The following is a 113,515-nucleotide window of genomic DNA, read 5'->3' on the forward strand; positions in this document are numbered from 1 at the left end:
GTGTACTCGATCGACGAGTCGTTTTTGGGGCTGCCGGGGGACGAACCGCAACTGCACGAGACGGCAAGCCGGATTCGCGCCGCGGTGGCCCGGCAGGTGGGCGTGCCGGTATCCGTGGGCGTGGCCAGCACCAAGACGCTGGCCAAGTTCGCCAACCACGTGGCCAAACGAAACCCGCAGATGGCCGGAGTCTGTTCGCTGGGTTCCATGCCCGCGCCGGACATTGAGTGGATCCAGTCGCGCGTTCCCGTGACCGGGCTGTGGGGCGTGGGCGGGCGGACCGGGAAACGGCTCAACGCCATCGGGATCGAATCGATCGCCGACTTGAAGGCTGCGGATCCACAAGTAATCCGCAAAAAGTTCTCCGTGGTGCTGCAGCGCACTGTGCTCGAGTTGAACGGGACGGCCTGCATCCCGCACACCGAGGAACGGGCGGACAAGCAGCAGATCATGTTTTCGCGCAGCTTCTCTACACCGGTGACCACGCTGGAGGAGATGGACCAAGTGATGGCTGTCTACGCCCAGCGCGGCGCGGCCCGCATGGCTGCCGAGGGGCTGCGCGCCTCGGTGCTGACGGTGACCGCCGGGACCAGCAAGTTCGCCGGCGGAGAGGCGTCGTTTCCCGCCGCCAGCGTGCACCTTCCGGCGCCTACGCAGGATCCCATCCAGCTGACCAAGGCCGCGGTGGCCGCCATGCGCAACTGCCTCATTCCCGGCGCCCACTATGTCCGGGCAGGCGTGCTGCTGTCCGGGCTGGAACCCGCGGCCGGCCAGGAGGCCTTCGATCCGTTCGTCAGCGATCTGGACCAGCGGAACATTAGCGACTTGCTCGGTGCCGTTCGGTCCAAATTTGGCGAAGCCGCCATCGGGCTCGGCCAGGGCGGTCTGGCAGCGCCGGCAGCGTGGTCGATGAAACGCGAATTCTCCTCGCCGCGCTACACCACCGAGTGGGCGGAACTCCCGGTGGTCAAGGCGTAGGTATCAGCGTCCGTAGGGCTCAGCCGTAGGCGGAGTCCTGCCGCAACGGCGGCACGCGGGTGTGGCAGATGCTTTCGAACGTAGTCGGGTCGGTCAGTTGGATGGGCAAGGCAACAGCAGCGGCATGCCGGGGGCGCTCTGGCCGTGCCAGCAACGTCAAGGAAAGGCAGGAAGGCGCCCCGGCGAAGGGCGCTTCGCGGGCCAGCGCCCACCAGCCGTCGTCGTGATGGGAAATGCCCAGCAGTTGGCGCATCTCAGGCACCCGGAGCCAAGCCAGGGGCGTTGTCCCTTCGGCCGGCCCGCCGCCGACGGCGTCCAGGTGTTGTCCGTCGGCTGCGGTGGCCAGCATCCCCACGAGAAGAGGTTCGCTGGGGACGATGCGGGTCAGCAAGCCGATCCAGATGGCCTCTCCGTCCGGGGAAGGCACTGTCAGGCCCTCGGAAGCGGCGCAGAACGGCAACGTTCCCAGGCTGGCAGGCGCGACGTAAACAATACCGTGGTCGGGGTAACGGTATCGCTGGAACGAGACCGACAGTTGCGGTGTCAGCTTGTACTCAAACACCGCGGTTTATCCGCATCGCTGCCGCCCACCGCACCGACATGGCCGCCGGCGTCGTCAAGAAGGAGGGGAATGTTCTTGGCCACGGCTCACGCTTCTGTTCAGCAGTTCCGAGCACCTCGTTAACCGCGAGGAGCGCCACCGCTTCGGGGCGTGGGATCGGTTTAGTCCTGCCGGCGTTACTGGGTCGTTACTGCGTTTGGGCAGCGGATCTAGTCTGGCAGGCGGAAAATCTCCTTCAGGGCAGGGTATATCGGTGAGGACAGGGCCCGTGGACCCTGCCCTCATCGATATACCCTGCCCTCGCGCAAAAACCACACGGACCGCAGCAGCCTAGCGGCGCAGCTGCCGTGCCGGCCGGATGCTCAGCGGCCGCCATACCCGGCCGACGCGCAGCTGCCGTGCCCGACCGGACGCCCAGCGGCCGCCATACTCGGCCGACGCCCAGCTCCGTCAACACGCTGGCTGCAGGCTGCCGGTGCCTGCAGCCGAACGGTCAGTCGCTGGGACTGGTGTCCGTGGTGAGGCCGCGGTCGTCCGGTGTTTTCCGGTCTTTCTCTTCAGCCGGTCCGGCCGGTGCGCTCATGTCCTCTTTCTCCCCAGACTTCTCCGCGGACTCGGTTTGCGGCGCCTCTTCGGGAACGCCCGCCTCGGCCGAAGGGTCCTCTGGGTCGCGTGGCGTCTTGTCTTCGCTGCTTTCAGTCATGCCCGTCCCTCCATCAGTTGATTGTGTAGTCCGACGCCGGCCGCTGACTTGCGTTCCGATGAGTCAGGCGCCGGGGCCGGGCGGCCGCAGATCACCGGTGTCGCCGGCGGCCGGACTGCCCGGCATGCCGCCGCCCTCGTCCCCCACGGTGGTCGGGGTCCCGGTGGAGGCCCCGCCGTCGTCCTTCCCATGCTTCCCGGGCAACTTGGATGCCGCCGCGGAGCTGGCCTTTTTGGCTGCCTCTGTGAGCTGCTCAGCGACTCCCGGGGCCTTGTCCTTAACCGCGCCAGTTGCTTCATGGACCTTGTCCTGCACGGTTGGGTTGTGCCAAAGCTCTCGGCTCTTGGTTTTCAGCGATTCATAAGCCGACCGTCCCGACTTTGAGCCCAGGACGAATCCAAGGGCCAGACCGGTGCCAAACACGAGTTTCCCTTTCACGGGGTGCTCCTTTCATAAGGTGTGGGTGATGGAGGTGCTCTGTCTGGGGCCTAGGGGAACGGCGCGTTGGGAGTATCGGCTTCGCCGTCGTGGTCCTTGTCGCCGTAGGCCTTTTTGGCCAGATCGTCGGCCAGCTTTTCGTCGCCGTGAACCGGGATGTGGGCTTCATGGACGTCGTTGTCGTCCTTGTCGCCCGCGCCGGTGTGTTGGGATTCGTCTTCCAGGTCGTCCGGGTGTTCCGAACGAGGATTCTCGCTGTGGTCCATCAGGTCCTCCTTCTCGAGTGTGTCGTTCTGGGGAGCAGATAGGGCCCCGCGTTTTTTTGCGCGGCGCTCTGCGGCTCAGACTACGCGCCGGTCCGCGGCTTCGCACGGGTCCAGCGGCTCCGCGGGCGCATCGCCGGCGATTCCGGAACGCCTCCTGCAGCGGCCATGCCATGGAGCACCTCCCGGATCGCCGAGACCGAATCAACCCGCGGGTTCCACCCGAGTTCCGTCCTCGCCCGGTTGGTGTCCATCACCGGCGCAGCGCGGGCCATGTCCACCCATCCCGGGTCGCTGGCCAGCAGCCGGGCTGACCAGGCTGCGCCCACCAGCAACCTGACAAGCGGTACGGGGACGGGCAGCCAGCGCCGGGCACCGAACAGGCCAGCCACCAGCCCGGGCGTTATCACGGGTTCGGCGGCCACGTTGAAGGCTCCGCGGGCACCTTGATCCAGCACGCGCCAATAGGCGTCCGCCACATCATCCGCATGCAGCGCCTGGAACACGAACTCCTCCGGAAACGGGAACAGCGGCAGCCGCAATCGGTTGACAAAGAACTTCGGGATCCACGGTCCCACGAAGTAGCGGCCAATCTGGCTGCCGGCCTTGGCTTGGAAGATCAAGCCCGGCCGCAACCGTGCCACCTTGATCTCCGGATGGTCGTCGGCAAACTGGTCCAGCAGTTCTTCCTGTTGTCCCTTGAACCGGCTGTAGTGCGACGTTTCGATGCCGCGCGCCGGCCAGTCTTCGCTAACCCGGGAGTCTTTCGGCCCGGGGCTGTAGGCGCCCACCGAGGAGGCGCACACCACCTGCCCGACGCCGGCGTTGACGACAGCGGCCAGCACATTCGATGTGCCGTCCACGTTCACTCGGCGCATCTGCTCTTCGTCGTGGTTCGGCTGCAGTACCCAAGCCAGGTGGACGACGGCGTCACACCCCTTGAAGGCCTCGGCTAGCCTCTGCCGCGCATCCCCGGCGGTGATGTCCAGCGCAACCCAGGTCACGCCGTCGTACGGTGCTTGCGTGGCATCCGGCAGCCGCCGGGCAATCCCGACGATGTCCAAGTCGTCCGCGCGTTCGCGCTGCGCGGCATGCAGGCGCCGCAAAAGCGCTGTTCCCACGTTTCCGCTGGCTCCGACCACCGCAATTCGCATGCTCCAGACGCTACCCGGCGATGCCGGGGCTTGGCGAGGGCCGGATGCGGGCGACGTCTGTCGGAGGAGGTGTGCTTCCCGGATTGGTCCACGGCGTAACTGCAGGTCAGAGGGCTGATTTACGCCGGACGTTGTTGGTGTCCGTGGATCGCGAACCACTTTGTTTTGCCGGCCGGTGAGAAGTTCGCGGTGGGAGCCCCGCGCGGCTGCTGACCGAAGCTGTGCGCTCAGCGTCAAGTCCTCGGCGCGCAAAGTCTACGGAGCACCGCCGGCTGTGCGGCAAGGTGGAGGCAGTTGTCGTCAGAGACGGGGAGGAAAACCATGACCACCGAGACCACTGCTGAAGGTGCTTTCGCTTCAGCTACCGATTTGCTCGCAGCAATCCAGCCGGCCGAGGGCGGCCGGGAGATCAAGGATCCGGCCACCGGTGAGCTGGTCGGCCGAGTGGCGGAGCCGGGTGTCGCGGAACTGGACGCCGCCGTGGAGGCCGCGCGCCGGGTGCAGCCGGAGTGGGCCGGGCGCGGCCACGCCGAGCGCAGCGAGTACCTGAACCTGGCCGCCGATGCGGTGGAAGCGAATGCCGAGGCTCTGGCCGAACTGCTTTCGCGCGAGCAGGGCAAGCCGCTGAACGGTCCGAACGCCCGGTTCGAGGTCGGCGCCTGCGCAGGCTGGCTTCGCGCCACGGCCGCGTTCGAACTGGAGCCGGAAACTTTGGTGGAGGAAGACGGCAACCACGCCCAACTGCACTACCGGCCGCTGGGCGTGGTGGGCGCGATCGGGCCGTGGAACTGGCCGATGATGATCAGCATCTGGCAGTTGGCCCCGGCACTACGGATGGGCAACACCGTGGTGATGAAGCCCTCCGAGTACACGCCGCTGTCCGTGCTGGCGCTGGCAGAGGTGCTCAACACCGTGCTGCCGACGGACGTGCTGCACGTGGTGCCGGGCGGCCGCGATGTGGGCGAGGCGCTGGCCGCGCATGAGGGCATCGACAAGGTCATGTTCACCGGTTCCACCGCCACCGGCAAGGCGATCATCCGCTCTTCCGCGGACACGGTGAAGCGCCTGACCCTGGAACTGGGCGGCAACGACGCGGGCATCGTGCTGCCGGACACCGACCCGAAGGCCGCCGCGCAGGATCTGTTCTGGGGCGCGTTCATCAACACCGGCCAGACCTGTGCTGCGCTGAAGCGGCTTTACGTGCACGAGGACATTTACGACGACGTGTGTGCCGCGCTCACCGCGGTCGCCGAGCAGATGCCGATGGGCGTCGGGCTGGACGAGAACAATGTCCTGGGCCCGCTGCAGAACAAGGCCCAGTACGACATCGTCGCGAAACTGGTGCAGGCGGCGAAGGATTCAGGCGCCCGCGTGCTCACCGGCGGCAACCCGGACGAGGGCCAGGCCGGCTACTTCTACCCGGCCACGCTGGTGGCGGATATCGACAACGACAATCCGCTGGTGGCCGAGGAGCAGTTCGGTCCGGCGCTGCCGATCATCAAGTACTCCACCGTGGAAGAGGCAGTGGCCATGGCCAACGGGCTGAAGGTCGGGCTGGGCGCCTCGGTCTGGTCCTCCGACCCGGCCAAGGCCCGCGAGGTCGCAGCCCGGATCGAGGCCGGCACGGTCTGGATCAACAAGCACGGCGCCATCGACCCGCGCGTCCCGTTTGGCGGGGCCAAGCAGTCCGGCTACGGCCTCGAGTTCGGCGTCGAGGGTCTCAAGCAGCTCGGCGCCCCGCAGGTCATCGCCGGCTAAACCACGGCAACGCGGCGGGCGCGGTCGGAACGGTCCGGGCCGCCACGTTGGCTATCGACACCTTCGCAGACGAGACAACGACGGCGGGCGAGCCCCGCCGTCGTTGTTCTTGCCGTGATTCCACCTCCTCGGCTGGGAGGAGGGAAAGAGTTCGACGGCGGTATGGCAGGGCCTCGCGGCGAGCACCGTCAGTCTCGCGTTTTTCGCTCCCACGTCTCGGCGAGGGCTTCAGACGTTTCGCCTAGTCAGCGGAATTTGACGGTCGCCAAAGATGGGAAGTTACTCCTATACGTGGGAGCGAATCCAGCGGGCAGGCAGCACCGGCATCGCCCTAAGGCAGTGCCCGGCATCGCAGCGGGGCGGGCAGCGCTTTGGCACCGCCCAAGGGAGGGCCCCGGCATGGCCCTAGGGCAGCGCGGCAGGCCCAGACCCCGGGGTCACCGGTGGGCGAAGTTCAGGCCCAGCCGCTTCTCGCTCAGGTACAGGCTCAGCCCGATCCCGAGCAGGGCGAACGTGCAGGTCATCCACCAAGTGGACTGCCAGCCGCCGGTGGCGGTGGCCAGCCAGGCGACCATGGCCGGGCCGGTGAAGTTGCCGACGTTGAAGATCTGCTGCATCAGGCCCATCGCGGCCGGGGTGGAACCGTCCGGCGGTGCCAGGTCCACGGCCATGCGCGTGAGCGTGGACGGGATCACCGCGCCGACCATGGAGAACACGGCCACGCAGGCGAACTGGATGGCCATGCCCCCGGGCACGGCGGACCAGTCGACGGCGAAGGTGAGCACCGTCGTCGTGCCCATCAGGATGAAGGTGGGGATGAGCAGCAGCCGGGGCGGGACGCCGCGCTGCAGCAGGGGGGCGGTGCCGATGGCGCCCACCGCGTTCAGGCCGCCGACCACGGCGGACAGGATGCCCGGCCAGATGCCGGTGACGCCGTTCTGCTGGTAGATGGTGGGCAGGAACCCGACCACCGCCATCCACTGGACGGTGTAGCAGCCGAACACCACGCCGGCGATCCAGGGTTTGGGGGAGCGGACGGTGCGGCCGATGCGGCGCGCGGCCGCGGGCAGGCCGGAGCCGTCGCGCGGCGGGTCCTGCGGCACGAACTTCAGCACCAGCGGGATCGGCACCAGGGTCAGGGCGGCCATGATCCACCACCAGACGTGCCAGCTAGTGGCCTGCAAGATCAGCGCGCTGGCCACCAGCCCGGTGAACGTGGCGAAGCCCTGGTAGGCGCTCCAGAAGCCGACGGCCATGTTCACCCGGGCCAGCGGGGTGCTGGCACGGATCAGCCCGGGCGCCACCACCGTGGTCAGGAGGAAGCCGGCGCCTTCCAGCGCGCGGCAGGCCATCAGCACGACGGCGGAGTCGGCGAAGCCGCCGATGACCGAGCCGGCGATGAGGAGCCAGAGGCCGATCAGCAGGCAACGTCGTGCGCCGATCAGTTCCGCCAGCAGCGAGACGGCCAAACCGCCCGCCATACCGGCCACCTGCACCACGCCCAACAGGACGCCCGCCTGCACCAAGGACATGTTGAGCTCGTGCTGGATGACGGGAATGGCGGTCGGCAGCTTCCAGATGTGCATGGCGGCGGTGACGCCCGCAAGTACGACGACGATCCACGCCGCGTCTGCCCGCTGCCGGGTGGCGATGGGTGCGGTCATGGTGCTCCTTCCGCACGAGTGCCGATTTTGTTGCCTGACCAGACTAACCGGGCGCGGGGGGAAGGTGACGCACGGCACGTAAGACGGGCGCCGGCGTCGTAATAGTTGACTCCGATCCGGGCCCCGGACGCGTGGTGCGGAAAGGTTGACTCGGCGCAGGCGCAGGCAGGGAGTCCACGGGACGGCTGGCACGGAAACCAAGGGGCGCCCGCACGGGAACCATGGGGCCGCCGGCGGCGTGGCGGCTGTGGATAGACTGGCTGAGGCGGCAAAATCGCCGGGAACCACGGGAGGGCATAAATGTTTGAACCTGGGGCGCCGATCGACGAGGTCGAGCGCGACGTCGAATCCATCATCATGGACTTGGTGCACGAGCTGGGCGAGCGGGCCGACGCGGATCCGGAGCCGCTGGGCGCGGAGGAGCGGGCCTACATCGCGGCGTTCTCCGACGCGCGGGCCAACAACGACCGCAACCAGGCGGGCCTGCTGTCCACAGCGATCCGGCAGCCGAACCTTGCCGAATCGCTGATCTACCTCAACCAGCGGCTGGACCGGCAGGACCTGGATCCGCGCGAGCCGGTGGGCATCCTGGGGATCATCGTCCGGCTGGCGATGGACGGGCTGTGGGTTTCCGACATCCTGGACAGCACGCGGTTCAAGCCCGCGGACCGGCGCCGGATCACGGACGTCCTCACCGGCATGACCTATCTGACCGACGAGCGGCTCAAGGAGCTGCTGGCCGAACTGCAGCCGAAGGTCCGGGGCGACAAGAAGGACTAAGCTGCCGGGCCGTCACGCACCAGCGACGTCGTGGCCGCGCTGCCGGGCCAAGGCTTTGACCACCCGGGCGATCAGGTCGTATGGAACAGCTCTGCCCAGCGGAAACTTCAGGGTCCCCTTGGCTGCAACGTAGGGTTCCATGTCGTGTTTTAGCGCTGCATCGGCTTCAGGCAATGGGTAAAGCGAGACGTGATGCTTCCAGCCGGCGAAGTAAACGAGGTAGTGACCCTCGAACATGATGGCGGGGATGGCATAGCTGATCTGTTCGCCGGCTCCGGGGATGGCGTTGTGAATGGTCCGCCGGACTTCCTGCAGAATGATCTGCACGTCTTCCGGAAACGACTCGATGTAATCGTCGACATTGGAGAACTTTTCCGCCATACCCGGGTCGCCCCCTTAGGTCATGCCACCTGATTCCGGCGTGCCGCCGTTCACCCGGCGTGCTGCCGCCTACCCGGCCTGCCCCGCGAAAGGCGTCAGCACGATCTTCCCGGAGGCGTGGCCTTGCTGACTGTGCCGCATGGCGTCCGCTGCCTGGTCCATCGGAAAGGCGCGGTCGACGTCCACGGTGAGCTTGCCGGCATCGGCCAGTTCACTCAGCCGTGCCAGCTCCGATCCGTATGGACGCACCCAGATGAAGCGGCCGCCGTGTTCGGTCACCGCCGGGTCGGCGATGGAGGCGTGCCGTCCGCCGTTGCGCAGCACAGACTGGGTGTCCTGCAAGACACCGCCCACGAAGTCCGCCACCACATCCACGCCCTGCGGCGCCAGTTCGCGCACTCGATGCACCAAGCCGGAGCCGTATTCCACCGGCTCCGCGCCCAGTTCCCGCAGCCGCTGGTGGTGGTTCTCGGAGCCGGTGGCAAGCACCCGGAGACCACGCTCGACGCCGAGTTGGATGCCGATCCGGCCCACCCCGCCGGACCCGTTGTGGATCAGGAGGGTTTCGCCGGTGGACGGTGCCAAGGCATCCAGGGTCCGCTGCGCCACCATGCCGGTCAGCGGCAGGCCGGCGGCTTGTTCCCAACTCAACGATTCAGGCTTGCGAGCCACCATCGAAACCGGCAAGGCGACGAACTCCGCATAGGTGCCACCGGCCACCGTGTCCCGGCGGCCGTACGCGTACACCTCGTCGCCGGGCGAGAATTCGGGGGTGTCCGGACCGACCCGCTCCACCACGCCGGCCACGTCCCAGCCGGGGATCACCGGGAAATGGACGTCCAGCATCCCGTCCAGGCCGCCGGACATCACCTTCCAGTCCACCGGGTTCACGCTGGCGGCCTTCACACGGATGAGCACCATCCCCGGAGCGACTTTCGGCTGCGGGACCTCGGACTGTTCCAGCACCTCCGGTCCGCCGTAGCGGGAGTAGGTCATCGCACGCATGCTCTTGGCCAAGGGGAACCGCCTTCCTGCTGCTTCCTGTTTTGGTCCACCCTAGTGGCGGGCAGCGGTGCTTTCCATGGGGTCGCCGGGGCGCAGGCAGGTGCACAAGACTGGACGCCGCGCGGGGCCGCACTCGTCCAAGAACTGTCCACGTCTTGAGCGGGGTGAAGAAGTTTCCGCAGGTCAGGGCGGGTCGGCCTCGCAAAACATGGACAGATCCTGCAGAACATGGACAGCCACCCAAGCAGACGGAGGCCCACGCGCGGCTCCGGTGTAGCGAAGATCACTCCGCCCGGAGAAATTCAGGCACCACGCCGCGGCGTTAACCCAAGCAGACACAACACCCCCAACTTAGGAGTCCCATGAGCGCCGAAACCGCTGAGGTTAACCTGGAAAACCTGCTGTCCGTGGACCGCGAGGCCGCGGACCAGCTATTCCTGGAGGCCCGCACCGCGAACACCTTCTCGAACGAGCCGGTTTCGGACGAGCAGCTCGCAGCGATTTATGAGCTGGCCAAGATGGGGCCGACCATGATGAACAACCAGCCGCTGCGCATCACCTGGGTTCGCTCCGCAGAAGCCCGCCAGAAGCTTGCCGCACGCATGGCCGAGGGCAACCGAGCCAAGACCGAGACCGCTCCGATGGTCGCCGTGCTCAGCTACGACGCCGACTGGCACGAGCACTTTGGAACGTTCTTCCCGCACGCGCCGGAACGCAAGGAAATGTTCGACGGCAACGCCGAAATGCGGGCCGAAGTAGCCAAGAACAACGCGTGGCTGCAGGCCGGTTACTTCATCATGGCCGTCCGCGCCGTGGGCCTGCACGCCGGCCCGATGGGTGCCTTCGACGCCGCCGGCATCGACGAGGACTTCAACGCCGGAACCGCCAACCGCACCTTCATGGTGGTCAACGTCGGCACCCCGGGCGAGAATCCCTGGTTCCCGCGGCTGCCGCGCCTCGACGCCGAGATCGCCGTCCAGACGGTCTGATTCTTACCGCTGACGACGGCGGTGCCCACCCTGCCGGGGCTTGCGAGCTTCCCGGGGCGGGCACCGCCGTCGACATTTAAGCTACGCGCCGAGCATGCCCGGCGGGGTGCCGTTACTGTGGCCCTCGGGAAATGCCGACGGCGGCGTCCCGGGTTTGACCGGGGCGCCGCCGTCGCTGCAGAGGAGCCGGATCAGGACAGCGTGGCGCCGCCTTGCCACAGGGCGTCGAACGGAGCGTTGGAGGAAACCCGGGCCTTGATGCCCTCGGTCACGAAGGCCTTGGCGGTCTTGGCGGCCTGCAGCGGGGTGGCGCCCTTGGCCAGCTCCGCGGTCACCGCGGCGGCCAGGGAGCAGCCGGCGCCGGAGACGGCCACTTCGCCGACCTTCGGGGCGGAGAGAACCTCCAGGGTGTCGCCGTCGTAGAACACGTCCACCGCGTCTGCGCCCGCCAACCGCACGCCGCCCTTGGCCAGCACGGCCGCGCCGGAGGCGTCATGGATGATCTTGGCGGCCGCCTTCAAATCTTCGACGTCGTTGATCGTGATGCCGGACAGGGACTCGGCTTCGAAGTGGTTGGGCGTAACGAAGGTAGCCAGCGGCAGCATCTGGGCCTTGAGCGCCTGGTCGGTGTCGAGCGCGTGGCCGGGTTCCTGCCCCTTGCAGATCAGCACGGGGTCCAGGACCACGTGGTCCCACTGCTGGTTCTTTAGCGCCGCGGCAACCGTGTCGATCGTCAGGGGCGAGCCGAGCATGCCCAGCTTAACCGTCTTGAGGGAGCCTTCGTAGCAGGTCTGGATGGCTTCCAGTTGGTCCGCGATGACGTCGGCGTCCACCGGGACAAAGCGGTGGTTCCAGTTGTCCTTCGGGTCGAAGGAAACAATGCAGGTCAGGGCGGTGATGCCGTAGGTGCCTAGCGCCTGAAAGGTCTTCAGGTCGGCCTGCGCACCTGCGCCGCCGGTGGCTTCGGAGCCGGCAATAGTCAGCGTGATGGCGGGCCGCGTGGTTTCGTTGATGGAAACAGACATGCGCTTATTTTCCACCCGTCGCCCTCCGGTTCCTAATGACGACGGCGGCGCTCACCTCTGGGCGAACGTGCGGCGGCCCGCGGGACCGGATCCGGTCAGCGGATGTCCATCATTTTCCACACACTGAGGCGGCCGATCGCGGCGGCCAGCCCAATCAGCGCTGCCAGTTCGAGTGTGCCGATCGGGTCGCCACTGGAGAGCGACACCAGGATCAGGAACGAAGCCGCGGTCATCACTAGGAAGAAAGCCAGTACGTGCAGCCACTGGTTGGCCAGAGGCCGCAGCAACAGGCCCAGCACAAACGCGATAGGCACCCCAACAACCAGTCCGACACCGCCGGCATACAGTCCGACGACCAGTGCCAGGAGTGCTGCCGACGCCAGCTGGTGTCCGTTGACCGGGCCGCCGACCAGGGTGAGCAGCAGTGCCCCCAGCGTGAAAACGAAGATCGCCACCAGGAAACCGACCACAAAGGCCCCGAACCCGAACGTCACCCGGTGGCGCGGGTTGTTCCGCTCGAACTCGTCGAGCTCCGGTTCCTGGCTCATAGAGCAAGAATAGGGCGGCGGCTCAGGAACTGCCGCGCCGTGGGACAATGGATGGCGGTCCGGGTGGCAGTCGGGCCCACTAGTGCTAATACAGCGGACGTTTCGTCAGGCCCCGGACGGGGTGAAGCGTTGCGCGAACCACTTCTACAAGGGTGAATCTCCACAATGACTGAACTGCAATCCCGGACGCCTGCCCGCTTCGCCTCGATCGGCAGCCCCTACTTTGGCATCATGCTTGCCGTCATGGCCGTGGTCCTGATCCTGTCCAACATCGGCGCCGCCAAGGGCGTGGTCATCGGGCCAATCATCACCGACGGCGGGTTTTTCCTCTTCCCGCTGGCCTACATTCTGGGTGACGTGATCAGCGAAGTTTACGGTTTCAAGGTGGCGCGCAAGGCCATCGTGACCACCTTTGCCCTGTCGGCCTTCGCCTCGCTGTGCTACTGGGTCATCATCGGACTTCCCGGCTTCGACGACGACTACGGCCAGATGAAACAGCAAGCCCTGGAGGGTGCGCTCGGCCCGGTGCCGCTGATCGTGCTCGCCAGCCTGCTGGGCTTCCTGGTCGGCCAAACGCTGAATTCCTGGGTGCTGGTACGGATGAAGGAACGCTCGGGCGAACGCCGCTTGTGGGCGCGCTTGATGGGCTCCACCGGAGTAGGGGAATTCGCCGACACACTGATCTTCTGCTCGATTGCGGCGTCCATCATCGGCATCAACGACTTCCCCACCTTCGTGAATTATGTACTGGCAGGTTTCATCTACAAGACCTTGGTGGAGTTCCTCTTCGTGCCCGTCACCACAGCCGTCATCGGCTGGCTGAAGAAGCGTGAACCGTCCTACAGCGGGCTGGCCTCGGATCCTTCCGCAAGCTGATCGTCGATAGCCAGTGCCGGGACGCGCTCGCTGAGTTCCGACGGAGTCAGGTTCGCAGCTCCGAGGATCTCCTCCGGCGCGGCCCCGGCTTTGAGGGCCATATCAATGGCCACGTCAAGATGCGTTTCCGCCTGGTCCATCTCCACCTGCAACCCCTCGACTGCTGCCGAAGCGGTCCATACATCCTTCAGATGTTCTTCCATCGTGCAACTTCCTATCTGGCCAGACGAAGGTCCCTCTGCCCTAGCCGGGCCTCTCCCTCGGATGAAGGAACGGCCCCAAATCGCCAGCTTACAGTGTAAGGTCCGCCCTTGGCATCCCCAATCGGGCTCTTTGCCGGGAATTTTCCCAACCTTCTCCCACAGCGGAAAACCGCAGCCTGAAGCGGAAAATCACGCACCGGCGGTACGGGATTCGGGAAGAGGGGGGTCACGCGGGCTGGAAGCGAGGGGGGGACAGGGCGAATCGCGGCGCGTAGGCTGGTGCGCAATCGCAGGAGGGAGTGCTCAATGGCCGAGTCCGAAACGTCCGCTTCGCCAGACGGCGACCATCCCGGTGGCGACAGGCAGAGGCTGGATCGGCGGCGTATTCTCGAGGCCGGCGCCGCTTTTATCGAGAAACACGGGGTCCGCCAACTGAGCATGCGGCGCCTGGGCGCCGAGCTGGATGTTGAAGCCATGTCGCTGTACCGCTACGTGCCGTCACGCGAGGACCTGCTGGACGGCATCGTGGAGTTGGTGGTCGACGAGTTGTACAGCGATCCAGAAGTCTACGTGGAGCCGCGCCATGGCTGGCAGGATTACCTGCTCCGGCTGGCCCATGGTCTGCGCAGGATGGCCGTGAAACATCCCCAGGTCTTCCCGCTGATTGCCACCCGGCCCGCCGAAGCGCCGTGGGTGCGCCCGCCATTGCGAAGCCTGCGCTGGGTGGAGTCCTTCCTCAGGGCGATGACGAATGCGGGGTTCAGCAATGAGGACGCGGTGGAGGCCTACCGTGCGTTCAGCAGCTTCCTGATCGGCCACCTGCTGCTGGAGGTCGCGGCGCTCGGGGCCGATATCGGCCCGGTCGATGACATCAGCCATTCGCCTTCCATCAAGGCCGACCTGACCGAGTACCCCCTGCTGCAGGAACTGCAGGGCCTGCTGTCGGAAGACCGGTCCAAACAGGAGTTCGACGCAGCGCTTGATGCTCTGCTGGACCGCTTGGACAGCCAGCTCGGCTGACAGCCGCATCTGCCCGTGACTCTCCGCGACCAAAATTCCCCTTCCGGCCGACAGGAATTCACCGGCTGACTTTGCAGAATGATAGTAAGCATGCTTTGCTTACATCGTAAGCATGGTTAGTTTTTGGCTCCGGTCCGCCGGAGACATGGCTTCGCAGCAGGTGGGCCGGCCTGGCAAGGCCTCGCCGCCGGACTGCGCATGGATGAGGAGAAGGCATGCAGGTTATACGCGACAACTACGGCGCATCACGCTTCGATGCCTACGTTGATGGTGAAGTGGCGGCGTCGCTGAAGTACAAGATCCAAGACGGCGAAATGTGGCTCCTCGAAATCGAAGAAGACCGTTGGCACCGCGGATCGGGACATGGTGAGGCCTTGGTGCGGCGTGCGCTGGCGGAGGCGCATCGACGCCGCCTGCGTGTCTTGCCCTTCTGCCAGGAGGCCAGGCAGCAGGTGTTCGGCCATCCAGTGTTCCTGCAGTTGGTTCCGCGGGAGCAGCGCAGCCGGTTCCACAAGTCGTGGGCGCTGGAAGGTAAGGCCCGCGCCGCACGTCGCCGGCGTCGTGTTCCGGCCAGCGCGATCCGCTCCTCGGCGGCGGCCACGGCGGCAGCACGGTGAGTGGCAAACTCAAGGTCACCGTCCGAGTCGACTTGGAGTTCTCAGCGGTGCACATCGACGTGCGCGGGCGGGTCGACGAGCGCAACGTGCTGGCCGTCTATTCGCTGGCGCAGCGGGCAAACTCCTTGGCACCGGGTCTGGAAGTGGCCATCGACCTGACTCACGCTTCTGTGGATGGAGCCGTCCTCTGGCACCTGCAGGCTTGCGCGGTGTCTGGATTCCTGCCCGAATACGCCGACCCGCTGCAGGCTGAATGCAGGCTCAAGATCCTGGCGCCCGAGGCGCAGGGCGAGCATGCCGACGTCGTGCTTGCCGCTTAATCGGTAAACACGGCACTCTTCGCGGAAGGCCGCCGTCGTGATCTCTTGGATCCGACGGCGGCCTTCGTGTTGGGCGGGGGGTTGCCGCGGGGTCAGGCGTAGTAGCGTCCCAGAACCTCTGCCTTGAAGTCGAAAAAGGAACCGTCGTCGATGGCCAACCGCGCATCGTCGACCAGCTTTACCGTAAAGCGTTCGTTGTGGATGGAAATCAGCGTGTGGCTGACCATCTCGTTCGCCTTGTAGAGGTGGTGGATGTAGGCGCGGGTGTAGTTGGCACAGGTATAGCAGTCGCAGCCGTCCACCAACGGAGCGAAGTCCAGTTTGAACCGGCGGTTGGACAGGTTCTTGCGGCCGTCCGGAGTATAGAACGCCGAGTTGCGGGCCACGCGCGTGGGGGAGACACAGTCAAAGGTGTCCGCGCCGTTCTCGATGGCGGTGAAGATGTCGTCCGGTTCGGAGATGCCCAGCAGGTGCCGGGGTTTGTCCTCGGGGAGCTCCTCGGTGCACCAGCGCACGATGGTGCCCAGGTTCTCCTTCTCCAGTGCGCCGCCGATGCCGAAGCCGTCGAAGTTCATCGCCCCCAGGTCCCGGCAGGCCTTGCGCCGCAGGTCCTCGTACTGGGCGCCCTGGATGACGCCGAACAGCGCCTGGTACGGACGGTGCGACCGCTCGTCGGTGAGCCGCTCATGCTCCGTCACGCAGCGTTCGGCCCACAGCCGGGTGCGCTCCAGCGACTCTTCCTGGTAGCCGCGCGAATTCATCAGCGTGGTCAGCTCGTCGAAGGCGAACATGATGTCCGCGCCCAGCTGGTGCTGCACCTGCATGGAGATCTCCGGCGTGAAGCGGTGTTTGTCACCGTTGAGGTGCGACTTGAACCAGACGCCGTCATCGTCCACATGGGCCAGCCGCTCCTTGCCGGGGGCCACTTGGTCATCCGAGCCGGTGCTGGCCGCGGCGGCGTCCATATTGATGACCTTTTTGAACCCGGAACCGAGGCTCATCACCTGGAAGCCGCCGGAGTCGGTGAAGGTGGGGCCGTCCCAGTTCATGAACTTGCCCAGGCCGCCGGCCGCATCAAGCACCGCTGCGCCGGGCTGTAGGTACAGGTGGTAGGCGTTGGCCAGCAGCGCCTGGGCGCCGAGTTCCTTCATAGCTTCGGGCAGCACCGCTTTAACCGTGGCCTTGGTGCCGACGGCGATGAACGCCGGGGTTTGGATCTCGCCGTGCGGTGTGCTGATGGTGCCGGTGCGGCCCTGGAACCCGCCCCCGTTCTTTTCTATCCGGGCAGGGGAGGGGCTGGCGGTGTTGGCAAGGCGGTTGCCAACGCGGAAGGAAAAATCAGACTGGGGCACTCCACCATTTTGCCTTACCCAATGCAGGGCAGGGCGCGGGTATGCCGGCGGGCACCGCCAGAGACTGCCCGTTGTGGCGAGGCGGACACCCGTCTGTCCGGCCGCTCACAGAATGATGGTTGCCTCAAGCAAGCGAATTAGGGTTGGGAGTGGCCCTCCTGCTGTAGGCAGTCCCGCGCCGGTGATGGGTTGAGGCATGGCGGATATTGTGGCAAGCGAAAGGCGGGCAGCATGGTGACGCAGCACGTAAGGGAGTTCTTCCGGGTCGGTCCGGCGCGCCAGGATCATATTGTCGCCACCCGTTGCGGAATCAGCGTGGGGCTGCCGTTGCTCGCCCTGCTGGCCATGGGCCGGTTCGATCTGATGATTTTCGCCGCCTTCGGTGCCTTCACCGGTATCTATGGCCGGGGCGAGGCCCACGGCGCCAGGCTGCGGCACCAGGGCGAGTTCGGCGTACTGATCATGCTGGTGATGTTCCTCGGCGCGCTTACCGCCCTGGCCGACCCCGGACCGTGGGGGATCGTTTTCGGCACCACCGTGGTGGCCGGCCTGTGGTCGCTGGCGGTCAACTATTTGCAACTGCGTCCGGCCGGCGTCATTTTCTTTACCTTCGGCTATGCGGCCATCGGGTCCATAACGCTGACCGCACCACTGTGGCAGGCCATGTTGACCGGCTTGGTGAGTGTGGTGTTGGCCATGCTGATCGGGATCAGCAGCAGGTTGGTGCCGTCCTGGCGCACGTCCATGGCGCCGCCGGCCAAGCCTCACTTTAGCAGCGAACACTGGCGCGAATTCGGCGTCGAAGCCGGCGCCAACGCCGTGGCGGCCCTAACCGCTGGAACTCTGGCCACCATGGTGGGGCTGGGCCACAATTACTGGGCGATGGTGGCGGCCGTGGCGCCGATCGCAGGCCCTAGCCTGGCGCAGCGGGTGAAAAAGGGCGTGCACCGCATCTTGGGGACCTTCGCGGGCGTGGCGGCAGCCGGGCTGCTGCTGGCGCCGCACCCGGAGCCCTGGGTCTTGGTCCTGATGGTGATCGTGCTGCAGTTCGCGGCTGAAATGTTCGTGCTGCGGCACTATGCGCTGGCGCTGATCTTTATCACGCCTTTGGCCCTGATTATGACCGAGCTTGCCGCCCCCACAAATCCGCAGGAGCTCATGGTGGACCGGGCGCTGCAGACCGCCATTGGCGCCCTGGTCGGGCTGAGCCTGGTCTACCTGATGCACCAGCGGACGCTCCGCGAGAAGAACCGACGCCGCCTTCGCAGGCACCAAGACGGGGCCTGAAACGGTCGCCTTTCCAATGAGGAACCGGCGCCGAGATGGAGTGCTTACTCGCCGCTGACTCCTGCAGTGCTGCCGGGCACCAGCCGGTCGGCGTCGGGCAGTGCGTTGTTGCGCCACGTCTCCCAGCCGTCCCGTATTTCGGCCAGTCGCCGGGCGCCGAGCCCGTAACAGCTGATCAGCACCTGACTGCCGCCCTCGGGCCTGCCGTCCGGGTGTGATGGAGTTGTTGCAACAATCAGCAGGCCGCCGCCATGGTCGGCATAGCCATCAACGGTCAACCCCACCTGGCGGTCCGACCGGAACCACACCTTTCCGGAAATGTCCTCCCCGGTGGCAAGCCTGGCGCTGTACGCTTCGCCCGGCTCCGGCAGGTTGCCCAGGCCAAGGCTGGAGAGCAGGCCGCCCGACGGGATGGAATCAGCGCCGAGGTACGTGGTCTGGCGGTGGTCATTGGGATGCCGTTCCAGCGCGAACCGCAGCTGCTGCAGGAAGGTCAGCCAGCCTTCGCTGACGTCCTCCCACCACTCGTCGGACTGCTCGCCTGACTCCGGGCCGCGCTCCAGGGTGAGCCGGACGCCGTCGCCCACCGGCTCCAGGACGAAGGCGTCGCTGTCGCCCATGGTCAGCCGTTTGTGGTCTTCGGCCTCGATGGCATCGGTGAAGTAGATGTCGCGGATCTCCTCGTCCAGCCCGGCCATGTCCCAGCCATGCCACTGGGCGATGCGTTTGGGCTCGCGCAGCATGGTCCATACTTGGCGGGCATCCGCATTGATGTGGACGCTGAGTGAACCGGGTTCTGTTGCCGCACCGCTCTCCGTCATGCGGCCGACTCTACTCTCGGGCCTCCGGAAGTGGCCAGAGCCCGGCGTCGGGCTTAGGAGTTCCGTTGTTGAACGTCCAGGGCGCGGATAGCGACTAGTTCGTTGCTGATCCGGCGGTCCAGTTCGATCGGTTCCAGGGTCTCCGACCCGCCGTGCGTGCGCAAGTACAGCAGTGCGGTCAGCCGCAGTTCGCGCCACTCACGTTCCGCCGTGTGGTCCGCCGCAGCCATCGCCCGGTGGATTTCTTTGTCATAGAGGTTCGGCTCGTTCAACTGGCGCTGGCGGACCTCGGCATTGATTTTCGCGCGGAAAGGATCCTCGTCGGCGTCGTCCGGCGCGCGCAACGCTTCGGCTAGCTGCAGGGCTTCCGCCCTCTCTTCCTCGCCGCCTGATTCGCGCAAGATGTAGGCGGCCATAGCCATCGAAGACTCGATCCATTTCCACCGGCCGAAGTTCCCGTCGAAGGGCTGGTCGATGATCAGCCGGCACACCGTGAGCGCGCGCTCGCGGTCGTCCAGTTCCACGAACAACGTATGCGCGAGGTCCCGCACGTCCTGCAGATGGCTGCCGGCCTTGGTGTTCAGGCCGCGGCTCAAGCGGGCGGCCAGCCGCTGGACCCCGGCATGTCGGCCATGCGCCCGGGCCACCGCCACCACCACGGCTTCCGGTGTGCCTTCCTCCGCCGGAATCAGTTCTAGGTCATCCTGCGCCAACGCGCCAGGCAGTTGGGCGGGCCTGCGCGAGGAAGCAATGCGGATGCGCGATCCGTGGGCAATGCGCACACGGCTGCCGTCTTCCAGCGTGGCCACCACCAGCGCCGGTGTGCCGAAATCGTCGGGCACGACGGCGGTGTCTGCCACGGGGGCGGAATGCTCACCGGAGCGCGTCAGGAACCGGGCGCCAGCGCCTACGCTTTCGGCTTTGACATGGTGAATGAATGTCTCTGCCTGTTGTTCCGTCATGGGTAAATCCTTAGTCACGCTCGCGATCGTCAGATCAGTATATGAAATCGTTACCTTTCGGACGGGAGGCCCGCTGTGGTGTCCCGCGTGCCGCGATGATGAAACGATGGATCGTGGTGGTCATCTCAGCGGCGCCGAGCAGAGCGGCGCAATCCCAACTCCCCGAACAAGCCCGTCACCCGCAGCACAACCATGCCCGCCGAACCCATTTGACGCGCCCGCCCTGCTCTCGCGCGGGGTGCCTGCCGGGCTCTTGGCGGAGTGGGCAACCGGCGCCACGTTTCTGGCAGAACCACCGCCGCAAGCGCCGTTGGTCCGTCCCCTAGCGGGCTTCGGAACACGTGCGTACAGGATGCGCCACATTGCCTTCCCTCTGGTGAGCGCTACTGACGCTAGTTGCTCTTGTATGCCGGGGGCTGGAGGGAACTTTTCAAGCATGACTAAGGAACGCTGATCAGTCCTCGCGGAATGTGGCGCATCCTGTACGCCACATCTGTGGCGCCTTACACGCGGCGTCCGCTGCGCACGCTACGAACGTGCACGCGATGAACGGTGACGCCTGCCTCACCGGCCGGGGGACAGCGCCGTGGCAGCAGGGGCACCGGCCGGCGGGGCCGGGCCAATGGACGATGTGCTTGCTCGAACTATTTGAAATTCGGAGCAGGATCGCGGACCAGACGTGACCGCGATGGTGGATAGCGTCTAGATATCGAAAAACTCCCGGAACCGCGTTCGTCCTAGGCCTCCGGGGAAGCCGCACCCACGCACAGCAGCCCTACGTTCTGTGAAAGTTGAATCCCGCCATGAGCGTCATTCTTGCCCCCGAGGCCCGCGCCGGCCACGTGCCAACGCACGCACCCGTCCAGCCCGAACAGTTCCGCAGCAGGAGCCGCCTCACCGTTCTGCTGCGCGTTGCGGGCCTGATCCTGATGGATTTTGCCAACCGGCGCAGCCAGCGGCCGGTGACCCTGGAGCGGCTGCGCTGTCAGGACCAGCATCAGGAGCAGTCCCGGGATCTGGCCGCCCAGATGTACACCTGGACGCTGCCCAGATAGGAGCGCCGCCGATCAACTCGACGGGCTCCGTCCGACCGGGCCGGATGCCGCCGGACCATGTTCTGCTGGAGCCCGGCCGCTGTCGGACCGAGTGGGCCGAAGGACCAGGAGCCCGTCGGATTGCCGGGCCGCCGCCGGACCAGGAGCCCGTCGGATTGCCGCGCTCCTGTCGGACCGGGCTCCCGCCGGACCTGCGGTCAGCGGCACCAGCCTGCGTGGGCCAGCGCCTGGCGCAGGAGATTGCCGCGGCCGCCGATGAACTCGGACTGGACCGCCGGGCTGAGGGCATCTTCCGGCGTCATCCAGCTCAGCTCCAATGCGTCCTGGCGTGGATTGCATTCGCCGGTGACCGGGATGACGTAGGCCAGTGCCACGGCGTGCTGCCGGTCATCGGTCAGCCCGGTCTCGGACGGAGAGGGGAAGTACTCTGCCACGGTGAACGGCACCGGGCTGGCCGGCAGCTGCGGAAAGGCCAGCGGGCCCAGGTCCTTTTCCAAGTGGCGCAGCAGCGCGGCGCGGACCGTCTCGCGGTACATCACCCGTCCGGATACGAAGGTGCGCACCATCTCGCCTTCGGCGGAAGCCTGCAGCAGCAGGCCGATCTCCGTGACGTACCCCAGCGAATCCAGCCGCACCGGCACCGCCTCCACGTAGAGCATGGGTAAACGTTGCCGGGCCTCGTGCAGATCCTCGTTGGAAAGCCAGCCGGGATACGGGTCGGGAGTGCGTACGCTCATGTACTTGTTCTACCCCACCGCTGCGATGCCAGTCACGCCAGCCGCCCGCAACGGCGCGTCCCCGCGGGTCAGTCGGCATCAGCGGGGCCGGCCGGGGCATCCGCTCGGACGCTGAACCGCAGCCGCCCCCAAGCGGCCGCACCCGCACCGTCTGGATGCTCCACGAGCAGTGTCTGAATGACTCCCTCCTCCGCCGGGGTGCAGGCGATTCCCGCCGCGGTGAGACGGTCGCGCAGGGCGGTCAGGTCGTCGTCGTACTCAAAGGAAAGTTCCAGCTGCTCTTTTGCGCCGTGCCGCACGGCGACCAGCCCGCCGTTCTTCGCCGCGAAGTCCGCCCATTCGCCGGCGTCGCCGAACCGCGCGTGCGCGCCGATCCCGCGGAGCGTGGCAACAGCACCCGGGACATCAGGCGTCACCCAAGCCGGCATCACGGCCAGCGCCGGATCCGGTTGGTCGGGGCCGGGGTGGTTGCCGAAAAACGGGGAGGCGGGATCGGCCAGGAAGCTGAACCCCGATGGCGCGGTAATCCTTGCGGTGCGGCCGTGCTCGGCGTCTTCGATCGCCACTTGGGTGCCGTCGGCTGCGGTGCGGCGGGCGAACTGGTCCAGGTCGCGGACCTCGAAACCCAGCTCCAAGCGGCCGTCCGCGGGATCGCCGGCATCGACCCGGTGCAGTCCCAGCCGGCCGGAGGCGGCATCAAACTCCAGCCAGGCCCCGCCGTCGTCAACCGCGCAGACCAGCCCGGCCGTGGTCAGCAGTTCCCGCCACGGCTCGATCCGAGACGTGAACACAACGGGGCGGACACGCAGCACAGCAGTCTCCTTCAAGTCAGCAACGAAGATACTTCCGAAACTACTAGACGGCGGGGCCCTGGCATGCTGGCATAAGGCATGCCTGCAGAACTTCCCGAATTGTTGTTGCCCGACGCAGCCGCCTGGCGGGCCTGGCTGGAGGAACACCATGCCACGTCGCCCGGTGTCTGGCTCATCCTGCACAAGAAGGGCGGCTCGGTGACGGCGCTGGACTACGCGGGTGCGCTCGAAGAGGCCCTGTGTTTCGGCTGGATCGACGGCCAAGGCAAACGCCGGGATGCGGAAAGCTCGTTCCAGCGGTTTACCCCGCGCGGCAAGCGCAGCATCTGGTCGCAGCGCAACGTCCGGTACATCGAAAAGTTGGAACAGGCCGGCAAGATGCACGACGCCGGCCGGGCTGCTGTGGCTGCGGCGCAGGCCGACGGTCGCTGGGAGAAGGCCTACGCCGGCCCGGCCACGGCCCAAGTTCCCGCGGACCTGGCCGCGGCGATCGCCGCGGTGCCGGAGGCGCAGGCGATGTTCGACGTGCTCACCTCGCAGAACCGCTACGCCCTGATCCACCGGCTGGGCCAGCTGAAAACCGACGCCGGCCGGCAGCGCCGGATCGCCGAGTTCGTGCAGATGCTGGCCCGGCATGAAACACCGTACCCGCAGCAGAAACAGCCGTCCTGACCTTCGCTCGGAGTCCGCACCTGGCTGCCGCGGTCAACCAGCCAGCGGTCAACCAGCCAGCGTGGCGGCGGCCTCCAGCGTCATCCACGCCTGCAATTGCGTGGAAAGTTCGACGCCGGTGCCCGGCTCCGGTTTCCCCGCCGCCGGCGCCGCCGGGTCGGCGGAGAAGACCAGGACCTCCCAGCTGCGGTGGTTCTCGATGGCCCGTCCGGCCCAAAATCCTGCGGCGGTGTCCGCGACCATTCGCGCGGCCAGTTCGCGCACCTCGCCGGGCAGCTGGTCGGACCGCGCCGCCACCGCCAGGTAGCGCGCCAGAATCCCGGTGAACAGTCCGCCGTCGCCGGCACCGTGCGTGCGCAGGACCAGTTTCCGGCCCTCTTCCTCGGTGACTTCGGGCTGCTGCACCAGGCCGGCCGCGATGCCGTGCACCAGCTCGGCGGCGCGCTTCAGATCGGTGTCCCGGCCCACCGCCAGCAGCGCCCCGAGCACCGGCCCCTGGTTGTAGGTATAGATGTCCGGCACCAGAACGGGCTTCCCGCCGGTGATGCGCACGCCGTCCAGGTACAGCCGCCGCTCCGGTGCGTACAGTTCGGTATCCAGCCAGTCCAGCAGCCGCGCGGCCTGCCCGGTGTCGCCCGTGCGGGCCAGATACAGCGCGGCCGGCGCGGTGGCCGGTGTGTTCTTGAAGTCCCGGGCAGTGCTCCAGAACAAGCCTCCGCCCAGATCCGGGGTGTGCGCCGATTCCAGCTGCGCCAGCAGCCGGGAGGCAGCGGTCCTGTTCCGAAAGCGCGGCTTGGCCGCCTCGGCTGCCAGCGCATCCAGCCGCTGCGTGGCCAGCGCCAGCCAGGCCATGTCGTCGTAATAGTCGTTGGTGAAGCGGAAGCCATTGCGCCACCGCACCGTGCGCAGCAGCCGGGCAGCCAGACGTCCCGCGCTCGGTCCGTTGCCGCCGTCGTAATGCTGCCCCCGGCGCAGCTCCCGCCGGCCGGCGTCCACCAGACAGTCCAAAAAATGCGCCTGCCACCAGTAGTGCCACGGTCCGCTCTGGCCGTGCGAGGGCCGGCGGACGGCGCCCAGCAGGGTGAAGGGCAGCCCCAGCCAGCGGTGGCCGAAATGGCGGACGACGGCGATCGCTGCCTCATCCGCGCGGCCTGCCGCTAGCGTCGGGTTGGGCGGGCGGAGGGCTCCGCCGCCGGGCGGGGTGCGCATGGGCATTAGCCTAACGGCGGATGGGTGCTCCAGCAGGCCGGGCATGCTGGCCGGGGCCCCGGACCCCGGGCCGCGGACCCCGGCCGCAGACCCCGGCCGCAGACCCCACCGGTGACCGCGGTGTGCGCCGGGCCACACTAGGCTGAGGTGAGCGGTGCGGCCGGTCGGTGCGCGGCCGGCCTGCCGGCTGGCGGCGGCACCGCACACCGGTGCTGCCGGTTTGGCCGGCGGCGGAAAGAAGCACGTTCAGAGGATGAGGAGGACTCAGTGGAGGTTTCCGGAGCTGTTGCCCTGATTACCGGCGGAGCATCAGGGTTGGGTGCGGCGACCGCCCGCCGGCTGCATGCTGCCGGCGCGTCGGTGGTGCTGTTGGATCTGCCCGGTTCGAAGGGGGAGGAGTTCGCTGCCGAACTGGGGGAGCGGGCCCTGTTTGCACCCGCCGATGTGACCGATGTCGACCAGGTGCAGGCAGCGGTGGACCGCGCGGCGGGGATGGGGCCGCTGCGCATACTGGTGAACTGCGCCGGCGTCGGCACGCCGGGCAAGGTGCTGGGGCGGGACGGCGTGCTGCCTCTGGAAGCGTTCAGCAAGGTGGTCCAGATCAATCTCATCGGCACCTTCAACGTGATCCGGCTGGCGGCAGCCGCGATGGCTGCAACCGAACCGGTAGAAACCGAACTGGGCGGCCCGGAACGCGGCGTCATCATCAACACGGCTTCGGTGGCGGCGTTCGACGGCCAGATCGGCCAGCCTGCCTACGCCGCCTCCAAAGGCGGGGTGGCGGCGATGACGCTGCCGCTGGCCCGGGAACTGGCGCGCTCGCTGATCCGGGTGGTCACTATTGCGCCCGGCATCTTCGAGACCCCGATGATGGCCGGACTGCCGCAGCAGGCGCAGGAGTCGCTGGGCCATCAGGTGCCGCACCCGTCCCGGCTAGGCCGGCCGGCGGAATACGCGGAACTTGCCGCGCACATCGTGGCCAACAGCATGCTCAACGGCGAGACCATCCGGCTGGACGGGGCCATCCGGATGGCACCGAAGTAAACCGCGCGCAGGCGAGAGGTGTGGCACCACCTGTCCTGCGGCGCCTGGGCGGTGGTACGGGAGGCGACGGGACCGCGGTCGGAGGGCGCCGCCGTCGTACGCTTGAGGGGATGACGCGCTCTTGCTGCGGAATCCGCCCAGCCGGCACCAACCGGCGAGCCCTGTAGGACGCGAAAGGACCAGGCCCATGCCGCACGCCGCCCGCGATCGGGAGCTCGACGCGAGCCTGCGCGCCGACGTGCGCCGGGTGAGCACGCTGCTGGGCGAATCGCTGGTGCGCCAGCACGGGCCGGACCTGCTGGACCTGGTGGAACAAGTGCGGCTGCTGACCAAGGAATCCAAGGAAGCGGCCCGCGGCGAGGGCGAAGCGACCGGACCGTGGACCGCGCGCGACGTGATCGATCAGGTCCGCGAGTTGCTTGCCGGCCTGGACGTCAGCGAAGCCACCGATCTGGTGCGGGCGTTCGCCTTCTACTTCCACCTGGCCAACGCCGCCGAACAGGTGCACCGCGTGCGCCAATTGCGCGTCCGGCCCGAGGAGGACGGACAACTGCTGCGCACCGTCGCGCAGATCGCCGATGAAGCCGGGCCGGAAGCGCTGCAGCGCGCGGTCAACCAACTGGACGTCCGGCCGGTCTTCACTGCCCATCCCACCGAGGCGTCGCGCCGGACCGTTTTGGACAAGCTACGGGCCATCTCCGATCTTCTCTCCACGACGACGGCGGAGGGCAGCACTGCGCGGCGGCGGCAGGACCGGCGTCTGGCCGAAATCATCGACCAGATGTGGCAGACGGACGAGCTGCGGCATGTGCGGCCCAGCCCGGTGGATGAGGCCCGCAACGCGGCCTACTACCTGGGCAACATCCTGACCAACACCATGCCGGAGCTGATGGGCGACCTGTCCGAACTGCTCTCCGAACACGGGGTGACACTGCCCGACGACGGCGCCCCGCTGCGCTTCGGCTCGTGGATCGGCGGCGACCGGGACGGCAATCCCCACGTCACCGTGGACGTGACGCATGAGGTCTTCCAGCTGCAGAACCAGCACGCAGTGCGGATCAACATCGATTTTGTGGACACCCTGATCGCGGTGCTCTCCAACTCGACGACGATCGTGGCCGCCAGCGGCGAGCTGCTGGAATCCATCGCCAAGGACTTGGACAACCTTCCGGGCCTGGATGGGCGAGTGCGCGAGCTTAATGCGAACGAGCCGTATCGGCTGAAGCTGACCTGCATCAAGGCGAAACTCCTGAACACCGGCGCCCGGATCCAGCGCCAGCTGCCGCACGAACCGGGGCGGGACTACAGCTCGACGGCGGAGGTGCTGGCCGATCTGGCGCTGATCGAGCAGTCGCTGCGTGCGCACACCGCGTCGCTGGTGGCCGACGGTTCGCTGGCCGCGGTGCGCCGGGCGGTTTCCACCATCGGACTGCATCTGGCCACCTTGGATTTTCGAGACAACGCGGGCAAACACCACAAGGCCGTCGCGGCGCTGCTGGCGGCCCGCGACGCCGAACGGGTGGCGGCGGGTGGGGCGGCGAACGGTCCGGCTTGTGACGGCGCACGTGTAGCCGCCGGTGCGCCGGTGGGTGGGCCGGCTGCTACGGCGGCACCGGTCACCGCAGCGGTGGATGATGCCGGGCCCGCAAACTACCTGGAGCTGGCGCCAGGCCCGCGGCAGCAGCTGCTCTCCTCGTTGTTGCTCTCACCCGGGCCGCTGGCACCGCCGTCGTCGTTAAAAAAGAAGCGCGCGCGCACGCTGGAGGTTTTCCAGGCGATCGCGGACGCGCTCCGCCAGTACGGCCCGGACGCGGTGGAGACGTACATCGTGTCTCGGGTGCGCGGCGCGGACGACGTGCTGGCGGCGGTTGTGCTGGCGCGCGAGGCCGGACTTGTTGACTTGAGCGGGGCCGAGCCGGCGGCGGCGATCGGGTTCGCGCCGCTGCTGGAAAGCGTGGAGGCCCTGCGCAGCGGCGGGCAGATCCTGGACGATCTGCTCTCGGATCCGCAGTACCGCCGGATCGTGCAACTGCGCGGGGACCTGCAGGAAGTCATGTTCGGCTACTCCGACTCCAACATGGAAGCCGGCGTGGCCACCAGCCAGTGGGAGATCCACAAGGCCCAGCTGGTGCTGCGGGATGTTGCGGCCAGGCACGGCGTGCGGCTGCGCTTCTTCCACGGCCGCGGCGGATCGGTGGGGCGTGGCGGCGGGCCGACGTACGACGCGATCCTCGCCCAGCCCAACGGCGCGCTGGCCGGCGAGATCAAGTTCACCGAGCAGGGCGAAGTCATTTCGGACAAGTACACGCTGCCTGAGCTGGCCCGCGAGAACCTGGAGCTGGCGCTGGCGGCCGTGCTGCAGGCGTCCGCCCTGCACCAGGAGCCAAGGACGTCGGAGGCCGAGCGCGGTCGCTTTCACGCCGCGATGGAGGAGATCTCCGGCGCGGCGTATGGGCGGTACCGTTCGCTGGTGGAGCATCCGGATCTGCCAAAGTACTTCCGGGCGTCAACGCCGGTGGAGCAGCTGAGCGCCGTGAAATTCGGTTCGCGTCCGGCGGATCGTCCGGAAGCTGGCCCGGCCGCCGGACCGGGCTTCGGCAAGCTGCGGGCCATCACCTGGGTGTTCGGCTGGACCCAGTCGCGGCAAATCGTTCCCGGATGGTACGGCGTGGGCAGCGGCCTGCGGGCAGCCCGGGCCGCCGGGCTCCAGCCGCTGCTGCGCGAAATGATCAGCAACTGGCACTATTTCCAGTCCTTCATTTCGAATGTGGAAATGACGCTGGCCAAGACCGACTTGGAAATCGCAGCGCATTACGTCTCCACGCTGGTTCCCGCCAAGCTGCGGCACCTGTTCGACGACATCCGCGCCGAGTACGAGCTCACCGTGGCGGAAATCCGCATGCTCACCGGCGAAAACCAACTGCTGGACAACCAGCCGGTGCTGCAGCGCTCGCTGGATGTCCGGGACCAGTACCTGGACCCGATCTCCTACATGCAGGTGGAGCTGCTGCGGCGCATTCGGGCGTCGGAACCGGACGAGGCGCTGCAGCGGGCCATGCTGATCACCGTCAACGGGATTGCCGCAGGCCTGCGAAATACGGGCTAGTGGCGGCTGAGCGCGCCGGCGGGGTGGCGGCGTGGAGGGGGCTGGCGCGCCGGGCGTGGGTACTACCCGGGGAGACTCCTGCCGTACAGATCGGGACTCCCCATGCGAAAGCGGCCGAGCGGCCGGGCTTGAGGGGCTGCCGAGCGGGCCGAGCGGATGCGGAATACGGGAGGTTACGGCGTTCGCTCCCAAGTATCGGCCTAACTTCCCACGTTTCCGAGGGTCCAAATGGCCCTGACTTGGGACGATGTCGACGAGCCCTTTCAAGACGTGGGAGCGAAATGAACTGGCGGCCGGCTGGGGCGCGCCCGGCTGGGCCCTCCCGGCCGGGCGCTCCCTTCCCTGCACGCTGTCCCGGCTGGCCCTCCTGCAGCGAAGCAACTGTCCACGTTTAGCTATAAATGTCCAAGTTTTGGAGCGCGGACCCGCTTCTGACTAGGCATGATGCTTAAGCATCCGGTAAAACGTGGACAGCTCGCCGAACGGTGCTGCCTCGGCGGGTGCTGCGGCGGGCGTGGCGCCTCCTCCAACTGCGTGCGCCGCTACCGTGCCTGCGGCACCCGCTTCCCACAGGCGCGCCCCGCCCTAGTCGAAGCCCGCTACCACCACCTTCCACCCAGCGGAAACCGGCGGTTGCCCGGCGCCGTTCGGCCCGGCATGCTGTGGAGCATGACCAAGCTGAAGCCTGCCGGAAACCTGTACGGCCACGACGTCACCGCCGCGATCGAGGCTGATCCGGATGGAGTGCTGCAGTTGGAGGGGCATCTGGCCCGGATCTGGGAGCAGGCCGCCCCGCTCCTGGCCGTCCGGGACAACGACGCGCACACGCTGTACGCGTTCGGGCTGGCCCAAGCCATGCTGGCCGCGCATCCGGAGGCGGACGCCGACGTCGTGCTTCCGGCGATCATGCTGCACGACGTTGGTTGGTCCCAGGTGCCGCCGGACGAGGTGCTCTCTGCCATCGCCCCCGGCGGCGGCCGGCCGGACCTGGTGCTGCTGCACGAGAAGGAAGGCGCCCGGCTGGCGGCGGGCATCCTCGAGGACGCCGGCCACCCGGCGGAGCTCATCCCGCGCATCCTGGAGATCATCGACGGGCACGATTCGCGCAAGGAAGCGCTCTCGATCGAGGACGCGATCGTTAAGGACGCGGACAAAACCTGGCGGCTCAGCCCGCACGGCGTGGATACGGTGATGGAATGGTTCGGGCTGGACCGCGGCCAGGCCCTGCGGCTCTGCAGCCAGCGCGTGCTCGGCCACCTGTTCACCGAGGAGGCCGAGGCCATGGCGCGGGCGCTGTCCGCGCTGGAGTCGGCAACGCTGTGGCCACAGCGCCAGGTGCTGCTGGGGCGCTAGACTCGGTGTCGGCCGGCTGCCGACAAGGCGCCGGCGGTGGAGCCCGGAGGGAATGACGACGGCGGTGCCCGGCTCCACGAGTCCGCCTGCGGAACGTGGGAGGCAGCTATGGCCGGCGGTAGCCGCGAGTCGGGGCGTTCGGTCACGTCCCGGGTGCTGGCCATTCTGGAAGCCTTTGAACAATCGCGGTCCGCGCTGAGCCTGACCCAAATTGCCGAAGGCTCGGGGCTGCCGCTGAGCACCACGCACCGGCTGGTCGCCGAACTTACCGACTGGGGCTTCCTCACCCGCGGCGCCAACGGCCGGTACCAATTGGGCATCCGGCTCTGGGAGCTGGCGCAGAATGCCGGCCGCCAATTGCGCGACGCCGCGCGGCCGTTCGTGCAGGACCTGTTCTCGCTCACCGGAGAAACCTCGCAACTGGCCGTCCGGGAAGGCCACGAAGTGCTCTACATCGAGCGCATCTACGGCACCAAACGCGTCCCGCGCGCCTCCAGGGTGGGCGGCCGGCTGCCGATGCACGCCACCGCCGTCGGGAAAGTAATCCTGGCGTACGAGGAGGAATGGGTTCGCACCGCGTACCTGAACCGGCAGTTGGAGCGGCCCACGGCGCACACCCACGTCGTTCCCGGGCGGCTGGCCGAGGAGCTGGACCAGATCCGCGAGCAGGGGTATGCCACCACGCTGGAGGAAGTCCGGCTTGGCTCCTGCTCCATTGCCGTGCCGGTTTTCCATACCGGCAGGATCGGGGCCGGTCTGGGGCTGGTGTTGCTCACCGCCCAGGCCGCGACGATGACCCGGCACCTTCCCGTCCTGCGCGGCGTCTCGGCGCAGATCGAGCGGGCAACCGCGCACATCCCGCTGGAGTCGCTGCTGGGCAGCCACGCGGTGCGCACAAGCTGAGCCACCCAGCGCATTGACGGCGCTGCAGCCCCGCCGGCTTGCGGACTTCACGGCGAGAAGCTAAGCACTATTCGTTTCCACTCAGTGGAAGAGGTAGATGTGCGTCACAGGGTGACGTGGGCAACACTGGAGTGAGATCAACCCGCCGGAGCCGGAAACGGCCGCCGCGGGAGCCGACCCCAAGGAGTTCCAGATGTCATCCTCAACCGAAACGGCAGCTTGTCCGTTTGGCCACGGTGCCGAGGCCCCTGCCGGACACCACGGCTACGAGCCGTTCCAAATGAAGGACCCGTTCCCGGCCTACGCCGAACTGCGGAATGAACAGCCCGTGATGTTCGATGAGCGGGTCGGCTACTACGTTGTCTCCCGCTACGACGACATCAAGGCCGTTTTCGACGACTGGGAAACCTTCTCCAGCGAGAACGCCCAGGCCCCGGTGCGCAAGCGCGGTCCGCAGGCCACCAAGATCATGGAAGACGGGGGCTTCACCGCCTACTCGGGGCTGTCCGCCCGTCGGCCGCCGGAGCACACCCGGATCCGCGCGGTGGCGCAGAAGGCCTTCACCCCGCGCCGCTACAAGGCGCTGGAACCGTTCATCCGGCAGAACGTGGTGGACCAACTGGAGGCGATGCTGGCCCGACCGGAGCGCCGCGGCGAACTGGTCCGCGACCTGGCCTACACCGTCCCGACGGTCACCATCCTGACCCTGATTGGCGCCGACGTTTCGCAGGTGGACACGTTCAAGCGCTGGTCTGATTCCCGCGCGGCCATGACCTGGGGGGACCTGAGCGACGAAGAGCAGATCCCGCACGCGCACAACCTGGTGGAGTACTGGCAGGAGTGCCTGCGCCTGGTCCGCGTGGCCCATGAGGAAGGCGGCGACAACCTGACCGCCGACCTGGTCAAGGCGCAGCAGGACGGCGCGGAGATCAGCGACCACGAGATTGCCTCGATCCTGTACTCCCTGTTGTTCGCCGGACACGAGACCACCACCACCCTGATTGCCAACTCGCTGCGCGTGCTGCTGGCCCGTCCGGAGCAGTGGCAGCAGCTGGTGGAGGAACCCAAGAAGATCCCGGGAGCCATCGACGAAGTGCTGCGATTCTCCGGATCGATCGTCGGCTGGCGCCGGAAGGCGCTTAAGGACACCGAAGTGGGCGGGGTCAAGATCCCGGAGGGCGGCGAACTGCTGCTGCTGATGGGCTCGGCCAACCGCGACGCCGCCCGGTTCGAGGACGGCGAGGAGTTCGACATCTCCCGCGGCAACGCCCGCGAGCACCTGTCCTTCGGCTTTGGCATCCACTACTGCCTCGGCAACATGTTGGCCAAACTGCAGGCCAAGATCGCGCTCGAAGAGGTGGCCCGGCTGGCACCCAACCTGAAGCTGGAGAGCCCGGAGGGCATCGAGTTCCGCGAGAACATCTCCTTCCGAGTCCCCGAAACCGTTCCCGTTAGCTGGGAGGCCTGAACACCATGCACAGCAATGAATTCATCCAATTTTTCGACGGCGGCGTTGAACCCAAGCTCGAAAACCTCGGCGGCAAGGGCGCATCCCTGGTCACCATGACCTCTGCCGGCATGCCGGTTCCCCCAGGCTTCGTGGTCACCACCGCCCAGTTCGACCGCTTCATGCAGGAAGCCGGTATCACCGGGCACATCAACCAGCTGCTGGCTGGCCTCGATCCCGAAGACGTCGCCCAGGTGGACGCGGTGTCGGCCGCCATCCGCGAGGACATCTGCTCCCGGCCGGTTCCGGCCGACATGCGCGCCCAGACGATCGAGGCCTACGAGGACCTGATGTCCCGCTTCGACGCGCCGGTGCCGGTGGCAGTCCGCTCTTCCGCTACTGCCGAAGACCTGCCGGACGCGTCTTTCGCCGGCCAGCAGGACACCTACTTGTGGCTGGAGGGGTTCGCTGCCGTGGGCGAGCACATCCGCAGCTGCTGGGCGTCGCTGTACACCTCCCGCGCCATCATCTACCGGCTCAAGAACAAGATCCCGGACGAAGGCCTGTCCATGGCCGTGGTGGTGCAGAAGATGGTCAACGCCAAGGTTTCCGGCGTCGCCATGACGCTGGATCCGGCGAACGGGGACCGCTCCAAGATCACCATCGACGCGTCCTACGGCGTCGGCGAAATGGTGGTCTCCGGGCAGGTCACGCCGGACAACATGGTGCTGGACAAGGTCACGCTGGTCCCGATTACGGAACACATCGGCGACAAGCACGCCGAGCTGGTACCGGATGCCTCAGCCCGCAGCCTGGTAGAGCGCGAGGTCGACGCCGAACGGCGCTCCCGCCGCTGCCTGACCGACGACGAGCTGAAAGCCGTTGCACAGATGGCCAAGCGGGCGGAGAAGCACTACAAGTGCCCGCAGGACATCGAGTGGGCGCTGGACCACGACCTGCCTGACGGCGAAAACCTGCTGCTGCTGCAGTCCCGTCCGGAGACCGTCCACTCGGCCAAAAAAGCCTCCTCCGCGGTAACGCCGGGATCCGGCGGCTATGCCTCGGTGCTCGGGGCGGGCATCTCCTCGCCGAAACCCGCGGACGGGAACTCCGCCTCCGCGAGCAGCGCCTCCGGCACGTCGGGTTTCAGCCTGGGCAGCATCACCGCCTCGCTGATGAAGGCCTCCATCTGATCGCTCCACGCACTACCTGCTCCATCCGTTTCAGGCAGTACCGTTCCACTGTTCGAACCGTCCCAGGCTCAACGCAGAGCCGCCACCGAAAGGACCGCCATGTCCATGAAGTCCTTCCCGAAGCCGTCCGAATTGCCGGTTCCCGCCGGCGCCGAAGGCTGGGAGAAGATCTACCCCTACTACCTGGTGTTCCAGGACAAGCTCAAGGAACAGGAAGACGCCAAGTTCTGGTTCTGCGACAGCCAGCACTGGCCCACCGTCTTCAAGCCGTTCGAGACCATCGGCGGTGAGTTCGCGGTCAAGTGCCTGGGCCAGTACAACGCCCGCCACCTGATGATTCCCAACGCCAACGGCATCGAGTTCCGCGTGCATCTGGGCTACCTGTACATGTCCCCGATCCCGGTTCCCGAGGACCAAATCGCCGACCGCGTCCCGCATTTCGAGCAGCGGGTGGGCCACTACTTCCAGAACTGGGAGGAACTGCTCAAGCAGTGGCACGTGAAGGTCCGCGGCACCATCGAGGAGATGGAGACCATCTCCTTCAAGAAGCTGCCGGACATGGTGCCGATGGAGGACATCACCACGGGCAAGGCCAAGGACGGCTCCGAGGTGCTGCTGGAGAACTACGACCGGCTGATCCAGCTGGCCTACCAGAACTGGCAGTACCACTTCGAGTTCCTGAACCTGGGCTACATCGCCTACCTGGATTTCTTCAACTTCTGCAAGGAAGTGTTCCCGAACATCCCGGACCAGTCGATCGCCACTATGGTCCAGGGCGTGGACATGGAACTGTTCCGTCCGGACGACGAGCTCAAGCATCTGGCCAAGCTGGCGGTGGAGCTGGGCATCCAATCCGCCTTTGCCAACACCGACGACGTCGATGCCACCTTGGCCACGGTCCGCGCCTCCGCGGGCGGCGAGCGCTGGATCGCCCGCTACGAGGAAGCCAAGGACCCGTGGTTCAACTTCACCGTGGGCAACGGTTTCTACGGGCACGACAAGTACTGGAACGAGCACCAGGAAATTCCGCTGGGCTACATTGCCGACTACATCCGCCGGCTGGACGAAGGCCAGGAGATCATGCGCCCGGTCGCGGAGTTGGTGGCGGAGAAGGAGCGGATCGTGGAGGAATACCGCGACCTGCTTGAGGGCGAGGCCCAGTCGGTGTTCGACGCGAAGCGCCAGCTGGCCGCGACCGCGTACCCGTACGTGGAGAACCACAACTTCTACATCGAGCACTGGACCATGGGCGTCTTCTGGCGCAAGATCCGCGAACTCTCCCGGATGATGCACGCCGAGGGCTTCTGGACGGAGCCGGATGACCTGCTGTACCTGAACCGGAACGAAGTCCGCGACGCGCTCTTCGATCTGGTCACCGGCTGGGGCGTCGGCGCCGAACCGATCGGGCCCACCTACTGGCCGGAGGAAATCGAACGCCGCCGCGGGATCGTGGACGCGCTCAAGACCGCCCGTCCGGCGCCGGCGCTGAACACTCCGCCGGCCTCCATCACAGAACCGTTCACCCGGATGCTCTGGGGCATCACCACCGAGCAGGTCCAGCAGTGGCTGGGCGAGGGCGAAGAAGTCGAAGGCGGCGGGCTGCGCGGCATGGCCGCTTCGCCAGGCGTGGTGGAAGGATTTGCACGGGTGATCCACGATTCCGACCAGCTCGCCGAGGTCCAGCAGGACGAGATCCTGGTGGCCACGGTGACCGCACCAAGCTGGGGCCCGATCTTCGGCAAGATCAAGGCCACCGTCACGGACATCGGCGGCATGATGAGCCACGCGGCCATCGTCTGCCGCGAGTATGGCTTGCCGGCGGTGACGGGTACCGGCTCGGCGTCCACCACCATTAAGACCGGCCAGCGGCTGCGGGTGGACGGCACCAAGGGAACCGTACAGATCCTGGATGCCGAAGCCGAACCGGCGGTCGCCGGACCCGGCGCGCACAGCCACAGCCACGTCTGAGCACGGCGCCGCTAACAGGCGCACCCAGTGCCGGACCGGGCGAGCCCGTTCCCCGGGCCCCGGTCCGGCACATCCCAACAGGAAAGTTTGACCATGACACAGCCTCCTCTGGATTCCGCAGCTGCCCGCCACGGCGGGCACCCCGGCTCCGACACGCGGACCGTGCTGATCACCGGCGCCGCCGGCGGACTCGGCCGGGCCTTCGCCCTGGGCTTCGCGTCCCGCGGCTACCGGGTAGCGGCGGCCGACACCAATCTGGCCGGCGCCGAAAAGACCGCGGCGCTGGTCCGCGAAGCCGGAGCCGAAGCCGAGGCCTTCGAAGCGGACGTCACCGACGTCGCCTCCACCGAGGCCCTCGCCCAAAGGTGCGCCGACTTCGGGCAGGGGAGCATCGACGTCGTGCTTAATAACGCCGCCATTTACGCCACGGTGACCCGGACTCCGTTCGAGGAGATCGACCCGGCCGAATGGGACCTGGTGATGAACGTGAACCTCAAGGGCCCGTGGCTGGTAACCCGCGCCGCGAGCCCGTACCTGCCCGACGGCGGCCGGGTCATCAACCTGTCCTCCGCCACCATCTACTCCGGCTCCGAGCAGTGGCTGCACTACGTGGCGTCCAAGGGCGGGGTGGTGGCGATGACCCGGGTGCTGGCCAAGGAACTGGGCCGGCGCAACATCACCGTCAACGCCATCGCGCCCGGCTTCACGCTCACCGAGGCCAGCTACGGGCTGATGGAAAACGCCGAGAACTACGGCGTGGACCGCGGCGCGCTCAAGCGTGCCAGCCAGCCCGAGGACATTGTGGGCGCGGCGCTGTTCCTGGCCGGGCCGGATAGCTCGTACATCTCCGGACAAACCATGGTGGTCGACGGCGGCCGCCAGTTCATTTAGGCACTGCAACCGAAAAGGAGAACCCATGCCTACGGTTCATTTCACCGACGCTGAAGGCGTCGTCCGCGACGTCGAAGGCAACCCCGGCGACTCGGTCATGGAAACCGCGGTGCGCAACGGCGTGCCCGGAATCGTCGCCGAGTGCGGCGGCTCGCTGTCCTGCGCCACCTGCCACGTTTTTGTCCGCGAGGATACCCTCGACCAGCTTCCGGAGATGGAAGAGATGGAAGACGAAATGCTCTACGGCACGGCGGTGGACCGCGAGGACAACTCACGGCTGTCCTGCCAGCTCAAGCTCTGCGAGGGCCAGGACATCTACGTCACTACCCCGGAAACCCAGATCTGATGATGGATACCACCACCACAACGACGACGGCGGTGCCCGCCGAGACAGCGGACGGCGCCGTGCGCACGGGACTGCTGATCATCGGCGCCAGCCAGTCCGGTGTCCAGTTGGCCGTATCGCTGCGGGCGTTGGGCTTCGACGAGCACATCACGCTGCTGGGCGAGGAAGACCACCGGCCCTACCAGCGTCCGGCCCTGTCCAAGGAGTTCCTGCAGGGCACGGTGGAGAGCGAATCGCTGATCTTCCGGTCCAACCAGTACTGGGAAGACCACAACGTGGCCCTGGTCAAGGGCGAGCGGATCGAGCGGATCGACAAGGAAGCCGACGGCTCCGGCGTGGCGCACGCGGTGTCCGGCGCGGAGTTCCCGTTCCGCCGGCTGGCGCTGACCGTGGGCGCCCGGGCCCGCAAGCTGCAGGTGCCCGGCGCGGAGCTGGAGGGCGTGGTCTACCTGCGCAACGCCGACGACGCGCTGGCGCTGAAGGCCCAGCTGGACGGCGTCCAGGACGCCGTGGTGATCGGCGGCGGCTTCATCGGGTTGGAGGCCGCCTCCAGCCTGCACAAGATGGGCAAGAACGTCACCGTGCTGGAATACGGTCCGCGGCTGATCGGCCGGGCGGTGGGCGAGGAGACCAGCGAGTACTTCCTCACCGCGCACCGGGAACGCGGCCTGGACATCCGGCTCAATTCCCGGATCCAGGAGCTGGTCGCGGGCGACGGCGGCCGGGTGGCCGGCGTCGGGCTCGAGGACGGCACCGTGGTGCCGGCCCAGCTGGTGCTGGTGGGCATCGGCGTGGTGCCGAACACCGAACTGGCCGAGCAGCTGGGCCTGGAGGTGGACAACGGGATTGTGGTGGACCGGCACGCGCTGGCTTCCGACGGCACCACGGTGGCGGTGGGCGACGTGGCGAACATGCCGAATCCGCTGCCGGGCTCGCCGGAGGGCGAACGGATCCGGCTGGAGAGCGTGAACAACGCGATCGAACACGCCAAGGTAGCCGCGTACTCGCTGATGGGCCGGCGCGAGGACTACGCGGGCATCCCGTGGTTCTGGTCCAACCAAGCCGACCTGAAACTGCAGATCGCCGGGCTCACGCTCGGCTATGACCAGACCGTGGTCCGCCGTGACGACGAGCGCGGCAAGTTCTCCGTGCTGTACTACCGCGGCGGCCAGATCATCGCCGCCGACTGCGTCAACGCGCCGCTGGACTTCATGGCGGTCAAGAACGCCCTGGCCAAGGGCCAGAACATTCCCGCGGAGGCCGCGGCGGATCCCGCCGTCGTCCTCAAGACCATTGCAACCGACGGCTGATCAGCCGCCTCCGGCATTGCAACACCGCAAGGAGACCCTTCCATGAGCACCCCCGAGACCCAAACCCCGGAGGCCGCAGACAAGGCCCCCGCGTGGGCCAACGCCGAGCCGTCCAACTACGCCGACGATCCCCGCGCGCAGGCCTTTGCCGCTGACCATCCGGTCCGGCCGCTGCCGGCCACCGGGATAGTGGACACCACGCCGATCTCGACCACGCCCGCCGCCGTCGGCGACCTGGATCCGATCTGGCGTGCGGTGGTGCGGGAGACCCGCAGCCGCGGCAACGACATCCACCTGCCGATCTCACTGGCCTTCGCCGAGCGCCTCTGCCGGGCCTACCCGGAAGCCGACGCCCAACTGGTCCGGGTGGCGATCCTGCTGCACGACACCGGCTGGGCGCATGTGGACGAGTCCCGGATCCTTTCCGAAGGCTTTACCGGTGACTGGCGCAAGGCCGCCATCCGGTTTGAGCATGAGGCCGAGGGTTGCAACGTGGCCCGCCGGGTGCTGCCGGAGTTGGGCTACGACGCGGAGTTCATCGACCGGGTCTGCGAGATCATCGACGGGCATGACACCCGGCACGTGGCGTACTCGCTGGAGGACGCGCTGGTCCGCGACGCCGACCGGCTCTGGCGGTTTGACCATGCCGGCATTGCGCTGGCGTCGACCTGGTTCGGCATGACGCCGGCCGTGTACACCGACCGGCTGGGCGTGGAGATCATTCCGGAACTGATCACCGAGGCCGCGCTGGCGATGGGAACGGCCGACCTGGAGCGTTCCCGGGCCCTGCTGAAGACAGGAGTCATCCGATGACCACCACCCCGAACAGCACCGCCGCGGCACCCGGGGGAGCCCCGGCGTCGTCCGCCAGGCCTGCCCTGGCCGCGCGCGAGGCCCTGGACCTGCCCTACACCCACGTGGACGACGTGTTTGTCGACGGCGCTTGGGTGCCGGCACGAGGGACCGGCCGCAACCCGGTGACGGACCCGGCCACCGGGGAGGTCTGGGGATCGGTGCCGGATGGGACCGCCGAGGACATCGACGCCGCGGTGGCCGCCGCCCGGCGCGCCTTCGATGCCGGACCGTGGCCGAAGCTGGCGCCCTCCGAGCGCGCGGCCTATCTGCTGCGGATCGCCGACGAGGTGGAGAAGCGGGCCGAGGCGTTGTCGCTGACCAACACCCGGGAGAACGGGTCCCCGGTCTCCGAATCCTCAGGTGCCGCGGCCAACGCGGCCGGCATCTTCCGCTACTTCGCCACGCTCGCGGAATACCTGGAACGCGACGACGTGCGCCCGTTCCCGCGCGGCGGCGGCGAGTCGGTGGTGCGCCGCGACCCGGTAGGGGTGTGCGGACTGATTGCACCCTGGAACTTTCCGATCAACCTGATGGTGATCAAGCTGGCGCCCGCGCTGCTGGCCGGCTGCACGGTGGTGATGAAGCCGGCCTCGCCCACGCCGCTGTCTTTCCGGTTGATTGTGGATGCCGTCGCCGCCGCGGGAGTGCCCGCCGGTGTGGTCAACCTGGTCACCGGGTCCGGGCGGCTGGGCGACACCTTGGTGAAGCACCCCGGCGTGGACAAGGTGGCCTTCACCGGATCCACCCCGGTGGGCCGGAAGATTGCGGCGGCGTGCGGCGAGCTGCTGCGCCCGGTCACGCTGGAACTGGGCGGCAAGTCCAGCGCCGTGGTGCTCGAGGACGCCGACCTGGACGAAATGTCCAAGGTGCTCATCCGCTCCTGCATGCGCAACACCGGACAGACCTGCTACATCTCCACCCGGATCCTGGCCCCGGCTTCGCGCTATGACCAGGTGGTGGACATGGTGACTGCGACCATCGCCGCCGGGGTGCAAGGCGACCCGCTGGATCCGGCCACCGTGTTCGGGCCAGCGGCCACCGAGTCGCAGTACCGGACCGTGCTCGACTACCTGAACTCCGCGCGGTCGGAAGGCGCCCGCGCCACCACCGGCGGACAGGCGGCGCGGCTCGGCGGCGGCCTCGAAGGCGGCTACTTTGTGCAGCCCTCAGTCTTCGCCGATGTCACGCCGGAGATGCGGATTTCGCGCGAAGAGGTCTTCGGGCCGGTCATCTCCGTGTTGAAGTACACGGACGTGGACAACGCGGTGGCACTGGCGAACAACACCGAGTTCGGGCTGGGTGGGATCGTGTTCGGCCAGGACCAAGAGGCGGCGCTCGCCGTGGCCGACCGGATGGATACCGGTTCGGTGGGCCTGAACTTCTTCGCGTCCAACCACTCCGCCCCGTTCGGCGGCCGGCACGATTCCGGCCTCGGCACCGAGTACGGAATCGAGGGGCTCAACGCCTACCTGAGCTACAAGTCCATCCACCGCCGTTAGGACGCCCGGCCGGCGCACTGGCCGGCCGGTGGCCTCACCGCTGACTTCCCCGCCCTGCGTGTGCATTGGCGCGCAAAACCTGTTCTGCTGGTGGGGGAGGTCGATAGATGAAGAAGTGGCTGCTCCTCGCCGGGGCGATCGTGTGTGAGGTGGCAGCGTCGCTGTCGTTGAAGGCAGCGTTGGAAACCCCGGCTTTGTACGCCGTGGTTGTCGTTGGCTATGCGATGTCGTTTGCTTTCCTCGCTGCCGTACTGCGCGCAGGAGTGCCGGTGGGCGTGGCTTACGGGATCTGGGGTGCGCTGGGCGTTGCGCTAACGGCCGCCCTGGCGGCTGTCCTGTTCCACGAGCCGCTCACCGCCGTCATGGTGGCGGGCATGGCGCTGGCCGTTGCCGGGGTGCTGCTGGTGCAGTGGGGCGCGCACCGGGCCACCGCCGGTACCGACGAGCAGGCATCCACCTGATGGGATGGGTGTTTCTGAGCATCGCGATCGTGGTTGAAGTAGCGGCCACCCTCTCGCTGCGGGCCAGCATCGACGGGCGCAAAAGCTGGCTTGCGGCCGTGGTGGCCCGGCTACATCATCGCCTTTACCTGCCTGTCGCTTGCGTTGCGTGAAGGGCTCGGGCTGGGGATGGCCTACGGCATGTGGACTGCCTGCGGGGTGGCCCTAACCGCGCTGATCGGCAAGTTCCTCTTCAACGAACCGCTGACCAAGCTGATGGCGGCCGGCATCGTGCTCATTGGGGCAGGCGTGCTGCTGATCCAACTCGGTACATCCTGACTCGGAACGGCAGCCGTAGGGTACCGGTTTGCTGAACCAGGCGGCGGCCTACCTGCTGAACCAGGGCACCGGGGCGCGGCTAGAGTTGAGGGATGCCGTCTTTCCGCGCCCAGTTGAACATCACCGGCCTGCGGCCCGGGAACCAGCCCGAGGCGGTGATGGAGGCTGCGGTGGCGGCCGTCGGATCTGCGCACATCGTGGAGGCCAACCAGCTGGACGTGGTCGCCGGCATCCCGCGAATTACCGTCCGCTTCACCGTTGACGCCAACGCTTACGCCGCCGAAAACCGCCAGGCGCTGCAGGCCGCGGCCAACATGCGGCATGCCGTTGAAGAGGTAGCCACCACAGCCAAGCTCGCGGTGCTGCGGCGCTCCCGCGGCAAATGGGGGCCGGTCGGCTGACACCGCGCCGGCAGCCATGGCCGCACCCGGGCAGCCATGGCCGCACCCGGGCAGCGGCGCCCGCACCCGGGCGACGTCCCCCGCGGAACCGGACGGCCGCCGTCGTTGCCTGTGGTTGCTCAGTCCAGAGGTTCACCGCGCCGCAGCGCGCGGCGTTCTGCATGCCCCACCTGGAAATGCCGGGAGATGCCGCAGACCAGCACGAAGAACAGGCCGAAGCCGGCGGCCATCGCCACCGGCGCGGACTGCGGGTCTCCTAAGAAGCGGTCGTAGGTCAACCAGCCCAGCCCCCAGGCCAGAGCCAGGACGGCAGAGATCCGGCCGCGGCCGGTCATGGCCACCACCGCCCCGGCCAGCGACACAACGGCCACCGCGATGACAGCCCAAAGCTCGCCGCTCCAACCAAACCAGTGGATCCCGCGGACGGTCAGCCAACTGCTGGCATTCAGGGCAGCTGCCAGCAGGACCCAACCGGTATAGAGGCCCAACGGCCCGTCTACCAGCAGCGCGTCCACCCGGTAGGGCGATGAGTAGCGCGTCAAACCGTCAATCACCCAAGCCAGCGCGGCAACCAGCAGCAGGATCAGGACCAGGGTCAGGCCGATGTTGCCCGCCTGGGCGGCCAGGATCCAGGCGGCGTTGAGCAGCATGGAGGCTGCCACCGCCCACCCGATGCGGCGCTGCCGTTGTGAAGCGCTGTCGGCGGGCCACCACTGGAAGATGGTGTAGCCCAGCAGGCCCAGGTAGATCACGGCCCAAATGCCGAACGCCCGGGCCTCCAGCGCCAGCAGGGTGAAGTCGGGGGCAAAGGCGCCGGAAGCGGCCTCCTTGATGCCGGTCCCGCCCAGCACGCCGGCTCCGTACATCCCGGCCAGCAGGCAGAGCAGCAGCGAGCCGGTCACGGCGCACTGCCGGGCCAGGTCCGTCGCCAGCGCGGCACGGATAGTGCCGGTTGCGGGTTGCGCGGCTTTGCTGGCGGGCTGGGCGACGGCGGTTTCCGGTTTCACTCGGCTCCTAGCTCGGGGAAAGGGGTGCTGGCGGTCTCGCGGACCGTGAGCGCGCCGCCGAGGCTGCTGCGGCGCCGCCGGAAGCCGATCACCATGGCGATCACCGAGGCCACCACAATGCCCACCCCCGTACCGATCAGGATGTTGACCCAGAACGGGAACATGGACACCCTGCCAGCCACGAAGCCCAATCCGATCATCCAGGTGGCCCACAGCGCCGACCCGGCAGCCGAGGCCAGCAGGAACGGCTTGAACGGGACATCCGCCAACCCGGAGGCCGCCACCGCCGCGGTCCGGCCGCCCGGAATGAAGCGGGCCGCCACTACCGCGGCGTAGGTGGAGGATTCGCCGGCTTTGCTCAGCGCCAGGGTCACGCCCCGGTCGAACCTGCGGCCCCAGCTATAGCGATTCAGCCAGGTGTTGATGCCGCGCTGGAAGAGCAGGAACAGCAGCAGGTCGCCCAGCCAACTGCCCAGCATCACGGCCACGACCACCAACGGCAGGACCAGTTCGCCATTGGCCAGCAGGGTGCCGCCCCCGATCACCATGAATTCCGAGGGAGCGGCCGGCATCGCGGCGTCGAGGACAACCAGCAGCAGCGTCATGGGATAGTACACCCACTGCAGCGGCCCCTCCGGAATCTCCATTGGCCCAATCTATCGGGAATCGCGGCGCGGTGGCAGACTGGCAAACGTGGAGATCCGCATCCTTGAAGGCGACATCACGCAGCGCCAGGTAGACGCCATTGTGAACGCCGCCAACTCCAGCCTGCTGGGCGGCGGGGGAGTGGACGGCGCCATCCACGCGGCGGCGGGTCCGCAACTGCTTGAGGCGTGCCGCCGGCTGCGCGCCACCGAGTTGCCGGACGGCCTGCCGCCCGGCCAGGCGGCCGCCACCGAGGGTTACTTCCTGCCGGCCAAGTGGGTGATCCACACGGTGGGGCCCAATCGGCGTGCGGGCCAGACGGACCCGGACGTGCTGGCCGGATGCTTCCGGGAATCGCTGCGGGTCGCCGACCGACTGCATGCCGAGACGCTGGCCTTCCCGGCAATCGGCGCCGGCGTCTACGGCTGGGATGCGGAAACCGTCGCCCGCCGCGGCATCGGCCAGGTCCTGGCGTACGACGGCGGTGTGCAGGTGGTCGAATTCGTCCTGTTTTCTGCCGGGCTGGCAGAGACCTTCCGCCGGGTGCACGCCGAATTGAGCGCCTGACCACTGTCCGGCCGTCAGGACGGCCCGCGGTCGATGGCTTCCCGCACTGCGGAAGCAATGCCGCTGCTGAAGGGCTCCCCATGGCCGGGTAACACCATGCTTGCATTGGTTTGCGCCAAGGCCTGGAGCGAGTCGAGAGCTTGCCGGGTGTCCGCAGTGGCCGCCGCAGCCACGATGTGCGGCCCGTGGGCGCCGGTGTACGGATCGAGCGTCACCAGCGCATCGCCGCTGATGACGGTGTCGCGCTCGGGGAAATGCAGGGCGCAATGGCCGGCAGTGTGCCCGGGGGTGGGCACGACCACCGGTGAGCCGGGCAGTGAAGCTGCTGCCCCGCCGTCGAGCGGCCGCAGGTCCGTGATTCCCTTGACCCTAAGCGCGCCGGCTGCGGTCATCCGGCCGAGGATGGGAATGCAGCGGGGGTATTTGACCGGGTAGACCAGGCGGCTTTTTTCATGCTTGTACCGGTACGGGTGGGCGGCGATGTAGTAGTCGTCGGGGTGGCAGTACACCGACACATCGAGGTCATGCTGCACCCGGGCGGCGAAACCCAGATGATCGAAATGTGCGTGCGTCAACACCAAGGCGCTGATGTCCCGGGGTGAGCGGCCGAGTTCCCGGATGGCTGCCACGGTTATCTTCCACATGGCCGGCAGTCCGGCATCGACCAGCATGATCCGGTCGCCGTCTTCGACGATGTAGAGGTTCACATCCGCATGGGCGACGCGGTGGATGTTTTCGGCAATGTTGCGCTGGAACATGGGGTGCCTTCCGGGGGAGGGGGCCATCCCCGCGGCGCTGCGGCCGCGGGGATGCGAGCCGTTATTCCTTGCGGAGCTTGTCTTGGACTGCCCCAGCGGTTTTTTCGACCAGGTTGGGAACCTCGGTGGTGCCGTAGAGTCGGGCGTCCGGATGCGTTGGCTTGGGCATCGGGGCGCTGGTGGTGGCGGAGTCGTGGTAGGTGAATTCGCCCTTGCCGTCGGGGGTAGGTCCGCTGGCCCAGGAGCCTTCTGCGGCCGCAGGACCATCGGAGAAGTTCTGGTACTGGTAGGCCACGTCCCGGTTCTCCTTCGACAGCGGGAAGTTGCTGGGCACGGGCAGGGTCTCGGAACCCTCCTCCTGCAGCTCCCGTGCGGCAGCGATCCACTGGTTCTGGTGCATGGTGTCGCGGGCGAGCAGGAACGAGAGCATATCGCGGACCCCGTGGTCGTCAGTCATATGGTAAAGCCGGGCCACCTGCAGCCGGCCCTGCATCTCGGCATTAGCGTTGGACGTGAAATCCGCCAGCAGGTTGCCGCTGGCGGTGACGTATCCGCCTGACCAGGGATTGCCGTTGCTGTCCACTGGTCGGGCTCCCGCGCCAGCGACGATGGCCTGCTGGACGTCGGTTCCGCCGATGACGGCGGCGATGGTCGGATCGGACTGGACCGCCTCGTCCGTGATGCCCAGCGGAGCCTTCTCCAGCAAGCGGGAGATCATCTTGGCCAGCATCTCCACGTGGCCGAATTCCTCCGCGGCGATGCCGTAGAGCAGGTCCTTGTACTTGCCGGGAATGTGGATGTTCCAGGCTTGGAAGCTGTACTGCATGGCCACGGTGATTTCACCGTATTGGCCGCCCAACACTTCCTGGAGTTTCCTGGCGTAGACGGCGTCCGCCTTGTCCGGTTCGGCTTTGTATTGGAGCTCTTGTTTGTGAAAGAACATCTGCGGCGACCTCCGCTTAGCGTGGCCCAGCGTCTTATTGCCAACTCGTCGGTCTGGGTTGGCCACCTCCGGGCCGGGTCCACCCCACGCTAGGCAAGGAAAATATAATAAGCAACCTTAGGGAAGTCGCTTGGGGGTCGCGGCCATCGAATAAAGTGCCTCAGCTATTTCTGGGAGCGATTCGTGGATTTCCGCTGGACCGTCCGGCAGAATGGGCTCACGTTCATCTCAAGCGCGGGAGGTGGCCCAATGAGCCCCGCGACGCTGGCCAGCGCACAAGGACTGTTCAATGTGGTTCTGGGAGTGTGGCCGCTGCTGCACTACCGCAGCTTTGAAGCTGCCACCGGCCCCAAGGCGGAGCCATGGCTGGTCAAGACGGTTGGCGGACTGATGGTCACCCTGGGCTACGCTCAGATGCGCGGCGCAATGACCGACGACGGCGTGGCTGGCGCCCGGCGGCTGGGCATTGGGTCGGCGGCCACTTTTGCGGCCGTCGACATCTTCACGGCCGGGCCGGGGCGGATCAGCCGGATCTATTCGCTGGATGCCGTGGTGGAGCTGGGCTGGCTGGCCGCGTGGGCTGCGTCGGCGCGTCGCCGGTGAAGGGCCGGCGTCGGTCCTATGGAAGCCGCCGTTTCATGCCCAACCAGCAGCCGGCTACGGTGAGCCCTAGGAAAGTTCCTCCGGCCAAGAGTCGGGTGCCTGGGGAGCGCCATCCGCCGTTGACCCTGTTTGACGGCGGATCGGGAGCGTAGACCGTGCCTGCTGTCGGTGCAACGCCGCTTCCGTGAAGGGCCACGGTGTTCATGAGTGGCCGGGAGAAGCGGTCGTAGAGGCCCGGAAACCTGTGTTGGAACGGAATGAAAAGCCGTTGTGTCCGGCCAACCACCACCTGTCGTCGGGGTTTGTGCGCGAGCCGGGCTATCACCTTGGCCACCCGGCGCGGACTTGCCACCGGCGGCAGCGGACGGACTTTGCGGCCGGTGTAGTTGGCGGCATGCTGGAAAATCGGGGTGTCGATGGTAGCCGGGAGCACGGTGCAGATGTGCACGCCCTTCTCATCCAGCAACTCCTGCCGCAACACGTTCGCCAGCCCCAGTAGCCCTGATTTGCTGGCAACATAGGCGGACACGTAAGGCGTGGTCATCTTGGAGTAGATGGAGCCGACTAGAATCAGGACGCCGTGCCGCTGTTGGCGGAACTGCGGCAGAACGGCGCGAATGCTGCTGGCTTCGCCCAGCAGGTTGGTCTCCACCATCTTTCGGAACACCTCAGCAGGTGTTTGCTCAAACGTTCCGTAGCCGTACACCGACGCGGCCCCGATCCACACATCAAGGCGCCCAAATTCCTCTACCGCAGCCTGAACCAGTCTTTCCGAGGCCCCCTCCTCGGTGATATCAGTGGGGACTGCGATGGCGCGTGCCCCCAGCCGAACGCATTCGGCTCTCACCTCGTCAAGGCTCGAGCGGCTTCGCGCAGCGAGCACCAAGGACGCACCGCGCTTGGCCAGCCGCGTGGCCGTTGCCCTGCCGATCCCGCTTGAGGCCCCGGTAATCACCACGACCTTCCGGTTGGCTCGGCCTCGCCGCAGCCCCATCTATCGATACCCTTCGCTCTGGGTCTGTTCGTCGGCCACCCTGACCCCGTAGTGATAAGCCAGCGTGCCGCCTAGGTATCCGGAGGCGCCGAGCAGGGCAAGTCCAACGAGGCTGATGATGAAGGCGGTAATGCTGACCGTCTCGTAGCCTGCCGCGAATCGGATGAAAAAAGCGATGACGAACAGTGCAGTCACCGTGAGGTTCAGCGCCATGTGCAGGGTGGCTGTCTTCTTGGCTCGTGTGCCTTGAGCCAACTGCGCATAGTCGAAGAGTCCCAGCGCGGCTGCGACCAGGGCGCCGATAATGCCAATACCTGTCAGCCACAGTGCGCCGCGCGCGAACGCCGCGGCGTCATCGGTGAAGATGCCCGCCAGGTCGAAGATGACCACGGCAATCCACGTGCCGATCGGCACCGTCACGAGAATCGGATGGAAAGGGTGTCCGTAGGGTCCGGCCACCATGCTGCGTGGGTGTTTGGCCCGCTGTTGGGCTGCCTTGTCTGTCAATGTTCCTCCTCGGCAAGGTCCTGCAGAGACTCATGTGACTGGCCTTAGCGTAGACGGTGGTGCCGCGGCTGGCTAGGAGCCCCGGCTGGCGTTCGCTGGGATGATGAGAAGTTCCTGACGCTGACCATTCTGGAGTTGCTGCCTCACCGGATCATGCGCGCTTTTGGGGTGAGGACCCGCTGGCCCCCTGGCTGCTGGCCCGTGCGGGGATTTCACGTTGAGGGTAGACGGGAGCCGCTCGCCGTTATTGCGGTGCCCCAGTGACTCCAGAACTGAATGGCACCCATAGGGGAGACCCTATTAACTCCTAAGCAGCCTTATTGTACCGTTGATGCTGTCAGGACCCATATCGACCGACGCCGAAAGGCACGTCGCTGACGGCGCCAGACGGGAAGATTGCCATGACTGCTGAACGCAACATCCAAGCTCGCGGGAAAACCCCTGTCCAGTTGACGGCGATGATCTTAGGTGCCGTCTTCTTGCTGGTGGGAATACTGGGATTCATCCCCGGGATCACCTCAAACTATGGCCAGATGATGGCCGCCGGCCACCAGTCCGAGGCCATGTTGCTGGGTGTCTTCCAAGTGTCCATCCTGCACAATATTGTCCATATCTTGTTCGGTATCGCGGGACTGGTGCTGGCCCGGAGCGTCCCTGCTGCCCGCAACTACCTGATCTGGGGAGGCGTGATCTATCTGGTGATCTGGCTGTACGGGCTGTTCATTGACCAGCAGAGCGCAGCCAACTTCGTGCCCCTGAACACTGCCGATAATTGGCTGCACTTCCTTCTGGGCGTAGTCATGATTGCCCTGGGTCTGCTGCTGGTCCGCAAGCGGGACACCGGCCTTCGGGGGACCCTTTCAGGCCACGCCTAGCCGACTTTCGGGTGGCGCGCCTGCTTGGCACTGGGGTGCTGGCCGGCTTTGCGCCTCGCCAGGCAGGCGTCCCGGTTCAGACGGCGCCGCTCCCTATCGTGCCGTCGGCGCGGCCTGCCCATTCGGACAGGTCCAGCCGGCTACGGTATTCCACCGGTTCGCCGCTGATCGGGTCGGTGAAGGAGATGCCGCGCGCCAACAGTTGCAGCGGCCGCGCGAAGTCGTCGGGGGCCTGGTCCAGCAACACTGGGTAGAAGGGGTCGTGCAGGATACCGATGCCCAAAGAGGCCAGATGCACGCGCAACTGGTGAGTCTTTCCGGTAAGCGGTTCCAGCTTGTAGCGGCCCATCCCGCCACGCTGTTCCAGCAGTTCGATCCGGGTCTCAGTGTTGGGTTCGCCGTCGACCACCTGGGCCAGCAGGTAGGTGCGGGACTTGGCCATCCGGTTCCGCACGGTCTGCGGGAAGTGCAGCTGCGGAACCACCGGCGCGATGGCCTCGTATTCCTTCTGCACCAAGCGCTTTTCAAACAGCACTTGGTACTTGCCGCGGGTGGCGGGGTTAGTGGAGAAGAGCAGCACCCCGGCGGTGAGGCGGTCCAGCCGGTGCATGGGGATCAGGTCCGGAATCTCCAGTTGACGGCGCAGCCGGACGAGTGCCGACTCCTGAATGTAGGTACCGCCGGGGGTGGTGGGCAGGAAGTGGGGCTTATCCACCACCAGGATGTGTTCGTCTTGGTGCAGGATGTTGATCTCCACCGGCAGCCGCTTCTCGCGGGGCAAGGTCCGGTAGTACCAAATGAAGGTGTGGGCATCCAGCGGAGTGGTCCGGCTGAGCACGGAGCCGCCTTCGCCCACAATTTCGCCGCGGTCGAACCGGTCCCTGATGCCGTCCGGATCCACATGGCCCCACCGGTGCAGCATGTAGTCCATCGCGGTTTCCCACGGGCCCTCGCCGGGCAGGCGCAAGCGGGTGGCATTGACGCCGTCGCGCACCGGGAGCGGGGATTCCATCACCCATCAAGGGTACCCGTTGACCGCCACTGGGCAGCCGGCACTGTTTAGGTGCAGCCGATGACCCGATAGAGTTTGGCGTCGCCTTCGGAATCCACCAGTTCAAAACCGTTGGCCTCGGTCAGCTCTTGCAGGCCCGGCACGGAAGACTTCTCGCCGGGATGCACGGAGCGGTTGCCGAAGTCCAGCACGAACTGAACATTTTGCGCCTTCACGGCCGGGCAGACGGCCGGATCGGTCCTCATCTTGTCCAGTTTGTCCATGATGAGCTTGCCGTCCACGCTGGGGGACGTGGTGCCCGAGGGGACCAGTGCGCGGCGTCCGGTGTAGGCGTAGGCAAGCGAGGACCCGGTCAGCGGATCGCCGGCGATCACCGCGCCTTCGGGCACGCGGTCAGGAAGCCGCTTGATCAGCGCGAGTTCATCGGCAGTGAGCAACTGCGATCTGTCCGTGAACCGGTACTTGGCGGCGGCCTCGGAGATGCCGCGCTGCACAGCAAACATCGGTACCACAACGAGGCTGATGACCACCAACACGCCGGTGGCAGCGGGGCGTAGCCATGCCGGCTGCTTCTTCTCGCGGCGGGCCAGCGACGCCCGGAAGAAGGAGCGCGCCGTTCCGGCCAGCGCGATGCCGCCGATGGACGCAATCAGCAGCCCGGCCACCGGAAGCATCGCGCTGATCCGGAAGAAATCGTTGTACCAGATGCCGGTCACCCACCAGCGCAGCTCCGGCATCGTCTGCCAGTTGCCGATCACGTACAGGGCGGCGCCCACGGCGTACATGGCCAACGCAAAGCGGTTTTTGCGCAGATTGAAGACGACGGCGGCGCCCACGATGGTCAAGGCGGTCGCCAGGATGGAGATGGGGCGGTCGAGCGGCGAATTCAGCACCACGTCGACCAGAGCGCCCGCGGCATTGCCCATGTGGTCCCAGTTGGCGCTGCTGCTGCGGGCGGGACGGAGGTTGATCCACAGCGCCACCAGAACCACCAAAAAGGCGCCGGTGCCCACCCAGGCGCGCAGCCGCCGTCGTTGTTCTGGGGCGCGCAGTGCCGGGTAGGCGGCCGCGATGACCGGCGGCACGGAGAGCGCCAGCAGCCCCATGATGGTGGCGGGATGGGAGAGCGCCATGCCCGGCAGCAGCCCGATCAGCAACAGCACGTTGCCTTCGGTGGACACGCGAGTGTGCACGCCCAAGCGGAGCAGCTGGAACACCACGCCCAGGGCGGCCGGAAGCATCGCAATGGAGAGCATGAACGGATAGACGACGCCGAATTCCAGCAACAAGTAAGGGAAGCTGCTGTAGGAGAGCGAGACCACCGCGGCGACCAGCAACTGCATAGTGCGCTCGCCGGTGATGCGGCTGACCATGAACAGGCAGCCGGTGCTCCAGATGCCGGTGATCAGCACCAGATTGGTGATGTTGATGGCGGCCGCCGGCTGCAGTCCGGCGGTGATCATCACCAGCGAGACCACATCGTGCCAGCCCGCCGGGTAGAAAACGCCCCGGTCCGTGGTGCCCAGATAGCCCAGTGTCAGCGAGGAGGCGTTGCCCGAGTCGGAAATATAGCGCAGCGCGTTGAGATGGAAGATGTTGTCGTGCGACTGCGCAATGTTATCCGGGGCACCGAAGATGAAGATCATGGCGGCGGCCAGCGGCACCGCTGACACCGCCCAGGCCAGTGCGACCGCCCGCCAGGGCGCCGGAACGCTCGGCTTCTCGGGATCCCGGTGCAGGCGGTGGCCCAGGCTGCGGCGGAGCAGCCAGAGTATCGCGGCGACCAGCACGGTGACGGCCAGCAATTGCGGCCACGCCCACCGCAGGCCGACCAAGCGGCTAAGTTCGGCGGCGAGCACAATGGCGGTGACGCCAAACGGGCCGGCTAGTGCCACCAAGGACAGCCGGCGCAAGCCGAGCACTGCGCCCCACAGCAGGCCGGGTCCGAAGACGAGGACGATGGCCACCAACACGGCCGGAATCGTCTGCAGCCAGCTCATGGGCCCCCTTCGTCTCTCGTCCTCTCCATATTACGGTTCGTACTGCCCGGCCGCCGCCGGGACGGGCTGGAAGGGGTCCGAGCGGGTTTACGCAGGGGGAGCAGATCGAGGGGTTGGGGGAACGCGCCGAGATACCCCGTTGCAACCTCGGATCTCGACGCTATCCGATGATCTCGGCGCGAAGTCGGGGGATGTGGAGGGTGACTGGGCGGCAACCTCTGACCTCGCGCCTGAAAATGCCGATGCTTCGGCGCCGGCCGGTGATCTCGGCGGCGACCCCTGACCTCGGCGCACGGAGGGCCAGGGCTGGGCCCGCAGGGACAAGGACGCACAGGCGCCTGTGGATTATGCCGCCGCGAGACCTGGCGGCAACGGCTGGCAGTGCGGGCAGAAGTAGACGTCGCGCTGGTCGGCGTCGGTATTGCCTTGGAGGTCGTGGACTATGGGGGTGCCGCAGCGTCCGCAGGGACGGCGGGCCCTTCCGTAGACCCAGAACGATTCGCGGCGGGTGGGCGATCCGGTGGTGCTGCGGCTGCCGCGGTCCTTGTTGACCTCCAGCAGTTGCTTGGACTTCAGCACCATGGCCGGGAGGTCCGGCACCTGGCCCACCGGGGTGGACGGGTGCACCCGGGCGATGAAGCAGACCTCGCAGCGGTAGACGTTGCCGATCCCGGCGAGATTGCGCTGGTCCAGCAGGGCCAGCCCGATCGGCCGGTCGGGATCCTGGCGCAGCCGACGCAGCGCTTCATCGGCGTCCCAGTCCGGCCCGAGCAGGTCCGGGCCCAGATGCCCCACCAGCTTGTCCTCGTCCGCCCGCGGCACCACATCCAGCGCCGCCAGCGCGAAGCCGACCGCCGCCGTCGTGCTGGTGGAGAGGATGAGGCGGGCCTGGAAAGCGGGTTTCCGCCAGCGCTCGCCGGGCTGGTAGACCTGCCAGCTGCCGTCCATGCCCAGATGGGAATGCACGCTCAGTCCGCCGATCCGCATCAGCAGGTGCTTGCCGCGCGACCGGACTTCGTCCACAGTCTGCCCGGACAGGTCCAGCGTGGCATAGCGGGGCACCCGGAAGTCGCTGCCGGTGAGCTCCTGCCCGGCCAACGCCGCGTGCAGGCGCCGGGCAGCACGCCAGATGGTGTCCCCTTCAGGCACGGAACCTCAGTCCCCGCGGCGTGGAGTAGAAGCCGGCATCCATCAGCGCACGGGCCAGCGGGGTGTCCAAAATGGGACCGCCATTGACCTTTTCCACCGCCATCTTGTCCGCTGCGCCGCGCCGGATCACCTGCACCAAGGCCCGGCCGCACAAGGCCAGCGACTCCTCGTCCTCGGTGAAGGCCAGCAGTGTCTTGCCGCCGCGTTCGGAATACAGCGCCAGCTCGCCGTCCACCAGCACCACCAGGGCGCCCGCCTTGCGCCCTGGCCGGTGTCCCGACTCCTGCGCCGGCCAGGCCAGGGCCGCGCCGTAGGGATTGGCCGGATCGGTCGCGGCCAACGCCACGGCCGACGGCGCCTGCTCGCCCAGCTGCGCATCGCGGCTGAAGGAACGCAGCCGGTCCACCGTGGGGGAGACGGCGAACTGGGCCGCGCCAAGATGTTCGATGAAGTAGCCGCGGCGGCAGCGGCCGGTCTCCTCCAGCTTGCCCAGCACCTTGTACATCAGTCCGAAGCCGCCGGGCACCGATTCGGCGGCAACCGAGCCGCGCGTGACCACGCCGTAGCGGTCCAGCAACAGTTCGGCGGTGGCGTGTGCCCGTATGGTGGGGTCGGCTTCCGGGGCCGGCAGCAGGGACCAGCGGCCGGCGGCGTTCGGCGGGGCGGTCCGCGGCCGGCCGGTGCCGGATCCAGCGTCCGCCCCGGCGCCCGGGCGCAGGCCCGCCCCGCTTAGTCCGTGCATGCGTCCGATCCTTCCCAGCCGTGCCGACCGTGCCCGCGGCGGCGCGTTGCGCTGCCGGTGGGCCGTGGTGCCGCCGGCCAGCAGCGTACGCACCGGGGCGAAGGTGTCGTTGGTGATCCGGCCGGCCCAGAGCAAGTCCCACAGCGCGCTGACGACGGCGTCGTCCCCCGGCTGGGTGCCGTTGGCCGCCAGCACATCGGCGAGTTGCCGGAAGAAGTAGGCGCCGCCGTAGCCGCCGGCGCCGGAGAGCGCGGCCAGCAGTTCGTATTGCAGGACGCTGGGCTCGAAATCGGATTGTGGATTCAGCGTCAGCGGCGCGGTGTCGGCCAGATGCAGGCTGATCCAGCCGTCGTTGCCGGGCATCGAGCCCGCGCCGGCGATCAGGATTTCGCCGGTGGCGGTTAGCTCGTCCAGCATGGCCGGCGCGTAGTCGGACACCCGCGACGCGAGGATGAGCGGTTCCCAGGCAGAGGCCGGGATGGGGACTCCGGAGAGTTGGTCCACCACCGTGACGACGCCGTCCAGTCCCCGCAGCTTGGCTCCGACGTTCTGCCAAGCCGGGAGGAACCGGCCGTAGGTAGCGGGGTCGACCGGTTCGACTTCCTTGCGCAGGGCGGCCAGCGAACGGCGGCGGATCTTACGCAGCACTTCAACGTCGCACCACTCGGTCTGGCGCTGGTCCGCTGTGCCAGCCGTTGCACGCTCGCCGCTGACCGAGCCGCCGCCGTCGTCAGTGTCCGGCGCGCCGCCGGGGCGGAATTCGCCTTCCACCACACGGCCGTCCTTGAGCAGGCGCTGCAACGCGGTCAGCACGACGGCGGGGCCCAGCCCCAGCCGGCGGGCGCACTCGGCGGCGGTGAAGGGACCATGGGTGCGGGCGTAGCGGCTGACCAGGTCACCGAGCGGGTCGGCCACCGGCTCGATGAAGGCCAGCGGCACGCCCACCGGCAACGGGACCCCGAGGGCGTCGCGGAGCCGGGCGGCATCTTCCACTGCGGCCCAGCGCTCGACGCCGGCGACGCCCACCTTCAGGGCGCGGTTGGCCTTGGCCAGTTCGGCGATCATCGGTTCGACCTCGGTGGTCGATGAAGGCGCGCCGGGTCCGGGTAGGGGCCCGGTCTCCGCGCGGGTCTCCACGCGCTCGCTGGCGCTCGCTTGGTCGACCACCGGGGCGCTCGCTTGGTCGACCACCGGTTGGTTGTCTTCGGTGGTCGAAGGAGGCGCGCCGGGTCCGGGTAGAGACCCGGTCTCAACGAGCTCGCTGGCGCTCGCTTGGTCGACCACCGGTTGGTTGTCTTCGGTGGTCGAAGGAGGCGCGCCAGCGCCGAGTAGAGACCCGTCCACCGGGGGCTGGACGCGGGCGGCGATCTCCGCCGTCGTGAGCGGTCCCAGCAGGCGCAGCAGGTCCGCGATCCCTTCGGTGCCCTTGACCTTGCGGTCCTCGGAGAGCCGCTGCAGTTCCCGCTCGGTTTGGGCGATGATGCCCTCGTCCAGCAGTTCCCGCAGTTCGGCGCGGCCCAGCAGGTCGTTGAGCAGGCCCGGGTCCAAGGAGAGCGCGGCCGCCCGGCGTTCGGCCAGCGGGGAGTCGCCCTCATAGAGGAAACTTGCCACGTAACCGAAGAGCAGCGACCGTGCGAACGGCGAGGGCTGCTGCGTGGTGGTCTCCACCAATCGAAGCTCGCGGCGTTCGATGCCGGCGGCGATGTCCTTAAGCGCGGGCAGGTCGTAGACATCCTGCAGGCACTCGCGCACTGTCTCCAGGATGATCGGGAACGTCGGATACTTGCGCGCTACATCCAGCAGCTGGGCGGAGCGCTGGCGCTGCTGCCAGAGCGGGCTGCGCTTGCCCGGGTTCTGCCGCGGCAGCAGCAGCGCGCGGGCGGCGCATTCGCGGAAGCGGGAGGCGAACAGCGCCGAACCGCCCACCTCCGCGGTGACAATCTGGTCCAGTTCCTCGGGGTCGAAGAGGAACAATTCGGCGCCCGGCGGCTCGTCCTCCATCATCGGCACCCGCAGCACAATGCCGTCATCGGCGGCCATCGCGGACCCGTCCAGGCCATAGCGCTGATGCAGCCGTGCGCCGACGGCCAACGCCCACGGAGCGTGGACCGGCATGCCGAACGGGCTGTGCAGCACCACCCGCCAGTCGCCGAGCTCGTCGTGGAACCGCTCCACCACCAGCGTGCGGTCGTTGGGAACGTCGTTGGTGGCCAGCTGCTGTTCGGCCAGATAGGCCAACAGGTTCCCCGCGGCCCAGTCGTCCAGCCCGGCGCCGGCCAGCCGCTCGCGTGCCGGTTCCTCCGCCGACCCGGTTAACTCCCGGACAAAACGGCCCAGCGCCCGCCCGAGTTCCACCGGCCGGCCCAGCGAATCACCCTTCCAGAACGGCAGTTTGCCCGGCTGCCCGAAGGCCGGCGAGACCAGCACCCGGTCGTAGGTGATGTCCTCGATCCGCCAGCTGGTTGCGCCCAGCGCGAAGACGTCGCCGACGCGGGATTCGTAGACCATCTCCTCGTCGAGCTCGCCGACCCGCCGGCCGCCGCGATTCTTCTCGTCCTCGGACCCCACCAGATAGACGCCGAACAACCCGCGGTCCGGGATGGTTCCACCGGAGGTCACGGCCAGCCGCTGCGCGCCCGGGCGGCCGGTGATGGTCCCTGCCAGCCGGTCCCAGACAATGCGCGGCCGCAGCTCGGCGAACTCGTCGCTGGGGTAGCGTCCGGCCAGCAGGTCCAGGGTGGCCTCGTAGGCGGAGCGCGGCAGCGTGGCGAAGGGCGCGGATTTACGCACGACGTCGAACCATTCCTCCACATCGACGGCACCGAGCGCCGTGGCCGCCACGGTCTGCTGGGCGAGGATGTCCAGCGGGTTGGCCGGGATGAACAGCGGCTCGATCCGGCCGGCGAGCATCCGTTCCACCGTGACGGTGGTGTTCACCAGGTCCTGCCGGTGTTTGGGGAACAGTACGCCCTGGGAGGTTTCGCCGACTTGGTGCCCGGCGCGGCCCACCCGCTGCAGGCCGCTCGCCACCGACTGGGGTGATTCCACCTGCACCACCAGGTCGACGGCGCCCATGTCGATGCCCAGCTCCAGGCTGGAGGTGGCTACCACGCAGCGGAGCCGGCCGGACTTGAGGTCGTCTTCGATCTCGGCGCGGGCCTCCTTGCTGACCGAGCCGTGGTGGGCGCGCGCCAGCACCGTATCCGCGCCGGACGTCGACCCGGCCTGCGCCATGATCTGGGCCGGCGGCGCGGTCTGGGTGGTGGTACCAGCGCCGGTACCCGGGAGGGTGCCGGTGCCGGGGGCGCCACCGCCAGCGGACCCCGGGCCATGACCGGGCGCGGGGTCCTGGAAAGACCCCTGGTCCTGGCCGGGCGCAGAATCCCAGACGCCGTCGTCGGCAAGGGACAGGGACTGGCGTTCGCTCCAGATTTCGTTGAACCGGGCGGTGAGCCGTTCGGCCAGCCGGCGGGAATTGGCGAAGACGATGGTGGACTGGTTCTCGGCGATCAGGTCGACGATCTTCTCTTCGACGTGCGGCCAGATGGATGCCGGCTGCGCGCCCGGGCCCAGTTCTTCCTGGCTGGGCGAGGCCAACGCCGTCATGTCCTCCACCGGGACGGTGACCGTCAGATCCCACGATTTCTTGGCCGGCGGCGCGACAATCTCCACCGGTGCGTTGCCGCCGAGGAACCGGGCAACAGTATCCAGCGGTTCGACCGTGGCGGAGAGGCCGATCCGCTGTGCCGGCCGCTGCAGCACGGCGTCCAGCCGTTCCAGCGTGACCGCCAGGTGGGCGCCGCGTTTGGTCCCGGCCACGGCGTGCACTTCATCGATGATCACGGTGTCCACCGAGGCAAGGGTCTCCCTGGCCTTGGACGTCAGCATCAGGAACAGCGATTCGGGGGTGGTGATCAGGATGTCCGGCGGATGCGTGAGCAGCCGGCGGCGCTCATTGGCCGGAGTGTCGCCGGAACGAACGCCCACCGTAATGGAGGGGGCGGGCAGACCCAGCCGCTTGGCGGTTTGCGTGATGCCGATCAGCGGCGCCCGCAGGTTCCGCTCCACGTCCACGCCCAGGGCCTTCAGTGGAGAAATGTAGAGCACACGAGTGCCGCGGGATTCCTTCTGGCTCCGTCCCCGCTTGGGCGCCGGCTCCGGCAGATCAAGCGGAAGCGCCGGCTCTGCGTCAGCGGCGGCGATGAAGGTGTCCAGCGCCCAGAGGAAAGCGGCCAACGTCTTACCGGAGCCGGTCGGCGCCACCACCAAGGCGTGGGAACCGGCGGAGATGGCGTTCCAGGCGCCGGTCTGCGCGGGGGTGGGCGCGCTGAAAGCGCCGGCGAACCACTCGCGGGTGGCCGGACTGAAGCGTTCGAGCACAGACGTCGTCATACCGATGGTTTGAGCCTAACGCCCGACGCCGACAGCGTGCAGTTCCGCGGCGACCGTATCCCGGTTACGGGGCCTGGAACGTGCCCACCGTCATCAGCACCACCGAGTCATCCGAGCAACCAACGGTCTCCTGCTTGGCGATCAGTGAATCCTTGCGGTTCGGCGGGTAGACCTTCACGCCTGCCACATCCGTGAGCCCGCATTTTTCACCGTAGTTCTGTGCATTCGTCTGGCGCAGCTGCGCTCCGGCGGTGCCGCCCGGCGCCACCGTGACCTTTACCGTTTTGGCGTCCGGGTCCCGATCGGCCGCGGCACCCACCTGCTTGCCGTTGGCGTCGACGTAGGAGACACCCGGGTAGCCGGCCAGCGTGCAGGCTTTGTCGCCGGTGTTGGTGAGCACCAATGTGCGGTACACGCTGCCGGCGGCGCCACCGCCGGGTTCGGTTTCGATGGCAGCGGAGAGCTGGCCCGCGCTGCAGGAACCGTTATTGGCGCTGCCGCTGCCCTCCGGCACCGCGGCGGGGCTTTCGCTTCCGGCGGCGCTTCCGGCGGCGCTTTCGGTTGCCGTTGCCGGTGCCGAGGACGACGGCGGCGCGTTGTCCGTCGAGCCGGCGGACGCCGGCGCAGTGCCGGGTTCCTGGGCCGCTTGGCCGCAGCCGGACAGCAGCAGGGCGGAGCCAACGAAGAGGGCCGCGGCGGCCGGCCCCAGCCGAAAACGATTCATCATGCTCACATTAAACACCTCCGGCCGGTGGTCTGTCCGCAGTGGACAGACCACCGGCCGGAGGCGGCACTACAGGTGGAAAATCAGCCCTTCTTGCGCGTTCGGGCCAGCGCAGTCACGCCGGCCGCCAGGCCCAGCACGCCGGCACCCAGCCCGGTCCAGCCGGCCACCGCCGCCGCTCCGGTGCCAGGTGCCTCGGTGCCCGCCGTTTCGGTACCCGCTGCCGAGGTGGTTTCGGCACCGTGGGAGGCACCGCCGTCGTGCCCTCCGTGGTTGTCGGTGGATGCTTCGCCGATCACGAACGAAGGAGCCGGGGAGTCCAGATCATGCGGGTCCTGGCCCTCCGCAGGGATGTCGGCCCAGTTGGTCTCGCCCTTCTCGCAGGTCTGCAGGACCGGGAACGCCAGGGTCTCTCCGGCGGACTCAGGCAGCAGCACCTGCAGCTGCAGCGTGTCGCGCAGCCCGTCGGCCACCGGTTCCTTGGCGGTGTAAACAACCTGGCTGACCCGCTCGGTGACGGTGGCCCCGCTGTCCAGGGTCTTGGGCGCATCGAAGGTTTCGCTGACCTTTTCAACGTCCCAGCCGGGGTGCACGGTGGGCGTGGCGTCGACCAGCTGGTCGGGCAGCGAGATGGCGATCTTGGTGGTCGGCGAACCCTCGCAGCCGTGCGCGAACGCGAAGGTCAGCACCGAGCTGCCGCCGGCGGCGTTCTCCTCCGGGGTGACGTGGACATGCGCGGAGGCGCCGCCGGCGCCAGCGGCCAGCAGGCCGGCGGTGGCCCCGGCGGCGAGGACAGTGCGGAGGGTAGTGCGGTGGATGGTTTTCACAAAGGGTGCCTTTCAGGAGGCGCTGGGCAGGTCGCGGCAGCACCGGAAGAAGTGGGAATTCAGACCAGGTGTCGGTCCGGAAGCGGAGAACTCACCGGCACCGGTGGTCCGCGCAGCGGCACCAGCGTGACCAGATACGCGGTGTGCAGGGGCAACGGCGCCTGGCCGGTGACGGGCAAGAAAGCGCGGATGGGCACCGCGGGGGCGGCGGGCAGCTGGACCAGCGGACGCAGCCAGGCGGCCAGCGCCCACAGCGCGGCCTCGCCGCGAGCCAGCATCAGCGCGGTCAGGGCGGTCGCCAGCAGGTGGGCGGCGAGCATGCCCGGCGAATTCCCGGTGTGCGGCGCGGCTACACAGTCCAGTGCCACCGCCGCGTGCCCGGCGTGCCCGGCGTGTCCGGCGTGGCCGGCGTGTTCGGTCACGCCGGCCGGCGCGCACTGGACCGTTCCGAACAGCTCAAAGGCCTGGTGCAGCGCCAGCTGGCCGCCGGCCAGTACCGCCAGAATAGTTGCCGGCTCCAGCTTCCGTCCGGCCAGGATCATCACCGGCAGCCAAGTGAGCGCGCCCAGCGCCAGGACGACGGCGGGCGGTGGCAAGGTGCCGCCGGCAGCGGTATGCGCGGCGGCGGCGAGGCAGAGCACGGCGGCGGCGACGACGGCCGACCGGCCGAAGCGCAGCGCGCTACCCACGGCTATTCATGGTGGTAGGGCCGGCCGCCGGCAATCTCCTGGGCGCGGTAGAGCTGCTCCATGACGATCAGCCGGACCAGCTGGTGCGGAAAGACCAGCTTGGAGAGGGACCAGACAAAGTCTGCGCGGCGGTGGATCGAGTCGTCCACGCCGTAGGCGCCGCCGATGATCAGCGTGATGTTGCGGGAGCTGTCCAGCGGCTGCTGCAAGGTGCGGGCCAGCGTGGGGGAGTCGATGTTCTTGCCGCGTTCGTCCAGCAGGATCACGAAGTCGTTCGCGTGCTTGCCGGCGAGCTTGGCCAGCAGGGTTTCCGATTCTTCCCGCCGCGCGGCGTCATGCTCCCGGGAGGAATGCGGAATGGGCTGCCAGCTGACGTCGAAGGGCTTCTTCATTCGCTTTTCGTAGCGGTCGATTCCCTCCGCCACCCACGACTCGTGCTTGCGTCCGATGGTGAGGATGCGCAGGCTCATCCGCTGGCTGCCGGGAACTTGCGGACGGTCAGGATCTGCGCGGCGCGGCCCACCGGACCCTGTTCATCGAACAGTTCCGTGTCGGTCATGCCCACGCCGCCGGCGCCGAAGGTCACGCGGGTGTCCAACCCGGTCCATTCGCCGTGCGGTTGGCGGAACAGGTGGATGGTCAGGTCCACGTTGGGGAACATGTACTCGCGCGGGTTCTGGCGCACTGCCACACCATTGGCGGTGTCCACGATGCTGACGAAGCGAGCCAACGGGTGGATGTCCTCGTCCTGAACCAACGGGTGCAGCGGCCGCGCCCACACGGTGCCGTTGCCGGGCCCGCGGTCAGCAACGGTCCGGAACTCGGTGGCGCGGATGAAGCCGCCGTCCCAGACGCCCTGCATCGGCGCCGGCGGCAAGCCGTCCGGGTCCGGCAAGCCCTGGTGCACGGGGCCTGCGACCTCCGCGGTATCTCCGGCCAGCAGCCGCCAGGCCTGGGCGCGGATGGCAGTGCGGCCCTGGGCGGTGAAAGTGGCCTCCAAGAGTTCGATCGTGCGGCCCGGGCGAAGCACCCGGGTCTGGATCTCGAACTCGCCGCCGTGGATGATGCCCAGGATTTCGAAGCTGATCCGGCTCATCGCCATGTCCGCGCTCGGATGGTTGCGCAGCAGTTCGTGCACCATCAGGCCGGACGCCGGGGCCATGTGCTGTTCGTGGTCGTTCCACGCGCCTTGGGCATGCAGGGTGGAATGGAAGCGCCCGCCATCCAGCCGGACGTAGTAAGCGTCCGGGACCGCACTCCCGTCGACACCCAGATGCTCGACGGCGGCAGTGGCAGTGGATTCGACCATGCCACCACTCTAACTAAATCCGCACCGACCCATGGTTGGGCCGGCTTAGCGCTGGTCCTTCGGGCGGGGATCGGCCGGGGTGGCCGGGGCAACGGGTTTGGCCGGCGGCGCCCAGTCCAGGATGGCCGGCACCGGTACGGCGGCTTCACAGTCCACGGGCTCAGGCTCTGCGGGCGGCTCCGGCGGATCCTCGTCGTTCTCCTCCGCCTCGTCCACCGCGTCCTGGTAGTCCTCTTTCGCTTGGCGGTAGTCCTGCTCCGCCTCACGGTTCTCCGCTTCACAGGCAGCCAGGTCACCGCGGTAATTCGCCCGGGCGTTGTCCCGCCGCGCGAAGAATGCCGAGCGTTCCGCCAGTGCCTGTTGGTAGAGGGCATAGTCGCCCCAGTAGTCATCCCACTGCGCCGCGATCTTGTCCCAAGCCTTGTTCACCTTGGCCACGGTGGCAGCGTAATCCTTATACTCCTCCACTTTGGTTTGGTACCGGTGGTAGGCGGCCCAGTAGTCCAGCACGCTTTGCTGCCATTTTTCGACTCCGGCGGCGAGCTTTTCCTCCGCGGCCTGCGTACGTTTCCGGTTGGTGGCTGCAGCGGCGTCGGCGTCATAAGGCACCGGAGCCATCCCGGTGAAGTTCCAGCCGCAGCCCGGGCCGGAGGTGTCTCCGGCCAGCACCCTGACCTTGGCCGAGGTGGCGGGCTGGTCCGCCGGACTCTTGGGCGGCTTGGGCACCTTTCGGGCCGCGGGCATCCGCGGCCAGACGGGATAGCTGGGCTCAGCCGCCGGGCTGGCGGGTTTGACCTTCAGGTCGGGCGCGGGCATCGGCACGGCGTGGTATCCGGCGTCTGAGGGTTCCTGCGGGGGCGCCACAGCGCGGATGGCCACCGTGCTGGTGCGGTGGAACGGCTTGTACCCTTGCGTCGACCAGGGCGAGCGGGCGGCGTCGCCGGCGTCCGACTTCTGGTCGGTGCAGACGTCTTCCAGCGTGACGGCCAGTTTCTTGTCGAGTTGCCCGGCCAGCTTCCGCAGCCGCGCGTCGGCCTTGCCAACGACGAAGGTCAGCACGTCGCCGCGCCGGAAGGTCACTACCTGCATGGTGCGGCCGCCCTTGGCGATGTAGGCCCGGTGCGCCTGGACGCCGGGAGTGTCCAGATCCTCGCCGTCGACGTCGACCGAGCTCCCGGCACAATCGGACGCCTTGTCCAACAGCAGGTCCATGGCTTCGGCGCCTAGGCCGGCGGTGAAGGCGGCGCTGACCACCTGCACTTTGACTTTGCCGACTTTGAACGGACGCCCCAGGGCGACGGACGGCGCCTCCCCGATCTCGCACGAGTACGGCACCGGCAGCGCAACCCCGCGCTCCACCGGGCCGTCCGGCTTCCACTTTTCCGGCGGTTCCTCCAACAGCGCGGTCAACGACGTGGACGCCGGGCTGTCCGCGAGCACGGCGCTGATGGCCACCGGCGACGCTGCCTCGGCCACCGCCGGCGCCGGTTCGCGGGGGAGGACCATGGGCATGCCGGACAGCTGCAGTGCCACCAGCCCGGAGGCGGTGACGGAAGCCAGACAGAGCGCACCGGCGGCGAGCGCAACAGCCGGATGCTTCTCGAAGATGGACATCGGGGCTCCTACTGCTGGTCGGGGACCGTGATGGCGGTGTTGCTGCCCGCACTGAGCGTGATGGTCACTTCCTGTCGGTAAGCCAAGGGGCTGCCCGGCGGGGCCGACTGTTTCGTCACCACGTTCTTGCCGATTCGCGGATCCGGTTTTGCCGTCTTCTGTCCAATCACGGGAACCAGGTTGTTGCGCAGCAGCACGGTGATGGCCTCGTTGACACCTAACCCGCGCAGATCGGGCATCGATCGCGACACGGCCACGCTGCTGGTCAGCGGATCGGCTTCAGGCATCGGCTCGGCCGGCAGGCCCTTGTGCAGGCCCTCCATGGTGTCCTTCCACACCGGGCCGGCCAGTTCGGAGCCGGTGAGGTCGCGGAAGATTTTGCCGTAGGCTTTCACCTTTTTCAGCGGGTACTGCGCGCCGCCGCGCGGGTCGCCCAACCACACCGCCGTCGCATATTGCGGCGTAACGCCAACGATCCAGTTCGCGGCGAAGTCGTTGGTGGTCCCGGTCTTCGCGCCGGCCTTGCGGCCCTTCGGCATGCCCAAGGCCCCGAGGGTGCCGGCGGGGTTGAACGGTTCCTTGAGCGCGTCGGCCACCGTGGCGGCCACCGAGGGGTCGATGGCCTGGTGGCAGCCGGCCTCGGGAACCGGGATCTTCTCCCCGGTATCGCTGCGGACGCCTTCGGTGATGGTGACCGGCCGACAGAGAACTCCGCCGCTGACAAACGTGGAGTAGGCGTTGGCCATCTCCAGCGGCGAAATCTCGTACGCCCCGAGAGCCAGCGACGCCTCCTTGCCGTGCAATTTGTTCGTGGGGATGGTGGTGATGCCCAACTTTCCGGCAAGCTCGGCCACCTCCTTCACCCCGGTACGCTCGATCAGCCGCACGAAGTAGACATTCACCGATGCCCGGACGGCCTGGTAGGCATCGATAGAGCCGTAGTTCTTGTTGCCGTAGTTGTGGAAGCCGCCCGGCGGGTTGTCCAGGCGGGAGTAGTAGGGGCCATTGGCCAGCAGCTTCTCCCGCGGTGAAATCCCCTGGGACAGCGCCGTGGCCAGGACGATCGGCTTCATCGCCGACCCGACTTGGAAGGGACTGTCGGCGAAGACCACTTCGGTCTTGCCCTTGCCTTCGCCCCACGCGCGGTTCTGCGCCACTGCCGTGATGTGCCCGGTGCCGGGTACAACGACGGCGGTGCCCAGCGCTGCGCGGTTCTTGTTGCCCATCGCTCTGCCCACCGCTTTTTGCGCCGCGGCCATCGCCTTGCGGTCCATCGCCGTCGTGAGGGTCATGCCGCCGCGGGAGAGCCGGTCCGCCCGTTCTTCCTGGGTCTGGCCGAAGGCCGGATCGGAGAGGATTTCGTCCCGGACCAGGTCGCAGTAGAACGGGTAGTCGGAGTCGGCGCAACCGGACGGCACGGAGCCCGGGTCAAGGCCCAGTCCGCTCTGGCGGGCCGTCGCAGCTTCCGCAGCCGTGATCGCGCCACGTCCCTGCAGCACGTCCAGCACAGTATTGCGGCGGTCAAGCGCGCGGTCCGGGTATTTCATCGGATCGTAATAGCCCGGGCCTTTGAGCAGCCCGACCAGCAGCGCCGACTGCGGCAGGTTGAGTTTGTCCGCCGTCGTGTTGAAGTAGATTCGGGCCGCCGCCTGGATGCCGTAGGCGCGGTGGCCGAAGTAGACGGCGTTGACGTACATGTTCAGGATCTGGTCCTTGCTCAGCCGGTTTTCCAGCTGGACCGCATACTTGGCCTCGCGGATCTTGGCGTTGTAGGTCTCGCCCACCGCCACCGACTGCTCGGTTTCGTCGCGCGCGTTGTTGACCAGGATGTTCTGCACCAGCTGCTGGGTGATGGTGGAGCCGCCTTGGCGCTCGCCGCCCACGGAGTTGGTCACCACGGCGCGCGTGACCCCCAGCGGGTCCACGCCGTGGTGTTCGTAGAACCGGGCATCCTCGGTGGACAGCAGGGTGTCCAGAAAGGTACTCGAGACGTGGTCCAGGTCCACATCGATCCGGTTCTCACTGTAGAAGCGGGCGAACTCCTTGCCGTCCTTGTCCAACAGGACCGTGTGTTGCGGCAAGGCGGTGTCCAACGGCAACTCGGCCGGCAGCTCTTCCCACAGATCCAGGACCGAATCAGCGGCTGCGGAGAAGGCGATCGCCCCAGGTGCGACCAGGGATCCTGCGCTGAGTGCCACCACGGCGACGGCGCCGGCCCAGGCGGCGAAGCGCATCGCAGTGCCGTGCCGGCGCTCCGGTGGGAAAGCAGGCGACAGCAGGTCGTCCAGCCCCACGGTGTCTTTCCGACGGCGCCACCACGGTTTCTGGTCGCTCTGCGCGAGCGCGGGATCCCGGTCCGGCGGCGCTGGTGCTTGCCTGGCGGGGGTATTCCCCGCGTCTAGGTTGGCGCCGTCGCCCTCCGGATCGCCCGTTGATTCGTCCACCTGTGGTCCCCCGTCCCCCTGAGCAGGCCCCGGACGTCCCCCAACGTCACCGTTCCCAACCTGCCGACGAATTACCTCCAGGAAGCCGCTTGGTGTAGCCGCCGCTACCAGAGAGGTGGTCTTAGCGTACGGCTTAACAGCCGTGCCGCAACCCCTTTTTCCGGCGGTTTGCCAACGCTGCAGAAATGTGACGCGAGTAATCTAATGTGACAGACGTGAAACAGGGAATCTGACCGAAAAGCATTGACAGGGGCGCTTCCCGGTATTACGCACAGCGCCCCCGCCGGCGGGGTGAAGCTGAGCCAGCGGCCTTCCGTCAGGCCGCATCGAACGGGACGCGCGGTAGGCCTTGACCGTGATGAGTGCGAAGACCAGCAGGACGGAGCAGTTGAGTCAGGGTAGGCGGCAAAACCCCGCCGGCACTGAGGGCTGACGGGGCGTTGGGTTTGCGGCTGCGGTCGCTAGACAGCCCGCTGGTGAACGGATACAGACCCATCGGCCGGCACTTCGATTGGTTGTCCAACTCCCTGCAGGTAAACCAGGAACCCCTTGCCGTCCTCGGTGCGGCGGAAAGCAGCCAGGGCACCTACGTACTCGTCCCCGTTGGCTTTTGTCACCGAAACGATCCGGCCTATGGTGGTCGGCTTCAACGTCTTGGCTGGGTCGGCCACGTTCTCACCTCCTGTGCGCGCGGACGTTTATGGACCAAGGCTACGCCCGCTGGGGCGAGTGGAATCAGCCTGGTGATGAAAGTTCCCATCCGGCCGTCCACGGCCCGCTCCGCCGAAGGGTGTGTGACCGGTGTGACCAAACAGATAGTCGTCGGGCTGGACAACACCGTCAGAGCGAGTGTTTGAATTGAAAGGAACTATTCGACGCCGGCACGGAACGGCGGGCGCTGAGCCGCCCGACTGCGGGGGAGCCGATCTGCGGGCCGGGCGTTCGGCTGTCCACAGGGCTGCTATTACCACCCTCCTTAGCCTTCGCGCGCCACGTCGCGCGCCAGGAGTACCGCCATGAACTCTCTGTTCTACTACGACAACCAGGGCCATACCCCAACACGGCCAGCCCTGGTCCGTGTCTTCCCCAACGTTGCGCCCACTCCGGCGACTCCCGCCCCGAGCAGGTGGAACCATCCGGTCGGAGTCCTGCTCACCGCGATGTCCTGCGCAGTCGCGCTGACCTTCATCCCGGTCATTCCGCCCCTGGCCGGGGTGTTCACCGCTCTGATCGGCTTCGCGCTTGCTGTCCTGAGCGTGGTCAGCCGGTGGTGGTGGTGGGCCGACAGCCGGGAACGCGCGGTAGCCGAGGGGGTGTGGGTAGCACGCCAGTCCGGCTACCGGGCAGACGCGGACGGCAACCACCTGCGGTGGCTCGATCAGGACGGCAAGGTCAAGCGCGCGACGATCGTGCTCGGCGACCGCGGCTGGAACCTGATGCTTTACGGTCACGCGGCCGACGGCGGCACCCACCACCGTGGCTGACCGGCCGCTCTCACGCACCGCGGAGGAGGACCCGCGCCCATCGCGAGGCCATGAAACACCGCGAGGCTAAGAGAAACCGCGAGGAAATACAGACACCCTCGCCACTCAGGAGTAAAATGCCCCTAGAGAACCGAAGCTGGGCGGAGTCGCCCGTTTGACGTCGGTGCGAGTGAGGCCACGCTTTCGTTTTCGCCGCGAGTCATGTCCTTCCTGGACGACGACGCCCGGCGCGCCGGCGGCCAGGTACAACCGCCGGTTTGCTGAGCAGACCAGCGCGGGGAGGACCGCCTCAGGGCCGGATTCCTCACACAAAGTCGAACACCCGTCATGGTCGAGGCCGACTCAGGGAGCCTCGAGGTGCACGTCGATCGACTGGAACATAACTTCCGGTCGGCCCCTGGGCGAGGGCGCGGGGGAACGGCCTCTTCACCTTGGGACATCGCATGCGACCTCTCGTCATTCGCAGTGCTATCGTCGCCGCGCTCGGCGGCCTGATCTTCGGTTTCGACACCGCCGTGATCTCGGGGACCACCGTTGCGCTGGCCCAAGAGTTCCACCTCAGCCCCGCAGGCCTCGGCTTCACCGTGGCCACCGCGCTCATCGGTACCATTCTCGGCGCCCTGACTGCTGGGATACCGGCGGACAGGTACGGGCGCAAGAAAATGCTCTTTGTGATCGGTGTGCTGTTCGTGGTCGGCGCGGTGGGCTCCGGACTGGCTACGAGCGAGATAATGTTCATCATCTTCCGGTTCCTCGGGGGCGTCGGGGTGGGCATGGCCAGCGTGTGTGCACCCATCTACACTGCCGAGATTTCTCCGGCAGCCCACCGGGGGCGTCTCGTGGGCCTGGTCCAGTTCAACATCGTGCTGGGCATCTTGCTGGCGTATCTGTCGAACTTCCTGATCCGGCAGGCACTGCCTGCCGATATTGCGTGGCGTTGGATGTTCGCCGTGATGGCTATTCCGGCGATCGTCTTCCTGCTGCTGCTGTTCACCGTGCCCGAAACGCCACGCTGGTTGTTCAGTGTCGGCCAGGACCAGCGGGGCAACGAGATCGCGCGCCGGCTGTCCTCCAACGAGGCCGAATTCGAGTTGGAAATCACCGAGCTCCGCGCCTCGCTGGCTGCAGCCGAGAATGCCCCTACTGTCCCGTTCTTCACCGCCCAGCACCGCAGGGTCATCCTGATGGCCGTGGCCATCGCCGCCTTCAACCAGCTGTCGGGCATCAACGCGATCCTGTACTACGCCCCCGCGGTGCTCATCAAGGCGGGTGCGTCCGCGGACACCGCCTTCCTGATGGCGGTAGCGGTGGGCCTCATGAACCTCATCGCCACCATGGCTGCGCTGGCGGTTATCGATCGGTTCGGACGGCGCCGGCTGATGCTGGTCGGGTCGATCGGCTACCTGGTCAGCCTTGGCTTCCTCGCCTCCGTGATGTTCTATTATGAGCCGGTCTTCACGCCTACCTCTAGCGTCCTTGTGCTGGTCGGCCTGCTGGTGTTCATCGCAGCCCACGCCTTTGGCCAGGGCGCAGTGATCTGGGTGTTCATCTCCGAGATCTTCCCCAACCGCATCCGCGGCCGCGGCCAGTCGCTGGGCAGCCTGACCCATTGGGTGTTTGCGGCTATCACCTCGTGGGCGTTCCCTCCGGTGATCGCGATACTGGGCGGCGGCTGGGCCTTCTCGCTCTTCTTCATCTGCATGATCGGGCAGCTGATCTGGGTTCTGAAGGTCATGCCGGAGACCAAGGGCGTGCCGCTGGAAGAGATGGAAGAACAGCTTGGGCTCGCGCATTGGCGCGCCTCCGCCTGAGCAAAATATAGGAGGCAGCCCATGAATAACCCCCAGGTCCTGTCCTTGGGCGAGGCCCTCATCGACGTGGTTCGGCACGACGGCAAGTCAGAGGAGCATGTAGGGGGCAGCCTGCTAAACGTCGGCTGTGGCTTGGCACGGTTGGGCCATGACTCGACAGTTGGAACGTGGTTCGGCCGCGACAACAGGGGCGAGCAAATCGTCCAGTGGGCACGCGCCGCAGGCGCCCGCCTGCATGCAGGCAGTGACAGGGCCGAGCACACGTCGGTAGCTTATGCGACGCTGGACGCCGCAGGCAGCGCGTCCTACGACTTCGACCTGACGTGGCAACTTCCTGCCCTGGAGGACCTAGACGCCGTCAACCACCTGCACACCGGGAGCATCGCGGCCACTCTCGAGCCGGGTGGCACCCAGGTGCTGCAGGCCGTGCGCGCCGTCAGGGATCATGCGACAGTCTCCTATGACCCAAATATCCGCCCCGCCCTCATGCACTCCCCTCAGGCCATCATGCAGCGTATCGAGGAGCTGATCTCGCTCTCGGACCTGGTTAGGGCGTCCGATGAGGACATCGAATGGCTTTACCCGGGGAAGCCGCTCCAGGCAGTGATACGACGCTGGCGCGCTTTGGGGCCTGCCATGGTCGTGATCACCCGTGGTCCCTGGGGGGCATGGGCGGCATTGGGGTCGGACAGCGACATGCTGGTCGTGGATCAGATGAACGTCGAGGTCGCCGACACCGTAGGCGCCGGCGACTCCTTTATGGCCGGACTCATCTCCGGATTGCTGGACGCCAACCTGCTCGGCGGCAGCCAAGGACGCGACCGGTTCCGTCAGGCCCGCTGGGCCGACGTTCAGCCTGCCCTCCACCGGGCCGTCGCCACCTCAGGCCTGACCGTCAGTCGGCCCGGATCCTACGCTCCGGACCGGGCCGAAGTGCAGGCGATGCTTGAGCACCCGCCGGCATTCGACGACTGACCAGCGAGCATGGATCGGTGCAATGGCATGCAGCCGATCGGAGTGCCTCGGTCGGCGCCTATAAACTTCGCAGGTCCAGGGCCTCCAGCAAGTCAGGGCGGCGCGAAGTAGCTGGAGATGCTGCCCAGCCAGGTAAGTGAGGGGCCCATTTGCGACTGCCATACGGCCAGCCGGTGTCCGCCGAAGGCACTGATGTTGGTTACCAGAGATGTTGGCGGAGCGACCTCGGACCGGAAGCGAGCCAGAGAGCGCAGCGGGCGTCGGTCGTCACCGCCACTGAAGAACCAGATGGCGACGTTCGGTTTGTGTTGGGCAACCGTCCGAGCCAAGTTGTAGCGCGGATCGTTGGAACGGGTCCAGTGCTGGTAGGGGCTGTAGTCCGGAGCAAAATAGCCTGCCAGATTGATCGAGGCGGCCCACCGCCCGGGATGCAGGATGGAGAACATGGTCGCGCACCAGCCGCCGGCGCTGTAACCGGTGGTGGCCCAAGCGTGCCGGTTGTCCACGGTGCGCAGGTTGTGCCTGATCCAGTTCACCAGGTCCACGGCCACATAGGACTCGTACCGTCCGTCGGAGCCGTTCACGCATTCGGTGTCCAGGTTCGCCGGATACATATCCGGGATGATCACGATCGGTTCGCGCAACCGGCCGGCGGCCACTTGGTCCATCACGATCCGGTCGTATTGCAGGGTGCTGATGTAGGTCCCCGTGCTGCCGGGGTAGCCGGCGAATGCCGTAATCACCGGATACGCACGGTCCGGGTGGGCCAAGTAGGACGGCGGCAGCCACAGTGAGACGTTCCGGGTGATTCCGGTGGTCGGGCCGGTAAAGGAGAAGGAGACCCACTGGCCATCGGTGGCGTGAGGGCGTAGTTGGGTGCCGAAAGCAGGAATCGACGCTGGATTCCGCTGACGGGAGGAGAACTTGCCGGCAGTTGTCGGGGCGGGGATGGCCTTGCGCGGTACTGCGCCGACGACGGTCGCGTGGGTGGGGCCGGTCTCTCCGCCTGCCACTAAATCGTGCCAGGAGGTATACCACTGGTTGTCGGCATTGAGCTTCAAGAACAGCGCCAGCACCGAGAGCACGGTGACCACAACGAGTGCAACGGCCTGAGCCACATACTTGCCGGGTCCAGGACCGCGGTGCCGCGGCAGGACGGCCACTGCGACCACCACTGCCAAGACCAGCAGTATCAGGGTGAGGACCAAAACCGGACGGGCGGTGAGTTCGTAGAAAGGCATTGCCGGTCGGCTCCCTCGCACAAAAGGGGCGGTGTCGGCCATGACGGTCGGCAAGATGGCCGTCAGAATAGCACTGGAACCACAGCGGAGGAACAGGACGGAAGAACCATGGAGGCTCTGGCACGGTCCCGTGGCAATCGTTCTGGCCGGGCAGACCGAGAAAGCCCGGACCCGCCACGTGCAACCCCGGTGCAGGAGCGCTGGGCCCGGGCGCTGACCTGGTTGTACGCGGTGGCCACCGCGACCGCAGCCGTGCTGTGGCTTGCCCGCCTGGCCGGTCTGGGAACCCGGGTGCCGGTGGCGGTATTTGGCGCGCTGAACGTTCCGCTGACCCCGTCCCCGGTCTCGGTAGTGGTGCTGGCGCTGGTCACGGGAGCGTTGCTGCGGCGGCGGCGCGTGGCCCTGTGGCTGTTGGCCGTCTTCGCCGTCCTCGGTCTGCTCGCCTCGGTGGCGGTGCTCGCTGAATGGTGGGAGCCAGTGCCGGACCGGGGGCCGGGCACTGAAGAAGGCTTGGGCACCGTTCTGGAGGTCACAGGGATCCTTGTCTCGCTGGCCACCTTGTGGCTGGTCTGGTGGGTGCGCCCGGCATTTCCGGCCCGCACCCGGGCCGGCGCCGTGCGGGCCGCGGTCCTGACCCTGGCCGCGGGCACGGTGTTCTCCGCCGGCCTGACCCACGTGCTGCTGCTGGCTAGCACGGACGCTGCCGCCGATGACTGGCCGGTGCTCGGCTCGGCCCTGTTGGGCGCCGTCGGGCTCCGGGACGTGGCGCTGCACTACCACCGGCACGTCCCGCCGGGCATCCCCGAGGCCGCCTCGCTCCTCCTGGCGGCGACCATCATTCTTACCGTTTTTGTGTTTCTACGGTCCGGCCGGCGCCCCGGCGCGTGGTCGGGGGAGCAGGAGATCGCCCTGCGCACCCTGCTGGCCAGCCACGGCGGTCACGACGCACTGGGATACTTCGCCACTCGCCGCGACAAGGAGGCGCTGTTTACCCCGGACCGGCGCGCTGCTGTTACCTATCGGGTGGTCGGCTCGGTATGCCTGGCCGCCGGCGACCCTGTGGGCGAGCCGGCCGCTTGGGGCACGGCGGCGCTTGCGTGGACGCAGCATGCCCGCCGCTATGGCTGGACGCCCGGCGTGGTCGGCGCATCGGAGGCAGGCGCCCGCGCCTACGCTGCCGCCGGACTGGGTGTACTGGTCCTGGGCGATGAAGCGGTGCTGTACCCTGACCGGTTCTCGCTCTCGCATCGTTCCCTCGCCGCCGTCAGCCGAGCCGTGCGGCGGGCTCGCCGGGCGGGGCTGACCGTGCGGGTCAGCCGCCACGGCGAGGTCCCGCCGGCGGAAATGGCAGTTCTGGGCCGGTTGGCCGAAGAATGGCGGGGTGGCGAAACGGACCGCGGCTTTTCCATGGCACTGAACCGGTGGGCCGATCCGGCCGACGCCCGGTGCGTCCTCGTCACCGCGCATACGGACGGCGGCACCGTCGTCGGTCTGTTGTCCTTCGTTCCCTGGGGCCGCCGGGGGCTGTCCCTGGATGTCATGCGCCGAGCCCCGGAGGCGCCCAGCGGAACCACGGAGCTGATGGTCGCATCCCTCATGGCTCAAGCCCCGGGGCTGGGCGTGCGCGAGGTGTCCCTAAACTTCGCCATGTTCCGAGGCCTGTTCGCCGATTCCGAGCGGCTCGGCGCCGGCGCGGTTACCCGGTTGAACACCTCGGTGCTCGGTTTCTTCGAGCGTTTCTTCCAGCTTGAGCGGCTCTACCGCTCCAACGCCAAGTACCGGCCCGAGTGGGTGCCGCGCTACTTCTGCTTCGACGGCCTGTTGACCCTGCCGCGGGTGGCCGTGGCAGCAGGGCAGGTTGAAGGCTTCCTGCCGTTCCTGCTGCGCCGGCACGGCCCGGAGCGCCGCCTGAACGAAGAGCAGTTGGAACGGGTCCGGCAGTTGGAGGCCGCCCCGCCGCAACCACCGGCGACTTTTCGGCCTCCGTCCATGCAGACCCGGCACCGGCTCCGGCATATGCGCCTGCTGCGCGAGGCAGGGATGGACCCGTACCCGGTCGGAATGCCGGCGCCGATCTCGGTCGCACAGGTCGACTCCACCTCGACCGGTCCCGGCCCCGGCACCGGTCCAGACTCCGGCGCCGGTCCCGACGCCGGGCCGCTGCGGCTCGTCGGACGGATCCGCGCCCTGCGCCACCACGGGGGAGTGCTCTTCGCCGACCTGACCGATGCTGGACACACGGTGCAGGCCATTCTCGAGCTCCGCGTCCTCGGCGCGGACCGCTTCCGCCTGCTCGACCGGGCGCTGGACACCGGCGATCTGGTGGTCGTCACTGCGGTTTCGGGGCGTTCGCGCAGCGGCACCCCGTCCCTGCTGGTCCGGGACCTGGCGCTGGCAGCCAAGGCCCTGCACCCGGTGCCGTACCCGCGCCGCGGGGACTCGGTCCGCCGGCTGCCTCAGCGATCGTCCGACCTGATGGCCCGCCCGGGGGCGATGGGCCCGCTCCGGCTGCGTTCCCACATGGTGGCCGTCCTGCGCAGGGTGCTGGAGCAGGAGGGCTACCGCGAGGTGGAGACGCCCATCCTGAACACCGTGCACGGCGGCGCCACCGCCCGGCCTTTCCGCACCTACAGCAATGCCTACGGGCTGGATTTGACCCTGAGGATCGCCCCCGAACTGCAGTTGAAGCGGCTGCTAGTGGCTGGAAGCGGACCGATCTTCGAAATCGGGCGCAATTTTCGCAACGAGGGAGCAGACGCCACCCATAACCCGGAGTTCACCTCACTGGAGGTCTACCGGCCGTTCGCCGACTATGAGGACATGAAGGAGCTGGCCGAACGGCTGATCAAGGCGGCCGCCGCAGGCGTCCATGGGGCGCCGCGGCTGTTGCTGCGCGGTCAATCCGCGCCGCTCGACGTCTCCGCTCCGTGGCCGATGGTGCCGGTCGCGGATGCGGTCTCGGCCGCCGTCGGTCGGGCCGTTTCTGTGCACACCGATATCGCCGAGCTGCTGCGGCTAGCCCGGGCCCATAGCGTGGCTGCTGGGCCGGGGATGGGCCCTGGCGCCGTGCTGGAAGCGCTGTACGGCAAGCTGGTGGAGCCCGCCACCGTCCGGCCCACCTTCTACTGCGACTTTCCAGTGGAGACCTCCCCTCTGACAGCCCCGCACCGGAGCCAGCCTGGGCTGGTGGAGCGCTGGGATTTGGTTATCAACGGGATGGAACTTGGCACTGGCTATTCCGAATTGACTGATCCGCAAGAACAGCGCCGTCGCTTGATGGAGCAGTCGCTGAAGGCGGCAGCCGGAGACGTGGAGGCGATGGAAGTTGATGAGGATTTCCTCTACGCCGTCGAAACCGGCATGCCCCCGTCTGGGGGGCTGGGATTGGGTGTAGACCGACTGGCCATGCTGCTGGCCGGAACCGACATCCGCGATGTTCTGAACTTTCCTTTCGGACGCCCCGCTTCGACCTCCTGAGCCGATCTCAGCTGACCAGACCGGCTACCAGATTGATGCTCGTGGCCAGCACGATAGTACCCAGCAAGTAGGAGAGCAGCGCATGGCGCAGGGCTGTGGAGCGGAATGCGTCGGTCTTCAAGTTGGTGTCCGAGACTTGAAACGTCATTCCGATGGTGAAAGCCAGATAGGCGAAGTCCCGGTAATGCGGGCCGCTGGCTTTGTTGAAGTCCACGCCGTCGCGGTCCCGGTAGTAAAGGAAGGCGTAGCGCAGGGTGAAGAGTGTGTGAACCAAAAACCATGACAAGGTAATGCTGCCCAGGGCCACCGCGATAAGTCCGGCTTTGGCGACTCCCTCGGCGGAGCCGGCGTCGAGCAGAATCAGTACGACACCCCCGAAGCTGCCCAACGTGGCGGCAAGGACCAGGGCGTCAGAGGCACCGCGGCCGGAATCCTCCCGAGCCGCGTGGGCGGCAGTTGCAGCGGATGAGAGGCGGCCGATGACGAACCAGACCCAGATGAGGTAAGTCAAGGATGCCGCGGCCCAGCCCAACGATGGAGCGTACGCCACGTTCCCGGTCAGTCCGACTGCAGTAGCGGTCAGGGCGCCAACGATGAGCATCACCGCCAGCCGCGCCGATGAACGGTGTTTCCGGCTGCGGAAGTTGTGCACCGACATGGCTACATTCTGGCAGAACGGCGCGGGAAATCGGCTGAAAGGGAGGCCGCCGAGGGTGCCTCCGGCGAGGGTGACCGACGCGCGTAGACTTGGGTTGTGGCCGGTTCAGCGGCTCGCCCGCTATCGCTTCGTTCCCGGCGCCGACGCCTCGGACCAGCGCGTGGCGTCTGCAGCGACCAGATGAACAGCGGACTGGCGTTGCTTCTGGGGCTTCTGACGCTTCTGCTGACGGGGTGTGCCCCGCCGACAAGCACGTCGACTTCAGCGCCCACCGGGACGTGGTCGATAGTTGCATTGGGCGATTCCGTGCCGGCAGGCAGCGCCTGTGACTGCACGCCTTACCCGGAGCTGAGTGCCTCGGACTTGTCATCACCGGGCGGTCCAGCGGTCATCGCCTCGAACAGGGCGGTCGGCGGGTTCACCAGCCGGGACGTGCTTCACCAGCTGGGTGGCCTTGGCGCCGCAATCGACGAGGTCAAGAATGCGCGCTTGGTGGAGATCGAAGTGGGCGCGAACGACGTGACATATTCCAGTTCGTGCGCAAGCGACGTGGACTGCTACCTGCCCAAGATGACTGATCTCAGGGCGAACCTCCGCGAGATCGTGGACCGCGTCCACGAACTGTCCACTGGTCATGCCGTGGACGTGGTGCTGCTGGACTACTGGAGCGTCTGGCTTGGCGGCCAGTATGCACGCGAGCAGGGACATGCCTACGTGGACGCGGCGGCGGCCGTCACCGATGAGGTCAACACAGCGATCCGGGACACCGCCGCGCAGACCGGGTCGGCTTACGTCGACCTGCGCGCGGCGTTCAAAGGCCCCGACTACAACTACGACGAAACCCATTACCTGGCTGCGGACGGCGAACACCCTAACGCCGCCGGACATCAGAAGATCGCTGCTGCCCTGCTCGACAGCCGCAATACCGGCTGAGCAGAACGCGGAAAGCCGGACCCGGCCGTGCGCCCGTGAATGCTTGTATCGTGGGCTCATGGATGGGAGGCTGCCGGCGGAGCTGCGTCCGCCCGTGCAGGTGGCGTTGGCCCGCGCCGTGGACAGGATGCCGCGCCCTGGCGCGCTCCCAGGAGGAGCCTGGTACGAGCCCAAATGGGACGGCTACCGCGCGGTTGTTGGCCGCGACGGCGAGGAGACGACCATCTGGTCCAGGCAGGGCAAAAACCTTTCTCGGTACTTCCCGGATCTGGTCGAGGCGGCGGAGAATCAGTTGCCGCCCGGTTGCCTGCTCGATGGCGAAGCAGTGATCTGGTCGGAGGAACGGCTTGACTTCTCCGCTCTCCAGCAGCGGCTGAGTGCGTCAACAAAAACACTTCAAGGGCTGGTGCGGCAAATGCCGGCCCACTTCGTGGCCTTCGACCTGCTCGCCGTCGCAGGGCAGGACGTCCGGAGTCAACCGTTCCGGGTCAGGCGGGAGCTGTTGGAAGAACTCGCCAAAGGCTGGGAGGAAACCCTCGAATTATCCCCTGGCACCACTGACCCGACCACTGCCGCAACTTGGTTCGAAGAACTACCCGCCACTGGCATCGAAGGTCTCGTCATCAAGGGCGCCGGCCAGCCCTACGAGGGCGGGCAGAGGCAATGGCAAAAGATCAAACACCGCGACACTTTTGATGTTATCTGCGCGGCGGTCATCGGTCCCCTGGCCAGGCCAGAGGCCATCGTCGCCGGGCTGCCTATTGACGGCGAACTCCGTATCGTCGGACGTTCCGCGCCGCTGAAAACCGCGGCTAGTAGACTGCTGGGATCCCAGCTGCAGCCAGCAGGCCCGGATCATCCCTGGCCGCACCGGGTGAAATCCACGATCATGGACCGGTTCAACGCCGAGGCAGGCGAAACAGAACTCACCCTGGTGGAACCGCTTGTCGTCGAAGTGTCAGCGGACACCGCGATGTCCGGCACATCCTTCCGCCATGCAGTGCGGTTCCTCCGATCCAGGCCGGAGCTAGATCCGGGATCGGTGCGCGCGCAGGCGGGCTTTGTCTAGTGCCCGTGGGTGGTCGACGGTTGCCATTGAGGATGGCTATGCCTAGTCTCGAAGAGAGACGCACCGTCCGGTTGTGTCTTCTAGAAGCTTCTCTTGAGCAGTGGGAGTAGGGCTTCATTTTTTGAAGGGTGGCTGCCATGAAGCCGCAAATCCCAACCAGCACCAGCCCCATCTCCATCGCCAGCATTGATTCCACCGTGTATCGGGGCCTCAGTGCGGAACGTTCCCCCCAAACGCCAGCGCTAACAGCATTGCCAGCCGACATGTCGCCCGCCCAAGCGAGGATGCTCGCAGCGGTTGTCAGCCGATCTGGGGAGGTGGAAGCTGCCGAGTGGGCGCTTGACCAGGCTAAAGCGGTGGCCGGCGAGCAGATTATCGCTGCCCTGTCAGCGGGTCTGCCCGCGGACCAAGTTGCGGAAGCTGCAGGCGTCTGCGAATACGACGTAGAGGAGATCGTCGCTGCTCAGGCCCCTGCAGCAAGCTGATGCAGCCGCCCGCAAAGTGACCACTCCTTCGAGCCCGCGAACCTCTGGCCCCTCAGAGCCTCTCTCCAACCGATCTCGATGTACGCACGGCGGGGCGCCGTCGATAGCGCGCACGGCGCCGAGGTGCTTGGCCATGTTGTCCTTGAATTAGCGGTGCGCGCCCGCACAGACCGCCGTCGGTCTCGGTCAGCGCCCAGTGAAGCGTGGCCCCGCGGTTTTAGTTGTGCCGAGGCTGTTTGTCAGGTGAACCGTTGACTGTTGAATAATAAGTTTGCTTATAATTCCTTATGCCTGATCTTTCCACTTGGCCCATACCCCGGCTTTTGTCCACAGCAGCCAGACTCGTCGAATACAGGTGGAACGAACATCTGGCTTCTGTCGGCCTGACCCACGCCGGAGCCATTGTCCTGGAGATCCTGGCCATGGAAGGGGAGATGACTCAGGCGAAGCTGGCCAAGCAGGTGCGGGTGGAGCCGCAGACCATGGGCAAGACGGTGGGGCGGCTGGAAACGACCGGCTACATATCCCGCGTTCGCAGTCAGAACGACCTGCGCCAGCAACGGGTGAGCATCACCGAACGAGGAGTGGAGGTTTTTCGGCACGTGGCGCGGTTGGAGCAAGAGCTTTTGGGCGCGGACGGCGAGATGGAGCAACTCAAAACGCAGCTTGCTCGTGTCATCCGCGACCTCGGCAACGAAAGGTTCGGCATTACCGGATTCCGGCCGGTGTGACCCAAGAACCAACAACAACACTTCTCCCGTATATGCTTGGTCCCAGCCGGGCTCTTTCCTGATGTTTACTGGTGCTTCAGTCAGTTCCAGTCGTACTCGTCCCAGTAGGCGGTGTACACCGAAGCGACCCGACCTGGCTGGGTTGGCTCGTTCTGTATTTCCTGTACCCGCGGATTTTTATGGGCCAAGGCTACGCGCGTTGCCACCGGACCAAGGTGCGCCAGAGGTGTCGGCACATTGCAGCGAAGACCAGTAGCCAGACTGCGCACGCCACCCACAGCCATGCGGCACCGATTGCGCCGACGATGGGCAGGTGGTCGGCCTGTCCGAGTGTGAGGCAAGCGACCGCATACATGCCACAGGGAAAAACGATGCTCCACCAGCTCGCCTCATATGAGAGCAGAATTTTCCGTACCGCATGACGCCAGAAACCTGCGGCGATCAGCGGTGGAATCAACCAGGTGGCAAATGCCCAGCAGACCACAGCCACGCCTCCCACCAGCCCGCGCGTGGCATCGACGATCGGTGTGCTTTCCATCTCCACAATCTGCGCGCCGGCGACGACGGCGATGGCCATGGCGCCCATCGAAACCCAGTAGGTCGGGGTGAGATCGACGGGCTTGAGTTCGTAGAGCATCATGCGCAGGGCAACAACGACTCCGGCTGCAGCGTAAAGGAAAATCCCGATCGACCACGAGAAGACGGCGACCACTGCAAGCTCGTCCCGGATGCGAGGCAGCATCGGTTCCAAGATGGCGACCGCAACAGCGCAGGACTGGCTAGCGACCGCCCAAATGAACCAGGTGCTGTTCGCTGTGGCCACCACGGGCCGGGCGGTTCGGCCCAGCACAGCGGTCCACGGGACCACGTAGCCCAGCAGCAGCCAGGCTACGAAACCCAGAATCAGCAGGATCGCCGTCCAGAAAATCTGGCCTTCCAAGGCCAACCGGATGCCGAGGACGTTGGTCCCCGCCACAAAGGTGAAGAAACCGAAACCGCGGCCCGGATCGGTGAAGTCATCGAAGAACTGCTGGCGGTGGCGAACGAAGCGCAGCAGGTGCAGCCAAAGGATCAGCAAGTAACCGGCGGCGCAGATTGTGAGCAGCACCAGGGAGGCGACGGCGAAGCCCTGGAAGTCCAAGCCGATCGATACGATTCCGCTGCCCATCACCAAAGCGAAGTACCCCGGATCCAGTGTGGCTACGGCGCGGTCCAGAGTGCCGGCGAAGGTGCTTGATTCCGGGGCCACCCTGCCAGTTTAAACTTTTCCCATCCACCAACCGCTGTTGCCAGCCTGCGCAATCAAGAAAAACGCGGGGTCCTCAGCGGGTTTCTGTGATGTCCTCTGGTCCGCGCTAGGAGCGACTGGGTTTGGCGCCCTCAAACTCTCACACAGGTGTCGCCGGCAACATCAAACACCTTCGGCTTCAGCCCTCCGGATCTTGCTCGGCCTGGCTGCCTGCACAGTCGCAGTAATGGCGCCGATCATTCTTAGCTGGTTTTTGCGAGACTAGCCTATCGATCACGGCGCAAGCATTCGATCCTACGGCGCACGCATCGTGGCTGAGACGGTCTGGCCCTAGCCTGGCTCCATTCTGACACCTGAGGCGGGAAGGTTCTCCAGCGTGCGCAGATCGGTGTTGGCTCCGCAGATGATGACTGCTATGCGTTCCCCTTGGCCGGGCACATAGACGCCCGAGGTGAGCGCAGCAAGAGCCGCTGCAGCGCCGTACTCGGCGGGGATGCGGTATTCGGTCCACAACTGCGAACGAGCGGAGACGATCGCGGCGTCGTCCACGAGCACCGAGGCCGGCGGAACCCGGGAGGCCATGCCGAAAGCAATTTCGCCCACCCGGCGGGCACCCAGAGAATCCGCGGCAATGCCGGAAACTGGCACATCGACCGGATGGCCGGCTTCAAGCGCCGCGTGCAGGGTAGGCGCGTTGCGTGGCTCGACCGTGACGACGCGCGCCCGGCCTTCTGCTGCCGCGGCGACGCCTGCATACAGTCCGCCCCCGCCGACGGCGACGAGAATTGTCTCGACGGTGGGCTCGTCCTGAAGGATCTCTTCGGCAACCGTGCCTGCGCCGGCGGCTATCTCGATCTGGTCATAGGCATGGCAGAACAATGCACCGCTCGCTTCTGCATACTGCAACGCCGCCGTGTACGCCTCGGCGTATTCCGCACCAACCTGACGGACGATTGCGTTGTAGGCGAGGAGACGCTCGACCTTCACGCGCGGGGCTGTCTCCGGCACGAACACCGTGGCCGGGACTCCCAGTGCCGCCGCGACGTAGGCGTTTGCAAGACCCGCATTGCCGCCGGACGCGGTGACCACGCCGACACTGGGGTCGAGTTCCCCGCGCTCCCGGGCGGCGAGCTGACGGTTGAAGGCGCCACGCGCCTTGAAAACACCTGTGTGCTGCATGAACTCGCACTTCAACCACAGCGGCGCAGCCGCCGTGCCGGCGCGCAACAGTGGTGTGCGCCTCACGTAGCCGCTGGTGCGACTCACTGCCTCTAGTACGTCGCCGCGGGTGATCACGGGCTTCCTCAAAGTCCCTAGATCAGGCGATTCGTCGAACATCGCGTCGCCGCAGCGGCCGTTGCAACCGGCTCTGTTACCGCTGTATTAGGGCCGGTCATCTGCTCCACCAACGCCCTTGGTGCTAGACGCCTAGGAGTTCGTGTTGGAGGGAGACATCGGTCAGCAGATGATCGGTTGCCAGCTTGCGCACTATCCGCCCTTTATCCATGACATAGGCAACGTCTGCGACTGAGGCGGCGAACTCCAGGTTCTGCTCGACTATCACAACGGTGATGCCGCGACGGCTATTAATGTCTTTGATCTCCCTGGCGATTTGCTGCACGATGGAGGGCTGAATTCCCTCCGAAGGCTCATCCAAGAGAAGGAGGTCCGGTCTGGTGACCAAAGCCCTGCCCAGGGCGAGAATCTGTTGCTGGCCGCCGGAAAGCGACGCGCCGGTTTGCTCAGATTTTTCTTTCAGGATGGGGAACTGCTCCAGCAGTTCGTCGACGATGTCCTGCCATCCGGGCTTTCGCGAGGCGTATCCGGCCACACGTAGGTTCTCCAGCACCGTCAGGTCGGAAAAAATCTGTCGACCCTGCGGTACGTACGCGATTCCGGCCCTGGCACGTTGGTGGGACCTGAGCTTAGTCACGGTCCGTCCCGCTATCTGGATCTCGCCAGCGCTGGCTGCGATCTCGCCGACGATGGTGCGTAGGAGCGTGGTCTTCCCTACGCCGTTTCGTCCGAGCAGCGCGACCAGCTCCCCTTCGGCGACCTCTGCAGTGATGTCGTGCAGCACCGGGGTGCGGCCGTATCCGGCGTAGACCTCATGTATCTGAAGCATTGATGACCGCCCGGCCCAGGTAGATGTCCAGTACTTGTTCGTCGCTGCGGAGCTCTTCGATGGTGCCGCGCCGGAACACTTCGCCCTGATGGAGCATGATGACGTCCGAGTCGAGCTGGCGGACGAAGTCCATGTCGTGCTCGACCACCACAACGGTTGCCCCTTCAGCCAGCCTGTGGACCAAACGGACTGTCCGTGTGGTTTCGTCCCTAGTCATGCCCGCTGTTGGTTCATCCAGCAGGACAACTTCGGGGTGTCCGGCGACCACCATGGCGATTTCGAGCCACTGCCGTTGGCCGTGCGCCAGATCGCCGACCATGGTGTCGTGGCGTTCCACGAGGCCGAAGTCTTTCAGGACCGCGTCGGTGACGGCATCGGACTCCGTGGCGTGGCGTTTTTTGGCGTAGGCGGCAAGCCAGATGTTTTCCCGGATGCTCAACTCGTTGTAGACGCTAGGTACCTGCGTCTTGATGCCGAGCCCCAGGTGCGCGCGCCGGTGCGGCCGCAGGTGGGTAATATCGCGCCCGTCCAAAAGGATTTTGCCGGAAGTCACTGTGTGCCGGCCCATGAGGAGGCCGAAGTAGGTACTTTTACCGGCGCCGTTGGGCCCCAGCAGCGATGTGATGGTGCGGGGGTGGAAGACGGCCGAGACGTCCTTGACTGCGTGGACGCCGCCGAAGGATTTTGTGACGTTGGTCGTGACGAGTTCCCCTGCGCTGGCGGGGCGGTGTTCGGCCAGGTCTCTGGGCCGGGCTCGGGAGACGGAGGGCTGGCGGCCGACCCGCAGACCCAGCCGCCGTAGGCCGGCGAAGACGGCGGCCATGATCCCCTCGGGGGCCAGGAGAACGACCAGAATCATGATTGCGCCTAGGACCAGGGGGGTGAGATCCCCGCCGGTGCCGCCCATGACGGTTTGGATCTCCTGGATGACGATGGCGCCGATGAAGGCGCCGAAGAGGGAGCGGCGGCCGCCGACGAGGGCCCAGATGATGACCAGAGCTGCCTGTTGCAGGCTGAACACGGCAGGGTTGGTGAACTGTCCCCACGCGGCGAGTTCGCCGCCGGCAAGGCCGGCGATCAGGCCGCCGAGGGTGAAAGCGGTCAGGCGGATGCGCCGGACGTCGTAGCCCAGAAGCTGGGAGCGCAGTTCGTTGTCGCGCACGGCTACCATGGAGCGCCCGAACGGCCGGCGCAGCAGCAGGTCCAGCACGAAGACTATGAGGGCTGCCAGGGCGACGACGAAGATCAGTTGGAAGCCGGCGTTCAGGGGAGAGGACAGCGTGCCGAGGGCCGGGATGCCGCTCATGCCGTTGTAGCCGCCAAGCAGCGCCGAGCCGATGTGATATTCCGGGGATCCGGTGCTGGACATGAAGGTCAGGAGAACCAGTGTCACCGCCAGGGTGATGATGCCGACGTAGAGTTCACCGACATTGCCGTAGAAGATGAAGTAGCCGAGGAACAGGGCGAACACCGCCGCTACTATTCCGGCCAGCACTAGCGAGGAGAACGTTTCGCCGGTTATCGGAGAAATGTTGATCGAGCAGACCCCGTAGGCGTAGGCGCCAATCCCGAAGAGCGCCGCCTGTCCGAAGCTGAAGATGCCGCCGTATCCCCACACGAAGGTCAGGCTAACCGCCAACTGGCCGAAGATGATCCACAGCGCCCACTGCTGGGCCAGGAAAGCGGACGAGGCTGCGGCGACGGCGTAGGCGGCAATGACCGCAAGGACGGTCAGGCAGATGCGGCCGGGCAGTGTTCTGGTCTTGTCGAGCAGATAATTCATGATGGCCTCTCGTGGGCAGGAAAGGTGAGGTCCGGTTCTCTAGAACCGCCGGCCCCACTTGCCGCTGATGCCGTTGGGCATGAAACGAAGCAGGACTATGGCTACCAGCAGCAGTGCGATGGATCCGAAGAAGGCCGTGGAGACGTTGGACACGATGCCCTGGATGCCGCCAAGCAGGGCGGAGGCGGAGGCGGTGCCGGTCAGTGGGGCGGCGCCTCCGGAGATGACGGTCATGAAGGCGTTGCCGACATACTGCTGGCCGAAGGTCGGCACCACTCCGGCCAGGGCGGAGAGCAGGGCGCCGCCGAGGCCGGAAAGAGCGGCTCCGAACCCGAACGTGAGCATGTTGAGCCGGCGCACGTCGACGCCGATCGCTGAAGCCATGGTGGGGTCAAGCGTGGCGGCGCGCGCCATGATCCCGTACCGGGTCTTGGTGAAGACGATATATACGAGCGCCAGCATGACCAGCGCGGCTATGTCGACAACGATCAAGTACTCCGAGAAGGAATAGTCGCCGATCTTGAATGAGCCCAAGGGGGTCGGCAGGGATTGGGTGCTGGTGCCAAAGATCAGCGTGACAACCTGGATCATGATTAGGCTGAGGCCCCAGGTTGCGAGCATCATGGCGGCCAAACGGCCGTACAGGAACCGAATCAGGCAACGCTCCATAATGATGCCGAAGACACCGACCGACAGCGATCCCAGGATGGCGGCGAACCAGAAACCGATCCCCAGGCGGTAGAACGTGACAGTCAGGTAGGCCCCAAGCATGAGGAATTCACCGTGGGCCATGTTGATAAGACCCATCATCCCGAAAATGACGGCCAGACCGACCGAAATGATGATCAGCAGCGCGATGCTGTTTGCGATGGAGAGGGCTATGGCAGCGACCTGGGAGAGATCCATGGGAGGCTCCTGCCGGGGCCGGCCCGGAGGCCGGCTCCGCTCGGCTGGGGTGCATTATTAGGGAAGACTGAACTGCTTGTTGACTTCGGGCTTGGCCTGGAGGTCGCAAACGGACTGTTCCCATGCCGGCTTGACCTGAGGCGTGGTGTTGACGATGTCGAAGGATTGCTTGTTGTTGGTCTGGGCGATGCTCACGTCGAAGACGGTGTGATGCGTCTTGGGATCGACGCTCACCGTTCCTCCTGGACCGTTGAAGGTGATGCCGCTCTCGAGGGCCTCGGTAACTTTGGCGCGGTCGGTTGTTCCGGCCTTCTTTACCGCTTCGGCGTACATGTGGATGCCGTTCCACACGTCGATATCCTGAGCGGTCGGCTCCTGGTAGTCCGCGCCGTTGGTTTTATGCCAGAGCTTTTTGAACGCCGCGTTCTCCGGCCGGTCCAAGGCCGCGTAATAGGACGCGGCAACGAAGACGTTATGCGATTCCTTCGGGTCCAAGACGACCTGCTCGCTGCTCAGGCCGAACGTTTCGGACAGGATGGGGGTGTCCTCATTCAGGCCCGCTGAGGCATAGGCCCGGTAGAAGGCCACGTGGTTGGTGCCGACCAGCATCGAGGCGACGATGTCCGGTTTCGCAGCCTGGATGTGGTTGATGATGGAGTTGAAGTCTGACACGTTCAGCGGCACGAATTCGGTGTTGACCACGGTTCCCCCGGCCTTTGTGGTCAGCTGCTGGACCCACTTGGCCGCATTGTGGCCGAAGTTGTAGTCAGCCGCGACAACGTAAACTTTGGGCCCGAACTTTTTGATACCCCAAGGCATCAGAGGCGAGATGGTCTGGTCCAGGGTTGCACCGTTGAGGAACGTGTTTTTGTCACATACGCCACCCTCGTAAGGCTCGTTGTAGATGTAGAGGGTCTTGGTGCGGTCCGCGACGGGACGGACCGCCTCGCGGGAGGCACTGGTAATGCCGCCCATGATGACGTCGACCTGGTCCTGTCCAGCCAACTGGTTGGCGTACTGGGCATACTTGCCGTTATCCGACTGCGGGTCATAACTGACCAACTCAAGCTTGCGGCCTGACACCCCGCCGTTAGCGTTGACGTCATCGACGGCCATTTGCGCGGACCGCTGCATCGGCTTACCAGCAAGAGCGAGGTCGCCGGTCTGGTCCAGCAGCATGCCGACCTTTATCGGGCCCGAACTGTTGCTCTCGGCGCCGCCGCCGCCCAACGCCCCGCCTCCACCGCAGGCGCTCAGTGTTGTAGTTAGCATCAGCGTCGCCGCAACGATACCCATCTGTGCCAGGCGCCGACACCGCTTCGTTCTATCCATGAGGAGGGTGCCTTTCATGAGCCCTGACGTGGGCGTCGGATGAACGGCGGCTACCGTTGCGACGTTCGTTGCGACGTTGACCAAGTCCCCTCAGTATTGGTGCGCTTAGCGGACACTGTCAATACTATGGATACGATTTGTTCATTTATTTGAAGGGAAGGAACCCTGCGCCCAAGTCCGGCTGGGTTTATTGCTGGTTCGCCCGCTCCTCGGGTGACAGCAGAATAAACTTCTCGACGGCCTCGTCGTGGCCACCGATGGGGTCCTGACGGGTGGGCATCATTCTGATGAAGGGCAGGAGCTGGCGCCTGGCCACCTCGTAGACCCGCCGCAGCTCTGACACCGGATCCGGATGTTCGTCAACCCGCAGGTCCAGGTAGGGGTACTCCTCTGCCGCATACACCTTTACTGCTGCGGACTGCCGGCCCCGCTTGTCCCCGCCCACGGCCTGACCGGCTTCCAGGGCTGACACCAGCCGCTCCGGCAGGTCCTTCTCTTCGTTGGACTCGAAGCTGTCCCTCATCGCCTCAAGGGTCACACCGCCTGTCAGCATATTGCCCGCGATGCTGTAGCCGTCTCCGGTCAAGTGCCCGGCCCATTCGGTGCAGTCGGGGCCGGTAAAAGCCACTGCGCCGCCATGGCCGTCCACGATTCCCAACTGCCGCATGTCCCGGCCGGGATCCTGGCTGATCAGTTGTTCTAGAACCTCACCCGCCTTTAAGCCTCGTCGCAGCAAACCCAGGCCGTCTATGCCCAAATAAGGATTAACCCAAGACTGGGTGGCGATGGCGCCTATCCCTGGCCCACCGAAGCTACAGATAGCTCCCACGGCCGGTACAGCAGTGGAAACCGCCACGCCGGTCATGCCGGTACGCGAACAGCGGGCAGTGATCGAAAACGTCACGGTCGTCTCATTTCTGCTTGATGAGGAAAGGCTGCCGGCCAGCTAGAAGGATGGCGGTGTCATTGCGCCAATGACAACCGCATCTTCTGATGTTGAGTTGCGATACCAGTGCGGCAGCGAAGAGTCATACGTCAACGAATCCCCTTCCGCAAGGTCGTAACCCACACCATTTACGCAGACGTACAGTTGGCCCCGCAGTATTGTCACGCACTCCTCGCCGGCGTGCCTGAACGGGGCATCCTCGTTGTCCCAGCCCGCCGCTAGCTGGGCCCTCAGCAGGCCGAGTTGTCCATGCATGTGAGGAGTAAGAAGCTCATAAACCAAGTTGTCCTCGGCGACTTCAAGCCGCCGCCTGTCATCGCGCTTCACGAGCGCCCCGCCTTGGCCCTCCGTGTTAAAAAAGCGTCCCACCGGAACCTTGAGGGCTTGAGACAACTTGATCAGGGTAGTCAGGGACGGATTGCCCTGGCCTCGCTCGATTTGGCTGAGCAGTCCAGGGCTAAGGTCGGCTGCCGCAGCCAAGCCACCTATGCTGACCCCGGCATCCCTTCGCAATTGCAGCACCAACGCCCCCACCGCCGTCATGGCTCGCTCGGCCTGGTCCTCTACGCCGGAGAGATCGGCTCCGACGGCAACATCTTGGGGGTTGAGTTTCATCCCCCAATGGTCCACTCTGGTGAACGTATCGTCAAGATATTGAACGTTGCATGAGGGGCGGTCGTCGTTCGAAACAGCTGACCGTCCTCTCCCGCTGAGGAAGAAGCTGACGATGACAACGCCCTTGTCCCCAGCCGCCACCGGCCCTTCTTCGGAGTCGGGCGTGGATGAGTCCAATGAAGTCGCTCTGTTGTGCTCAAAACTTATTCGTTACGACTCATCTGCCCGCGGCGGGCTGGAACGCGGTATCGCAGAACAAGTCGCGGAAGAGCTATCCTCTGCGTCCCTGCAAAGCAGCTTGCTCGAGCAACAACCCCGTCGCACGAACGTGATCACACGAATCGAAGGTACCGACAGCGGAGCGCCCGCACTGCTGGTCCATATCCACCTCGATGTGGTTCCGGCAGACCCCGGTGCCTGGCAACTACCACCGTACGCCGGCGAGATCCGAGACGGGTACGTCTGGGGCCGTGGCGCCGTGGACATGAAAAACATGGCAGCAATGACGCTGGTTGCCCTGCGCCAGCTTCTCGGCAGCGGTTGGCGCCCCCGGCGGGACATCGTTCTGGCTTTCGTGGCCGATGAAGAGCTCGGAGGGTCCGCAGGCGCCGGATGGCTGGTAGAAGATCACTCTGATTTGTTTGAAGGATGTTCCGAGGCAGTCGGGGAAGCCGGCGGCTTCAGCCACGAATTCGCACCGGGCCGCCGCGCCTATCTGGTGCAGTCAGGTGAAAAAGGCATTGGCTGGCTGCGGCTAGTGGCCCGGGGCCCGGGGGGTCACGGGTCCATGCGCCACACCGAAAATCCGATCGTCAGGCTGACTGAGGCAATACAACGTCTGGAGCACCACGACTTTGGTCTGATGCCGTGTAACAGCACGGCCGCCCTTATAGATGCAGCAAAGAGGTGGCACCACACTGATGACGCAGAATCAGCTCTCAACCGGACCGGTCCCCTCGCGAAACTGCTGGTCCCAACGTTGCGGAACACATACAACGCCACGGAACTGCACTCCGGCCTACAGCACAACGTCGTCCCTCCTGAGGCCGAGGCGCTCATAGATGGGCGCTTCGTGCCAGGATACGAAACGGAGTTCTACCAGGATATCGAGGACCTGCTCGGCGACCTCGTGGAAGTCCAAACGGTATTCCACAACAGGGCTCTCGAAACCTCGTTCACGGGCCCCGTTCCCGATGCAATAATCAAGTCGCTGGCAGCCGAAGATCCTCACGCATCGACCGTACCCACCTGCCTTCCCATCGGAACCGACGCCAAGCACTTCGCACGCCTCGGGATGAAATGCTACGGCTTCGTCCCCTTGCAGCTGCCAAGCTCCTTTGACTTCCCTGCCATGTTCCACGGCGTTGATGAGCGCGTCCCCGTGTCCGCCTTAAACTTCGGAAAGATGGTCCTTCAACGTTTCTTCAGCGCCTGCTGAGAGGTTTCAGGCGCGCAGCTCGAAGAAGCACAGCGGTTTAGTCTGGCGCGGAGCGACTCGAAGGGGGCAAGCAGCAGGCCCACGTACGTGCTCGAGCGGATCGCGTAAGAAGGCCGCAAGACTCCTGCTGCTCGCCAGCCAACGTCCTAGCGAACTTCAGCACTTTCGCTTGTAAGAGACAACGACGTCCCTTTGGATCGGTGTTCTCATGCCCTGAACCCTTAGTCCGAACCAGCCTCGTTTTTCTGCTGCTTCGGCGTAGGCCATTACCGTCTCGGGGACGGAAGTTGTTCCGCCGGGCGGTGCCGGGGATCGGCGATGCGCTACCCCAACAAATCCCACATAAACAAAGACGTAGGCGTTGCCGCCGGAGTCTGCACGATAGATGCACCACGCCTCTCCCAGGAATGAAGAAAACCCCCGGATTGCCGGGGGTTTTCTGTGGCGGTGACGGTGGGATTTGAACCCACGTTGGCTGTTACACCAAACAACATTTCGAGTGTTGCACCTTCGGCCGCTCGGACACGTCACCAACGCGACAACTTTACCCGTTGTTGGCCCTGAGCCCCAAAACGGCCAGGCGGGACGGCTGCGTCAGAGCCGGAGATCGCCGCGGTGGCTGGCAAAGAAGCCCCGCAGCATGGCGGCCGATTCCTCGGCCCGGACCTCCGGGTACACCTCCACCCAGTGGTTCAACCGCCGTTCCCGCAGGATGTCGAAGACGCTTCCGGCGGCGCCGGCCTTCTCATCCCAGGCGCCGAAGACCACCTGCGGGATCCGGGCCAGCACAATGGCGCCGGCGCACATGGCGCACGGTTCAAGAGTGACCACCAGGGTGCAGCCGTCCAGCCGCCAGGTTCCGAGCTTTCGCGCAGCCTCTCGGATGGCCACCATTTCGGCATGTCCGGTGGGGTCGTGGAGCGCTTCCCGCTCGTTGCGTCCGGAACCTAGCACCTCGCCGTCGGGCCCCACCACCACCGCGCCGATCGGGACATCGAATGTGTCCAGGGCCAGCCGGGCCTGGTCCAGGGCAAGGCCCATCCAGTGACTATGCTGCGGATCAATTGGGCCCATGGCACCATTCTGGCAGGCGCGGTGTTTGTCCCTGCTATCCGGCTGCCGGTAGTTTTGGGGGATGCGCGTTCTCGAAGTGGACCATCCTCTTGTTGCCCACAAACTCACCGTTCTCCGCGACAAGACCACTCCGTCGCCCGTCTTCCGCCAACTGACCGAAGAACTGGTGACCCTGCTCGCCTACGAGGCCACCCGTGAGGTCCGCACCGAGCCGGTCGAGATCGAGACACCGGTGACCCTGACCATCGGCACCGCCTTCACCAAGCCGACCCCGCTGGTGGTGCCGATCCTGCGCGCCGGCCTCGGCATGCTCGAGGGCATGACCAAGCTGGTGCCGACCGCCGAGGTCGGGTTCCTGGGCATGGCCCGCCATGAGGAAACCCTGGACGTGATCACCTACGCCGAACGGCTGCCGGCCGACCTCACCGGACGCCAGGTGTTCGTGCTGGATCCGATGCTGGCCACCGGCGGCACGCTGCGCGAAGCCATCAAGTTCCTCTTCGCACGGGGCGCCGCCGACGTGACCTGCATCTGCCTGCTCGCCGCACCCGAAGGGCTGCAGGCACTGCGCGACGAACTGGAGGACACCAACGTCTCCATCGTGGTGGCCTCCATCGACGAGAGGCTGAATGAGAAGGCCTACATCGTGCCCGGACTGGGCGACGCCGGCGACCGGCTGTACGGCGTGGCTGGCTGATCCCGGGAGACCACCCGAACCCCAACCGAGGGGCTGCCCCTCCCGCGAGGTGTGTCCACATTTTGGACACCTTGCAAAGCCAAGAGTTTTCGTTCTACGTGCTCTCACTCAGCGGCCCTCCAGGTGAAACGTGAATATTTATGCGATCAAAGCTTGAAGTAACGCTCTGAACCGATAAACATTCACCCGGTTTGGTGTGATCCCGCGCACAAATATGCTGATTCGTCTCACCATGTGAGATAAGCAGGCTTATATTACTTGCACGTAAGCATTGTTACGAGGAAACTCATGGATGTGAACAACAACGCAACAGCATCTGCAGCCGCAGCCATCAGTCACGGGGTGTCTCCCCGCGAACTGACGGACTGTTGCCGAATGCAGGCCTAACTCACCACCCCAGAGTTATCCAGGCAATTCAACTGTCCAATGGCGGGCGCCAGATACACATCCCGTGCGGGCATGCCATGCATTCGCGCCGCGATGACGGCCATTCACACATGAGGTTCTCAATGTCAGTTTCATCCGGATACGTCCACATCTCCGTCCGTAACGCACAGAACCGGGCGGCAGCCGCCCAGCGTCAGGCCTCAGGACAGCACCCGCAGTTCGGCGCGCAACCGCACCAGGGGGAGCAGCAGCCCTACCGCGTGCTGCGTGCGGTTCCGGGCCAGTACGACGCCGGTGCAGCCAATCCGACCACGGCGCCGACTCCTGTGGTCACCCCGAATGGAATTCCTGGCCCGCAGGCAGTCTCAAACGACACTGTTGCCCGCGGCTTTGTTCTCTACGTGGGCCTGGATGAGGAAGCCGCCGCTGCTCAGGGAACCTCGCTGAGCAAGCTGGCCGCCCAGGTCCGTGCCTACGTGCAGTCTCTCGCCGCGGGTGCCCAGACCCACGGGGCCGTAGCCCTGGCCCCGGCCGACGCGCCGGGCGAGAACATCGATGTGGTCCGCCAGGCCCTGGGTGACCCCACCGTCAGCCGGCGTCCGCGCACACCGGCGGTGGAGATCCAGCGCCAGCCGCAGCAGGCCTCGCATGCCAGCCGGCCGAGCGGCGTGCTGATCGATCTGTCCCGCCGCGAGGTGCACCTGGACGGCGAGACGCTGAACCTGACGTTCAAGGAATTCGAGCTGCTCAACTACCTGGTGGAGAACGCCACCCGCACCGTGGGCCGCGAAGAGCTGCTCTCCGGGCTGTGGAAGAACGCCGAGGAAGTTCCGAACGAACGCACCATCGACGTGCACATCCGCCGGCTTCGGTCGAAGCTGGGCCGCCTGGCCAACACCGTGCGCACCGTGCGTGGCCAGGGGTACCGGTTCTACGAGCACCCGGAAGTAGTCGTGTGGGCTGCCCCGGAGTACTCGATCTAGCTCTCCGCTCGCCTTCGCGAAACAGCTCCCGAACGGCGGCAACGAACGCTCTTCGACTCCCAATCCTCGCAAGCTCGGATCGGGTCCCTCGTCGAATCTCTTAGCAAGCCCTAGAGGGCTTTTGGAAGTATTAAAGCCGCCTTCCTTGGGAGCTGTTCCGCTTCTTGAGGAACGTCACCTCGATCCTCCGTTAGAGGCCGTATTTTTCGAGCAGGCGGAGCCAGACTTCACTGATGGTGGGGTAGGAGGGGACGGCGTGCCAGAGACGGTCCAGCGGGATTTGGCCGACGACGGCGATTGTCGCCGCGTGCAGCAGTTCGCCGACGCCGGGGCCGGCGAAGGTCATGCCCACGATCACCTTGCGCTCCTCGTCCACCACCATCTGCGCCCAGCCTTGGTAGCCGTCGGCGTACAGCGAAGAGCCGGCGACGGCGATCGGCAGCTCGGTGGTCGAGATGCTCAGTCCGCGTTCCCCGGCCTGGGCTTCGGTCAGCCCCACGAAGGCGACCTCCGGATCGGTGAAAACCACTGAAGGCACCGCCGCGTCGTCGGCCGTGTTGGCATAGCGGCTCCATGGTTCCGGATCACCGTCCAGTTCGCCGGCAGCGCGGGCCGCGATCGCATTTCCTGCCGCCCGTGCCTGGTATTTGCCCTGGTGGGTCAGCTGCGCCTTGCCGGCCGCATCGCCCACCGCGTACAGCCAGCCGCCGTCCAAGCCGGTGACCCGGCCGCTGGCGTCCACGGTGAGATGCTTCGGATCCAGTCCCAGATCCTCAAGCCCGAGTTCGGACAGGGCCGGGTGTCGTCCGCTGGAGACCAACAGCTTGGCTCCCGTAACGGTGTCGGTCGTCCCCGTCTCCCCGTCCGAACCCGCCGCCGTCAGCGAGAGGGTGACGCCGCCGTCGTGAGCATCCGCACGGGAGGTTGCGGTGTGCAGGTGGATCCGCACCCCGTCGCGGCGCAAGCCAACTTCCACCAGCCGCCGGGCCGGTTCGGGAAACTTCGCCAGCAAATCACCGCGGGCCACCAACGTGACATCGGTACCCAGCCGGGCGTAGGCCTGAGCCAGCTCGCAGCCGGAGACGCCGCCGCCCAGCACCAGCAGGCTCTCCGGGACCTCTTGCGCCGCCGTTGCCTCGCGGGTTCCCCAGAAGTCGATCTCGGCCAACCCGTCCACCTGCGGCACGGTCGGGGCGGATCCAGTGGCCAGCACGACGGCGTGGCGCGCGGCGATGCGCGTCTGCGTCCCGGCGTCGTCCGTGACAGTCACCTCGCGCGGACCGCTGAGCCGGGCGGTACCGCGGAGCAGTTCGATGCCGGCCCCGTCCACCCACTCCACCTGGGAGGAGTCGTCCCAGTGCGAGGTGAACGAATCCCTGCGGGCCAGCACCGCTTTTGCGTTCAGGCTGCCGGTCACGGCTTGGGCGGCGCCCTGGACGCTGCGCGCGGCCTGCAGCAAGGTGCCGGGACGCAGCAGGGCCTTGGACGGCATGCAGGCCCAATAGGAGCATTCGCCGCCCACAAGTTCCGCTTCCACCAGGATGGTCTTCAGTCCGCCGCTGGCGGTGCGCTCCGCCGCGTTTTCGCCGACCGCGCCGGCACCAATCACCACTACGTCCGCTTCAAGTGTTTGCTCAGGCATGTGCCGAGCCTTGCACCGCACCGTTGAGGTGGCAAGGGGCCAACTACACTCGTGGTGTGAACGACCACCACCTGAAGAAATTGATGATCATGCGCCACGCCAAGGCTGCTTGGCCGCTGGGGGTCGAGGACCACGAACGGCCGCTGGCCAAGCGCGGGCACGACGAGGCGCCGCTGATCGGACGCTGGATGGTGGAGCACGACTCCATCCCCGACTTCATCCTGTGCTCCTCGGCGCTGCGTACCCGGCAGACCTGCACCTGGGTGTGCAACGAGCTGGGGGAGAAGGCGCCGACGCCGATGCTCTCCGACGAGCTGTATGACTCACCCGGGGCGAGGGTGCTGTCCGAAATCAACCAACTGCCCGACACCATCACCTCGCTGCTGGTGGTGGCCCACATGCCGGCGGTGCAGGATCTGGCAATGCGGTTGGCGTCGGTGGACTCGGACGAGGAGTCCGTGATGGACATGGCGACTCATTACCCGACGTCCGGCCTGACGGTGCTCCAGCACGCCAAGAGCTGGGCCGAACTGGACGGGCGCGACGCAGCGGTCACCAATTTCGTGGTGCTGCGCTGAGCGGATGGGTCCAGGTGCGGCGGTTGGTGCCGGCGCAGGGCTGCCTCTGGATCGAGTGCGCCGATATGGCCCTTTCCGGCGCGCTGTTTGGGCCATATCTGCGCATTCCTTTTGTCAACAAGGGGTGCTCCGGGCCCGAGCTCAGGGCACCAGCTGGGAGGCCATCGCCGCCGTGCTGGGTGTCAGCAAGCAGGCGGCGCACCGGAAGTGCCGGCACCGCGCCGCGGCTTAGGGATGTGTGGGGCCGCGGCGTAGGGATGTGGCGCGGGGAGCGGAGCCGGGTGAGCCTCCACGCCCGTTAGGCGCAGCCCCCTGCGTCGACCACACGCGAACGCGGCGTCGGTCAGACGCGGATGTGGCGAAGCTTGTCCGGGTTACGCACTAGGTAGATTTCCCGGACGAGGCCGCCGTCGATCCTGAAGCTGGCCACGGTATCCACCGCACCGTCAGCATCAACGGCAACCAAGGCAGGCAGCCCGTTGACCTCGGCCACACGCAGCTGGACCGGGGTGTCGGGCTTGCTGGTGACACCGAGCAGGAAGCGAAGCACCTTCTCCACCCCGAGGATAGGCCGCAGCGCCGCCGACTTCTGCCCGCCGCCGTCGCTGGTGAGGACGACGTCGGGTGCCAGCAGCCCCAGCAGCGGCTCAACCACTCCGGTGGTGGCCGCGCGCAGGAACTGTTCGGTAATCCGCTTGTGCAGGGCCGGGTCCACCTGGTTCCTCGCCTGACGGCTGGCCACATGGGTGCGGGCGCGCGAGATCAGCTGCCGCACCGCGGCCGGAGAGCGGTCCAGTGTGCTGGCGATCTCCGGTGCCGGATAACCGAAGACCTCACCCAGGATGTAGGCGGCGCGTTCCAGCGGTGAGAGCTGTTCCAGGACCACCAGCATGGCCAGCGAAACATCGTCGGCCAGCACAGCGGCTTCGTCGGGCGCCGGGGCGGCAGCGGCGGCAGGCAGGGTGCTGACCGGTTCGGGCAGCCACGGGCCCACATACTCTTCGCGGCGCCGCTGCTGCGTGCGGATCTGGTTAAGCGCCAGGTTGGTCACCGTCCGGAGCAGGTAGGCACGAGGCTCCCGGACTTCCTCGAGGGGCACCTCGGCAAAGCGCAGCCAGGCCTCCTGCACTACGTCCTCGGCGTCCGCCGCGCTGCCCAGCAGCCGGTAGGCCGCGCCAAAGAGCAGACCCCGGTGCTGCTGGAACACGTCAAGGTTCGACTCCGTCGTCACTTCAGCCTCCAATGCTGCACGTTTCCTTGAATCCTTGGCTCGTCAGGCGCATGGCTGCGTTTACTCTAGAACGCTGGTTCTCCACGCCAGTCAGGCAAGTCAGCTCGGCCAGCTGCGCCGGGCTCAGGTTTTGCCTCAGCCTATCCATAAGTTCATCCGTGACGGCCGAGAGCGTGGCCGTCATGGCTTCGGCATATTCGGGCACGTCACGCTCCGATTCGCTCTTCCCGGTGGCCGCGCGCCATGGGGGACCGACCGCGGCCTGGTGCCGATAGTTGGCCCTTAGCCGCAGCAACGTCACGCGCGCGGGCTGCGCTCACCACCCGGCCGTGCCCGGGCCACCCTTGAACGGACCAACGATCTGCGTGGTGATCCAACCGCCGTAGAAGTCACCATTCTGGAAGGTCACCTGCTCGCCGTTGAGCTCGCAGGAGTCCATGTGGCGCGGGTAGAGGGCCGCCCGGGTGCTGAGCGACTCGAAACCCGAGGCGGGTTCCGGGTACGTCCACCCGGCACGGGGAGCGACGGCTCCGCCGGCCACGACGTCGAAATAGTGGGCTTCTCCTTTGAACTCGCAGAAGCTAGTGCCCTCGATCGGGACGAGTACACCGGCCGGGAATGAGTCCAGTGGCAAGTAGTAGACGGGGGGATGACTCGTCTCCAGAACGCGCACCGCATCGGTGGTGTCGGCAATCACCTCGCCGCCAAGCCGCACGATGACCCGTTCCGATCGCGGCTCAACCCTAGGCGGCCGGGGGTAATCCCACACCGATTCTTGACCGGCCTTGAGTTTGATGGGCTGGGGCGGCCGGAAAGTGCCGGAAAAACCGTGAGCAGGAGTCATTCACCCATGCTGCCACTGCGCGCTGGGATCCAGCCGTGAATGAAGAACCCACAGCGGTCAAAAGGGCAGAAAAAATGCGGCCCGGTCGGTGACCGGGCCGCATCTGTTGGTGCGCCCAGAGGGATTCGAACCCCCGGCCTTCTGTTCCGTAGACAGACGCTCTATCCAGCTGAGCTATGGGCGCTTGGCCTCGCGGCCGGATACAACTGTAGCGTGTTTACCGGACGCCGCCAAATCGAGCAGTCGAACCCCCGTTCCGGCCCGGAATTCCGCGCATTAAGGGTCCGCAGTGTCGGTGAGTCCCCGTGAACGCCATATGAACTAGACCGGTCTATATGACCTTAATCACATTATTGACGCCGGTCACATCCAAAAACCGCGGAATCGCGGGCCTCATCCTACTCGACCCAGCGCGGCGGGTGATCCGGCCCCCGACTGGTCTAGCCGGTGGCCCATAGCATCGATACACACCACTGGCCCAAGAAAGGGATGAGTCATGGGCGATACAACGCGTCAGCCGGTTCTTGAGGAAACACTTGGGGACGCCCCAACTACACACGCAAAGCTTCTGGCCTGGGTGGCCGAAGTTTCCGAGCTGACGCAGCCCGACTCTGTGTATTGGGTGGACGGCTCCGAAGAGGAATACGCACGTCTGACCGACCATCTGGTCGAGGTTGGCACGCTGCAGCGGTTGAACCCCGAGCTGTTCCCGAACTCGTTCGTGGGTTCTTCCGACCCCAAGGACGTGGCCCGCGTTGAAGAGCGGACCTTCATCTGCTCCGAAAAGGAAGCAGACGCCGGGTTCACCAACAACTGGATGGATCCCGCGGAGATGAAGGCGATCCTCACGGAACGCTTCTCCGGCAGCATGCGCGGACGCACCATGTACGTCATCCCGTTCGTCATGGGTCCGCTGGATGCCGAGCAACCGCAATTCGGTGTGGAGATCACCGACTCCGCCTACGTGGTCGCCTCCATGCGCATCATGGCCAGGATTGGCACCGACGTGCTGCGCAAGATGGAAGCCGAGGACGCCTTCTTCGTGCCGGCGTTGCACTCGGTGGGCGCCCCGTTGGAGCCCGGCGAGGCCGACGTTGCCTGGCCGTGCAACGAGGAAAAGTGGATTGTGCACTTCCCGGAGGAGCGCTCCATTTGGTCCTACGGCTCCGGCTACGGCGGCAACGCGCTGCTGGGCAAGAAGTGCTACGCCCTGCGCATCGCTTCGGTGATTGCCCGCGACGAGGGCTGGCTGGCCGAGCACATGCTCATCCTCAAGCTCACCAGTCCGCAGGGCAAGTCCTACAACATCGCGGCGGCCTTCCCGTCCGCTTGCGGCAAGACCAACCTGGCCCTGCTGGATCCGACTATCGAAGGCTGGAAAGCCGAGACCCTCGGCGACGACATCAACTGGATGCGCATCGGCAAGGAAGGCGAGTTGCGTGGGGTGAACCCGGAGTACGGGCTGTTCGGCGTTGCGCCGGGCACCGGCTGGAGCACCAATCCGAACGCCATGCGCGCCATCGCCAAGGGCAACTCCATTTTCACCAACGTGGCATTGACCGACGACGGCGGTGTCTGGTGGGAGGGCATGACGGACGAAGTGCCGGCTCACCTGATCGACTGGGAAGGCAACGACTGGACGCCGGATTCCGGGCGCCCCGCCGCCCACCCGAACTCGCGCTTCTGCACCCCGATCTCGCAGATCGACATGCTGGCACCGGATTACTACAGCCCCGATGGTGTGGAAATCCATGCGATCCTCTTCGGCGGCCGCCGCAAGACCACCATTCCGTTGGTCACCCAGGCCCGCTCCTGGACCAACGGCATCTTCATGGGCTCCACCCTGTCGTCGGAAACCACGGCAGCCGCGGCCGGCGCGGTCGGCGTGGTCCGCCGCGACCCGATGGCGATGCTTCCGTTCATGGGCTACAACGCCGGCGACTACCTCAAGCACTGGGGCACCATCGAGGGCAAGGCCAACCCGGAGCGCCTGCCCAAGGTCTTCTTGGTCAACTGGTTCCGCCGCACGGCCGACGGCGGCTTCGCCTGGCCGGGCTTCGGTGAGAACTCCCGCGTGCTCAAGTGGGCCATCGAGCGCATCGAGGGCACCGCGGATGCCAAGGAAACGCCGATCGGCTACATCCCGACCGGCGAGTCCATCGACCTCACCGGGCTGGACATGACTCCGGAACAGGTGGAAGAAGCCGTCAAGGTGGATCCGCAGGAGTGGAAGGAAGAGCTCAAGGGCATCGAGGAGTGGTACGCCCAATTCGGCGACGCGCTGCCAGATGAGCTGGCCGCCGAACTGCAGCAGCTGCAGGCCCGCTTCGCCTGACCAGTAACGATGGCCGCCATGGCGGCCCCGGATGAGACCCCTGCGCAGACGTGCAGGGGTCTCATCCTTTAACCTCCGGTTGACGCCGTCAGGCGCCAGGCTTCAGGCACATGCGATTTGCCGCCTCCGGTCTAGACCACCGCCAAGGATCGCGCCCCGCGGGCCGTAGTGGCGCGCCGGACCATAGACGCTGCCCGGCGGCATTGGTATGTTGATGCCCCAACTCGACCGCCCAAAAGCAACAACCCACTAAGGAGGCGTTTCATGGCTGCCACTGATGGCGCGGATGTCGTCGACATCCTCACCGCAGACCACGAGGACATGATTGACCTGCTCAGCCAAATCGAGCAGACCGCCGACCCAGGCCAGCGCCGCGACCTGGCCGATACCGTCATCGCCGAGGTGATGCGCCACGCCGTGGCCGAGGAGATGCTCGTCTATCCCGTGATTGAAGAGCACGTTCCGAATGGCAAGGAAGAGGTCGAGCACGACAAGGAGGAACATGAGGAAATCGTCCAGCTCATGAAGCGGATGGAAGACGTTGACTCATCCGCCCCGACCTTCATGGAACTGGTCAGGGAACTGGAGGGAAAGTTGCGCCACCACGCGAACGACGAGGAGATGGAGCAGTTCCCGAAGCTGCGCGCGAACATTCCCGAGGCCAAGCTCCGGGATTTGGCCGAAAAGGTCCAGAACGCCAAGAAGGTTGCGCCGACGCGGCCTCATCCCAGTGCGCCGCATTCTGAACTGTTCCACAAGACCGTTGGCCCCGGTGTTGGCATGGTGGACCGGCTCCGCGACAAGCTTTCGGGGCGGCACACCGGCTGACAGGGCCCGGGCCAGCCTGCGGAGCAGTGTGGGTCAGGCCGGGCGGCGGGTGAACAAGGTCACTAGTACCGGCTCCATTTGTGACTGGTGCGGCAGCGCCGACACCACAACGGGGTCGAGTTCGAGGTAAAACGCCTCGCGCGCGCGGCGCAGGGCCCCGCGCAGCCCGCAGTTGTTGTTCATCGGGCAGTCGCCGTTGGGGGACTCGCAATCCACCAGGTCCTCGCGCGCATCCAGCCTCCGCAGCAGGCTGCCCACCGTCGCGGCCCGTCCGGCGGGGCTGATCCGGACGCCGCCGGACCGGCCGCGCACCGCCTCGATGAGTCCGAGCCCGCGCAGCTTCAGCACCGCCTTGCTGACGTGGTTGTACGGCGTTCCGACGCCGTCGGCAATGCTCTGCGTGGTCATCAACTGCTCGTCCGGGGCTGCGGAGAGCAGCATGAGCGCCCGCAGGCACACGTCGGAGAAGGCATTGATACGCATGCTTGCCATATTAGTCGTCAGTCGGCGGCCGGATTCCCGGCTGTGCCGCGCCTCACGGCGTGTCCCGGCACCCGTGCCGGCAGCGTGACGGGCGGCGGGTGGGGCGGATCAGTCCGGCCCGGTGTCTTCGGCTGGTTCCTGATCGGGCCAGACGAGCCGTTCCTGCGGATCCACGAAGGGGTCCGGGTAGCTCCACTTGCCGTCGTCGTCGTGATGGTAAGGCTGGATGGCGGAGACGGCGACGCCGGTGGAGTGCTCCACCGCAATCTGGATTGCGTCGGCGTCCTCTTCGGGCAGGAAGATGTCGCTGATTACTGCAACGGCGCGGAAGTCGCCGCGTTCCTGCCGCAGCGTGGCATACAGATCATCGATCATGCCGTCCACGTTGACTTCGGCTGCCTCGGTTGCTTCCGCGTCCAGATCATCGGGGGAGACCACCACCAGGCGCAGTCCGCCGTCGTGGGTGGTGACCAGCGCGGCGGGCAGGAACGCGCCGTGGTCGGTCAGCTGCTCCTGGGCCACGCCCAGTCCGGTGCCGAACAGGGTGTCGATGTCGGCAAGTACCTCGGCGGGAATGCCGTCACGCCACGACGCACTCATGCGGCTTCCCGGACCCGGGCCAAGACATGTTCGCGGAGGGTGCTGAGCAGCGCCGGGTTGGTGGCTTCGGCGTTCAGGCGCAGGAACGGTTCGGTGTTGGAGGGGCGCAGGTTGAACCACCAGGATCCGTCGTCGGCAATGACGGTGGTGCCGTCGAGGCGGTCCACGCTCACGCCGGTTCCCGCGTAGGCGGCCGGGCAGGTGGCGGCGGTGGCGGCGGTCCCGCCGACGGCCGGGGCGGCGGCCAGCGTGGGGGCGAAGTCAGCCAGCACGCGGGCGACGGCGGCGGCCTTGTCCTCCACCTGCGAGTTCAGTTCCCCGGTGGCATGGTAGGGGTCGTACTCGTCGGCCAGTTCCGAGAGCGGCGCCTGCTGTTCTCCGAGCGCGGCCAGCACGTGCATGGCGGCGAGCATGCCGGTGTCCGCGTTGTAGAAGTCACGGAAGTAGTAGTGCGCGGAATGTTCGCCGCCGAACACTGCCTTTTCTTCCGCCATATGCGCCTTGATGAACGAGTGGCCCACCCGGGTGCGCACGGCACGGCCGCCGGCAGCGGAAATGGCCTCGGGCACGGCGCGGGAAGTGATCAGGTTGTGGATCACCGCCGGGTGTTCTTCGCCGGCGGCCTGGGCGCGGGCGATTTCCCGGCGGGCGACCAGCGCGGTGATCGCCGAGGGGGAGACCACGGCCCCGGTCTCGTCGATCACAAAGCAGCGGTCGGCGTCGCCGTCGAAGGCCAGCCCGATGTCCGCCCCGTGCTCCCGCACGGCGGCCTGCAGGTCCACCAGGTTTTCCGGCTCCAGCGGGTTGGCCGGATGGTTGGGGAAGGTGCCGTCCAGCTCGAAGTACAGCGGCACGATCTCCAGCGGCAGCGCCGGCAGGAGGCTGTCGCCGAGCACTGCGGGAGTGGTCATTCCGGCCATGCCGTTGCCGGCGTCGACCACCACTTTCAACGGGCGGATGCCGGTCAGGTCAACCAGCGAGCGCAGGTACCCGGCATAGCCGGAGAGCACGTTGGTTTCGCTGATGGTTCCCGGTTCGGTGCCGTCCGGAATGCCGGTTTCCAGGTATTTCTGCGCGCGGTCGCGGATGTCGAACATGCCGGTGTCGGAGGAGACCGGCACGGCGCCGGGCTTGGCCATCTTCATGCCGTTGTACTGGGCGGGGTTGTGGCTGGCGGTGAACACCACCCCGGCTGCGTCGAGGGAGCCGCAGGCATAGTAGAGCTCGTCGGTGGAGATCAGTCCCAGCATCAGGATGTTGGCCCCCCTGCCCGCTGCGCCGTGCGCGAAGGCGGCCGCGAACTCCGGGGAGGACGGGCGCATGTCTCCGCCCACCAGCACCGTCTGTCCGGCCAGGGACAGCACGTCAACGAAGGCCGCACCGGTCGCCTCCACGGTTGCGGCGGTTATGGTCTCGCCCACGATCCCTCGGACGTCGTAGGCCTTGAAGGACAGGCCAAGATCTATGCTGCTCACTGCACCAGCTTATAAGGGGCTCCTGTGGAAAAGGGACAGCTTGTCAGCTGCGGCTGGAATACTGGGGATCATGGCTGAGCGGATCGACGGGACAACGGACACGGCGGCGGACATCGCCACACTGGAAACGGCTGCGGCCGGGCAGGGCGGCGGAGCGCTGCGCCAGGAGGCCACGGCGCTGCTGCGGGCCCTGGTGGGCAATGAAACCGCGGAGTTCCACGAGGGCCAGTTCGAGGCCGTCGAAGCGCTCGTCTCCGCGGGGCGCCGGGCACTGGTGGTGCAGCGCACCGGCTGGGGCAAGTCCGCGGTTTACTTCGTGGCGAGCCTGCTGCTGCGCCGGCGGGGCGCCGGTCCCACGCTGATCGTCTCGCCGCTGCTCGCGCTGATGCGCGACCAGGTGGCCGCAGCCGAACGCGCGGGCGTGCGGGCCGCCGCCATCAACTCGGCCAACCAGCTGGAATGGGGGCAGATCCAGGAGCAGCTGGCCGCCAACACGGTGGATGTTCTGCTGGTGTCGCCGGAGCGGTTGAACAATCCGCGCTTCCGGGACGAGCAGCTCCCGCAACTGGTGGGCAGTTCCGGCCTGCTGGTGATCGACGAAGCCCACTGCATCTCCGACTGGGGCCACGATTTCCGTCCCGACTACCGGCGGATCCGGGACCTGATCGGAAAGCTCCCGGACCGGGTTCCGGTGCTGGCCACCACGGCCACCGCCAACTCCCGCGTGGTCCATGACATCGAAGAGCAACTCGGCGTGCGTTCCACCGGGGAGCACGACGGCGGGGTGCTCACCATCCGGGGGCCGCTCGCCCGTGCTTCGCTGCGGCTGGGAGTGCTCCGGCTGGCCAGCCCGCGGGCCCGGCTCGGCTGGCTGCTCACGCATCTGAACGACCTGCCTGGCAGCGGCATCATCTACGCGCTCACGGTCTCCGCAGCCGAGGATACGGCCAGGCTGCTGCGTGAGGCCGGCCATGCGGTGGCCGCTTACACCGGCCGCACCGATCCCGCTGAGCGGGAGCAGGCGGAGGCGGCGCTGAAGGAAAACAGGGTCAAGGCGCTGGTGGCCACCAGCGCACTCGGCATGGGCTTCGACAAGCCGGACCTGGGCTTCGTGGTCCATCTGGGGGCACCAAGTTCCCCGGTGGCCTACTACCAGCAGGTGGGGCGTGCCGGCCGCGGAACCCCCAACGCGGACGTGTTGCTGCTGCCGGGCACCGAGGACCGGGACATCTGGGAGTACTTCGCCACCGCCTCGATGCCTAACGAGGGGACCGCCACCGCGGTGCTGCGCGAGCTCGCCGCTCCCGGCACGGTGCTGTCCACGGCGGCGCTGGAAACGCTGGTGAACCTGAAGCGGTCGCCGCTGGAACTGCTGCTGAAGGTCCTGTCCGTGGACGGCGCGGTGCGCAAGGTCAGCGGCGGCTGGGAGGGAACCGGCCAGCCCTGGGCCTATGACGCGGAGCGCTATGGGCGCATCGCGCAGGCCCGGGTGGCCGAGCAGAACGCCATGCTGGACTACGAGAACACCTCCGGCTGCCGGATGGAATTCCTCGCCCGCGCGCTGGACGATCCGGCGGCCGCCCCGTGCGGTCGCTGCGACAACTGCGCCGGGCCATGGTACTCGGACAGCATCGCGGCCGAGGCCACCGAAAGCGCCGGCGCCGCCCTGCAGCGGGCCGGCGTCGAACTGGAGCCCCGGGCCATGTGGCCCAGCGGGATGGACAAACTGGGTGTACCGGTCAAGGGCAAGATCCCGCCGGCCGAAGCCAACGGCAGCGGCCGCGCGCTGGCCCGCCTGACGGATCTGGGCTGGGGCGGGCAGCTGCGGGAGGTCTTTGGCTCCGATGCGCCGGACCGGGAGGTGCCCGCCGGCATGCTGAAAGCCTGCGTGCAGGTCCTCGCCCAGTGGGGCTGGGCCCAGCGGCCGGTGGCCATCGTGAACGTGCCGTCGCGGAGCCGGCCGCTGCTGGTGCAGTCGCTGGCCCGTGGACTCTCGGAGATAGGCCAGTTGCCGTACCTCGGCGAACTCGCTGTGCCGCACGGCGGTCCCCGCAGTGGCCCGGGCGGCAACAGTGCCTTCCGGCTAGCCGATGTCTGGGACCAGTTCCAGGTCCCCGACGGTGGTGAAGCATGGCTGGCGCAGAACCGAGGCCCGGTGCTGCTGGTCGACGACCTCGCCGACAGCCGCTGGACGCTCACCGTGGCTGGCCGTGCGCTGCGCCTGGCCGGCGCCGAATCGGTCCTGCCCTTCGCGCTTGCGCTCAAGGGCTGATTTCTCCGAGGAGACACGGGGCCCGGATTGCCGCCGCGGTCCGCTGGTGCATAGCCACGGTTCATGGATTAACGTGCAAAACGATCAAGAACCGGCTGCATTTCGATCTGCGGGCCGATGGCGCGCCCACCGCCCAACAGGTCGATCGGCTGCTCGCCCTCGGAGAGCGCGGAGAGTAGACGGCGGCCAGGCGCCCGATGTCAGCTGGGTGGTCCTCGCCGATCCCGAGGGCAACGAGTTCTGCCTGTTGTCCCGATCCGTTCAGGACCTCTAAGAGCAGGACTGACCTCCGGTACTGGAACTGGCGAAGTCGAGTACGCAGGCACAACCCATCGCTTCGGGGAAGACGGCCGCGCGTTGACGAGCGGCCGCGCCGGGGCCACAATCGCATTGTCAATCGCTTTGTGAACGCGGACGAGATGCTGCAGGGCTAGGTGAAGAGCATGGCCGAGAAGAAGGTCAAGCACCCGAGCGTCGAGGAGCGTGCATCCCACGGCAAGGAATGCCGCCAGAGGACCCCTGTCTCCAGCCACGCCGGCTGGCTTCCCGCCGCGGGCCGACCCGATCCGATAGCACTCCTCGAGGAACAGAACCGGACCAGGGAGCGGGACCTTGTGCCGGTGCGTCACGGCCGCATGCTGGCCTCGCCGTTCACGTTCTACCGGGGGGCGGCCAAGATCATGGCCGCGGACCTGAAGGACACGCCGCGGGCCGGCCTTAACTCCCAATTGTGCGGCGACGCCCACCTGTCCAACTTTGGCGTGTTCGCCTCGCCCGAGCGAACCCTCCTGTTCGACCTGAACGACTTCGACGAAACTCTTCCGGGGCCGTTCGAGTACGACGTCGAGCGTATGTCCGCGAGCTTCACGATCGCAGCCCGGAACAACGGGTTCACCACGGACGAAACACGCGAGGTGACGCTCACCGCGGTTCGGGCCTACCGCGAAGCGATGGCCCAGTTCGCACAGATGCGCACCCTGGACATTTGGTACGCCCGCCTGTCCGAGGACCAGTTATTGGCAGCCATCGACCTGGCCGTGAAAACCCAAAAGGGCAAAGCGCTCAAAAAGGCAGCCAAGGGGATGGGAAAGGCGGCGCGCCAGAGCCTCGCAAAGGCCCACGGTCGAGACAGCCTGCAGGCACTCTCCAAGCTCGCCGAGCGCGTCGACGGGAAGTACCGCATTGTCAGTCAGCCACCCATTGTCATTCCCGTGCGGGACCTGGCGGAGACGTACGGGATGTCCGGCGACGAGGTGCAGAACGCGGTTCACGACCAGCTCCGGTCCTACCGGGCCACCCTGCAGGATGACCGGCGGCAGCTACTCGAACAATTCGAAGTCATCGACGTCGCGCGCAAGGTCGTGGGCGTCGGCAGTGTCGGGACGCGGGCGTTCATCGCCTTGCTCCAGGGGCGGGATCAAAAGGATCCGCTGTTTCTCCAGGTCAAGGAGGCCACCCGATCGGTGCTTGAGGACCACCTGCCCAGGAGTACGTTCTGGCAGCCGGGCGAGCGCGTGGTGCAGGGACAGCGGATGATGCAGGCCGCCAGCGACATCTTCCTGGGCTGGACCAAGGGGGCGCAGCACAACCGGTACCTGTATTGGCGCCAACTCCGGGACATGAAGGGCTCAGCGCTGGTGGAAGCGATGAAGCCTCGCGGCATGACCTTCTATGCCAGCGCCTGCGGCTGGACCTTGGCACGCGCGCACGCCCGATCAGGTGACCCGATTGCGATCGCTGCGTACCTGGGCAAGAGCACCAAATTCGACGCCTCAATCGCCGATTTCTCCGAGCGTTACGCCGACCAGAATGAAAAGGACTACCAGGCCTTCGCCGAGGCAGTTCGGACCGGCCGCCTGGAAGCGACCGAAGGCGTCTAAGTCCGCCACTTCCAATCTAGCGGGCACACGGGGGCTTGCGGCAAGGCCCCGGTCATACCGCAAACTGGCTCGGACGTGCCCGGCTGAGGCGCACACGGAAAAGGCTTGGAGAGGCGGGGGCTGTGATGGCTGATGTGATCGTTGCCGGGGGCGGTCCGACCGGGATGATGCTGGCCGGCGAGCTGGCACTGGCAGGAGTGGAAACGGCCATTGTGGAGCGCCGGCCGAGGCCGGAACTGGCGGGCTCGCGTGCCGGCGGATTCCACTCACGGACCATCGAAATCCTCGATCAGCGCGGAATAGCCGACCGGTTCCTTGCCGAAGGGCAGCGCGTCCAGGCGGCGTTCTTCGGCAGCACGAAGCTGGACGTGAGCGACTTTCCTACCCGGTACCCCTACACGCTTGGCCTGTGGCAAAACCATATTGAGCGGATCCTGGCTGGCTGGATCGAGGAGCTGGGCGTGCCGGTTCATCGCGGACTCGAGGTGGCCGGCTTCGGCCAGGACCACAGCGGGGTCGACGTGCAGCTCGCCGACGGACGGCTGATGCACGCGCAGTACCTAGTCGGTGCGGACGGCGGGCGCAGCGCCGTCCGGAAGGCGGCCGGGATCGAGTTCCCCGGCTGGGACGCGACGAGGAGCAGCCTGATCGCCGAAGTTGAAGTGACCGAGGAGACGCCGGCGGGCGCCCGCATCGACGAGGTGGGGATTCACGGGCTGCATTTGATGGAGGACGGGCGCACCATGCGGGTGATCGTGACCGAGAAGCAACCTGGGCCGGCCACCGAGCCCACCCTGGCCGACCTGGGCAAGGCGCTGACCGACATCTATGACACCGACTTCGGAGTCCACCATCCGACCTGGATCTCGCGGTTCACCGATGCCACGCGGCAAGCCGCCGCCTACCGCAGCGGCCGCGTGCTGCTGGCCGGGGACGCCGCGCACATCCATGCCCCGTCCGGCGGCCAGGGGATCGGGCTCGGCATCCAGGACGCCGTGAACCTCGGCTGGAAGCTCGCCCAGGTGGTCTGGGGCATCGCGCCGGACAGCCTGCTGGACACCTACCACGCCGAGCGGCACCCCGCCGGAGCCCGCGCGCTGAAGCACACCATGGCGCAGTCGCTCATGCAGCGCGCCGACCCGCGCATCGGCGCGCTGGCCGACACGGTGGCCGGCCTGTTGACGATCGACGAGGCACGGAAACAGGTTGCCGGGCTCATTTCCGGTCTGGACGTCCGCTACGACCTCGGCGACGGGCACCCGCTGCTCGGTCGCCGGATGCCCGATCTCGACGTCGTGACAGCCAACGGCCCGCTGCGCGTGTTTACTCTCCTGCGCGATGCCCGGGCGGTGCTGCTCAACCTCGGTTCGCCCGGCAGCGTCGACGTGGGGCCGTGGGCGGACCGGGTGCAGCTGGTGGACGCCGCGTACGACGGCGGGTGGGAACTTCCGGTGATCGGTCCGGTCAGCGCTCCCGCAGCGGTGCTGGTCCGGCCCGACGGTCATGTGGCCTGGACGGGAGACGGGACGCGGTCTGGGCTGGAGGACGCGCTGGCCAACTGGTTCGGCCCGGCCCGGCGACAACATCCGCAACACCCCGGAGACGCAAAAACTCCCCCGGTTTCCCGGGGGAGTTGACGCGGAGACGGGGGGATTTGAACCCCCGGTCGAGTTTAACCCCGACCCTTCATTAGCAGTGAAGTCCATTCGGCCGCTCTGGCACGTCTCCATCCGCTATTGCTAGCCACACAAGACTACCCAGAACCAAGGGTCAAGAGCAAAACCGCCGAACGGCTTAACCTGTCAGCGCCCGCCACAGGAACGTGTGCGAGAGGGCCTGCAGCCGGGCGGTCTGCTTGTTGTCGCTGGCGCCGGCGTGGCCGCCTTCCAAGGCCTCGTGGAACCAGACGTTCTCAATGCCCAGCTCCAGCATCCGCGCGGCCATTTTCCGTGCCTGCACCGGGCCCACCCGGTCGTCCGAGGTGGCGGTCCAGATCAGCGCATCGGGGTATTCGGTGTCGGGCTGAAGCAGGTGGTAGGGCGAGAAGGTGCGGATGAACTCCCACTGCGCCGGGTCCTGGGGATCCCCGTACTCGGCAATCCAGGAGTAGCCGGCGGACAGCTGGGTGTAGCGGGCCAGGTCCAGCAGCGGCACCCCGCAGGAGACCGCGCCGAACAGATGCGGGTAGCTGGTGAGCATGTTGCCCACCAGCAGTCCGCCGTTCGAGCCGCCCGCGCAGCCCAGCCGCTCCCGGCGGGTGACGCCGCGGTCCATCAGGTCCTGCGCCACCGCGGCGAAGTCCTCGTAGGCCCGGTGCCGGTTGGCCTGCAGCGCCGCCCGGTGCCATGCCGGACCGTATTCGCCGCCGCCGCGGATATTGGCCACCACATACACCCCGCCGCGGCCGTCCGCGGTGCGCTGTTCCAGCCACGCCCGGCCCACGGTGCCGCTGTAGCCTGGTGTCCTGGCGATCTCGAACCCGCCGTAACCCGAAAGCAGCACGGGATTGCCGCCGTCGTGATTGAGGTCTTTTGGCGCCACCTGGAAATACGGCACCTGGGTTCCGTCCTTGGAGGTGGCGAAGTACTGCTGGACCTCGTAGGCAGCGGAATCAAAGTACGACGGCGAAGCCTTGACTTCCGCTGCCGGCCCGCCGATGGTGCCACGCGAGAGGGTGGAGGGCGTGAGGTAGCCGGTGGCCACCAGCCAGTAGTCGTCCGACTCCTCGTCATCCACGGCCGAGGCATCCACGGCGTGCAGCGGCGGGCAATCTTGGAGCTCGGATGCGGACCAGCCGGCCGCCGGATCCAGCACGCGCACCTGCGAGGACACATCGTGCAGCAGGTTCAGCAGCAGGTAGTTCTTCGTCCAACTCCAGGACTGCAGCGAGGTTGCCGCATCCGGCGCGAACAGCACCTGCACGCTGCGGTCTCCGGCCAGGAAGGCTTCCAGCTCAACGGCCAGCAGCGAGCCGGCCGGGTGGACGGAATCGCCGAGTTCCCAGTCACCCTGCGGCCGCATCAGCAGCCACTGGCGGTGGATGTCAACGTTCACGTCGGTGGGCACATCGATGGGCAGCCAACTTCCGTCGCGCCGGAGATAGGTGCGGTAGTTGAAGAAATCGATGACGTCCACCGCGACGTCGCGTTCGAAGCCGGGGGTGGAGTCGTGGCCTACCTGGGCCAGCATGTGGTCCTCGGGGACGTTGAAGTATTCCTCCGCCGCATCCGGCGCCTGGCCGCGCTGCAGGATGCGGCTGGTCCGCGGATAGGAGGAGGTGGTCAGCGAGCCCGGTCCGAAGTCGGTGCCCAACAGGATCCGGTCCTGATCCAGCCACGAGACGTAGCTCTTGGCCACCGGGATGTCGAAGCCTCCGGCGACGAAGGCGCGGTCCTCGACGTCGAACTCCCGCAGCCGCACAGCGTCGCCGCCATCGGGTGAAAGCCGCAGCATGGCCCGCCGGTAGCTGATGCCGTCGGCCGGCCGCAGGAAGGCGGAGCCGGCGTAGACCCACTCGATGCCTTCGGCCGCGGCCAGCGCATCCACATCCAGCAGGATCTCCCATTCGGGCGAGTCGGTCAGGTAGCTCTCCCAGAACGTGCGTCGGAGCAGGCCGCGGGGGTTCGCCTTGTCCCGCCAGAAGTTGTAGTAGTAAGCGCCGCGCTTAGTGACGGCCGGGATCCGGTCCTCCGCGTCGAGGACCTCCAAGATGCCGGCTTCCAGCGCGGTGAACTGCCCGTCCAGCAGCTTGTCCTCGGTGCGGCGGTTCTGGCCCTTCACCCACTCCAGCGGCCGCTCGCCGTAGATGTCCTCCAGCCAGATGAAGTCGTCGTGGGGCAAATGCGTGCTGTCCTGCGCGGAATCTTGGGCCATGCCACCATCCTAGGCATGCCGCCGCGGAGGTTCCGTGCGGTGCGCGGTCGGGAACTTCCGAGCCGCTCCGGCCGGACGTTCGGCCTGTAGACCGTAGGCTAGAAAGCATGGATAATCCGGGCATCTATCGGGTGGCGATCGTGGGCGCAGGCCCGCGGGGCACCTCCGTGTTGGAACGATTGCTGTCCAACCAGCACGCGCGCGGTGGAGCCCGGCTGCGGATCCATCTGGTGGATCCGTTCCCGCCAGGGCCGGGCCACGTCTGGCAGCCGGGCCAGTCGCGGTTGTTCCTGATGAATACGCCCTGCCTGTTCCCTACGGTGGTGCCGGCACCCGGGACCGAGCATGTGGGGCCCGAACCGGTGGCCGGGATGACCTTCGAGGCCTGGCGCTCCGCGGTGGCGGACGGCAGCATTCCGGATGTGCCGGCGGATGACGCTGCGGAGGCGGCGGCGCTGGGGCCTGCCGATTTTCCCAGCCGCGCGCTGTACGGGCGCTATCTGGCCTGGACCTTCGCGCACCTGGCCGCCCGGACCGGGGCGGATGCCTCGCTGACCGTTCACGCGGCGGAAGCCACCGGTCTGGCACGGCACGACGCCGAGTGGCAGCTTGAGCTGAACGACGGCACGACTCTGCCGGCCGACGCCGTGGTGCTGGCGTTGGGGCATCTGCCCGCCGCGCTGAACCCGGAGCAGCAGCAGCTGCAGGATGCGGCGGCGCGGCACGGCCTGCACTACCTGCCGCCGAACGTTCCCGCCGACGTGGACTGGGGCCGGCTCCCGCCCGGGCGCACGGTGCTGGTCCGCGGGATGGGCCTGAACTTCTTCGACCTCATGGTCCAAGTGACCGAAGGCCGCGGCGGACGGTTCGTGCCGGCGACGGACGACAAGCCGCTGACCTACCTCCCGTCGGGGAAGGAGCCGCGGCTGGTGGCCGGGTCCCGGCGCGGCACCCCCTACCGCGCGAAGGCCAGAATCGATAGCTACATCCCGGCCGGCGTCGAGTTGCAGCACTTCACCACGCACGCAGCCCGCCTGTTTGCCGAAGCCGGCGTCCAGCCCGGCTTTGACCACGACTTGTGGCCGATGCTGCACCGCGACGTCTATTGGACCTATTACTCCACGCTGGCGCGGGTGGAACCGGAGTGCCTGAAGGTGGCACCGCAGGAGCTGCTGTCCGGGTTGGACCAACTGCTGGCGGAGAAATGGGAGCCAGGAAACCGCACGCTGCTGACGCGGGTTCGGGCGTACCTGGCCGAGCGGGTCAGCCAGGACAGGTTGCTGGACGTGGAAGGCATGGCCAAGCCCTTCAGCAGCCGCAAGTTCACGTCCGCCGCCGAGTATCAGCAGGCGGTTCTGGACTACCTGGACGCCGACGCGAACGGCTCTGCGCGAGGAACCGATGATCCGCTCAAGATGGCCATTGGGGCCCTCAACGCCGGACGTTCGCTGCTCAAAAAGATTGTGGCCGACGGCGGCATCACCGAGGAATCGTGGCTGGCCGAACTTCGCGGCTGGTTCGAACCGCTGGTCGAGGGGCTGGCCAGCGGACCGCCGGCCCAGCGCATCGAGCAGTTGGCTGCCCTGGCGCGGGCCGGCATCGTCCAGTTTGCGGGCCCCGAGCCGGTCTACCAGGTGGATCCGAACACCGGCCGCTTCCGGGTCACTTCGCCGTGGGTCGACGACGCCGACTACAGTGCCGCCTACCTGGTGGAGGCGATGATGCCGGTCAATCGGGTGGCCCACAACCGGTCGCCGCTGCTGCGCCGGATATTGGAGGATGGCCTGGCCAGGCCCAAGCTGATGATCGGACCCAATGGCGCGCCGGTGACCGGTTCCGGCCTGGATGTCACGCAGCCGCCGTACCGCCCGCTGGATCGGAACGGACAACCGGTGGAGAACCTGTATGTGATCGGGCTGCAGCTGTCCTCGGTGCAGTGGGGCACGTCGATTGCCGCCGAAGCCGGGGCTTCCGGGGAGACCGGCGGCCGGACCTTGCAGGATGCCGACCGGATAGCCGCTGCCATCCTCGACGCAGCCGACAACAGAAGCAGGGCCGCGGCCGCGCAGGCGGGCACCGCCGTCGTTGGCAGCGGGATGCTAGGGCACTGACGCCGTCACTGCCGCCGACAGTAGTGGGCAGATGAGGCAGGCAGGCCCTCCCCGGGTGGGAGGGCCTGCCTGTCTCCTTGCGTGGCTGCCGGTGGCTGAACCGCTGAGGCTTGTCTAGCGCTTCTTTCCGCCGGTGCCGCGGTCCTTGTCCATGTCCAGGCCCACGATGATCGGATCGTGGTCGCTGGCCCGGTAGGGATCCGGGGCGTAGAAGTTGGTGGCGTTGTAGTTGTACCGGCTGTACTCCAGTGCGATCGATTCCACCGAGTTGATGTTCCAGATGTCGGCGCCCTTGACCTTCGCGTCCGCTGCGGGCGAGGCGAAGATATAGTCCAGCGAGCCCACCATGCCGCCGAAGCTGTAGCTGTGCTCGCCGGTCTTGGCGCCCTGATCCACATAGCCTGCGTCGGTGAGGACCTTGATTGGGTCCTCCTTGGCGTAGGAGTTGAAGTCGCCGGTCAGCAGCACCTTGTCGGTCCCGAACTTCTCCTGCATCTGCTCCGCGAAGTCCACCAGTGAATGCGCCTGCGCGGTGCGGGCTGCATTCCAGGCACCTTGGCCGTGGTCGGCGTTCTCACCCGAGTTGGGGCCGGAGCCCTTGGACTTGAAGTGGTTGGCGATCACGATGAAAGGATCCGAGGGTCCGTTCTTGGCCTTGAACGCCTGGGCCAGCGGCTTGCGCGCGTTGGCGAAGGCTTCGGTGTCGTTGTGGATCACCGACTCCTGGACCGTCTTCACTTCGTCCTTCTTGTAGATGAACGCGGTGCGGATGAAGTCCTCGTCCGCCAGCGCCGGCAGCTGCTCGGGCGACCGGACGTAGTCCCAGCCGCCGTGCGCCTTGCCCGTATGCTTGCCGTTGTGGCGGGTATCGCCCAGGTCCGCGTTCAGTGCTTTGGTCAGTGCGGCCAGGGCGGCATCGCGGTCCTTGCCGAACTGGGCGGAGTTCTCGATTTCCTCCAACGCCACAATGTCAGCGTCCAGCGCGTTGATGGCCGCAACGATCTTGGCCTGCTGGCGTTCCAGGTTCTCCGCGTCCCAAGCGCCGCGGGCATCGCAGTTTCGGGCCGTGATCGGGTTGCCGTCGCGGTCCGTGAAGGCACCGCAGCCGGCCACCTGGTCGCCGGTGGTGCTGAAGTAGTTCAGCACGTTGAACGAAGCCAGCTTCACGCCGTCGACCTGCTCCGGCGCATTGGTCCGAGTGTTCTGGAACGACGCCGGCTGGACGGTTTCCGCATTGTCCACCGTCAGGTGGCCCAGCGGCTGGAAACGCCAGAGGTCGAACCGGTAATCCAGCACCACGTTGGTGGCGAACTCGGCGGGGGAGCCCACCCGGACTGGATCCTCGGCGGACAGGTACGGCAGCGGGATGTCCTTGTTGGCGTCCGCGCCCAGGTAGTTGACGCTCGAGCCGTCGTCCAGTGTGACGGCCAGGGCGGCGTTCTTCTCGGTCTCGGCCCAGAACGCGTCCGAGCCATAGGCGCCGACGGCGGTGGGCTGCACCAGCGGGGAGTTCCCGGCGGCAAGGCCGATCTCGCCGTACTGGTTCAGAGCGAAGTTGTCGGTGACGGTGAAACCGCCCCGGGGCGCCAGCAGCATGCCCTCGAACTTCTCGCGCGCCTCGTCCGTGGCCGGCCAGCCGATGGCGGCTGCCTTCGGTGCTTCGGCGGCCTCCTTGAGCAGTGTCAGGCCATCGGCAGGCACGGTGATTTCGGTCAGGCCATGGAACTCGCTGACCTTGCCGGTGACCTCCACGAAATCGCCAATCTCCACGTCACCGACAGTCGCGGGGGAGAAGACGAACACCGCGTCCGAGGCGGTTCGGTCGCTGGTGTTGGTGTCGCCGCCGGCCCCCTCGGTCTGCAGGTAGTAGCCGTCGA

The 113,515-nt window shown here is 66.7% G+C and carries 103 protein-coding genes and 3 tRNA genes (2 of these 106 only partly in view); 48 read left to right on the forward strand and 58 right to left on the reverse strand.

Going from position 1 to position 113,515, the window contains the following annotated elements:
* On the forward strand, positions 1-978 hold the 3' portion of the coding sequence (locus tag AC5RWX_RS08870) for a Y-family DNA polymerase (protein WP_493939374.1). 330 nt of this gene lie to the left of the window's left edge; 978 of the gene's 1,308 nt are visible here — the last part of the coding sequence; its start codon lies off the left edge, out of view; the stop codon is at positions 976-978.
* A 19-nt stretch (positions 979-997) separates the two neighbouring features.
* Here AC5RWX_RS08870 and AC5RWX_RS08875 read toward each other — a convergent pair whose 3' ends face one another.
* The 5 genes from AC5RWX_RS08875 to AC5RWX_RS08895 all read right to left on the reverse strand — a co-directional run bounded on the left by AC5RWX_RS08875 (position 998) and on the right by AC5RWX_RS08895 (position 4,098).
* The gene (locus AC5RWX_RS08875; protein WP_493939373.1) at positions 998-1,540 is read right to left on the reverse strand and encodes a hypothetical protein; all 543 of its coding nucleotides are present in this window, start codon (positions 1,538-1,540) and stop codon (positions 998-1,000) included.
* A 493-nt stretch (positions 1,541-2,033) separates the two neighbouring features.
* The gene (locus AC5RWX_RS08880) at positions 2,034-2,243 is read right to left on the reverse strand and encodes a hypothetical protein (protein ID WP_493939372.1); all 210 of its coding nucleotides are present in this window, start codon (positions 2,241-2,243) and stop codon (positions 2,034-2,036) included.
* 63 nt (positions 2,244-2,306) lie between these two features.
* Positions 2,307-2,681, reverse strand: a complete 375-nt coding sequence (locus tag AC5RWX_RS08885; protein ID WP_493939371.1) for a YtxH domain-containing protein — start codon at positions 2,679-2,681, stop codon at positions 2,307-2,309.
* 50 nt (positions 2,682-2,731) lie between these two features.
* Positions 2,732-2,947 (reverse strand): hypothetical protein, encoded by a 216-nt coding sequence (locus AC5RWX_RS08890; RefSeq protein WP_493939370.1) that lies wholly within the window; start codon positions 2,945-2,947, stop codon positions 2,732-2,734.
* Positions 2,948-3,027: 80 nt separating this feature from the next.
* Positions 3,028-4,098, reverse strand: a complete 1,071-nt coding sequence (locus tag AC5RWX_RS08895) for an NAD-dependent epimerase/dehydratase family protein (RefSeq protein WP_493939369.1) — start codon at positions 4,096-4,098, stop codon at positions 3,028-3,030.
* 321 nt (positions 4,099-4,419) lie between these two features.
* Here AC5RWX_RS08895 and AC5RWX_RS08900 point away from each other — a divergent pair, with 321 nt between their 5' ends.
* Positions 4,420-5,856, forward strand: coding sequence for an aldehyde dehydrogenase family protein (locus tag AC5RWX_RS08900; protein WP_493939368.1), 1,437 nt, complete (start codon positions 4,420-4,422; stop codon positions 5,854-5,856).
* A 437-nt stretch (positions 5,857-6,293) separates the two neighbouring features.
* Here the strand turns inward: AC5RWX_RS08900 and AC5RWX_RS08905 are convergent, their stop codons facing one another.
* The gene (locus AC5RWX_RS08905; protein ID WP_493939367.1) at positions 6,294-7,520 is read right to left on the reverse strand and encodes an MFS transporter; all 1,227 of its coding nucleotides are present in this window, start codon (positions 7,518-7,520) and stop codon (positions 6,294-6,296) included.
* 300 nt (positions 7,521-7,820) lie between these two features.
* On the opposite strand from AC5RWX_RS08905, the gene AC5RWX_RS08910 reads away from it, so the two are divergent.
* Positions 7,821-8,300: a TetR family transcriptional regulator gene (locus AC5RWX_RS08910; protein ID WP_493939366.1), complete on the forward strand. Its 480-nt coding sequence runs from the start codon at positions 7,821-7,823 to the stop codon at positions 8,298-8,300.
* A 12-nt stretch (positions 8,301-8,312) separates the two neighbouring features.
* On the opposite strand, the gene AC5RWX_RS08915 is transcribed toward AC5RWX_RS08910, so the two are convergent.
* Both AC5RWX_RS08915 and AC5RWX_RS08920 read right to left on the reverse strand, forming a co-directional pair.
* Positions 8,313-8,681, reverse strand: coding sequence for an iron chaperone (locus tag AC5RWX_RS08915; RefSeq protein ID WP_493939365.1), 369 nt, complete (start codon positions 8,679-8,681; stop codon positions 8,313-8,315).
* A 69-nt stretch (positions 8,682-8,750) separates the two neighbouring features.
* Positions 8,751-9,686, reverse strand: coding sequence for an NADP-dependent oxidoreductase (locus AC5RWX_RS08920; protein WP_493939462.1), 936 nt, complete (start codon positions 9,684-9,686; stop codon positions 8,751-8,753).
* 362 nt (positions 9,687-10,048) lie between these two features.
* Here AC5RWX_RS08920 and AC5RWX_RS08925 point away from each other — a divergent pair, with 362 nt between their 5' ends.
* A complete protein-coding gene (locus AC5RWX_RS08925; protein WP_493939364.1) occupies positions 10,049-10,675 on the forward strand; it encodes a malonic semialdehyde reductase in 627 nt (208 codons plus the stop codon).
* Positions 10,676-10,866: 191 nt separating this feature from the next.
* Here the strand turns inward: AC5RWX_RS08925 and AC5RWX_RS08930 are convergent, their stop codons facing one another.
* Together AC5RWX_RS08930 and AC5RWX_RS08935 are read right to left on the reverse strand one after the other, a co-directional pair.
* Positions 10,867-11,700, reverse strand: coding sequence for a hydroxymethylpyrimidine/phosphomethylpyrimidine kinase (locus AC5RWX_RS08930; RefSeq protein ID WP_493939363.1), 834 nt, complete (start codon positions 11,698-11,700; stop codon positions 10,867-10,869).
* A 95-nt stretch (positions 11,701-11,795) separates the two neighbouring features.
* Positions 11,796-12,248: a hypothetical protein gene (locus AC5RWX_RS08935; protein ID WP_493939362.1), complete on the reverse strand. Its 453-nt coding sequence runs from the start codon at positions 12,246-12,248 to the stop codon at positions 11,796-11,798.
* Between the two features lie 165 nt (positions 12,249-12,413).
* On the opposite strand from AC5RWX_RS08935, the gene AC5RWX_RS08940 reads away from it, so the two are divergent.
* Positions 12,414-13,124, forward strand: a complete 711-nt coding sequence (locus tag AC5RWX_RS08940; protein WP_493939361.1) for a queuosine precursor transporter — start codon at positions 12,414-12,416, stop codon at positions 13,122-13,124.
* Here AC5RWX_RS08940 and AC5RWX_RS08945 read toward each other — a convergent pair.
* Positions 13,088-13,327 carry a hypothetical protein gene (locus AC5RWX_RS08945; RefSeq protein WP_493939360.1) on the reverse strand — a complete coding sequence of 80 codons (240 nt, stop codon included), beginning with the start codon at positions 13,325-13,327 and terminating at the stop codon, positions 13,088-13,090. The two genes, AC5RWX_RS08940 and AC5RWX_RS08945, sit on opposite strands and share 37 nt — an antisense overlap.
* 306 nt (positions 13,328-13,633) lie before the next feature.
* On the opposite strand from AC5RWX_RS08945, the gene AC5RWX_RS08950 reads away from it, so the two are divergent.
* The 3 genes from AC5RWX_RS08950 to AC5RWX_RS08960 all read left to right on the forward strand — a co-directional run bounded on the left by AC5RWX_RS08950 (position 13,634) and on the right by AC5RWX_RS08960 (position 15,284).
* Entirely contained in the window at positions 13,634-14,347 is a 714-nt protein-coding gene (locus AC5RWX_RS08950; protein WP_493939359.1) for a TetR/AcrR family transcriptional regulator, read from the forward strand.
* Between the two features lie 215 nt (positions 14,348-14,562).
* Positions 14,563-14,964, forward strand: coding sequence for a GNAT family N-acetyltransferase (locus AC5RWX_RS08955; protein ID WP_493939358.1), 402 nt, complete (start codon positions 14,563-14,565; stop codon positions 14,962-14,964).
* On the forward strand, positions 14,961-15,284 hold the full coding sequence (locus AC5RWX_RS08960; protein WP_493939357.1) for a hypothetical protein: 324 nt from the start codon (positions 14,961-14,963) through the stop codon (positions 15,282-15,284). Before AC5RWX_RS08955 ends, AC5RWX_RS08960 begins: the two co-directional genes overlap by 4 nt.
* A 92-nt stretch (positions 15,285-15,376) precedes the next feature.
* On the opposite strand, the gene tgt is transcribed toward AC5RWX_RS08960, so the two are convergent.
* On the reverse strand, positions 15,377-16,636 hold the full coding sequence (gene tgt, locus AC5RWX_RS08965; protein ID WP_493939356.1) for a tRNA guanosine(34) transglycosylase Tgt: 1,260 nt from the start codon (positions 16,634-16,636) through the stop codon (positions 15,377-15,379).
* A gap of 231 nt (positions 16,637-16,867) precedes the next feature.
* Between tgt and AC5RWX_RS08970 the strand changes: the two genes are divergently transcribed.
* Positions 16,868-17,923, forward strand: coding sequence for an FUSC family protein (locus AC5RWX_RS08970; RefSeq protein ID WP_493939355.1), 1,056 nt, complete (start codon positions 16,868-16,870; stop codon positions 17,921-17,923).
* 44 nt (positions 17,924-17,967) lie between these two features.
* Here AC5RWX_RS08970 and AC5RWX_RS08975 read toward each other — a convergent pair whose 3' ends face one another.
* On the reverse strand, positions 17,968-18,744 hold the full coding sequence (locus AC5RWX_RS08975) for an SRPBCC family protein (protein WP_493944497.1): 777 nt from the start codon (positions 18,742-18,744) through the stop codon (positions 17,968-17,970).
* A gap of 53 nt (positions 18,745-18,797) precedes the next feature.
* Positions 18,798-19,706 (reverse strand): DUF6707 family protein, encoded by a 909-nt coding sequence (locus tag AC5RWX_RS08980; protein ID WP_493939353.1) that lies wholly within the window; start codon positions 19,704-19,706, stop codon positions 18,798-18,800.
* Positions 19,707-20,509: 803 nt separating this feature from the next.
* Between AC5RWX_RS08980 and AC5RWX_RS08985 the strand changes: the two genes are divergently transcribed.
* Positions 20,510-20,761, forward strand: coding sequence for a hypothetical protein (locus AC5RWX_RS08985; RefSeq protein WP_493957400.1), 252 nt, complete (start codon positions 20,510-20,512; stop codon positions 20,759-20,761).
* Between the two features lie 197 nt (positions 20,762-20,958).
* Here the strand turns inward: AC5RWX_RS08985 and AC5RWX_RS08990 are convergent, their stop codons facing one another.
* Together AC5RWX_RS08990 and AC5RWX_RS08995 are read right to left on the reverse strand one after the other, a co-directional pair.
* Complete coding sequence (locus AC5RWX_RS08990) at positions 20,959-21,498, reverse strand: NUDIX hydrolase family protein (RefSeq protein ID WP_493939351.1); 540 nt, start codon at positions 21,496-21,498, stop codon at positions 20,959-20,961.
* Positions 21,499-21,566: 68 nt separating this feature from the next.
* Positions 21,567-22,310, reverse strand: a complete 744-nt coding sequence (locus AC5RWX_RS08995) for a VOC family protein (RefSeq protein ID WP_493957399.1) — start codon at positions 22,308-22,310, stop codon at positions 21,567-21,569.
* Positions 22,311-22,388: 78 nt separating this feature from the next.
* Between AC5RWX_RS08995 and AC5RWX_RS09000 the strand changes: the two genes are divergently transcribed.
* Complete coding sequence (locus AC5RWX_RS09000; protein WP_493957398.1) at positions 22,389-22,982, forward strand: YdeI/OmpD-associated family protein; 594 nt, start codon at positions 22,389-22,391, stop codon at positions 22,980-22,982.
* Between the two features lie 48 nt (positions 22,983-23,030).
* On the opposite strand, the gene AC5RWX_RS09005 is transcribed toward AC5RWX_RS09000, so the two are convergent.
* The gene (locus tag AC5RWX_RS09005) at positions 23,031-24,191 is read right to left on the reverse strand and encodes a glycoside hydrolase family 76 protein (RefSeq protein ID WP_493957397.1); all 1,161 of its coding nucleotides are present in this window, start codon (positions 24,189-24,191) and stop codon (positions 23,031-23,033) included.
* A gap of 267 nt (positions 24,192-24,458) precedes the next feature.
* Here AC5RWX_RS09005 and AC5RWX_RS09010 point away from each other — a divergent pair, with 267 nt between their 5' ends.
* The 15 genes from AC5RWX_RS09010 to AC5RWX_RS09080 all read left to right on the forward strand — a co-directional run bounded on the left by AC5RWX_RS09010 (position 24,459) and on the right by AC5RWX_RS09080 (position 41,286).
* On the forward strand, positions 24,459-25,235 hold the full coding sequence (locus AC5RWX_RS09010) for a 3-hydroxyacyl-CoA dehydrogenase (RefSeq protein ID WP_493957396.1): 777 nt from the start codon (positions 24,459-24,461) through the stop codon (positions 25,233-25,235).
* A 187-nt stretch (positions 25,236-25,422) separates the two neighbouring features.
* Positions 25,423-28,341, forward strand: a complete 2,919-nt coding sequence (locus AC5RWX_RS09015) for a phosphoenolpyruvate carboxylase (protein WP_493957395.1) — start codon at positions 25,423-25,425, stop codon at positions 28,339-28,341.
* Between the two features lie 669 nt (positions 28,342-29,010).
* Positions 29,011-29,694, forward strand: coding sequence for an HD domain-containing protein (locus tag AC5RWX_RS09020; protein ID WP_493944490.1), 684 nt, complete (start codon positions 29,011-29,013; stop codon positions 29,692-29,694).
* 108 nt (positions 29,695-29,802) lie between these two features.
* A complete protein-coding gene (locus AC5RWX_RS09025; RefSeq protein WP_493941002.1) occupies positions 29,803-30,597 on the forward strand; it encodes an IclR family transcriptional regulator in 795 nt (264 codons plus the stop codon).
* A gap of 193 nt (positions 30,598-30,790) precedes the next feature.
* A complete protein-coding gene (locus AC5RWX_RS09030) occupies positions 30,791-32,065 on the forward strand; it encodes a cytochrome P450 (RefSeq protein WP_493940998.1) in 1,275 nt (424 codons plus the stop codon).
* Between the two features lie 5 nt (positions 32,066-32,070).
* Complete coding sequence (locus AC5RWX_RS09035) at positions 32,071-33,237, forward strand: PEP/pyruvate-binding domain-containing protein (protein WP_493957394.1); 1,167 nt, start codon at positions 32,071-32,073, stop codon at positions 33,235-33,237.
* 99 nt (positions 33,238-33,336) lie between these two features.
* The gene (locus tag AC5RWX_RS09040; protein ID WP_493940996.1) at positions 33,337-35,205 is read left to right on the forward strand and encodes a PEP-utilizing enzyme; all 1,869 of its coding nucleotides are present in this window, start codon (positions 33,337-33,339) and stop codon (positions 35,203-35,205) included.
* A gap of 93 nt (positions 35,206-35,298) precedes the next feature.
* Complete coding sequence (locus AC5RWX_RS09045; protein WP_493957393.1) at positions 35,299-36,096, forward strand: SDR family NAD(P)-dependent oxidoreductase; 798 nt, start codon at positions 35,299-35,301, stop codon at positions 36,094-36,096.
* Between the two features lie 25 nt (positions 36,097-36,121).
* Positions 36,122-36,442 (forward strand): 2Fe-2S iron-sulfur cluster-binding protein, encoded by a 321-nt coding sequence (locus AC5RWX_RS09050; protein WP_493957392.1) that lies wholly within the window; start codon positions 36,122-36,124, stop codon positions 36,440-36,442.
* A 2-nt stretch (positions 36,443-36,444) separates the two neighbouring features.
* A complete protein-coding gene (locus AC5RWX_RS09055; protein WP_493957625.1) occupies positions 36,445-37,752 on the forward strand; it encodes an NAD(P)/FAD-dependent oxidoreductase in 1,308 nt (435 codons plus the stop codon).
* A 42-nt stretch (positions 37,753-37,794) separates the two neighbouring features.
* Complete coding sequence (locus tag AC5RWX_RS09060; protein ID WP_493957391.1) at positions 37,795-38,565, forward strand: HD domain-containing protein; 771 nt, start codon at positions 37,795-37,797, stop codon at positions 38,563-38,565.
* Positions 38,562-40,106: an aldehyde dehydrogenase family protein gene (locus AC5RWX_RS09065; RefSeq protein WP_493957390.1), complete on the forward strand. Its 1,545-nt coding sequence runs from the start codon at positions 38,562-38,564 to the stop codon at positions 40,104-40,106. The genes AC5RWX_RS09060 and AC5RWX_RS09065 overlap by 4 nt, the downstream gene beginning before the upstream one ends.
* Before the next feature lie 107 nt (positions 40,107-40,213).
* Entirely contained in the window at positions 40,214-40,567 is a 354-nt protein-coding gene (locus tag AC5RWX_RS09070; protein WP_493940990.1) for a DMT family transporter, read from the forward strand.
* A gap of 90 nt (positions 40,568-40,657) precedes the next feature.
* On the forward strand, positions 40,658-40,885 hold the full coding sequence (locus tag AC5RWX_RS09075) for a DMT family transporter (protein ID WP_493957389.1): 228 nt from the start codon (positions 40,658-40,660) through the stop codon (positions 40,883-40,885).
* A gap of 92 nt (positions 40,886-40,977) precedes the next feature.
* The gene (locus AC5RWX_RS09080) at positions 40,978-41,286 is read left to right on the forward strand and encodes a hypothetical protein (protein ID WP_493944482.1); all 309 of its coding nucleotides are present in this window, start codon (positions 40,978-40,980) and stop codon (positions 41,284-41,286) included.
* Between the two features lie 119 nt (positions 41,287-41,405).
* Here AC5RWX_RS09080 and AC5RWX_RS09085 read toward each other — a convergent pair whose 3' ends face one another.
* Complete coding sequence (locus AC5RWX_RS09085) at positions 41,406-42,293, reverse strand: TspO-related membrane protein (protein WP_493957388.1); 888 nt, start codon at positions 42,291-42,293, stop codon at positions 41,406-41,408.
* Positions 42,290-42,940: a DedA family protein gene (locus tag AC5RWX_RS09090; RefSeq protein WP_493940985.1), complete on the reverse strand. Its 651-nt coding sequence runs from the start codon at positions 42,938-42,940 to the stop codon at positions 42,290-42,292. The genes AC5RWX_RS09085 and AC5RWX_RS09090 overlap by 4 nt, the downstream gene beginning before the upstream one ends.
* A 46-nt stretch (positions 42,941-42,986) precedes the next feature.
* On the opposite strand from AC5RWX_RS09090, the gene AC5RWX_RS09095 reads away from it, so the two are divergent.
* Positions 42,987-43,505, forward strand: coding sequence for an O-acetyl-ADP-ribose deacetylase (locus AC5RWX_RS09095; protein WP_493957387.1), 519 nt, complete (start codon positions 42,987-42,989; stop codon positions 43,503-43,505).
* Positions 43,506-43,519: 14 nt separating this feature from the next.
* Here the strand turns inward: AC5RWX_RS09095 and AC5RWX_RS09100 are convergent, their stop codons facing one another.
* Together AC5RWX_RS09100 and AC5RWX_RS09105 are read right to left on the reverse strand one after the other, a co-directional pair.
* Positions 43,520-44,263 carry an MBL fold metallo-hydrolase gene (locus AC5RWX_RS09100; RefSeq protein WP_493940983.1) on the reverse strand — a complete coding sequence of 248 codons (744 nt, stop codon included), beginning with the start codon at positions 44,261-44,263 and terminating at the stop codon, positions 43,520-43,522.
* A gap of 61 nt (positions 44,264-44,324) precedes the next feature.
* Positions 44,325-45,206, reverse strand: a complete 882-nt coding sequence (locus AC5RWX_RS09105) for a manganese catalase (RefSeq protein WP_493940982.1) — start codon at positions 45,204-45,206, stop codon at positions 44,325-44,327.
* A 249-nt stretch (positions 45,207-45,455) separates the two neighbouring features.
* Between AC5RWX_RS09105 and AC5RWX_RS09110 the strand changes: the two genes are divergently transcribed.
* Positions 45,456-45,809: a hypothetical protein gene (locus tag AC5RWX_RS09110; RefSeq protein WP_493940981.1), complete on the forward strand. Its 354-nt coding sequence runs from the start codon at positions 45,456-45,458 to the stop codon at positions 45,807-45,809.
* Positions 45,810-45,825: 16 nt separating this feature from the next.
* On the opposite strand, the gene AC5RWX_RS09115 is transcribed toward AC5RWX_RS09110, so the two are convergent.
* Together AC5RWX_RS09115 and AC5RWX_RS09120 are read right to left on the reverse strand one after the other, a co-directional pair.
* Entirely contained in the window at positions 45,826-46,803 is a 978-nt protein-coding gene (locus AC5RWX_RS09115; protein ID WP_493940980.1) for an SDR family NAD(P)-dependent oxidoreductase, read from the reverse strand.
* A complete protein-coding gene (locus AC5RWX_RS09120) occupies positions 46,804-47,310 on the reverse strand; it encodes a DUF2231 domain-containing protein (RefSeq protein WP_493940979.1) in 507 nt (168 codons plus the stop codon).
* 401 nt (positions 47,311-47,711) lie between these two features.
* Here AC5RWX_RS09120 and AC5RWX_RS09125 point away from each other — a divergent pair, with 401 nt between their 5' ends.
* Positions 47,712-48,185: a DUF4383 domain-containing protein gene (locus tag AC5RWX_RS09125; protein ID WP_493940978.1), complete on the forward strand. Its 474-nt coding sequence runs from the start codon at positions 47,712-47,714 to the stop codon at positions 48,183-48,185.
* A gap of 76 nt (positions 48,186-48,261) precedes the next feature.
* Here AC5RWX_RS09125 and AC5RWX_RS09130 read toward each other — a convergent pair whose 3' ends face one another.
* The 12 genes from AC5RWX_RS09130 to AC5RWX_RS09185 form a co-directional block, all read right to left on the reverse strand.
* Positions 48,262-49,197, reverse strand: coding sequence for an RluA family pseudouridine synthase (locus AC5RWX_RS09130; RefSeq protein WP_493941001.1), 936 nt, complete (start codon positions 49,195-49,197; stop codon positions 48,262-48,264).
* Positions 49,198-49,244: 47 nt separating this feature from the next.
* Positions 49,245-51,197 (reverse strand): DUF6541 family protein, encoded by a 1,953-nt coding sequence (locus AC5RWX_RS09135; protein WP_493940977.1) that lies wholly within the window; start codon positions 51,195-51,197, stop codon positions 49,245-49,247.
* Between the two features lie 345 nt (positions 51,198-51,542).
* Positions 51,543-52,346 carry an Fpg/Nei family DNA glycosylase gene (locus AC5RWX_RS09140; RefSeq protein WP_493940976.1) on the reverse strand — a complete coding sequence of 268 codons (804 nt, stop codon included), beginning with the start codon at positions 52,344-52,346 and terminating at the stop codon, positions 51,543-51,545.
* Complete coding sequence (locus AC5RWX_RS09145) at positions 52,339-57,480, reverse strand: Lhr family helicase (RefSeq protein ID WP_494097274.1); 5,142 nt, start codon at positions 57,478-57,480, stop codon at positions 52,339-52,341. Before AC5RWX_RS09145 ends, AC5RWX_RS09140 begins: the two co-directional genes overlap by 8 nt.
* 64 nt (positions 57,481-57,544) lie before the next feature.
* The gene (locus AC5RWX_RS09150) at positions 57,545-58,207 is read right to left on the reverse strand and encodes a DUF4232 domain-containing protein (protein WP_494097275.1); all 663 of its coding nucleotides are present in this window, start codon (positions 58,205-58,207) and stop codon (positions 57,545-57,547) included.
* 80 nt (positions 58,208-58,287) lie between these two features.
* On the reverse strand, positions 58,288-59,031 hold the full coding sequence (locus AC5RWX_RS09155) for a YcnI family protein (RefSeq protein WP_494062812.1): 744 nt from the start codon (positions 59,029-59,031) through the stop codon (positions 58,288-58,290).
* Positions 59,032-59,090: 59 nt separating this feature from the next.
* Complete coding sequence (locus AC5RWX_RS09160; RefSeq protein ID WP_494097276.1) at positions 59,091-59,720, reverse strand: hypothetical protein; 630 nt, start codon at positions 59,718-59,720, stop codon at positions 59,091-59,093.
* Between the two features lie 2 nt (positions 59,721-59,722).
* Positions 59,723-60,190: a 23S rRNA (pseudouridine(1915)-N(3))-methyltransferase RlmH gene (locus tag AC5RWX_RS09165; RefSeq protein WP_493940971.1), complete on the reverse strand. Its 468-nt coding sequence runs from the start codon at positions 60,188-60,190 to the stop codon at positions 59,723-59,725.
* Entirely contained in the window at positions 60,187-61,029 is an 843-nt protein-coding gene (locus tag AC5RWX_RS09170; RefSeq protein ID WP_493940970.1) for a thioesterase family protein, read from the reverse strand. The genes AC5RWX_RS09165 and AC5RWX_RS09170 overlap by 4 nt, the downstream gene beginning before the upstream one ends.
* A 45-nt stretch (positions 61,030-61,074) precedes the next feature.
* Positions 61,075-62,643, reverse strand: a complete 1,569-nt coding sequence (locus AC5RWX_RS09175; protein ID WP_493944475.1) for a hypothetical protein — start codon at positions 62,641-62,643, stop codon at positions 61,075-61,077.
* Between the two features lie 8 nt (positions 62,644-62,651).
* Positions 62,652-65,087 carry a transglycosylase domain-containing protein gene (locus AC5RWX_RS09180; protein WP_493941145.1) on the reverse strand — a complete coding sequence of 812 codons (2,436 nt, stop codon included), beginning with the start codon at positions 65,085-65,087 and terminating at the stop codon, positions 62,652-62,654.
* Positions 65,088-65,548: 461 nt separating this feature from the next.
* Complete coding sequence (locus AC5RWX_RS09185) at positions 65,549-65,758, reverse strand: hypothetical protein (protein WP_493941144.1); 210 nt, start codon at positions 65,756-65,758, stop codon at positions 65,549-65,551.
* A gap of 345 nt (positions 65,759-66,103) precedes the next feature.
* On the opposite strand from AC5RWX_RS09185, the gene AC5RWX_RS09190 reads away from it, so the two are divergent.
* From AC5RWX_RS09190 to AC5RWX_RS09200, 3 genes are all read left to right on the forward strand, one after another.
* The gene (locus tag AC5RWX_RS09190; RefSeq protein ID WP_493941143.1) at positions 66,104-66,571 is read left to right on the forward strand and encodes a hypothetical protein; all 468 of its coding nucleotides are present in this window, start codon (positions 66,104-66,106) and stop codon (positions 66,569-66,571) included.
* 443 nt (positions 66,572-67,014) lie between these two features.
* Entirely contained in the window at positions 67,015-68,382 is a 1,368-nt protein-coding gene (locus AC5RWX_RS09195; protein ID WP_493941142.1) for a sugar porter family MFS transporter, read from the forward strand.
* 21 nt (positions 68,383-68,403) lie between these two features.
* Entirely contained in the window at positions 68,404-69,357 is a 954-nt protein-coding gene (locus tag AC5RWX_RS09200; RefSeq protein WP_493941141.1) for a carbohydrate kinase family protein, read from the forward strand.
* A gap of 92 nt (positions 69,358-69,449) precedes the next feature.
* Here the strand turns inward: AC5RWX_RS09200 and AC5RWX_RS09205 are convergent, their stop codons facing one another.
* The gene (locus AC5RWX_RS09205) at positions 69,450-70,598 is read right to left on the reverse strand and encodes an alpha/beta hydrolase (RefSeq protein ID WP_493941140.1); all 1,149 of its coding nucleotides are present in this window, start codon (positions 70,596-70,598) and stop codon (positions 69,450-69,452) included.
* Between the two features lie 189 nt (positions 70,599-70,787).
* Between AC5RWX_RS09205 and lysX the strand changes: the two genes are divergently transcribed.
* Positions 70,788-74,075 (forward strand): bifunctional lysylphosphatidylglycerol synthetase/lysine--tRNA ligase LysX, encoded by a 3,288-nt coding sequence (gene lysX / locus AC5RWX_RS09210; RefSeq protein WP_494097277.1) that lies wholly within the window; start codon positions 70,788-70,790, stop codon positions 74,073-74,075.
* A gap of 7 nt (positions 74,076-74,082) precedes the next feature.
* Here the strand turns inward: lysX and AC5RWX_RS09215 are convergent, their stop codons facing one another.
* Positions 74,083-74,733: a DUF1345 domain-containing protein gene (locus AC5RWX_RS09215; protein ID WP_493941138.1), complete on the reverse strand. Its 651-nt coding sequence runs from the start codon at positions 74,731-74,733 to the stop codon at positions 74,083-74,085.
* Between the two features lie 180 nt (positions 74,734-74,913).
* On the opposite strand from AC5RWX_RS09215, the gene AC5RWX_RS09220 reads away from it, so the two are divergent.
* The 4 genes from AC5RWX_RS09220 (at position 74,914) to AC5RWX_RS09235 (ending at position 77,951) form a co-directional block, all read left to right on the forward strand.
* Entirely contained in the window at positions 74,914-75,666 is a 753-nt protein-coding gene (locus tag AC5RWX_RS09220) for an SGNH/GDSL hydrolase family protein (protein WP_493944473.1), read from the forward strand.
* 58 nt (positions 75,667-75,724) lie between these two features.
* Positions 75,725-76,735, forward strand: coding sequence for an ATP-dependent DNA ligase (locus AC5RWX_RS09225; RefSeq protein ID WP_493941136.1), 1,011 nt, complete (start codon positions 75,725-75,727; stop codon positions 76,733-76,735).
* Positions 76,736-76,872: 137 nt separating this feature from the next.
* Positions 76,873-77,220, forward strand: coding sequence for a hypothetical protein (locus AC5RWX_RS09230; RefSeq protein ID WP_493941135.1), 348 nt, complete (start codon positions 76,873-76,875; stop codon positions 77,218-77,220).
* 323 nt (positions 77,221-77,543) lie between these two features.
* Positions 77,544-77,951, forward strand: a complete 408-nt coding sequence (locus tag AC5RWX_RS09235; protein ID WP_493941134.1) for a MarR family winged helix-turn-helix transcriptional regulator — start codon at positions 77,544-77,546, stop codon at positions 77,949-77,951.
* A gap of 190 nt (positions 77,952-78,141) precedes the next feature.
* Here the strand turns inward: AC5RWX_RS09235 and AC5RWX_RS09240 are convergent, their stop codons facing one another.
* The 8 genes from AC5RWX_RS09240 to AC5RWX_RS09275 form a co-directional block, all read right to left on the reverse strand.
* On the reverse strand, positions 78,142-79,200 hold the full coding sequence (locus tag AC5RWX_RS09240; RefSeq protein WP_493944471.1) for a tellurite resistance/C4-dicarboxylate transporter family protein: 1,059 nt from the start codon (positions 79,198-79,200) through the stop codon (positions 78,142-78,144).
* A 330-nt stretch (positions 79,201-79,530) separates the two neighbouring features.
* Positions 79,531-80,496: a threonine/serine dehydratase gene (locus tag AC5RWX_RS09245; protein WP_493941132.1), complete on the reverse strand. Its 966-nt coding sequence runs from the start codon at positions 80,494-80,496 to the stop codon at positions 79,531-79,533.
* Positions 80,497-80,620: 124 nt separating this feature from the next.
* Positions 80,621-81,325: an ABC transporter ATP-binding protein gene (locus AC5RWX_RS09250; RefSeq protein ID WP_493941131.1), complete on the reverse strand. Its 705-nt coding sequence runs from the start codon at positions 81,323-81,325 to the stop codon at positions 80,621-80,623.
* Entirely contained in the window at positions 81,309-83,108 is a 1,800-nt protein-coding gene (locus AC5RWX_RS09255; RefSeq protein WP_493941130.1) for an ABC transporter permease subunit, read from the reverse strand. Before AC5RWX_RS09255 ends, AC5RWX_RS09250 begins: the two co-directional genes overlap by 17 nt.
* 39 nt (positions 83,109-83,147) lie before the next feature.
* The gene (locus tag AC5RWX_RS09260) at positions 83,148-84,014 is read right to left on the reverse strand and encodes an ABC transporter permease subunit (RefSeq protein ID WP_493941129.1); all 867 of its coding nucleotides are present in this window, start codon (positions 84,012-84,014) and stop codon (positions 83,148-83,150) included.
* Positions 84,015-84,071: 57 nt separating this feature from the next.
* Entirely contained in the window at positions 84,072-85,286 is a 1,215-nt protein-coding gene (locus AC5RWX_RS09265) for a transporter substrate-binding protein (protein WP_494097278.1), read from the reverse strand.
* 247 nt (positions 85,287-85,533) lie between these two features.
* Positions 85,534-86,250, reverse strand: coding sequence for a DUF1028 domain-containing protein (locus AC5RWX_RS09270; RefSeq protein ID WP_493941127.1), 717 nt, complete (start codon positions 86,248-86,250; stop codon positions 85,534-85,536).
* 42 nt (positions 86,251-86,292) lie between these two features.
* Positions 86,293-86,907: a helix-turn-helix domain-containing protein gene (locus AC5RWX_RS09275; protein ID WP_493941126.1), complete on the reverse strand. Its 615-nt coding sequence runs from the start codon at positions 86,905-86,907 to the stop codon at positions 86,293-86,295.
* Positions 86,908-87,070: 163 nt separating this feature from the next.
* On the opposite strand from AC5RWX_RS09275, the gene AC5RWX_RS09280 reads away from it, so the two are divergent.
* Positions 87,071-88,345, forward strand: a complete 1,275-nt coding sequence (locus tag AC5RWX_RS09280; RefSeq protein WP_493941125.1) for a M20/M25/M40 family metallo-hydrolase — start codon at positions 87,071-87,073, stop codon at positions 88,343-88,345.
* A 442-nt stretch (positions 88,346-88,787) separates the two neighbouring features.
* On the opposite strand, the gene AC5RWX_RS09285 is transcribed toward AC5RWX_RS09280, so the two are convergent.
* Positions 88,788-88,877 (reverse strand) — tRNA-Ser (locus tag AC5RWX_RS09285).
* A 62-nt stretch (positions 88,878-88,939) separates the two neighbouring features.
* Positions 88,940-89,419, reverse strand: a complete 480-nt coding sequence (gene tadA, locus AC5RWX_RS09290; protein WP_493944469.1) for a tRNA adenosine(34) deaminase TadA — start codon at positions 89,417-89,419, stop codon at positions 88,940-88,942.
* 61 nt (positions 89,420-89,480) lie between these two features.
* Here tadA and upp point away from each other — a divergent pair, with 61 nt between their 5' ends.
* Complete coding sequence (gene upp, locus AC5RWX_RS09295; protein WP_493941123.1) at positions 89,481-90,116, forward strand: uracil phosphoribosyltransferase; 636 nt, start codon at positions 89,481-89,483, stop codon at positions 90,114-90,116.
* Between the two features lie 509 nt (positions 90,117-90,625).
* On the forward strand, positions 90,626-91,486 hold the full coding sequence (locus tag AC5RWX_RS09300) for a winged helix-turn-helix domain-containing protein (protein WP_493944468.1): 861 nt from the start codon (positions 90,626-90,628) through the stop codon (positions 91,484-91,486).
* A 190-nt stretch (positions 91,487-91,676) separates the two neighbouring features.
* On the opposite strand, the gene AC5RWX_RS09305 is transcribed toward AC5RWX_RS09300, so the two are convergent.
* On the reverse strand, positions 91,677-93,128 hold the full coding sequence (locus AC5RWX_RS09305) for a dihydrolipoyl dehydrogenase family protein (RefSeq protein WP_493944467.1): 1,452 nt from the start codon (positions 93,126-93,128) through the stop codon (positions 91,677-91,679).
* A 56-nt stretch (positions 93,129-93,184) separates the two neighbouring features.
* Here AC5RWX_RS09305 and AC5RWX_RS09310 point away from each other — a divergent pair, with 56 nt between their 5' ends.
* The gene (locus AC5RWX_RS09310) at positions 93,185-93,706 is read left to right on the forward strand and encodes a SixA phosphatase family protein (RefSeq protein WP_493944466.1); all 522 of its coding nucleotides are present in this window, start codon (positions 93,185-93,187) and stop codon (positions 93,704-93,706) included.
* Between the two features lie 343 nt (positions 93,707-94,049).
* Here the strand turns inward: AC5RWX_RS09310 and AC5RWX_RS09315 are convergent, their stop codons facing one another.
* The 4 genes from AC5RWX_RS09315 to AC5RWX_RS09330 form a co-directional block, all read right to left on the reverse strand.
* Positions 94,050-94,937, reverse strand: coding sequence for an RNA polymerase sigma-70 factor (locus tag AC5RWX_RS09315; RefSeq protein ID WP_493957371.1), 888 nt, complete (start codon positions 94,935-94,937; stop codon positions 94,050-94,052).
* A 1-nt stretch (position 94,938) separates the two neighbouring features.
* Positions 94,939-95,238, reverse strand: a complete 300-nt coding sequence (locus AC5RWX_RS09320; protein ID WP_494097279.1) for a carboxymuconolactone decarboxylase family protein — start codon at positions 95,236-95,238, stop codon at positions 94,939-94,941.
* 15 nt (positions 95,239-95,253) lie between these two features.
* Positions 95,254-95,781: a DUF427 domain-containing protein gene (locus tag AC5RWX_RS09325; RefSeq protein ID WP_493957370.1), complete on the reverse strand. Its 528-nt coding sequence runs from the start codon at positions 95,779-95,781 to the stop codon at positions 95,254-95,256.
* A gap of 107 nt (positions 95,782-95,888) precedes the next feature.
* A tRNA-Arg gene (locus AC5RWX_RS09330) sits at positions 95,889-95,965 on the reverse strand.
* A gap of 312 nt (positions 95,966-96,277) precedes the next feature.
* Here AC5RWX_RS09330 and AC5RWX_RS09335 point away from each other — a divergent pair.
* Both AC5RWX_RS09335 and AC5RWX_RS09340 read left to right on the forward strand, forming a co-directional pair.
* Positions 96,278-98,116 carry a phosphoenolpyruvate carboxykinase (GTP) gene (locus AC5RWX_RS09335; protein WP_493940928.1) on the forward strand — a complete coding sequence of 613 codons (1,839 nt, stop codon included), beginning with the start codon at positions 96,278-96,280 and terminating at the stop codon, positions 98,114-98,116.
* A 264-nt stretch (positions 98,117-98,380) separates the two neighbouring features.
* Positions 98,381-98,944 (forward strand): hemerythrin domain-containing protein, encoded by a 564-nt coding sequence (locus tag AC5RWX_RS09340; protein WP_493957369.1) that lies wholly within the window; start codon positions 98,381-98,383, stop codon positions 98,942-98,944.
* A gap of 33 nt (positions 98,945-98,977) precedes the next feature.
* Here AC5RWX_RS09340 and AC5RWX_RS09345 read toward each other — a convergent pair whose 3' ends face one another.
* The 3 genes from AC5RWX_RS09345 to AC5RWX_RS09355 form a co-directional block, all read right to left on the reverse strand.
* Complete coding sequence (locus AC5RWX_RS09345; RefSeq protein WP_493957368.1) at positions 98,978-99,427, reverse strand: RrF2 family transcriptional regulator; 450 nt, start codon at positions 99,425-99,427, stop codon at positions 98,978-98,980.
* A gap of 108 nt (positions 99,428-99,535) precedes the next feature.
* Complete coding sequence (locus AC5RWX_RS09350) at positions 99,536-100,027, reverse strand: hypothetical protein (RefSeq protein ID WP_493940925.1); 492 nt, start codon at positions 100,025-100,027, stop codon at positions 99,536-99,538.
* The gene (locus AC5RWX_RS09355; protein ID WP_493944462.1) at positions 100,024-101,502 is read right to left on the reverse strand and encodes a phosphohexomutase domain-containing protein; all 1,479 of its coding nucleotides are present in this window, start codon (positions 101,500-101,502) and stop codon (positions 100,024-100,026) included. Before AC5RWX_RS09355 ends, AC5RWX_RS09350 begins: the two co-directional genes overlap by 4 nt.
* A gap of 70 nt (positions 101,503-101,572) precedes the next feature.
* On the opposite strand from AC5RWX_RS09355, the gene AC5RWX_RS09360 reads away from it, so the two are divergent.
* The 4 genes from AC5RWX_RS09360 to AC5RWX_RS09375 all read left to right on the forward strand — a co-directional run bounded on the left by AC5RWX_RS09360 (position 101,573) and on the right by AC5RWX_RS09375 (position 107,291).
* A complete protein-coding gene (locus tag AC5RWX_RS09360; protein WP_493944461.1) occupies positions 101,573-103,774 on the forward strand; it encodes a RecQ family ATP-dependent DNA helicase in 2,202 nt (733 codons plus the stop codon).
* Between the two features lie 73 nt (positions 103,775-103,847).
* Positions 103,848-104,048 (forward strand): VOC family protein, encoded by a 201-nt coding sequence (locus AC5RWX_RS09365; RefSeq protein ID WP_494077713.1) that lies wholly within the window; start codon positions 103,848-103,850, stop codon positions 104,046-104,048.
* Between the two features lie 169 nt (positions 104,049-104,217).
* Complete coding sequence (locus AC5RWX_RS09370; protein WP_493944459.1) at positions 104,218-105,654, forward strand: DUF2252 domain-containing protein; 1,437 nt, start codon at positions 104,218-104,220, stop codon at positions 105,652-105,654.
* Positions 105,655-105,779: 125 nt separating this feature from the next.
* The gene (locus AC5RWX_RS09375) at positions 105,780-107,291 is read left to right on the forward strand and encodes an FAD-dependent monooxygenase (RefSeq protein WP_493957367.1); all 1,512 of its coding nucleotides are present in this window, start codon (positions 105,780-105,782) and stop codon (positions 107,289-107,291) included.
* 2 nt (positions 107,292-107,293) lie between these two features.
* Here the strand turns inward: AC5RWX_RS09375 and AC5RWX_RS09380 are convergent.
* A tRNA-Ser gene (locus AC5RWX_RS09380) sits at positions 107,294-107,382 on the reverse strand.
* Between the two features lie 66 nt (positions 107,383-107,448).
* Positions 107,449-109,527, reverse strand: coding sequence for a prolyl oligopeptidase family serine peptidase (locus tag AC5RWX_RS09385; RefSeq protein WP_493957366.1), 2,079 nt, complete (start codon positions 109,525-109,527; stop codon positions 107,449-107,451).
* Between the two features lie 107 nt (positions 109,528-109,634).
* Here AC5RWX_RS09385 and AC5RWX_RS09390 point away from each other — a divergent pair, with 107 nt between their 5' ends.
* A complete protein-coding gene (locus tag AC5RWX_RS09390; RefSeq protein ID WP_493957365.1) occupies positions 109,635-111,638 on the forward strand; it encodes an FAD/NAD(P)-binding protein in 2,004 nt (667 codons plus the stop codon).
* Between the two features lie 114 nt (positions 111,639-111,752).
* Here the strand turns inward: AC5RWX_RS09390 and AC5RWX_RS09395 are convergent, their stop codons facing one another.
* Positions 111,753-113,515, reverse strand: partial view of an ExeM/NucH family extracellular endonuclease gene (locus AC5RWX_RS09395; RefSeq protein WP_494097280.1) — the final stretch only. It continues 2,644 nt past the right edge of the window; the window shows 1,763 of its 4,407 coding nt (coding positions 2,645-4,407); its start codon lies beyond the right edge, outside the window; its stop codon occupies positions 111,753-111,755.

This window comes from Arthrobacter sp. SPT-J7, from assembly GCF_059089965.1.

What these genes read in the sequence shown, in the direction of transcription:
- AC5RWX_RS09275 (WP_493941126.1), bottom strand. Translation starts at nt 86,907, where the DNA reads ATGAAACTCAACCCCCAAGATGTTGCCGTCGGAGCCGATCTCTCCGGC.
- AC5RWX_RS09105 (WP_493940982.1), bottom strand. Translation starts at nt 45,206, where the DNA reads ATGTTCTTTCACAAACAAGAGCTCCAATACAAAGCCGAACCGGACAAG.
- AC5RWX_RS09130 (WP_493941001.1), bottom strand. Translation starts at nt 49,197, where the DNA reads ATGGAATCCCCGCTCCCGGTGCGCGACGGCGTCAATGCCACCCGCTTG.
- AC5RWX_RS08930 (WP_493939363.1), bottom strand. Translation starts at nt 11,700, where the DNA reads ATGTCTGTTTCCATCAACGAAACCACGCGGCCCGCCATCACGCTGACT.
- AC5RWX_RS09340 (WP_493957369.1), top strand. Translation starts at nt 98,381, where the DNA reads ATGGCTGCCACTGATGGCGCGGATGTCGTCGACATCCTCACCGCAGAC.
- AC5RWX_RS09165 (WP_493940971.1), bottom strand. Translation starts at nt 60,190, where the DNA reads ATGAGCCTGCGCATCCTCACCATCGGACGCAAGCACGAGTCGTGGGTG.
- AC5RWX_RS09390 (WP_493957365.1), top strand. Translation starts at nt 109,635, where the DNA reads ATGGATAATCCGGGCATCTATCGGGTGGCGATCGTGGGCGCAGGCCCG.
- AC5RWX_RS08920 (WP_493939462.1), bottom strand. Translation starts at nt 9,686, where the DNA reads ATGCGTGCGATGACCTACTCCCGCTACGGCGGACCGGAGGTGCTGGAA.
- AC5RWX_RS09080 (WP_493944482.1), top strand. Translation starts at nt 40,978, where the DNA reads ATGCCGTCTTTCCGCGCCCAGTTGAACATCACCGGCCTGCGGCCCGGG.
- AC5RWX_RS08950 (WP_493939359.1), top strand. Translation starts at nt 13,634, where the DNA reads ATGGCCGAGTCCGAAACGTCCGCTTCGCCAGACGGCGACCATCCCGGT.
- AC5RWX_RS09125 (WP_493940978.1), top strand. Translation starts at nt 47,712, where the DNA reads ATGACTGCTGAACGCAACATCCAAGCTCGCGGGAAAACCCCTGTCCAG.
- AC5RWX_RS09215 (WP_493941138.1), bottom strand. Translation starts at nt 74,733, where the DNA reads ATGTCGGTGCACAACTTCCGCAGCCGGAAACACCGTTCATCGGCGCGG.
- AC5RWX_RS09065 (WP_493957390.1), top strand. Translation starts at nt 38,562, where the DNA reads ATGACCACCACCCCGAACAGCACCGCCGCGGCACCCGGGGGAGCCCCG.
- AC5RWX_RS08990 (WP_493939351.1), bottom strand. Translation starts at nt 21,498, where the DNA reads ATGAGCGTACGCACTCCCGACCCGTATCCCGGCTGGCTTTCCAACGAG.
- AC5RWX_RS08900 (WP_493939368.1), top strand. Translation starts at nt 4,420, where the DNA reads ATGACCACCGAGACCACTGCTGAAGGTGCTTTCGCTTCAGCTACCGAT.
- AC5RWX_RS09200 (WP_493941141.1), top strand. Translation starts at nt 68,404, where the DNA reads ATGAATAACCCCCAGGTCCTGTCCTTGGGCGAGGCCCTCATCGACGTG.
- AC5RWX_RS08925 (WP_493939364.1), top strand. Translation starts at nt 10,049, where the DNA reads ATGAGCGCCGAAACCGCTGAGGTTAACCTGGAAAACCTGCTGTCCGTG.
- AC5RWX_RS09115 (WP_493940980.1), bottom strand. Translation starts at nt 46,803, where the DNA reads ATGGGGCTGCGGCGAGGCCGAGCCAACCGGAAGGTCGTGGTGATTACC.
- AC5RWX_RS09175 (WP_493944475.1), bottom strand. Translation starts at nt 62,643, where the DNA reads ATGTCCATCTTCGAGAAGCATCCGGCTGTTGCGCTCGCCGCCGGTGCG.
- AC5RWX_RS09190 (WP_493941143.1), top strand. Translation starts at nt 66,104, where the DNA reads ATGAACTCTCTGTTCTACTACGACAACCAGGGCCATACCCCAACACGG.
- AC5RWX_RS08955 (WP_493939358.1), top strand. Translation starts at nt 14,563, where the DNA reads ATGCAGGTTATACGCGACAACTACGGCGCATCACGCTTCGATGCCTAC.
- AC5RWX_RS09385 (WP_493957366.1), bottom strand. Translation starts at nt 109,527, where the DNA reads ATGGCCCAAGATTCCGCGCAGGACAGCACGCATTTGCCCCACGACGAC.
- AC5RWX_RS09220 (WP_493944473.1), top strand. Translation starts at nt 74,914, where the DNA reads ATGAACAGCGGACTGGCGTTGCTTCTGGGGCTTCTGACGCTTCTGCTG.
- AC5RWX_RS09040 (WP_493940996.1), top strand. Translation starts at nt 33,337, where the DNA reads ATGTCCATGAAGTCCTTCCCGAAGCCGTCCGAATTGCCGGTTCCCGCC.
- AC5RWX_RS09225 (WP_493941136.1), top strand. Translation starts at nt 75,725, where the DNA reads ATGGATGGGAGGCTGCCGGCGGAGCTGCGTCCGCCCGTGCAGGTGGCG.
- AC5RWX_RS08915 (WP_493939365.1), bottom strand. Translation starts at nt 8,681, where the DNA reads ATGGCGGAAAAGTTCTCCAATGTCGACGATTACATCGAGTCGTTTCCG.
- upp (WP_493941123.1), top strand. Translation starts at nt 89,481, where the DNA reads ATGCGCGTTCTCGAAGTGGACCATCCTCTTGTTGCCCACAAACTCACC.
- AC5RWX_RS09015 (WP_493957395.1), top strand. Translation starts at nt 25,423, where the DNA reads ATGCCGCACGCCGCCCGCGATCGGGAGCTCGACGCGAGCCTGCGCGCC.
- AC5RWX_RS09370 (WP_493944459.1), top strand. Translation starts at nt 104,218, where the DNA reads ATGGCCGAGAAGAAGGTCAAGCACCCGAGCGTCGAGGAGCGTGCATCC.
- AC5RWX_RS09100 (WP_493940983.1), bottom strand. Translation starts at nt 44,263, where the DNA reads ATGTTCCAGCGCAACATTGCCGAAAACATCCACCGCGTCGCCCATGCG.
- AC5RWX_RS09145 (WP_494097274.1), bottom strand. Translation starts at nt 57,480, where the DNA reads ATGACGACGTCTGTGCTCGAACGCTTCAGTCCGGCCACCCGCGAGTGG.
- AC5RWX_RS08980 (WP_493939353.1), bottom strand. Translation starts at nt 19,706, where the DNA reads ATGACGGAACAACAGGCAGAGACATTCATTCACCATGTCAAAGCCGAA.
- AC5RWX_RS09135 (WP_493940977.1), bottom strand. Translation starts at nt 51,197, where the DNA reads ATGAGCTGGCTGCAGACGATTCCGGCCGTGTTGGTGGCCATCGTCCTC.
- AC5RWX_RS08905 (WP_493939367.1), bottom strand. Translation starts at nt 7,520, where the DNA reads ATGACCGCACCCATCGCCACCCGGCAGCGGGCAGACGCGGCGTGGATC.
- AC5RWX_RS08945 (WP_493939360.1), bottom strand. Translation starts at nt 13,327, where the DNA reads ATGGAAGAACATCTGAAGGATGTATGGACCGCTTCGGCAGCAGTCGAG.
- AC5RWX_RS09230 (WP_493941135.1), top strand. Translation starts at nt 76,873, where the DNA reads ATGAAGCCGCAAATCCCAACCAGCACCAGCCCCATCTCCATCGCCAGC.
- AC5RWX_RS09375 (WP_493957367.1), top strand. Translation starts at nt 105,780, where the DNA reads ATGGCTGATGTGATCGTTGCCGGGGGCGGTCCGACCGGGATGATGCTG.
- AC5RWX_RS09360 (WP_493944461.1), top strand. Translation starts at nt 101,573, where the DNA reads ATGGCTGAGCGGATCGACGGGACAACGGACACGGCGGCGGACATCGCC.
- AC5RWX_RS09350 (WP_493940925.1), bottom strand. Translation starts at nt 100,027, where the DNA reads ATGAGTGCGTCGTGGCGTGACGGCATTCCCGCCGAGGTACTTGCCGAC.
- AC5RWX_RS08895 (WP_493939369.1), bottom strand. Translation starts at nt 4,098, where the DNA reads ATGCGAATTGCGGTGGTCGGAGCCAGCGGAAACGTGGGAACAGCGCTT.
- AC5RWX_RS09345 (WP_493957368.1), bottom strand. Translation starts at nt 99,427, where the DNA reads ATGCGTATCAATGCCTTCTCCGACGTGTGCCTGCGGGCGCTCATGCTG.
- AC5RWX_RS08970 (WP_493939355.1), top strand. Translation starts at nt 16,868, where the DNA reads ATGGTGACGCAGCACGTAAGGGAGTTCTTCCGGGTCGGTCCGGCGCGC.
- AC5RWX_RS09260 (WP_493941129.1), bottom strand. Translation starts at nt 84,014, where the DNA reads ATGGATCTCTCCCAGGTCGCTGCCATAGCCCTCTCCATCGCAAACAGC.
- AC5RWX_RS09005 (WP_493957397.1), bottom strand. Translation starts at nt 24,191, where the DNA reads ATGCGCACCCCGCCCGGCGGCGGAGCCCTCCGCCCGCCCAACCCGACG.
- AC5RWX_RS09170 (WP_493940970.1), bottom strand. Translation starts at nt 61,029, where the DNA reads ATGGTCGAATCCACTGCCACTGCCGCCGTCGAGCATCTGGGTGTCGAC.
- AC5RWX_RS09150 (WP_494097275.1), bottom strand. Translation starts at nt 58,207, where the DNA reads ATGATGAATCGTTTTCGGCTGGGGCCGGCCGCCGCGGCCCTCTTCGTT.
- AC5RWX_RS09205 (WP_493941140.1), bottom strand. Translation starts at nt 70,598, where the DNA reads ATGCCTTTCTACGAACTCACCGCCCGTCCGGTTTTGGTCCTCACCCTG.
- AC5RWX_RS09055 (WP_493957625.1), top strand. Translation starts at nt 36,445, where the DNA reads ATGGATACCACCACCACAACGACGACGGCGGTGCCCGCCGAGACAGCG.
- AC5RWX_RS09250 (WP_493941131.1), bottom strand. Translation starts at nt 81,325, where the DNA reads ATGCTTCAGATACATGAGGTCTACGCCGGATACGGCCGCACCCCGGTG.
- AC5RWX_RS09265 (WP_494097278.1), bottom strand. Translation starts at nt 85,286, where the DNA reads ATGCTAACTACAACACTGAGCGCCTGCGGTGGAGGCGGGGCGTTGGGC.
- AC5RWX_RS09325 (WP_493957370.1), bottom strand. Translation starts at nt 95,781, where the DNA reads ATGACTCCTGCTCACGGTTTTTCCGGCACTTTCCGGCCGCCCCAGCCC.
- tadA (WP_493944469.1), bottom strand. Translation starts at nt 89,419, where the DNA reads ATGGGCCCAATTGATCCGCAGCATAGTCACTGGATGGGCCTTGCCCTG.
- AC5RWX_RS09305 (WP_493944467.1), bottom strand. Translation starts at nt 93,128, where the DNA reads ATGCCTGAGCAAACACTTGAAGCGGACGTAGTGGTGATTGGTGCCGGC.
- AC5RWX_RS09000 (WP_493957398.1), top strand. Translation starts at nt 22,389, where the DNA reads ATGCCTGCAGAACTTCCCGAATTGTTGTTGCCCGACGCAGCCGCCTGG.
- AC5RWX_RS09025 (WP_493941002.1), top strand. Translation starts at nt 29,803, where the DNA reads ATGGCCGGCGGTAGCCGCGAGTCGGGGCGTTCGGTCACGTCCCGGGTG.
- AC5RWX_RS08880 (WP_493939372.1), bottom strand. Translation starts at nt 2,243, where the DNA reads ATGACTGAAAGCAGCGAAGACAAGACGCCACGCGACCCAGAGGACCCT.
- AC5RWX_RS09335 (WP_493940928.1), top strand. Translation starts at nt 96,278, where the DNA reads ATGGGCGATACAACGCGTCAGCCGGTTCTTGAGGAAACACTTGGGGAC.
- AC5RWX_RS09060 (WP_493957391.1), top strand. Translation starts at nt 37,795, where the DNA reads ATGAGCACCCCCGAGACCCAAACCCCGGAGGCCGCAGACAAGGCCCCC.
- AC5RWX_RS08975 (WP_493944497.1), bottom strand. Translation starts at nt 18,744, where the DNA reads ATGACGGAGAGCGGTGCGGCAACAGAACCCGGTTCACTCAGCGTCCAC.
- AC5RWX_RS09070 (WP_493940990.1), top strand. Translation starts at nt 40,214, where the DNA reads ATGAAGAAGTGGCTGCTCCTCGCCGGGGCGATCGTGTGTGAGGTGGCA.
- AC5RWX_RS09110 (WP_493940981.1), top strand. Translation starts at nt 45,456, where the DNA reads ATGAGCCCCGCGACGCTGGCCAGCGCACAAGGACTGTTCAATGTGGTT.
- AC5RWX_RS09045 (WP_493957393.1), top strand. Translation starts at nt 35,299, where the DNA reads ATGACACAGCCTCCTCTGGATTCCGCAGCTGCCCGCCACGGCGGGCAC.
- AC5RWX_RS08985 (WP_493957400.1), top strand. Translation starts at nt 20,510, where the DNA reads ATGAGCGTCATTCTTGCCCCCGAGGCCCGCGCCGGCCACGTGCCAACG.
- AC5RWX_RS09090 (WP_493940985.1), bottom strand. Translation starts at nt 42,940, where the DNA reads ATGGAGATTCCGGAGGGGCCGCTGCAGTGGGTGTACTATCCCATGACG.
- AC5RWX_RS09035 (WP_493957394.1), top strand. Translation starts at nt 32,071, where the DNA reads ATGCACAGCAATGAATTCATCCAATTTTTCGACGGCGGCGTTGAACCC.
- AC5RWX_RS09195 (WP_493941142.1), top strand. Translation starts at nt 67,015, where the DNA reads ATGCGACCTCTCGTCATTCGCAGTGCTATCGTCGCCGCGCTCGGCGGC.
- AC5RWX_RS09020 (WP_493944490.1), top strand. Translation starts at nt 29,011, where the DNA reads ATGACCAAGCTGAAGCCTGCCGGAAACCTGTACGGCCACGACGTCACC.
- AC5RWX_RS09050 (WP_493957392.1), top strand. Translation starts at nt 36,122, where the DNA reads ATGCCTACGGTTCATTTCACCGACGCTGAAGGCGTCGTCCGCGACGTC.
- AC5RWX_RS09030 (WP_493940998.1), top strand. Translation starts at nt 30,791, where the DNA reads ATGTCATCCTCAACCGAAACGGCAGCTTGTCCGTTTGGCCACGGTGCC.
- AC5RWX_RS08935 (WP_493939362.1), bottom strand. Translation starts at nt 12,248, where the DNA reads ATGAGCCAGGAACCGGAGCTCGACGAGTTCGAGCGGAACAACCCGCGC.
- AC5RWX_RS08940 (WP_493939361.1), top strand. Translation starts at nt 12,414, where the DNA reads ATGACTGAACTGCAATCCCGGACGCCTGCCCGCTTCGCCTCGATCGGC.
- AC5RWX_RS08890 (WP_493939370.1), bottom strand. Translation starts at nt 2,947, where the DNA reads ATGGACCACAGCGAGAATCCTCGTTCGGAACACCCGGACGACCTGGAA.
- AC5RWX_RS09255 (WP_493941130.1), bottom strand. Translation starts at nt 83,108, where the DNA reads ATGAATTATCTGCTCGACAAGACCAGAACACTGCCCGGCCGCATCTGC.
- AC5RWX_RS09300 (WP_493944468.1), top strand. Translation starts at nt 90,626, where the DNA reads ATGTCAGTTTCATCCGGATACGTCCACATCTCCGTCCGTAACGCACAG.
- AC5RWX_RS08910 (WP_493939366.1), top strand. Translation starts at nt 7,821, where the DNA reads ATGTTTGAACCTGGGGCGCCGATCGACGAGGTCGAGCGCGACGTCGAA.